101 protein-coding genes (2 of these 101 only partly in view) are annotated in these 115,343 nt (G+C 42.6%); 39 read left to right on the top strand and 62 right to left on the bottom strand.

The window, feature by feature from the left end; genetic code table 11:
* From OQY15_RS15150 to OQY15_RS15130, 5 genes are all read right to left on the bottom strand, one after another.
* On the bottom strand, nucleotides 1-1,024 hold the beginning of the coding sequence (locus tag OQY15_RS15150; RefSeq protein WP_265792649.1) for a DUF6298 domain-containing protein. The gene continues 2,063 nt to the left of window position 1, outside the view; 1,024 of the gene's 3,087 nt are visible here — the first part of the coding sequence; it begins with the start codon at nucleotides 1,022-1,024; its stop codon lies beyond the left edge, outside the window.
* Nucleotides 1,025-1,249: 225 nt separating this feature from the next.
* A complete protein-coding gene (locus tag OQY15_RS15145; RefSeq protein ID WP_265792648.1) occupies nucleotides 1,250-2,899 on the bottom strand; it encodes a polysaccharide lyase in 1,650 nt (549 codons plus the stop codon).
* A gap of 10 nt (nucleotides 2,900-2,909) precedes the next feature.
* Nucleotides 2,910-4,727 (bottom strand): RagB/SusD family nutrient uptake outer membrane protein, encoded by a 1,818-nt coding sequence (locus tag OQY15_RS15140; protein ID WP_265792647.1) that lies wholly within the window; start codon nucleotides 4,725-4,727, stop codon nucleotides 2,910-2,912.
* 10 nt (nucleotides 4,728-4,737) lie between these two features.
* Nucleotides 4,738-7,986 (bottom strand): TonB-dependent receptor, encoded by a 3,249-nt coding sequence (locus OQY15_RS15135; protein ID WP_265792646.1) that lies wholly within the window; start codon nucleotides 7,984-7,986, stop codon nucleotides 4,738-4,740.
* A 252-nt stretch (nucleotides 7,987-8,238) separates the two neighbouring features.
* Nucleotides 8,239-8,850 (bottom strand): DUF3826 domain-containing protein, encoded by a 612-nt coding sequence (locus OQY15_RS15130; RefSeq protein ID WP_265792644.1) that lies wholly within the window; start codon nucleotides 8,848-8,850, stop codon nucleotides 8,239-8,241.
* Between the two features lie 166 nt (nucleotides 8,851-9,016).
* Here OQY15_RS15130 and OQY15_RS15125 point away from each other — a divergent pair, with 166 nt between their 5' ends.
* Nucleotides 9,017-9,886, top strand: coding sequence for an AraC family transcriptional regulator (locus OQY15_RS15125; RefSeq protein ID WP_265792643.1), 870 nt, complete (start codon nucleotides 9,017-9,019; stop codon nucleotides 9,884-9,886).
* On the opposite strand, the gene OQY15_RS15120 is transcribed toward OQY15_RS15125, so the two are convergent.
* The 4 genes from OQY15_RS15120 to OQY15_RS15105 all read right to left on the bottom strand — a co-directional run bounded on the left by OQY15_RS15120 (nucleotide 9,887) and on the right by OQY15_RS15105 (nucleotide 14,248).
* On the bottom strand, nucleotides 9,887-10,807 hold the full coding sequence (locus OQY15_RS15120) for a dihydrodipicolinate synthase family protein (RefSeq protein ID WP_265792642.1): 921 nt from the start codon (nucleotides 10,805-10,807) through the stop codon (nucleotides 9,887-9,889).
* 31 nt (nucleotides 10,808-10,838) lie between these two features.
* The gene (locus OQY15_RS15115) at nucleotides 10,839-12,401 is read right to left on the bottom strand and encodes a sodium:solute symporter (protein WP_265792640.1); all 1,563 of its coding nucleotides are present in this window, start codon (nucleotides 12,399-12,401) and stop codon (nucleotides 10,839-10,841) included.
* Nucleotides 12,402-12,504: 103 nt separating this feature from the next.
* Entirely contained in the window at nucleotides 12,505-13,677 is a 1,173-nt protein-coding gene (gene uxuA, locus OQY15_RS15110; protein WP_265792639.1) for a mannonate dehydratase, read from the bottom strand.
* 37 nt (nucleotides 13,678-13,714) lie between these two features.
* A complete protein-coding gene (locus tag OQY15_RS15105) occupies nucleotides 13,715-14,248 on the bottom strand; it encodes a DUF6702 family protein (RefSeq protein WP_265792637.1) in 534 nt (177 codons plus the stop codon).
* Nucleotides 14,249-14,315: 67 nt separating this feature from the next.
* Between OQY15_RS15105 and OQY15_RS15100 the strand changes: the two genes are divergently transcribed.
* From OQY15_RS15100 to OQY15_RS15045, 12 genes are all read left to right on the top strand, one after another.
* Nucleotides 14,316-16,682 carry a M1 family metallopeptidase gene (locus tag OQY15_RS15100; RefSeq protein WP_265792636.1) on the top strand — a complete coding sequence of 789 codons (2,367 nt, stop codon included), beginning with the start codon at nucleotides 14,316-14,318 and terminating at the stop codon, nucleotides 16,680-16,682.
* Between the two features lie 311 nt (nucleotides 16,683-16,993).
* Nucleotides 16,994-17,770 carry an ROK family protein gene (locus OQY15_RS15095; protein WP_265792635.1) on the top strand — a complete coding sequence of 259 codons (777 nt, stop codon included), beginning with the start codon at nucleotides 16,994-16,996 and terminating at the stop codon, nucleotides 17,768-17,770.
* The gene (gene gndA / locus OQY15_RS15090; RefSeq protein ID WP_265792634.1) at nucleotides 17,760-19,175 is read left to right on the top strand and encodes an NADP-dependent phosphogluconate dehydrogenase; all 1,416 of its coding nucleotides are present in this window, start codon (nucleotides 17,760-17,762) and stop codon (nucleotides 19,173-19,175) included. Before OQY15_RS15095 ends, gndA begins: the two co-directional genes overlap by 11 nt.
* 95 nt (nucleotides 19,176-19,270) lie before the next feature.
* Complete coding sequence (gene zwf / locus OQY15_RS15085; RefSeq protein ID WP_265792633.1) at nucleotides 19,271-20,785, top strand: glucose-6-phosphate dehydrogenase; 1,515 nt, start codon at nucleotides 19,271-19,273, stop codon at nucleotides 20,783-20,785.
* A gap of 1 nt (nucleotide 20,786) precedes the next feature.
* Nucleotides 20,787-21,512, top strand: a complete 726-nt coding sequence (gene pgl / locus OQY15_RS15080) for a 6-phosphogluconolactonase (RefSeq protein ID WP_265792632.1) — start codon at nucleotides 20,787-20,789, stop codon at nucleotides 21,510-21,512.
* Between the two features lie 135 nt (nucleotides 21,513-21,647).
* Complete coding sequence (locus tag OQY15_RS15075; protein ID WP_265792631.1) at nucleotides 21,648-22,784, top strand: NAD(P)/FAD-dependent oxidoreductase; 1,137 nt, start codon at nucleotides 21,648-21,650, stop codon at nucleotides 22,782-22,784.
* Nucleotides 22,785-23,495, top strand: a complete 711-nt coding sequence (locus tag OQY15_RS15070; RefSeq protein WP_265792630.1) for a methyltransferase domain-containing protein — start codon at nucleotides 22,785-22,787, stop codon at nucleotides 23,493-23,495.
* A complete protein-coding gene (locus OQY15_RS15065) occupies nucleotides 23,492-24,544 on the top strand; it encodes a type III polyketide synthase (protein WP_265792629.1) in 1,053 nt (350 codons plus the stop codon). The genes OQY15_RS15070 and OQY15_RS15065 overlap by 4 nt, the downstream gene beginning before the upstream one ends.
* A gap of 51 nt (nucleotides 24,545-24,595) precedes the next feature.
* Entirely contained in the window at nucleotides 24,596-25,039 is a 444-nt protein-coding gene (locus OQY15_RS15060) for a 3-hydroxyacyl-ACP dehydratase FabZ family protein (protein WP_265792628.1), read from the top strand.
* A gap of 11 nt (nucleotides 25,040-25,050) precedes the next feature.
* Entirely contained in the window at nucleotides 25,051-26,349 is a 1,299-nt protein-coding gene (locus tag OQY15_RS15055) for a beta-ketoacyl-[acyl-carrier-protein] synthase family protein (protein ID WP_265792627.1), read from the top strand.
* A complete protein-coding gene (locus OQY15_RS15050; protein ID WP_265792626.1) occupies nucleotides 26,324-26,587 on the top strand; it encodes a phosphopantetheine-binding protein in 264 nt (87 codons plus the stop codon). Before OQY15_RS15055 ends, OQY15_RS15050 begins: the two co-directional genes overlap by 26 nt.
* Nucleotides 26,574-27,128, top strand: coding sequence for a 4'-phosphopantetheinyl transferase superfamily protein (locus tag OQY15_RS15045; protein WP_265792625.1), 555 nt, complete (start codon nucleotides 26,574-26,576; stop codon nucleotides 27,126-27,128). The genes OQY15_RS15050 and OQY15_RS15045 overlap by 14 nt, the downstream gene beginning before the upstream one ends.
* Here the strand turns inward: OQY15_RS15045 and OQY15_RS15040 are convergent.
* The 3 genes from OQY15_RS15040 to OQY15_RS15030 all read right to left on the bottom strand — a co-directional run bounded on the left by OQY15_RS15040 (nucleotide 27,103) and on the right by OQY15_RS15030 (nucleotide 30,950).
* Complete coding sequence (locus tag OQY15_RS15040) at nucleotides 27,103-28,005, bottom strand: exopolyphosphatase (RefSeq protein ID WP_265792624.1); 903 nt, start codon at nucleotides 28,003-28,005, stop codon at nucleotides 27,103-27,105. The genes OQY15_RS15045 and OQY15_RS15040 overlap by 26 nt on opposite strands.
* A 5-nt stretch (nucleotides 28,006-28,010) precedes the next feature.
* Nucleotides 28,011-30,068, bottom strand: coding sequence for a polyphosphate kinase 1 (gene ppk1 / locus OQY15_RS15035; RefSeq protein WP_265792623.1), 2,058 nt, complete (start codon nucleotides 30,066-30,068; stop codon nucleotides 28,011-28,013).
* 105 nt (nucleotides 30,069-30,173) lie between these two features.
* Nucleotides 30,174-30,950: a hypothetical protein gene (locus tag OQY15_RS15030; protein WP_265792622.1), complete on the bottom strand. Its 777-nt coding sequence runs from the start codon at nucleotides 30,948-30,950 to the stop codon at nucleotides 30,174-30,176.
* Between the two features lie 74 nt (nucleotides 30,951-31,024).
* Here OQY15_RS15030 and OQY15_RS15025 point away from each other — a divergent pair, with 74 nt between their 5' ends.
* Complete coding sequence (locus OQY15_RS15025) at nucleotides 31,025-31,516, top strand: YajQ family cyclic di-GMP-binding protein (RefSeq protein ID WP_265792621.1); 492 nt, start codon at nucleotides 31,025-31,027, stop codon at nucleotides 31,514-31,516.
* On the top strand, nucleotides 31,516-31,962 hold the full coding sequence (locus OQY15_RS15020) for a GNAT family N-acetyltransferase (protein ID WP_265792619.1): 447 nt from the start codon (nucleotides 31,516-31,518) through the stop codon (nucleotides 31,960-31,962). Before OQY15_RS15025 ends, OQY15_RS15020 begins: the two co-directional genes overlap by 1 nt.
* Here OQY15_RS15020 and OQY15_RS15015 read toward each other — a convergent pair.
* Together OQY15_RS15015 and OQY15_RS15010 are read right to left on the bottom strand one after the other, a co-directional pair.
* Complete coding sequence (locus OQY15_RS15015; protein WP_265792618.1) at nucleotides 31,959-32,933, bottom strand: glycoside hydrolase family 43 protein; 975 nt, start codon at nucleotides 32,931-32,933, stop codon at nucleotides 31,959-31,961. The genes OQY15_RS15020 and OQY15_RS15015 overlap by 4 nt on opposite strands.
* A 34-nt stretch (nucleotides 32,934-32,967) precedes the next feature.
* Nucleotides 32,968-34,281: a nicotinamide mononucleotide adenylyltransferase gene (locus OQY15_RS15010; protein WP_265792617.1), complete on the bottom strand. Its 1,314-nt coding sequence runs from the start codon at nucleotides 34,279-34,281 to the stop codon at nucleotides 32,968-32,970.
* Nucleotides 34,282-34,342: 61 nt separating this feature from the next.
* Here OQY15_RS15010 and OQY15_RS15005 point away from each other — a divergent pair, with 61 nt between their 5' ends.
* Nucleotides 34,343-36,058: an ABC transporter ATP-binding protein gene (locus tag OQY15_RS15005; protein WP_265792616.1), complete on the top strand. Its 1,716-nt coding sequence runs from the start codon at nucleotides 34,343-34,345 to the stop codon at nucleotides 36,056-36,058.
* Here the strand turns inward: OQY15_RS15005 and OQY15_RS15000 are convergent.
* Entirely contained in the window at nucleotides 36,045-36,941 is an 897-nt protein-coding gene (locus OQY15_RS15000; RefSeq protein ID WP_265792615.1) for a mechanosensitive ion channel domain-containing protein, read from the bottom strand. The genes OQY15_RS15005 and OQY15_RS15000 overlap by 14 nt on opposite strands.
* Before the next feature lie 104 nt (nucleotides 36,942-37,045).
* Here OQY15_RS15000 and rnr point away from each other — a divergent pair, with 104 nt between their 5' ends.
* On the top strand, nucleotides 37,046-39,178 hold the full coding sequence (gene rnr / locus OQY15_RS14995; RefSeq protein ID WP_265792614.1) for a ribonuclease R: 2,133 nt from the start codon (nucleotides 37,046-37,048) through the stop codon (nucleotides 39,176-39,178).
* Between the two features lie 54 nt (nucleotides 39,179-39,232).
* Complete coding sequence (locus OQY15_RS14990) at nucleotides 39,233-40,201, top strand: polyprenyl synthetase family protein (RefSeq protein ID WP_265792612.1); 969 nt, start codon at nucleotides 39,233-39,235, stop codon at nucleotides 40,199-40,201.
* A 2-nt stretch (nucleotides 40,202-40,203) separates the two neighbouring features.
* Here OQY15_RS14990 and OQY15_RS14985 read toward each other — a convergent pair whose 3' ends face one another.
* Nucleotides 40,204-41,022, bottom strand: coding sequence for a response regulator (locus tag OQY15_RS14985; protein ID WP_265792611.1), 819 nt, complete (start codon nucleotides 41,020-41,022; stop codon nucleotides 40,204-40,206).
* A 335-nt stretch (nucleotides 41,023-41,357) separates the two neighbouring features.
* Here OQY15_RS14985 and OQY15_RS14980 point away from each other — a divergent pair, with 335 nt between their 5' ends.
* A complete protein-coding gene (locus tag OQY15_RS14980) occupies nucleotides 41,358-41,726 on the top strand; it encodes a helix-turn-helix transcriptional regulator (RefSeq protein WP_265792610.1) in 369 nt (122 codons plus the stop codon).
* Between the two features lie 65 nt (nucleotides 41,727-41,791).
* On the opposite strand, the gene rpmA is transcribed toward OQY15_RS14980, so the two are convergent.
* The 4 genes from rpmA to OQY15_RS14960 all read right to left on the bottom strand — a co-directional run bounded on the left by rpmA (nucleotide 41,792) and on the right by OQY15_RS14960 (nucleotide 44,577).
* A complete protein-coding gene (gene rpmA / locus OQY15_RS14975) occupies nucleotides 41,792-42,208 on the bottom strand; it encodes a 50S ribosomal protein L27 (protein WP_265792609.1) in 417 nt (138 codons plus the stop codon).
* A 59-nt stretch (nucleotides 42,209-42,267) separates the two neighbouring features.
* A complete protein-coding gene (gene rplU, locus OQY15_RS14970) occupies nucleotides 42,268-42,579 on the bottom strand; it encodes a 50S ribosomal protein L21 (RefSeq protein WP_265792608.1) in 312 nt (103 codons plus the stop codon).
* A gap of 83 nt (nucleotides 42,580-42,662) precedes the next feature.
* The gene (locus tag OQY15_RS14965) at nucleotides 42,663-43,172 is read right to left on the bottom strand and encodes a hypothetical protein (RefSeq protein ID WP_265792607.1); all 510 of its coding nucleotides are present in this window, start codon (nucleotides 43,170-43,172) and stop codon (nucleotides 42,663-42,665) included.
* Between the two features lie 19 nt (nucleotides 43,173-43,191).
* A complete protein-coding gene (locus OQY15_RS14960; RefSeq protein ID WP_265792606.1) occupies nucleotides 43,192-44,577 on the bottom strand; it encodes a dicarboxylate/amino acid:cation symporter in 1,386 nt (461 codons plus the stop codon).
* A gap of 144 nt (nucleotides 44,578-44,721) precedes the next feature.
* On the opposite strand from OQY15_RS14960, the gene OQY15_RS14955 reads away from it, so the two are divergent.
* Nucleotides 44,722-45,219 (top strand): sigma-70 family RNA polymerase sigma factor, encoded by a 498-nt coding sequence (locus tag OQY15_RS14955; RefSeq protein ID WP_265792605.1) that lies wholly within the window; start codon nucleotides 44,722-44,724, stop codon nucleotides 45,217-45,219.
* Nucleotides 45,206-45,805, top strand: coding sequence for a hypothetical protein (locus OQY15_RS14950; protein WP_265792604.1), 600 nt, complete (start codon nucleotides 45,206-45,208; stop codon nucleotides 45,803-45,805). Before OQY15_RS14955 ends, OQY15_RS14950 begins: the two co-directional genes overlap by 14 nt.
* Nucleotides 45,806-45,820: 15 nt before the next feature.
* On the opposite strand, the gene OQY15_RS14945 is transcribed toward OQY15_RS14950, so the two are convergent.
* The 20 genes from OQY15_RS14945 to OQY15_RS14850 form a co-directional block, all read right to left on the bottom strand.
* Nucleotides 45,821-46,441, bottom strand: coding sequence for a hypothetical protein (locus tag OQY15_RS14945; protein ID WP_265792602.1), 621 nt, complete (start codon nucleotides 46,439-46,441; stop codon nucleotides 45,821-45,823).
* 83 nt (nucleotides 46,442-46,524) lie between these two features.
* Complete coding sequence (locus OQY15_RS14940) at nucleotides 46,525-48,411, bottom strand: family 20 glycosylhydrolase (protein ID WP_265792601.1); 1,887 nt, start codon at nucleotides 48,409-48,411, stop codon at nucleotides 46,525-46,527.
* A complete protein-coding gene (locus OQY15_RS14935; protein ID WP_265792600.1) occupies nucleotides 48,408-50,810 on the bottom strand; it encodes a glycoside hydrolase family 3 N-terminal domain-containing protein in 2,403 nt (800 codons plus the stop codon). Before OQY15_RS14935 ends, OQY15_RS14940 begins: the two co-directional genes overlap by 4 nt.
* 19 nt (nucleotides 50,811-50,829) lie before the next feature.
* Nucleotides 50,830-52,248: a glycoside hydrolase family 125 protein gene (locus OQY15_RS14930; protein WP_265792599.1), complete on the bottom strand. Its 1,419-nt coding sequence runs from the start codon at nucleotides 52,246-52,248 to the stop codon at nucleotides 50,830-50,832.
* A 17-nt stretch (nucleotides 52,249-52,265) separates the two neighbouring features.
* Nucleotides 52,266-53,552 carry a sugar MFS transporter gene (locus OQY15_RS14925; RefSeq protein ID WP_265792598.1) on the bottom strand — a complete coding sequence of 429 codons (1,287 nt, stop codon included), beginning with the start codon at nucleotides 53,550-53,552 and terminating at the stop codon, nucleotides 52,266-52,268.
* 25 nt (nucleotides 53,553-53,577) lie between these two features.
* Nucleotides 53,578-55,497: a glucosamine-6-phosphate deaminase gene (nagB, locus tag OQY15_RS14920; RefSeq protein ID WP_265792597.1), complete on the bottom strand. Its 1,920-nt coding sequence runs from the start codon at nucleotides 55,495-55,497 to the stop codon at nucleotides 53,578-53,580.
* Between the two features lie 22 nt (nucleotides 55,498-55,519).
* A complete protein-coding gene (locus tag OQY15_RS14915; protein ID WP_265792596.1) occupies nucleotides 55,520-58,204 on the bottom strand; it encodes a glycoside hydrolase family 2 TIM barrel-domain containing protein in 2,685 nt (894 codons plus the stop codon).
* Nucleotides 58,205-58,227: 23 nt separating this feature from the next.
* The gene (locus tag OQY15_RS14910; protein ID WP_265792595.1) at nucleotides 58,228-60,516 is read right to left on the bottom strand and encodes a GH92 family glycosyl hydrolase; all 2,289 of its coding nucleotides are present in this window, start codon (nucleotides 60,514-60,516) and stop codon (nucleotides 58,228-58,230) included.
* Between the two features lie 17 nt (nucleotides 60,517-60,533).
* Entirely contained in the window at nucleotides 60,534-61,970 is a 1,437-nt protein-coding gene (locus OQY15_RS14905) for an alpha-L-fucosidase (RefSeq protein ID WP_265792594.1), read from the bottom strand.
* Nucleotides 61,971-62,158: 188 nt separating this feature from the next.
* A complete protein-coding gene (locus OQY15_RS14900) occupies nucleotides 62,159-63,757 on the bottom strand; it encodes a SusD/RagB family nutrient-binding outer membrane lipoprotein (protein WP_265792593.1) in 1,599 nt (532 codons plus the stop codon).
* Nucleotides 63,758-63,762: 5 nt separating this feature from the next.
* On the bottom strand, nucleotides 63,763-67,149 hold the full coding sequence (locus OQY15_RS14895; protein WP_265792592.1) for a SusC/RagA family TonB-linked outer membrane protein: 3,387 nt from the start codon (nucleotides 67,147-67,149) through the stop codon (nucleotides 63,763-63,765).
* Nucleotides 67,150-67,325: 176 nt separating this feature from the next.
* Nucleotides 67,326-68,402: a FecR domain-containing protein gene (locus OQY15_RS14890; protein WP_265792591.1), complete on the bottom strand. Its 1,077-nt coding sequence runs from the start codon at nucleotides 68,400-68,402 to the stop codon at nucleotides 67,326-67,328.
* Between the two features lie 519 nt (nucleotides 68,403-68,921).
* Entirely contained in the window at nucleotides 68,922-69,506 is a 585-nt protein-coding gene (locus OQY15_RS14885; RefSeq protein WP_265792590.1) for an RNA polymerase sigma-70 factor, read from the bottom strand.
* Between the two features lie 333 nt (nucleotides 69,507-69,839).
* The gene (trxB, locus tag OQY15_RS14880; protein WP_265792589.1) at nucleotides 69,840-70,808 is read right to left on the bottom strand and encodes a thioredoxin-disulfide reductase; all 969 of its coding nucleotides are present in this window, start codon (nucleotides 70,806-70,808) and stop codon (nucleotides 69,840-69,842) included.
* A gap of 121 nt (nucleotides 70,809-70,929) precedes the next feature.
* Nucleotides 70,930-71,559 (bottom strand): hypothetical protein, encoded by a 630-nt coding sequence (locus OQY15_RS14875; RefSeq protein WP_265792588.1) that lies wholly within the window; start codon nucleotides 71,557-71,559, stop codon nucleotides 70,930-70,932.
* A gap of 20 nt (nucleotides 71,560-71,579) precedes the next feature.
* Nucleotides 71,580-73,208: an acyl-CoA carboxylase subunit beta gene (locus tag OQY15_RS14870; protein WP_265792586.1), complete on the bottom strand. Its 1,629-nt coding sequence runs from the start codon at nucleotides 73,206-73,208 to the stop codon at nucleotides 71,580-71,582.
* A gap of 359 nt (nucleotides 73,209-73,567) precedes the next feature.
* Nucleotides 73,568-74,152, bottom strand: a complete 585-nt coding sequence (locus OQY15_RS14865; protein ID WP_265792585.1) for a TIGR00730 family Rossman fold protein — start codon at nucleotides 74,150-74,152, stop codon at nucleotides 73,568-73,570.
* A gap of 89 nt (nucleotides 74,153-74,241) precedes the next feature.
* The gene (gene guaB, locus OQY15_RS14860) at nucleotides 74,242-75,711 is read right to left on the bottom strand and encodes an IMP dehydrogenase (RefSeq protein WP_265792584.1); all 1,470 of its coding nucleotides are present in this window, start codon (nucleotides 75,709-75,711) and stop codon (nucleotides 74,242-74,244) included.
* Between the two features lie 161 nt (nucleotides 75,712-75,872).
* Complete coding sequence (locus OQY15_RS14855) at nucleotides 75,873-77,147, bottom strand: pitrilysin family protein (RefSeq protein ID WP_265792583.1); 1,275 nt, start codon at nucleotides 77,145-77,147, stop codon at nucleotides 75,873-75,875.
* The gene (locus OQY15_RS14850) at nucleotides 77,140-78,384 is read right to left on the bottom strand and encodes a pitrilysin family protein (protein ID WP_265792582.1); all 1,245 of its coding nucleotides are present in this window, start codon (nucleotides 78,382-78,384) and stop codon (nucleotides 77,140-77,142) included. The genes OQY15_RS14855 and OQY15_RS14850 overlap by 8 nt, the downstream gene beginning before the upstream one ends.
* Before the next feature lie 189 nt (nucleotides 78,385-78,573).
* Between OQY15_RS14850 and mqnC the strand changes: the two genes are divergently transcribed.
* Nucleotides 78,574-79,698, top strand: coding sequence for a cyclic dehypoxanthinyl futalosine synthase (mqnC, locus tag OQY15_RS14845; RefSeq protein ID WP_265792664.1), 1,125 nt, complete (start codon nucleotides 78,574-78,576; stop codon nucleotides 79,696-79,698).
* 65 nt (nucleotides 79,699-79,763) lie between these two features.
* On the opposite strand, the gene OQY15_RS14840 is transcribed toward mqnC, so the two are convergent.
* Nucleotides 79,764-80,594: a ferritin-like domain-containing protein gene (locus tag OQY15_RS14840; RefSeq protein WP_265792581.1), complete on the bottom strand. Its 831-nt coding sequence runs from the start codon at nucleotides 80,592-80,594 to the stop codon at nucleotides 79,764-79,766.
* Between the two features lie 10 nt (nucleotides 80,595-80,604).
* Nucleotides 80,605-81,321: a ferritin-like domain-containing protein gene (locus OQY15_RS14835; RefSeq protein ID WP_265792580.1), complete on the bottom strand. Its 717-nt coding sequence runs from the start codon at nucleotides 81,319-81,321 to the stop codon at nucleotides 80,605-80,607.
* Between the two features lie 176 nt (nucleotides 81,322-81,497).
* Between OQY15_RS14835 and OQY15_RS14830 the strand changes: the two genes are divergently transcribed.
* The 4 genes from OQY15_RS14830 (at nucleotide 81,498) to OQY15_RS14815 (ending at nucleotide 87,025) form a co-directional block, all read left to right on the top strand.
* Nucleotides 81,498-82,277 carry a LytTR family DNA-binding domain-containing protein gene (locus OQY15_RS14830; protein ID WP_265792579.1) on the top strand — a complete coding sequence of 260 codons (780 nt, stop codon included), beginning with the start codon at nucleotides 81,498-81,500 and terminating at the stop codon, nucleotides 82,275-82,277.
* Between the two features lies 1 nt (nucleotide 82,278).
* A complete protein-coding gene (locus OQY15_RS14825) occupies nucleotides 82,279-85,200 on the top strand; it encodes a two-component regulator propeller domain-containing protein (protein ID WP_265792578.1) in 2,922 nt (973 codons plus the stop codon).
* A gap of 435 nt (nucleotides 85,201-85,635) precedes the next feature.
* Nucleotides 85,636-85,833 (top strand): hypothetical protein, encoded by a 198-nt coding sequence (locus OQY15_RS14820; protein ID WP_265792577.1) that lies wholly within the window; start codon nucleotides 85,636-85,638, stop codon nucleotides 85,831-85,833.
* 70 nt (nucleotides 85,834-85,903) lie between these two features.
* Nucleotides 85,904-87,025 carry a GNAT family N-acetyltransferase gene (locus tag OQY15_RS14815; protein ID WP_265792576.1) on the top strand — a complete coding sequence of 374 codons (1,122 nt, stop codon included), beginning with the start codon at nucleotides 85,904-85,906 and terminating at the stop codon, nucleotides 87,023-87,025.
* Between the two features lie 8 nt (nucleotides 87,026-87,033).
* Here the strand turns inward: OQY15_RS14815 and OQY15_RS14810 are convergent, their stop codons facing one another.
* From OQY15_RS14810 to mce, 8 genes are all read right to left on the bottom strand, one after another.
* Nucleotides 87,034-87,363 (bottom strand): helix-turn-helix transcriptional regulator, encoded by a 330-nt coding sequence (locus OQY15_RS14810; protein WP_041884843.1) that lies wholly within the window; start codon nucleotides 87,361-87,363, stop codon nucleotides 87,034-87,036.
* A gap of 29 nt (nucleotides 87,364-87,392) precedes the next feature.
* A complete protein-coding gene (locus OQY15_RS14805) occupies nucleotides 87,393-88,745 on the bottom strand; it encodes a Mur ligase family protein (RefSeq protein WP_265792575.1) in 1,353 nt (450 codons plus the stop codon).
* Nucleotides 88,742-89,584 (bottom strand): 50S ribosomal protein L11 methyltransferase, encoded by an 843-nt coding sequence (gene prmA, locus OQY15_RS14800; protein WP_265792574.1) that lies wholly within the window; start codon nucleotides 89,582-89,584, stop codon nucleotides 88,742-88,744. Before prmA ends, OQY15_RS14805 begins: the two co-directional genes overlap by 4 nt.
* Nucleotides 89,584-90,345 carry a triose-phosphate isomerase gene (gene tpiA / locus OQY15_RS14795; RefSeq protein WP_265792573.1) on the bottom strand — a complete coding sequence of 254 codons (762 nt, stop codon included), beginning with the start codon at nucleotides 90,343-90,345 and terminating at the stop codon, nucleotides 89,584-89,586. Before tpiA ends, prmA begins: the two co-directional genes overlap by 1 nt.
* A 118-nt stretch (nucleotides 90,346-90,463) precedes the next feature.
* A complete protein-coding gene (locus OQY15_RS14790; protein ID WP_265792572.1) occupies nucleotides 90,464-91,639 on the bottom strand; it encodes a putative sugar nucleotidyl transferase in 1,176 nt (391 codons plus the stop codon).
* Nucleotides 91,640-91,731: 92 nt separating this feature from the next.
* Nucleotides 91,732-91,980 carry a type B 50S ribosomal protein L31 gene (locus OQY15_RS14785; RefSeq protein ID WP_265792570.1) on the bottom strand — a complete coding sequence of 83 codons (249 nt, stop codon included), beginning with the start codon at nucleotides 91,978-91,980 and terminating at the stop codon, nucleotides 91,732-91,734.
* A gap of 84 nt (nucleotides 91,981-92,064) precedes the next feature.
* Nucleotides 92,065-92,364: a hypothetical protein gene (locus OQY15_RS14780; RefSeq protein ID WP_265792568.1), complete on the bottom strand. Its 300-nt coding sequence runs from the start codon at nucleotides 92,362-92,364 to the stop codon at nucleotides 92,065-92,067.
* Nucleotides 92,345-92,779: a methylmalonyl-CoA epimerase gene (gene mce / locus OQY15_RS14775; protein ID WP_265792567.1), complete on the bottom strand. Its 435-nt coding sequence runs from the start codon at nucleotides 92,777-92,779 to the stop codon at nucleotides 92,345-92,347. Before mce ends, OQY15_RS14780 begins: the two co-directional genes overlap by 20 nt.
* A gap of 111 nt (nucleotides 92,780-92,890) precedes the next feature.
* Between mce and OQY15_RS14770 the strand changes: the two genes are divergently transcribed.
* From OQY15_RS14770 to OQY15_RS14750, 5 genes are all read left to right on the top strand, one after another.
* A complete protein-coding gene (locus OQY15_RS14770) occupies nucleotides 92,891-94,087 on the top strand; it encodes an IscS subfamily cysteine desulfurase (RefSeq protein WP_265792566.1) in 1,197 nt (398 codons plus the stop codon).
* Between the two features lie 60 nt (nucleotides 94,088-94,147).
* Nucleotides 94,148-94,474, top strand: coding sequence for an iron-sulfur cluster assembly accessory protein (locus OQY15_RS14765; protein ID WP_265792565.1), 327 nt, complete (start codon nucleotides 94,148-94,150; stop codon nucleotides 94,472-94,474).
* Between the two features lie 90 nt (nucleotides 94,475-94,564).
* Nucleotides 94,565-96,478 carry a long-chain fatty acid--CoA ligase gene (locus OQY15_RS14760; RefSeq protein WP_265792564.1) on the top strand — a complete coding sequence of 638 codons (1,914 nt, stop codon included), beginning with the start codon at nucleotides 94,565-94,567 and terminating at the stop codon, nucleotides 96,476-96,478.
* 46 nt (nucleotides 96,479-96,524) lie between these two features.
* Nucleotides 96,525-98,249, top strand: coding sequence for a lysine--tRNA ligase (lysS, locus tag OQY15_RS14755; protein ID WP_265792563.1), 1,725 nt, complete (start codon nucleotides 96,525-96,527; stop codon nucleotides 98,247-98,249).
* A gap of 89 nt (nucleotides 98,250-98,338) precedes the next feature.
* Nucleotides 98,339-98,551, top strand: a complete 213-nt coding sequence (locus OQY15_RS14750; RefSeq protein WP_265792561.1) for a hypothetical protein — start codon at nucleotides 98,339-98,341, stop codon at nucleotides 98,549-98,551.
* 50 nt (nucleotides 98,552-98,601) lie between these two features.
* Here the strand turns inward: OQY15_RS14750 and OQY15_RS14745 are convergent, their stop codons facing one another.
* Nucleotides 98,602-99,144, bottom strand: a complete 543-nt coding sequence (locus OQY15_RS14745; RefSeq protein WP_265792560.1) for a DUF2892 domain-containing protein — start codon at nucleotides 99,142-99,144, stop codon at nucleotides 98,602-98,604.
* A 166-nt stretch (nucleotides 99,145-99,310) separates the two neighbouring features.
* On the opposite strand from OQY15_RS14745, the gene OQY15_RS14740 reads away from it, so the two are divergent.
* On the top strand, nucleotides 99,311-99,724 hold the full coding sequence (locus OQY15_RS14740) for a thioredoxin family protein (RefSeq protein ID WP_265792559.1): 414 nt from the start codon (nucleotides 99,311-99,313) through the stop codon (nucleotides 99,722-99,724).
* Nucleotides 99,725-99,728: 4 nt separating this feature from the next.
* Nucleotides 99,729-100,406: a uracil-DNA glycosylase gene (gene ung, locus OQY15_RS14735; RefSeq protein WP_265792557.1), complete on the top strand. Its 678-nt coding sequence runs from the start codon at nucleotides 99,729-99,731 to the stop codon at nucleotides 100,404-100,406.
* A 57-nt stretch (nucleotides 100,407-100,463) separates the two neighbouring features.
* Here the strand turns inward: ung and OQY15_RS14730 are convergent, their stop codons facing one another.
* Nucleotides 100,464-100,934: an Lrp/AsnC family transcriptional regulator gene (locus OQY15_RS14730; protein WP_090554417.1), complete on the bottom strand. Its 471-nt coding sequence runs from the start codon at nucleotides 100,932-100,934 to the stop codon at nucleotides 100,464-100,466.
* A gap of 138 nt (nucleotides 100,935-101,072) precedes the next feature.
* Between OQY15_RS14730 and OQY15_RS14725 the strand changes: the two genes are divergently transcribed.
* Genes OQY15_RS14725 through smpB form a run of 3 tightly spaced genes read left to right on the top strand, consistent with a single transcriptional unit; the run spans nucleotide 101,073 to nucleotide 104,089 of the window.
* A complete protein-coding gene (locus tag OQY15_RS14725; protein ID WP_265792556.1) occupies nucleotides 101,073-101,729 on the top strand; it encodes a metal-dependent transcriptional regulator in 657 nt (218 codons plus the stop codon).
* Nucleotides 101,730-101,741: 12 nt separating this feature from the next.
* Entirely contained in the window at nucleotides 101,742-103,601 is a 1,860-nt protein-coding gene (locus tag OQY15_RS14720; protein ID WP_265792555.1) for an Nramp family divalent metal transporter, read from the top strand.
* 38 nt (nucleotides 103,602-103,639) lie between these two features.
* Complete coding sequence (smpB, locus tag OQY15_RS14715) at nucleotides 103,640-104,089, top strand: SsrA-binding protein SmpB (protein ID WP_265792554.1); 450 nt, start codon at nucleotides 103,640-103,642, stop codon at nucleotides 104,087-104,089.
* A 2-nt stretch (nucleotides 104,090-104,091) separates the two neighbouring features.
* Here the strand turns inward: smpB and OQY15_RS14710 are convergent, their stop codons facing one another.
* Genes OQY15_RS14710 through OQY15_RS14700 form a run of 3 tightly spaced genes read right to left on the bottom strand, consistent with a single transcriptional unit; the run spans nucleotide 104,092 to nucleotide 107,672 of the window.
* Nucleotides 104,092-104,748, bottom strand: coding sequence for a protein-L-isoaspartate(D-aspartate) O-methyltransferase (locus tag OQY15_RS14710; protein ID WP_265792553.1), 657 nt, complete (start codon nucleotides 104,746-104,748; stop codon nucleotides 104,092-104,094).
* A 56-nt stretch (nucleotides 104,749-104,804) separates the two neighbouring features.
* Nucleotides 104,805-107,285, bottom strand: coding sequence for a primosomal protein N' (gene priA / locus OQY15_RS14705; protein WP_265792552.1), 2,481 nt, complete (start codon nucleotides 107,283-107,285; stop codon nucleotides 104,805-104,807).
* The gene (locus tag OQY15_RS14700) at nucleotides 107,286-107,672 is read right to left on the bottom strand and encodes a DUF423 domain-containing protein (RefSeq protein WP_265792551.1); all 387 of its coding nucleotides are present in this window, start codon (nucleotides 107,670-107,672) and stop codon (nucleotides 107,286-107,288) included.
* A gap of 91 nt (nucleotides 107,673-107,763) precedes the next feature.
* Between OQY15_RS14700 and OQY15_RS14695 the strand changes: the two genes are divergently transcribed.
* Together OQY15_RS14695 and OQY15_RS14690 are read left to right on the top strand one after the other, a co-directional pair.
* On the top strand, nucleotides 107,764-109,338 hold the full coding sequence (locus OQY15_RS14695; protein WP_265792550.1) for a hypothetical protein: 1,575 nt from the start codon (nucleotides 107,764-107,766) through the stop codon (nucleotides 109,336-109,338).
* 30 nt (nucleotides 109,339-109,368) lie between these two features.
* Nucleotides 109,369-110,793: a DUF5723 family protein gene (locus tag OQY15_RS14690; RefSeq protein ID WP_265792549.1), complete on the top strand. Its 1,425-nt coding sequence runs from the start codon at nucleotides 109,369-109,371 to the stop codon at nucleotides 110,791-110,793.
* Here OQY15_RS14690 and tsaB read toward each other — a convergent pair.
* The 7 genes from tsaB to OQY15_RS14655 form a co-directional block, all read right to left on the bottom strand.
* The gene (gene tsaB, locus OQY15_RS14685) at nucleotides 110,790-111,476 is read right to left on the bottom strand and encodes a tRNA (adenosine(37)-N6)-threonylcarbamoyltransferase complex dimerization subunit type 1 TsaB (RefSeq protein WP_265792548.1); all 687 of its coding nucleotides are present in this window, start codon (nucleotides 111,474-111,476) and stop codon (nucleotides 110,790-110,792) included. The two genes, OQY15_RS14690 and tsaB, sit on opposite strands and share 4 nt — an antisense overlap.
* A gap of 13 nt (nucleotides 111,477-111,489) precedes the next feature.
* Nucleotides 111,490-111,720, bottom strand: a complete 231-nt coding sequence (gene yidD / locus OQY15_RS14680; protein WP_265792547.1) for a membrane protein insertion efficiency factor YidD — start codon at nucleotides 111,718-111,720, stop codon at nucleotides 111,490-111,492.
* Entirely contained in the window at nucleotides 111,707-112,102 is a 396-nt protein-coding gene (locus OQY15_RS14675; protein ID WP_265792546.1) for a ribonuclease P protein component, read from the bottom strand. The genes yidD and OQY15_RS14675 overlap by 14 nt, the downstream gene beginning before the upstream one ends.
* Nucleotides 112,103-112,164: 62 nt before the next feature.
* Nucleotides 112,165-112,323, bottom strand: a complete 159-nt coding sequence (gene rpmH, locus OQY15_RS14670) for a 50S ribosomal protein L34 (RefSeq protein ID WP_083251894.1) — start codon at nucleotides 112,321-112,323, stop codon at nucleotides 112,165-112,167.
* Between the two features lie 152 nt (nucleotides 112,324-112,475).
* Nucleotides 112,476-113,210 (bottom strand): LytTR family transcriptional regulator DNA-binding domain-containing protein, encoded by a 735-nt coding sequence (locus OQY15_RS14665; RefSeq protein ID WP_265792545.1) that lies wholly within the window; start codon nucleotides 113,208-113,210, stop codon nucleotides 112,476-112,478.
* Nucleotides 113,188-114,249, bottom strand: a complete 1,062-nt coding sequence (locus OQY15_RS14660; RefSeq protein ID WP_265792544.1) for a histidine kinase — start codon at nucleotides 114,247-114,249, stop codon at nucleotides 113,188-113,190. Before OQY15_RS14660 ends, OQY15_RS14665 begins: the two co-directional genes overlap by 23 nt.
* 10 nt (nucleotides 114,250-114,259) lie before the next feature.
* On the bottom strand, nucleotides 114,260-115,027 hold the full coding sequence (locus OQY15_RS14655; RefSeq protein ID WP_265792543.1) for a hypothetical protein: 768 nt from the start codon (nucleotides 115,025-115,027) through the stop codon (nucleotides 114,260-114,262).
* A 133-nt stretch (nucleotides 115,028-115,160) separates the two neighbouring features.
* Here OQY15_RS14655 and OQY15_RS14650 point away from each other — a divergent pair, with 133 nt between their 5' ends.
* Nucleotides 115,161-115,343 carry the beginning of a ChaN family lipoprotein gene (locus OQY15_RS14650; RefSeq protein WP_265792542.1) on the top strand. It continues 705 nt past the right edge of the window, so only the first 183 of its 888 coding nucleotides appear in the window; its start codon is at nucleotides 115,161-115,163; the stop codon falls past the right edge of the window.

Here is a 115,343-nt window from a genome sequence, read left to right as displayed (position 1 = left end):
CCCTTTCTGAGACAGGATCCAACGATTTACAATCTTCGACGGTAATCCTTGCGGCCGTTGCAAGCACTGCGACAGCGGAGCCTGCAAAATGTTTGAAATTCAGCTGCCTGACCCAGGCATCTCTGGCGTTTTCTATCGTGATGGCCATCCAGCGATGTGCTTCATCTTTTGGATTGGCGGTATCATAAGTTGATGCGAGCTCCAGGTTTTCAATTCCTGTGTTTACAATACGACCCTTCCAGTGGTAAGCAGATACATATCCGGCTCCGTAATTACTGTCCAGGGCGGTGGTCAGGGGAACATCAAGAATGATCTGTGATCCTTTGATCTCTTTGATCGTTCTGTCCCAAAAGATATCGCGTGTACCTGCTTTCCATCCCAGGGCGGTAATTCCTCCGCCGAAATGTTCAGCACCGATTTCTTTGATCCAACCCGCGGTAGAGGGTCGGCGAACGGTGACCTGATCACCCACTTTAAACTTTGAAACATCCGGGATAGTCAAAGCAGCAGCGCCTACCCTCACATATGGGTCATCAATCTTTTGTTCCTGGTCCTGAATTTTGTTATTCCTGCCGGCAATCCTGATCAGTGTTTCACGGCTTGTTCCTGTTCCCAAAATCAAGGTACCCCCAGCTCCTGTACCGGATCCCCGCAGCACTACCCCCGACGCAGATAGGTGTAGTGTTCCGCTGATCTCATAACGTCCTTTCTGCAGTAATACCGCCCCACGCAAACCATCCTTTGTAAGAGGCAGCGAAGCCACATAGTCGAGTGCCGACTGTACTGCGTTGGTTGCATCTCCGGATCTCAGCGGCACCACAACCTTAACAAGGGCATTAGGAATAGGTGCCTCAGCTGCCTTGTATCCGCAGTAAGAAAAATCCGGTATCCTGTTGCCTTTTGCATCAGCTGTATAAGCGAGCCTGCCATCCTTCTCCAGATAAACCGGAGCTTTGGGCAGTACTTTTTTTTGCGCTATGGCCGGAGCACCCGCAATGACAGCGAGCATGGATATCAGGGCCATCCGTTTTACGGGGAGGAAAGTGATGTATTGGGAAAGATATCTCAACAAAACGTTCTGTTCTAAATTTATACTGGTTAACTGATACTAAAATACTTGTTTAGATCAGCAATCTGAATGTTTGTCATTTATGTTACAAGGCTGTCTGTCTACGTGGCTTAAACTGAAATAAAGGGGACACCGTGTCCAAGCGGCGCCCCCCATTCACACTATAACCAAATAATATTTTTACGGTTTAACGTTCTTTACAGGCACAACGCTGTTCAGATAAACCTCTATGTTTGCATAACCTGATTTTGAAATCGCTGCAGCATCAGCCGCATTTTTAGGATTTAAACCATTTTTAATCTCATAAGCATCAGGTATACCATCTTTATCCGTATCGACATAAGGCGTACCTTTATACTCAGGGTATCCCCCTACCTGGCTGATGTCGGTGATAATACCCATCTTGTAGGAATCTACCGGCAGACGACGGTGTTTGAAATTGGTTTCAGGGAGTTTGACCCCATCTTTGGCGTTGATCTTACCGGTTTTTACCTGTTCAATGACCCTGGTATCTACAGCATCTCTCAAGGGAAGTGTAGCTCCGGCATTGCTCAGCACATAATTCCGGGCCTGCATAGTAGGCAGAATGGTGATAGGTGCCATTGGTAGTGGTTGTTTGACGCGCATGGCTGCAAAATACTTTTGCGCCTCGTTTTCTGCAAAGACCTTTCCGTCTTTACCTTCGATCTGAATACCCCCGTCCCAGTTATTTTTGGTGACTCTGTCACTTCCCTCAACGATATTCCCTTCAACGTGGGCACGTCCGAAAACCACATATTTCAGTTTGCTGCGTCCGGATTCAGGCTTCAGTATACGGTATCTGATGGGTTCATCTTTAGGTGTAACAGGTCCCGGCTGGTAGTAGTTGTTGATGATATTATACAAGGCGGTATAATCACCGCCATCTGTAGAGCGGTTGTACCAGTTAAAAACAACGTTATTGGCAAAGTTGAAGATGCCATTCCAGCCGATGGAAGGATTTCTCCCGGCATTGTTTGCCCAGAGGTTACGCATAAATGTACAGTTCTCGCCACCAAGGGTACTGCCAAAGGCATGGTTCCAGGTATCCAGTGCTTCTGAGAAGATAGAGTTTTGGATAGTAATATTTACGGTACCCAGTTTCTGTTCTGTTTTACCGGTGCTGTCATTGTACATATGCCTGTACATAGACATGTTCTCGTCGAGACCCCAGCTGGCGGAAACATGGTCGATCATGATATTGCCCACCGGGTTTCCACCTATAGCATCATCCCTGCGGCCCACATTGGTTTCACCTCTGCGGAAACGCATGTAGCGGACAACCACGTCATGTGTATTGATCCACACACTCTCTCCGGCTACGCAAACCCCATCGCCCGGCGCAGTTTGTCCGGCAATGGTGATATAGGGAGCCCTGATGATTAAAGGGCTGTTGATTTTGATGATACCGGCAACGTTAAATACGACGATGCGTGCCCCGCCCTGTTCGCAGGCTTCTCTTAAAGTTCCGGGGCCACTATCTGCCAGTGAGGTTACCACAATCACCCTTCCGCCCCTGCCGCCAAAGGAATGCGCACCACCACCTTCAGCGCCAGGAAAGGCAAGTAAGGGTGACTGCGGAAGATCGGTAGGGCGTGCTGCCCAGGGGATATAGGGTTTACCTTCTTTTGATTCCTTTTCGATTTCAGGAACAGCTTTCAGCCATGCAATATCAGATAACCTCTCGGTTTCTTTCATAAGTGCATTGCTTTGCTCCTGTATATCTTTAGGGATATCGGGATACTGTGCGAATGTGGATTCTGAGAACGTTAGTAAAGCGGCTGCGAATAAAAATGGCAAGGTTCTTTTCATAATGATAAAATTATTTCAGGGGATCAAAAGGTCCGCCCCAGGTATTGTTTTGTAAAATTTTAGGGTTGTTGGCAATGGTTGAATTCGGTATTCCAAAGAAATAATATGCCGGTTTCCAGTTAGGGGCATAACGTGTATCCATATCTTTAAATTCTACGGTAAAGTAATTGGCATAGGCCTGATCAAGGTTTACTTTGTCTCTGAAGTTTGCGTTATTTGGGTCCGCAAACTGTGCAGCTGTAGGGATGCCGGCGCCAACTTTCAGGTTGATGATCACCCCTTTTCTCCTGATGCCATTCATGGTGCTCTCCATACGTTTCCATCTTCTCAGGTCCCAGAAGCGTTTTCCCTCAAAGGCGAATTCGATCTGTCTTTCATATAAGATGGCGTCAAAAAGATCAGATCTGCTCATGCCTGCGTTAAGTCCGTACAAACCATTTGCACCTGCCTCAACCCCAGCCCTTTTGCGCAAAGCTACCAATCCGGCATAACCTTCATCGCCAGAACCGGTTCTGTTGATACCCACAGCACTTTCCCCAAGATTGAGCAGTACTTCTGCGTAGCGGATTTCCATCCAGTCGGTACCCGAAAATTGTACATCGCTGACCTGTGTTGTGGGGTTGATCGCTTTGCGGGTATAAAAACCTGTATTGGAGGCTTTGACCTCTGTCGTTCTGCCACCAGCAAAGTAAGTCCAGAGACGATAGCTGGTATTGCCATTCATAGGCCAGAGCGCGCCATTGTAACCAATCGTCTGGTCAAAACGCGGATCACGGTTTTTATAAAACGTTTGGTCTGTATAAGTATAAGTTGTTGAGGTGCCCGGTTTTTTCCCATCCTTCATTGGATAGGCTTTGACCATATCCCATGATGGCTGGTTAGATCCGCCACCAGTACCGGTATAAGAAGGACGTGTAGCATTGTCATAGCCATTATTTTTCTTGCTCTGGTCGCCCGTTGCGGTATTGAAACCTGTCACCATTACAGCTTCAGGATTATTCACTTCGGTAAACCACATATCCGCATAGGAGGAATTGAGTGCGAAACCTGCAGTGGTTAAGAGATCACGTGCCTGCAGGTTTGCGGTATACGCAGCCTGCCAGCGGTCCTGTAAGTCGCCTGGGTTAAACTGCGGACTTGCATAGGTTAGCAACACACGCCCTTTGAGCGCAGCAGCAGCCCCCCTGGTAATCCGGCCCCAGTCGGCTGAGTTCGGCCATCTTCCCGGAAGATACTTAATCGCGGTATCCAGGTCGTTAGTGATCTGTTTGATACATTCAGCAGTGGTATTTCTTGGCAACAGGGCGAGGTCTTTCGCTTCCTGGCCTACGCCATCCAGCGGTTTGAGCACCAATGGAACACCTCCATATAAGCGTACCAGATCAAAATATCTCCAGGCCCTGAAAAAATAAACCTGAGCTTTCAATCTGTTTTTGGTTGCCAAAGGTAATGTGCCGGCATCAACATCGGTCATCATCATATTGATGGTTCGTATCTTACCGTAATTATTGGTTGCGTTTAATGCAGTACCAAAATCAGTGACATCACTTTCGGTAAGCGTACCTTCCAGGAATTTACTTTCACCATAAGATTCATCTGTAAGTGTTCCCCCCGAGGCAGGAGCATTGACCACTCCGCCGTTGTTGCCTCCCCAGGTAGGCAGGTTCTGATCATATATATAACCTACATTGAGATTAACGAGCGTAGAGTCATTGTAGACCAGATCGGTTGGGATGCTTCCCAGATCGCCTTTATCAAGGACTTTTTTACAGCTTGCCAGTGCAGCAATACTGCAGAAGGCAATGAGTAAGTTTATGTTTGAGTTCATCTTCTTCATATTATAAACCAATATTCAAACCAAGTGAGAAGGTCCTTAACTGCGGATAAACATCATACGCGCTGGTATTGTCTTTAAAGCTGTAAGGATTATAAAAATTAATAGGATTGGTACCTACCAGAAAGATCTTTGCAGATTTTAACCCTGCTTTGGTTGCCCATTGTTCCGGCAATCCATAGGAAAGGTTGAAGTTGGTCATTCTGAACGTAAAAGCACTCACGAACCAAAAATCTGTTGTCCTGTCATAGTTATTGGCATAAAAAGGATTTGGATATCTAGCGTCAGTATTTTCAGGTGTCCAGTGATCTGACCAGAACTCAGGCCTGTTGGAAGTTGCGGTAGCTCTTTTCACAGCAGAACTTTCGATTGCTGCCTGACCGCCCCAGGAAAGTCCCATTACTACAGAAAGGCTCAGAGATTTGTAGTTGCCACCAAAGTTAAAGCCAAGTGCATAGTGGTTGCTCGCTTTAGGAGTCAGGTATTCATAATCCACATTTTCTGTGATGATGCCATCGGGTGCTGTAAATTGTCCATTTGCATCTCTGGGTCCCCTGATATCCTGGTATTTGATCATACCTGGCTTAGGAATTTCTCCAAAAGCCCTGTAATTAGGATTCTTGGCCATAAAATCATCCACTTCTGCCTGGGTTCTGAATATACCCAGGCTTTTATAACCCAGCACTCCCCTGTCGCTTGAACGGCCTGAATTATCCAGGAATGTTCCGATGTTGCCAATCGGTTGATCGAGACGGATCAGTTTATTGTCGCTCCAGGAAAGGAAGGTATTCACGTTGTATCCCCAGTTTTTGCCGATCTTATCTTTCCAGGCCAGGGACAGCTCATATCCGAAGTTATTTGCTGTACCAAAATTCTCCGTAGGAATAGCTGCACCGATGAGGAGTGACACTGAAGAAGTTAAGGTGGTCAGCTGGTTATACCTGTGGTCCAAAAACCCATCAGCCGTGAATGAAAGTCGGTTCTTCAGGAATTGTGCATCGATACCTACGTTATATTTTGTGTTGTCGTCCCATTTCGCATTGCTGTTGGCAAGCGCAATGTTAGGATTGATTGATAATGGACGGTCAGAGTTGCCGCCAAACACAGCACCTTTACCCGTAGATAAGGTGAAGTTTCTATTGTACTGATAGTTCTTGGTGTTGTCAATTCCGAGCAGACCAACGGATGCCCTGATCTTCAGGTAATCTATCGCTTTGATATTATTCTTGAAGAACGATTCTTCAGACATTACCCAACCCAAAGACAGTGAAGGGAAATAACCCCACCTGTTACCTGGGGCAAAGTAAACACTGGCATCTCCCCTGTAGGAAAACTCGGCCAGGTACTTATCGGCATAGCTGTAGTTTACCCTTCCTGCCCAGGCCATACGGCCAAATTCAGTTTGTGTCTCATCAGACAAGTTGATTCCTGTAGCATATTGCTGATTGGGCAAACCTCCCAGCAAGACTCCCTCCCTGGAAGCATTAACCAGATCGCTTTCGCTTTCTACCTGTTCATAAACACCGAGCACTGAGATTTCATGTTTACCAAACTTACGTGCATAATTTAAAGTTCCGTTCATCTGGTAACTATCTCTGTAGGAAGGACTGATCCTCACCCTATCTCCATTAGGAATGCTGACAGCCTTGAGCACATCCCCACCATAGATATGTTTTTTATCCCCCAGCATGCTGAACTGATAAACATTATAACGTGTACCAAACTGCTTCCCAAAAGTATTGTCCAGGTTTTTACTGAAGTTTAATCCAGCCTTCAGTCCTTTGATAAAAGGGACTTCATAGTTTAGCGTTGCCTGCACGTTTAAACCGTTATTTCTGGTATTGGTGAAATTGTTCAGGCGCTGCACCTCAAAGAAATGCGTTCCGTCAATAGAGCCTGTATTACCGTTAGTGAGCAATACCGGCAGGCCATTGACATAATAAGGATTGAATTGTGGTGTACCAATCAGCGATTTAACATCATTGTCAGCACTCTCTGTTCCCTGTTTAAAGAAATACCTTTCATTCTTGGAGAGATCACCACTCAGTGAAAAACCAAGCGTTAATCCCTTGTTTAATTTCACATCGGCACTTGCCCTGAATGTCCATTTTTTTGTATTGATACCGTCAAAGTTTGAGCTTTGATCGATATAGGAAGCACCTGCAAAATAGGTAGCACGTTCACTTCCTCCGCTCACATTCAGCGTATGACGAACTGTGTATGCAGTCTGCCAGGCTTCTTTCAGCCAGTCGGTGCTGTTATTTCTGAAATGTTCCAGCTCATCCGGTGAGTACCAGGCGGGATCAGCGAGGTAGCCACTGTTGCCATCGGCCACATAGTTTTTGGAGGCACGTGTATAGTCGTTGAGGTACGTCGCCTGCTCGATACCGGTCATCATTCTTGGCAGCATCGTTGCGTCTGCTGCACCTACAGATACACCATAATTGATTCTTGGTGCTCCGGCTTTCCCTCTTTTGGTTCTAACTACCACTACCCCATTGGAGCCCTGTATACCATAGATTGCTGCCGCAGCATCTTTCAGAATGGAGATATTCTCCACTTCAGAAGCATCCAGTAAATTGAAATCTTCCGATGTCCTGAAGATATCATCGATGATATATAAGGGTTCTGTTCTGCCCCCGTCTTTAACGGCAAAGGTGGGATTTCTGACGGTCAGCGTTGCATTATCACCGGGCCTCGCATAACCTCCGGAGATACCCACACCTGGGATCTGCCCCCTGAGCGCAGCACTTAAACTGCCGACAGGAATATCTTCAATGGCCTTGACATCAATTGTCGCGATAGATCCTGTGAGGTGTTTTCTTTCCTGGGTACCATAACCTACTACGACAACTTCCGTTAAATCTGAGGATGCTTCGAGCAGCTGTATCTGGATCTGACTCTGGCCATTGACAGCAATTTCCTGGGTCTTATACCCCAGGTAACTGATAACCAGCGTTTCATTACCCAGCGGGAGATTGAGACGGAAAACGCCTTCAGTATCTGTTGAAGTGGCAGTATTGGTTCCTTTTATTTTTACGACAACCCCTGGCAGAGGTTTGCCTTGCGCGTCTTTTACCGTACCAGTGATATTCTTCCTGGAAGAGATGAATTTTAACGCTTTAGTTGATTCCTTTGGCGCATCCTCTGCAAAAGCAGCAGAGCCCGTTAAAGTCAAAGCGATGATTAAATGAGTGCAGGCGATTTTCGGCCATTTACCCAAATAACTTTGCGTTCGTAAATGTGACTTCATATGTATACTTAATTTATATTTGGCAGTTTTGGAATGCCTGGCTGGTTTAGCTTACCTGGCGATTTAAAAAAGAATTGGTGATCAAAAATCACATTCACCATTCTTTGACCGGTCATACCGGATTGAGGTTTTAAATTAATAGTTGCGGACTACGATATTTTAAAATCAAATATATCGTTAGGATAAAACTCTTTTATATATCATTTTCCCTATCTGTTGTAGGATGTTATCTTAAAGGAATTATGCGCATTTTCAGGACTTGCCGGCACGTGCTTTAATCCTCTCCTGCCATGCTTCTCCTTCTTTTTTCATATCGATACCAGCGGCAGATAAGTAATTATTTATCCTCCCCTTATACTTTTTAAACCAGCCATGTTTTTTGTCGGAAGACTCCGCATCCATGGCTTTTTCGCGCGCTTCGACCAACCAGACCATAATCTGCTTTTTCTGTGTCTCAGTCAGTTGTGGCAACATATCGAGGTAAGCGGCGTAGGTAATCGGAAGAACCCCGTAGGTGAGGCCGTCTTTGATTTGTATCACCTGCTGTGGATTCAGGTATGCAGACAAAGAATTTAAGAATGGTGTATGCAGCTTATTTACAGCAGAATCCGTGAGCGCAGGACTCAATTTCGCACTATCCCGTTGTTTATAAATCTCATTCAAGCCTTCATAATGTCCGGCAACGAGGGCGCTCACTTTGTGTGCAACAACAGAATCAGGAAGATTAAGCTTCTGCACGATTTTCCAGGCCCTGCCCTGTATCATTTGATGATAGCCTGCCTGCTCATTCTTTGTTTGTGCAAGGGAGGAAAATGAGGATATCGCGATTCCCGAAATCAGAAGGAAGGTTTTTATTTGGTTCATATCAAATGATAACATGGTACATATCATTACAAAAGTCTACAATACTCTCACATGATTGTTACCAATTATTATCAACTTTTTATATCATGTTATCTTCACATTTTGTATTATTGCGCAGCTTAACGCGCTATAAACCAAATATAATTCCAAGAAACAAGAACCGGATATGAAACCACTTTTTCATAAAGTCCCGATCAACATTCAAAGCTCCTTCGGGATAAAACACAATATTGAGTCAAATTTCGGCAAAATATGGCATTACCATCCTGAGCTCGAACTGCACTACGTTGTTCGCGGCGAGGGCGTACGATTTATCGGGGACAACATCAGTAATTTTTCTTCCGGAGAGATTATTCTCCTTGGAGAAAACCTGCCCCATACCTTCAGGTGCAGTGACGAGTACTACATCAATTCCAATGAACTTGAAGTGGAAGCAATTGTGATGCAGTTCCTGCCGGACTGCCTCGGAAGGGAACTTTTCAATCTTCCGGAAGCCTATCTGATTCCCAAACTTTTTGAGAAAGCTAAGAAAGGGATGGTGATTACGGGCGAGACCAGGGACAAGCTGGCGGTACTCATGAAACAGGCTACAAAGGCTTCACAAATGGAAAAACTCATTCTTTTCCTGTCCATACTCAATCTGCTGGCAGAAACCGATGAATATGAACCGATCACTTCAGCCTATGCTTTTTACCGTTCCAACGAATCGGATACCATCCGTTTAAATAAGATCTATTCTTATACACTGACGAATTACAAAAAAGAGATCAGCCTGGAAGAAATTTCTTCGATCAGTCACCTGAGCATTACATCCTTCTGCCGTTATTTTAAACTCATGACCAAGAAAACCTATTACGATTTCCTGATTGAGATCCGTATCAGCCATGCCTGCCGCCTACTGGTTGAAGATAAAGTTCCTACAGAGGTGATCTGTTTTGATTGCGGTTTTAATAATGTATCCAATTTCTACAGGCACTTTAAAAAGATCGCAGGCATGACGCCAATGGATTACAAGCGGAAATACCTCCTCAATTAATTATATTCCAATCCGTTGCTGAAGGATGTTGTAATCAGCATAGAGTTGTTCTATCTCTCTTGCATTGGCAGGAGAGAAATGCCCAACATCACGGCGCGTAAATGTAGAAATTGGCAGCCCCTGTTTCTGCAGTGCATATTTAGCTGCATAAGGATAAACATCATGCATGACATCCATATGCAGGATCAGGAAGTCCTGCAGGGCATTAAGTTCTGCATCGAGCTCTGGTTTGTCATAATTTTTGCAGAGCCAGACAATCAGTTCCGGAAAAAAATTGCCCTGTATACAGGAGAGCCCTGCTGAGCCTGCCCGGAGCGAAGCTAATGCATGTACCATATAGGCATCGTACAGACCGAAACCCGGTTGCTGTGTGACAGCCAGTTTTGCCCTGACCTGATTGATGTCGAGACTGGTATCTTTATGATAAGTAACTCTTCCTGTAGCAACAAAAGAGCCCAGTTGCGCTGCACTGAGCACTCTTTTAAAGGGCAAAGGGCATTCATAAAAGCCCACAGGAACAGATGGTGTAAGCTGCAACAGCTGCATCACTTTCTCATTAAACTGTTCATCGGTGTCGCTTTCTTCAGCAATCAGGCTGGTAATCAGTATTACTGCATCAATTCCGGTATCATAAATCCTTTTAACAAACTCTGCCTGCTGAGCTATGGGACCGCCAAAAGTTCCGGTAGCGACCACAGGTACAGTTCTATCTGCTATTTTTACTACTTTTGCCGTCAGGGAGATCCTTTCTTCATTGTTGAGTTCAAACATTTCGCTCGACAAACAATTGGCGAACAAACCTTTGACTCCTGCGTCCAGATAATGTGCGGTAAGCAGCTCCAGTGCTTTATAGTCTATTCTTCCATCGTCACTAAAAGGCGTAAGCATGACAGGGATAAAACCTTTCTCTGATTTTTCCATCGTATTGTTCTCTGTTATTGGTTAAATAAAACTATATGGTGGCTCTTCCTCTTTTGAAACTGGTGAGGACCAAGCCTGATAAAAATATCGTCAGTGTGCCGATCACAACAATCATATTGCTGTGCAGCATGTTTCTCAAAAAATTAAGATCTTCTGGCAGTGCGGCAGAAAGAGTCATCCAGAGAATCACAAGCACACCCATGCAGGTGGCCGTAAGGGCTTCGGCATTACCGGTTTTTCTGCTGATCATTCCAAGCAGGAACAAACCCAGCATGCCACCGGAGAAAATACCCGATAGTTGCCACCAGATATCCAGGATGCTCTTGATTCCGATCATGAGAATGCCAGTAGCCATCCCCATAATTCCGAACACCGCCGTGGTAATATATAACAACTTCATGAGCTGCTTTTCATTCATTTGAGGATCGATATACCTTTTGTAGATATCAATAGAAAATACTGTTGCAGATGAGTTCATTCCTGAGCTGATCGTGCTCATAGCGGCAGACATGATGGCCGAGATGATCAGTCCTACAAGCCCTGTAGGAATCTCGTTAACCATAAAATGAGGCATGATCTTATCGCCATAGTCTGCCGGCAGCAGGCCATCCATTGTAGCCCTGATGGTGGCAGCAGAAGACTGCAGAGGGAGCCGTTCCATAGCTACCTGTTGTTTCACGCTTTCGATGAGCTGAGGGTTTACCTGATAGTAGGCATAAAGAGAAGATCCTATAATAAAGAATAACAGCGATACCGGTACATAACAAAATACGCAGATCCAGAGCGACCTCGAGGCCTGGCGGGAATTGGTGGCAGTGTGGTAACGCTGTACATAATTCTGATCAATACCGAAGTTATTGAGATTAATGAAAAATCCGTAAAAGAGCACTACCCAAAAGGTTGACTCCCTTAGATTTGGAGATAAACTCCCGAGACTGAATTTATGATCAGCCTGACCGATTTCTATAATTTTTGCTGCGCCTCCCGGTATGTTTCTCACAATCAGATAAAGGATCAGAAAAGCACCCAGCGTTTTCACAATGGCCTGCACAACTTCTGTCCAGATTACCGCTTCGATCCCGCCAAGAACGGTATAGATAATGATGCAGGAGCCTACAACAAGCATGATGGATTGCATGCTGTAGCCCGTCAGTGCCTGTAAACTCAGGGCAATACCAAAGAAAATCGAACCCATCCTGGCCAGTTGTGTGAGTAGGAAACAGACTACGGCATAGGTTCTTGCCCAGGGGCCAAACCTTTTCTCTAGGTGGGTATAGGCAGATACCTCTCCTGTTCTTCTGTAAAAAGGCACAAAATACCTGGAGGCGATCCAGGCTGCCAAAGGCATGGCGAGACTAAAGACAAAGTTATTCCAGTTGCTGCCAAAAGCTTTCCCCGGAACGCCAAGAAATGTATTGCTGCTGAGGAAAGTCGCATAAATTGACAAGCCTATTGCCCAGCCAGGTATTGAACCCGCAGCTTTAGTAAACTGATCAGAATTTCTGTTCTTTCTGGAAAAATAAAATCCTACCAGGATCATGCTGATCAGATAAACTGCAATTACTGCCAGATCCAATACAGGTAAACTTTTCATATTTGGTTTTTTAAACAGGGCATTGCAAATCTATCCGGCTGAGCCCTGTTTTCCTTATATCATTTTCTCTTCATTATATATGATTTTACCTAAGGCCCCGGATTTACTTTTTGTACATCCTCAGAATGGCCTGTTCCAGTCCGCGGAGTTCTGCCAGACCTTTCAACCTGCCGATTCCGGAATATCCGGGATTTACCTTTTTCTTTAAATCATCCAGCATTCTGTGGCCGTGATCAGGGCGCATGGGAATATTCAGGTTGCGTTCCTGCTGGATATCTACGAGTTTCTGAACTACGGCAAACATGTCCACATCACCCTCGAGATGGTTATCTTCGAAGAAATCGCCAAATTCATTTCTCTTTGTACTACGCAGATGCACAAAATTCACCCTGTCTTTAAACTGCTCCAGGATACCTACCAGATCGTTATCAGCTCTTACACCCAGTGAACCCGTGCAGTAGCAAAGACCATTAGACAGCGATGGTACTTTGCTGAAGAGTTTTTCCAGTTGCGCAGCAGTACTGATAATCCTTGGCAATCCAAAAATTGCATAAGGCGGATCATCGGGATGGATCACCATTTTTATCCCATTTGCTTCTGCTATGGGCATGATCTCAGCGAGAAATGTAGTGAGGTTATCAAAGAGTTTCTCTTCATCGATACCATCATAGGCAGCAAGGGCCTTGAGGAATTCTGCAAGTCCGAAGCTCTCTTCACTTCCCGGCAGGCCGGCGATGATATTACGTTCTATTTTTAGTTTTTCTTCGGCTGTTAGTCCGTTGAAATAAAGCTCTCCGCGTTCCAGTTCAGCGCTGCTGTATTCATTTGCTGCGCCTTCGCGCTGAAGTATAAAAACATCAAAAGCCACGAGTGCCGCCTTATTAAAAAGCAGCGCCTCGGCACCATTCGGCAACTGATAGTCGAGATGCGTCCTGGTCCAGTCCAGCACTGGCATAAAATTATATGTAATGACAGTAATGCCGCAGCTGGCCAGATTTGCAAGAGAGACCTTGTAATTTTCTATATACTGTTCATAGTTACCTTTTCTTACTTTGATATCTTCGTGAACCGGGAGGCTTTCTACTACGGACCATTCCATACCAGCATCATTAATCAGCTTTTTGTGGCTCTGGATATCCTCCACAGTCCATACCTTTCCGTTTGGTATGTGGTGCAGTGCAGAGACTACGCCGCTGCATCCGGCCTGGAGGATATCAGATAAACTTACGGGATCATTGGGACCATACCAGCGCATGGTTTGTACTAATTTGTTCATACAGCTATTTGATAAATTTGAGATGGAAATTTAAGGATTAAAAAGTAGATAGCAGCTTGTTTTCGGGATAAGTTAATTTGGAGCTTTTGCGCTTTCCGTTATAGGTGATGTGAAAAATGTTGGTCTGGTCGTCAAACAGGTCGTACAAGATCGTACTGGTGGTTTCCATTTTCCGGAGGCCGGTGACTTTGGCTGATTCCAGGTATATTATCACTGCTTCTTTGTCGTTCTCAAATCCCAGATAGTTGAGCTGCAAGACTTTGCCATTGACCGCAATCCTGAGGTGCGAAGCCATATACTTTCCTACCAGCTGCTCCATTTCTTTGTGTCGTGCCGCTGAAGAAAGGTCTGCTTTCACTTTGTAATTTTTCACCAGCAGGTCTTCAAAGTCGTCAGTAAAGATCCGGCAGCTGATTTCCAGGCTGCTGCTTGCGGGATTATAGTTCAGTTCGGTAGAACTGAGGTGCAGGGGATGCCTGGCTGCACTGCTCTCCTTATTCAGGCTCACTGGTTTTACAGAACCGAAAATTAAGTAACAAATTAGTAGAGATTGGTGTAAGAATGGCATCATGAGGATGATTTATTTTTATGGTACAAAAAAACGTTTTAAATTTAGAGTTGCAACAAAAATATAGAAAATGAATAAAGCTCTCCCCATGTTACTGCTGTTTGGCTCCGCCCTGCAGTTTTCATATGCTCAGAATATCCAGAACAACCCCGGAAGTAATCACGGGAACAAGTTTGAGCAGTTAGGAACAATTTTGACTACGCCCAATGAACAGCGGACGGCAAGTGGTGCTCCGGGTTCAAAATACTGGCAGCAGCGTGCTGACTACGATATCAAATGTAGTCTGGACGAACAAAATCAGGTGCTTACAGGTGCTGAGAAGGTAACCTACACGAACAATTCGCCTGATGTGCTCACCTACATTTGGTTACAGCTGGACGAAAACCAGCACAATAACCTTAGAAATGCAAATTATCAGAGCAGCACTACCCTTCCTGAAATTGCCACTTCCAATACAATTGACAGAGCTGTCATCAGTGATACTGATAATGGCAATGGGGTTTCGATATTAAAAATCACCGATGCGCTGGGCAAAGACCTGAAATATACAATCAACAAAACGATGATGCGTGTGGAAATGCCCGTACCATTGAAAGCAGGTCAGGCTTTCGTTTTCAACGTCAACTGGAAGTATAAAATTACCGACAGGATGACTGAAGGTGGCCGCGGGGGTTATGAGTTTTTTCCTGAAGACGGCAATTACCTGTTTACGATGACGCAATGGTACCCGCGTTTATGTGTATACAGTGATTTCCAGGGCTGGCAAAACCACCAGTTTGCCGGAAGGGGTGAATTTGCCCTTACTTTCGGTAACTTCAAAGTGCAGATGACAGTTCCTGCAGATCACGTTGTGGGTTCAACCGGTGAATGTATCAACTACAGCGCGGTACTCTCTCCTGCTGCCCTTGCAAAATATAACCAGGCTAAAACATCGGCTGAACCGGTAGAGATTGTAACGCTGGAACAAGCTAAAAAAGCGGAAACAGAAAAAAGCAAGGCCACAAAAACATGGGTTTTTCAAGCAAATAATGTTCGTGATTTCGCATGGACTTCCTCAAGGAAATTCATCTGGGACGCGATGGGACAAAAAATTGACGGCAAAACGGTAATGTGCATGAGTTTCTACGGAAAAGAAGCGTATAACCTGTACAGACCTTACTCAACGAAAGCTGTTGCCCATACCATTAAAACTTATTCACATTTCACTATTCCTTATCCATATCCTGTAGCCCAAAGTATTGAGGCATCAAACGGAATGGAATACCCGATGATCTGTTTCAATTACGGTCGTACAGAAAAGGACGGAACGTATACTGAAACTTCAAAAAATGGTATGCTGGGTGTGATTATCCATGAGGTGGGTCACAACTTCTTCCCGATGATCGTGAACAGTGATGAGCGTCAGTGGACATGGATGGACGAGGGTTTAAACTCGTTTCTTGAGTATCTGACGGAAGAACTGTGGGACAACAAATTCCCGACAAAACGTGGTGCAGCTTACTCTATCGTGGATTACATGAAGCTTCCTAAAGATGAACTGGAGCCGATTATGACCAACTCTGAAAATATTGAGCGTTTTGGTCCAAATGCCTACGCTAAACCTGCCATCGGATTGAATATTCTCAGGGAAACGATTATGGGCCGTGAGCTGTTTGATTATGCATTGAAAGAATATGCCAGAAGATGGGCATTCAGACACCCTACTCCTGCAGATTTCTTCAGGACAATGGAAGATGCAAGTGGCGAAGATCTGGACTGGTTCTGGAGAGGCTGGTTTTACAGCACAGATCCATGTGATATCTCCCTGGATGCGGTGAAATTTGCGAAAGCGGATGTGGATTCTAAAGTTCCTGCCTCTAAAGTGATCATGACCAAAATGGACAAACCACTGGTGAACAGTTTTGAAGATATTTCGAAAATCAGAAACAGGGAAGATAAAACGATTTCCTTCTACACTGATAAGGATAAAGCTACTCAGGATTTCTACTGGAGATATGACCGTGGTTTAGAGAAGTATGATGATACAGAATACAAAAGGGAAACTAAAGCTCCCTATGAATCGCTGTCATCAGAAGATCAGGCCAAATATGCAGGTAAGTTCTTTTACGAACTGGCTTTCAGCAATAAGGGCGGACTGGTGATGCCGATCATCGTTGAATTTACTTATGCAGACGGAACGAAAGCAATCGACAGGATTCCTGCGCAGATCTGGAGACACAACGAGCAGCGTGTCACTAAATTTTATGTTCAGGATAAAGAAGTTGCTTCAATTCAAATTGATCCGATGCGCGAAACAGCGGATATCGACGAAAGCAATAATACCTGGGGAGGCAAAGCTCAGGCTTCCAAATTCCAGTTGTTCAAACAGAAAAACAATATTGTTCGCGGACAGTCTGCAGGAGGCAATCCAATGCAGAATGCGAAGAAATCCAGATAATTTTCATTTCAGATAATTCTGAAATTTATTAAAGAGAATGTGGTTTAATACCCGCATTCTCTTTTTTTATGGCCAGCTCATTCATTTGCTAAAATGTTATATGATCTAAACCTATACGTTTTCAAAATGTTATAAAGTCATATAGATATCAAATTACCCGCGATAACGGCCCCGGGAACAGCATTATTCCACTTTTCATTTATTGAAATGTACATTTGGACAAATTGAATCGGATTCCGGGCGTTATATGACTGAAAATTTGTTATTTTGAACCGTCATATATTTGAAGTAATGCTCATAAAAAACGAAACATGTCAAGCGTAGCAAAAACAGACGAAAACACTCATATATTATCAATTGATATTGGTGGTACAAGTATCAAAGCCTGTATCTTAACAGAGAAAGGTGATTTATTCTCCGAATACACAAAACTCCCTACGCCTAAAGATTCTACACCAGAAGCCGTGATTAAGGTAATTCACGAACTGGTAACTCCTCTGGCCCCATATAGCAAAGTTGCCATCGGCTTCCCTGGTTATGTAAAATGTGGAATTGTTGAAACTGCCCCTAACCTGGCAAAAAACAAATGGGCAGGCTTTCCGCTCGCGCAAAAGGTGAGTGACTTGTTGCAGAAACCCGTTAGGCTGATCAATGATGCCGACCAGCAGGCACTGGGTATCATCAGCGGCAAAGGCTTCGAAATTGTACTGACGCTGGGTACCGGCTTCGGTACTGCGCTTACGTTCGACGGAGAACTTCTGCCCCACCTGGAATTATCACACCTTCCGGTAACAAAAAATAAAGACTACGATGACTATGTAGGTGATAAAGCCTACGTCAAAGAGGGCAAAAAATCCTGGAACGAACGCGTAGAACGTGTTATCCAGATTTACAAAACCGTATTTAACTACGATACACTTTATCTCGGTGGAGGAAATGCCAAACAAATCGATTTTGACCTGGATCATAATATACACATTGTCTCAAACCGGGATGGAATAAAAGGTGGCGCCAAATTATGGGCTGCCAAAGAAAAATATCATGTTTTCACAACCTACCCAAAATTAAATTCATCAAATGGAAAGTAAGTACACTTTAGGAATGATAGGCCTCGGTACAATGGGGCGCAATTTATTGTTGAATATGGCTGATAATGGCTTCGCTGTTACCGGTTATGACAAAGATCCCAATATGCTCGCCAAAATGGAGCAGGATGGTGCGAAACACAACATCAAGGCTTATTCCTCTTTAGAAGATTTCGTAGCAAGCCTGGAATTACCAAGAAGAATCGTACTTCTGGTACCTGCAGGACCAATCGTAGACAGTGTGATTAAGGAATTGCAGCCTTTGCTGGAAAAAGGCGATATGATTATTGACAGTGGAAACTCACACTTCACAGATACCAGCAGAAGGGCCATTGAACTTTCTGACGTAGGTATCCACTTCTTTGGAATGGGAATTTCCGGTGGAGAAGAAGGTGCACGTTTCGGACCTAGTATCATGCCGGGTGGCGACAAAACTGCCTATGGTAATATGAAAGAAATTCTGGAAGCGGTATCAGCCAAAGTAAATGGAGATCCATGCGTGGCTTATATTGGCCCCGGCGCTTCAGGTCACTTTGTAAAAATGGTACATAACGGTATCGAATACTCTATGATGCAGCTCCTCGCTGAGAGTTATGATATCATGAAAAATGCATTGGATTATTCTAATGAAGAGATCTACAGTGTATTTGAAAAATGGAACAACGGCCGTCTGCAGTCGTTCCTGCTGGAAGTAACCCGCGATATTTTCAAGGTTAAAGATGACCGTACAGACAACTTCCTGATCGATGTGATCAAGGATGAAGCAAAGTCTAAAGGTACCGGAAAATGGACATCACAGGTTTCTATGGACCTGCAGTTACCTATTCCTACAATTAACGAGGCTGTAAGCACAAGGGATTTATCTAAATACAAGTCACTGCGCGTGGCGCTGTCAAAAGTGTATGGCACGCACGATATGCTGGCAGAAGATAAAGAACAGTTTATTGTTGAGCTTGAACAAGCTTTGTATTTCTCTGTCATCACCTCATATGCTCAGGGTCTCCATTTGTTATGGCAGGCATCAATTTCTTATGAATATGACTTGCAATTGCACGAGATTGCTCAAATCTGGCGTGGCGGATGTATCATTAGGGCAGCGTTCCTGGAAGATATTTACCAGGCTTATAAAAAACAACCAGATCTTGAACACTTGTATGCTGATGCCGGCGTTCAGGAGAAAATGAAAGAAATTCTGCCAGGAATGCGTTCAGTAGTTAGTCATGCCCTGAAAAACGGATTGGCTATTCCTGCATTTGCTTCTGCGCTTACTTATTTCGATTCACTGAGAACAGAAAAAATGCCTGCAAACTTAATTCAGGCGCAGAGAGATTTCTTTGGTGCACACAGATTTGAACGTACAGACGCTGAAGGAACTTTCCATGCGATCTGGAATCCTTTAAATGACTAAACATACACAGATATGAAATCATCATCAGCAGGGATCTGGTAAACGGCTCTCCTGCTGATGATAGCTTCATCACAGATAAATAACAATAGAAGCATATGAAAACAAGTAAATGCCTCAATCCGACCATTTTTGTCATTTTTGGCGGTACTGGTGACCTTAATTTGCGCAAACTTGCGCCAGCGATTTACAATTTATATTCTGATGGCTATATGTCTAAGGAATATGCGATTATTGGTACAGCAAGAAAGAAATTGACGGACGAGGATTTTCGCAGTACGATCATGGGCGGCGTTAACTCTTTCTCCCGTTCCGGAAAAGTAAAACAGGAAAAATGGGATGAGTTTGCCAAAAACGTATATTATAACTCTGTTGATGTTTCTGCACCAGATACCTTTGCAGTGCTGAAAACAAATATTGAAAAATTAAGAACAGATTTTGGTCCGAAAACACAGGTGATCTATTACCTGGCTGTTGCGCCGAACCTGTTCCCGCTGATCGCAGAATGCCTTGCCAAGTATGACCTGGTAGGTAATGAAGACAATTGTCGTATCGTTATCGAGAAACCTTTTGGTCATGACCTGGAGACAGCTAAAGAACTGAATAAATTACTTACAGGCATCTTTACCGAGAAACAGATCTACAGGATTGACCACTACCTTGGTAAGGAAACTGTTCAGAATATCATGGCCTTCCGCTTTGCGAACTCCTTCCTGGAGCCGCTCTGGAACCGCACCTATATCGACCATGTACAGATCTCTGTTACGGAGCAGCTGGGTGTGGGCGACCGTGGTGGATACTATGATGGCTCAGGTGCGCTCAGAGATATGATCCAGAATCACATCCTGCAGTTGCTATGCCTGATTGGTATGGAAACGCCGATCAACTTTGATGCTGATGAAATCAGGAATAAAAAGGTTGATGTATTAAAAGCAATGCGTCCTTTCTCTCCTGAAGATATCCGTCTGAGTACTGTCCGCGGTCAGTATTCCAAAGGTTGGGTAGAAGGTAAAGAAGTGCCTGGCTACAGAACTGAGAAAGATGTTGATCCGGCATCCAACACAGAAACCTTTGCTGCTGCCAAGTTCTTTGTAGACAACTGGCGCTGGCAGGGAATTCCTTTCTATGTGCGTACAGGAAAGCGTTTATTCCAGACTTCATCACTGATTACTATCCAGTTTAAAGATGTACCTCACCAGGTTTTCCCTGCAGGTGTTACAGAACACTGGCAGCAAAACAGGCTGATCATCAGTATCCAGCCTGAAATGAGTATCCGTTTACAGGTTCAGGCAAAAAGACCGGGACTGGATATGGTGCTCAATCCGGTAGATATGGTTTTTGATTATAAAGGTACTTACAATGCTCAGGCACCTGAGGCTTACGAAACGCTCCTGCTGGATGTGATGATCGCTGATCAGACACAGTTTATGCGTGCCGACCAGGTGGAAAGTGCATGGGAACTGCTGATGCCTGTGATTAACGCATGGGAAAGCAAAACTTCACTGAGCTTCCCTAATTACCCTGCTGATTCATGGGGACCTGAAGACGCTGAAGCACTGATCGCAAGAGATGGCTTCCACTGGTTTACACTACCCTTAAAAAACAAGGAATAATATGAATTTACTCATCTATAAAACAAAAAATGAGCTGCTGAAAGACCTGGCAGAATACATTATTACAATTGGAGAAAAGGCGATTGCCGAAAAAGACTGTTTTAATTTTGTACTTACGGGTGGAAATTCTCCGAAGGAGCTGTATTCCCTGCTGGCAACAGAATACAGGGATAAGCTGGACTGGACGAAAGTATTCTTCTTTATCGGGGATGAACGGAATGTTCCTCCGGGACATGAAAGTTATAACGGTCTGATGGCCAGAAAATCTATCATTGACCCCCTGAATGTAGCTGCAGATCATGTATTTTTTGTAGATACAACCCTGGCGCCCGAAAAGGCGGCTATTGAGTATGCCAAAGAAATTACTACCCACTTTGATGGTGCAGATCTTTCCTTTGACCTTATCTTATTGGGAATGGGCGATGATGCACATACAGCTTCCCTGTTCCCGGGAACAGAGGTGCTAGGCAATAAGGACGTGACCGTTGATTCTGTCTTTGTAGAAAAACTGGATACTTACAGGATCACTTTCACAGCTCCCCTGATCAACAAGGCAAAAAATGTAGCTTTCCTTGTCTTCGGAGAATCCAAAGCTGAAGCAATCAAACATGTAATTGAAGATCAGACTAAAAATACAGCCTTGTATCCTTCACAGCTGATTGATCCTATTGACGGAGGACTTACTTTCTTCCTGGATAGTGAAGCTGCGAAATTGCTGGACAACTAGTTAAAAGGTTTTAAATAGTAAGCCCTGTTCTGAATTACCCGGAACAGGGCTTTTTTTTGACCTATGATGGCCATTTGGCCAAAAAACAATTTTTGACTGGCTGATGTTGTATGTGCTTTAGTCCCTGGTTGTCAAATGATGCATGATGAAACAGAAATTTTAATTATTGGGGGCGGACTAGCGGGTTTGACGGCAGCACTGCATTTACAAAAAGTGGGGCTGGAAGTAATCGTTGTTGAAAAGACAGCCTATCCACAGCATAAAGTTTGCGGAGAATACATATCGAATGAGGTCCTGCCCTATCTGCAATGGCTGGAGGCTGATCCCCGTTTTCTTGGTGCTGCCGCCATCAGTAAACTTCAGTTCTCTATGCTTTCAGGAAGAAGTATCTGCACAAAGCTGCCCCTGGGCGGATTTGGAATCAGCAGGTATAGTCTGGATCAATATCTCTGCGAATTATTCAAAAGTAAAGGTGGCAGGGTGATTTATGATACGGTGGATACGGTGGAGTTCGGGGATGAACGATTCACGATCACCACACTCACTGCAAAAAGGATCTCTGCCAGGCAAGTAATCGGAGCATACGGTAAACGTTCAGCAATTGATCTGAAGCTGAAAAGAGATTTCATACAGGAGAAGTCGCCCTTTCTTGCAGTGAAAGCACATTATTCCGGAGAATTTCCTGATCACCTGGTAGGGTTACACAACTTCCGCGGTGGATATTGCGGGGTATCAAAAGTGGAGGGCCAGAAAATAAATATCTGTTACCTGACGGACTATAACAGCTTTAAATCACATAAAAATATTGATGCTTTTCAGGAGCAGGTGCTTTATCAGAATAAATACCTCAAAGCTATTTTTGAACACAGTCATCGGCTATTCGAGTCGCCCCTGAGCATCAGTCAGCTTGCCTTTGGGGTAAAAGAGGCCGTCCTGGATCATGTATTGATGATTGGCGATACTGCCGGCCTGATTCATCCGCTTTGCGGCAATGGTATGGGAATGGCTATTCACAGCGCCAAAATCTGCGCAGAATTGCTGGCAGACTTTTTCAGGGGAAAGATACAGAACAGGGTGCTGATGGAAAAAATGTATATTTCAGCATGGAACCATCAATTCGGATCCAGGTTGAGGATGGGAAGTTTGCTTTCTTCCATGTTAAGAAAAGAAAAACTGGCGGATATCATGCTGGGCGGTATGATCTGCTTTCCTGCAGTTCTGCCACTCATTATCAAAAAAACCCATGGTAAAATGTTAACAGTAGATGAATAGATGTTTGTAGACACAACGCACAGAAGCAATGCTCCCGAGATGATGGACAACTTCCAGATGGAAGGAGAAATATTGAAGGACGCACTGGATAAGATCGCTAGTATAAACCAGTTGCTGGGCGGCAATAAGGTTACGCTGGAAGGTGTCATTACACTCAGCAAAAAGCAACCAAGGGAACAGTCTGTTCGTATCACCGACATCGGTTGTGGAAATGGAGATATGCTAAGGGCGCTGGCTGATTATGCCGCAGATCAGGGTTTAAACTTTATCCTCAATGGTATAGATGCCAATCAGTTTACGATCAATCATGCTCAGAATTTATCATCCGGATATCCGAACATCAGCTACGAATGCACAGATATATTTGATCAGGAATATGAGTTTTCAGCGTGTGATATTATGCTTTGTACGCTAACCTTACATCATTTTACTGAGGGGGAGATTATCGCTCTGCTGCAAAGATTTAAAAGCTCAGCCAGGTTAGGATTTGTCATCAATGATTTGCAGCGCAATGCACTGGCCTACTATCTTTTTCAGGCGCTTTGTTTTGTGTTCAGACTCAACTATATGTCACGCGAGGATGGTCTTGTTTCTATTCTGCGTGGCTTCAAAAGAAGGGATCTCTTATCCTATGCAGAAAAACTAAATCTAAAAAATTCTCTTATCAGGTGGAAGTGGGCATTCCGCTATCAATGGATCGTTAAATTATGAGTGTAAAAATAAAGGCTGTAAGCAAAACTTTGCCCAACTATTGCAGGGATACCGCGGAGATTATGCCATTTTTGGAAGTATGGCTACAGGGTCAGGAGGATCGGTTTATCAGAAAAGTGAGGAAGATTTTTGAGAACGCTATGGTTGACCGCAGGTATTCTATCATGTCGCCCGAGGAGGTGTTTAGTGATCTCAGTTTTGAGGAAAGAAATGATATCTACATCCGTGAAGGAGTTAAACTGGGTGCCAATTGCCTGAAAAACGCTATCCATAAAGCAGAGTGGCAGAACGGGGATATTGATTTTCTGATCACTGTCAGCTGTACGGGCATTATGATCCCATCGATGGATGCTTACCTGATCAATATGCTGGGATTGCGACAGGATATTGTGAGGTTGCCCGTAACGGAAATGGGATGTGTGGCCGGAGTATCCGGAATGATCTATGCAAAAAACTTTCTGAAAGCCAACCCCGGAAAACGCGCGGCAGTAGTATCTGTAGAATCACCCACCGCCACCTTCCAGATCAGTGATTACAGTATGGCGAATATTGTGAGTGCAGCGATTTTTGGCGATGGCGCTGCATGTGTGCTGCTTTCTTCGCATCCTGATGATGAAGGACCGGAAATCGTTGATGAACAAATGTACCATTTCTATGATGCCGAAGGTCTCATGGGCTTTAAACCGACGAATACAGGCCTCAAAATGGTGCTTGATATTGCTGTACCTGACGCTATAGAAAGTCACTTCCCTGCTATTCTTCATCCATTTCTAAAAAGGAGCGGTCTGGACATTTCGGACATGGATTACCTGATTTTTCATCCCGGTGGTAAGAAGATAATTCAGCTGGTAGAATCGCTTTTTACTGAGCTGGGCAAGGATATTGAAGAAACCAAAGAGGTCCTGCGGTTGTATGGAAATATGTCGAGCGCTACAGTATTGTATGTCTTAGAACGTATTATGGATCAAAAACCAGCGACAGGCAGTCATGGATTGATGCTGAGCTTTGGCCCGGGATTTACGGCGCAGCGACTTTTATTACGTTGGTAAACATTTTTTGTGTTTACTTTACAAAAACTAAATTTTTAAATCACATTACAAATGACAGCACAGGAAATAGTATCAAAATTACCATACAGCAAACCTTTTCTTTTCGTGGATGAGCTTTTACACATCGATGAAAATGGTTCGACCGGAACTTTCACCTACGATAAAGACCTTGATTTTTACAAAGGGCATTTTAAAGATTCACCGGTTACCCCGGGGGTAATCATGACAGAAACCATGGCTCAGATCGGCCTGGTTTGTTTAGGCATCTATCTGTATGGCGACAGTAATGCAGAAATGAAAGCCCATGTGATGCTGACCTCGGTTGCAGTAGATTTTATGAAACCGGTGTTTCCCGGAGAAAAAGTGACGGTGACGGCAGAGAAAGTGTACTTCCGCTTTAAGAAGTTAAACTGTAATGTAGTGATGACCAATGAGGCCGGAGAGACGGTATGTAAAGGCAACATTTCCGGGATGGTAACGGCTAAATTGCAATAAAAAGCAGCTTGATGAATAACCGCGTTGTCATCACCGGCTTAGGAGTGGTTTCTCCGAACGGGGCAGACCTGGCAGAGTTCAGACATGCCATCAGAAATGGTATATCCGGAATCAGGCATGATCCGCAGTTGGAGAAACTGCTTTTTTCCTGCCAGATTGCAGGCAAACCTGTGATCGATGAGGAACGGATGCTTCAGTATTTTACGCCCCTGGAGCTCCGTGGACTGCAAAGCACCGGCATTGTATATGGAGTCATTGCTGGCATGGATGCCTGGAAAGACGCGCGCCTGGAAGCTATGATGATGAACGAAACACCTGATTGGGAAAGTGGCTCTGTATTTGGCACAGGAACTTCCGGAATAGATAAGTTTCGGGAAGCGATCTACAAGGTTGATAATTTACAGATCAGGAAACTGGGCAGCACAGTGGTTGCCCAAACCATGAGCAGTGGTGTGAGCGCTTATCTATCCGGGAAACTGGGCCTGGGAAATCAGGTCTGTACCAACTCATCAGCCTGTGCTACTGGTGTAGAAAGCATTTTAATGGCTTATGAACGCCTTAAGAACGGAAGTGCAACGAAGATGCTGGCCGGCAGTACCAGTGACAGTGGAGCGTATATATGGGGTGGATTTGACGCGATGAAAATCTGTCCCTATCAATACAACGAGAGTCCTGAACAAGGTTGCAGGCCCATGAGTGCCACTGCTAAGGGTTTTGTACCTGGAAGTGGCGCCGGCGCGATGGTGCTGGAGACGCTGGACTCTGCGCTTGGCAGGGGAGCACATATTTATGCAGAAATCTTGGGAGGTCACGTCAATTCGGGCGGACAAAGGGGCTCTGGTACGATGACAGCACCAAACTCTGAGGGCGTACAGCGTTGTATAACGATGGCGCTGAAAGATGCTGGCCTGAACGCAAAAGATATTGATGTGATTAATGCACATCTTACCGCGACTTCAAAAGATGTTACGGAGATAGAGAACTGGGTGGCCGCGCTGGATCGCCACGGAGGAGAATTTCCTTATATCAATTCAATAAAAGGGATGATCGGCCATTGCATCAGTGCAGCGGGAAGCATTGAAAGTGTAGCCTCGGTGCTGCAGCTATCAGAAGGTTTTATCTTTCCTAATATCAATTGCGAAGACTTGCATCCTGATATAGAAAAGCTGATTGATCCTCTTTGTATTCCTGTGAAATGCCTGGAAAAACAATTTAATGTGCTGGCGAAAGCGAGCTTTGGATTTGGGGATGTGAATGCCTGTATAATTTTTAAACGATATCGAGATGGAAAAAGAAGAATTGATCAATGAACTGACCATTATTGTTAGCCCCTATGCCCAGGATGCAGAGGCGCTTGCTCACATTCAGGAAGACACTGACTTTATCAGAGACTTAAAAATTAACTCGGCAAACCTGGTAGATGTGGTGCTTGATGTAGAAGAAAAGTTTGGTATAGAGATCGACAATGATTCTATGGCAAGGATGCTGACAGTGAAAGCGGCAATCAGGATTATCGAAGAAAAACTTGCTGCCGGTGCTGGGAAATGACGTTGTAGACCTGAAACAGGCCAGCATTGACAGCAACTGGCAGAGAAAAGGTTATCTCCGGAAAATCTACACCGTTCAGGAACAGGAGCTGATTCTGGACGCCGAACAACCTGCAACAATGTTATGGCTGCTTTGGACCATGAAAGAAGCCAGCTACAAAGTAATCAACAGGCTGACCGGAGTACGCAATTACTCGCCTCTTTCCTATGTATGCAGGAACCTGGTCATTCGAGATACAGATGTATCAGGAATGGTTACTGCAGGGAATTACTCACTGTATATCAAAGCTGAAATTACTGAGGAGTGGATACATTCCGTAGCTGTATGGAAAAAAGAACTGCTGGATAATCTGAAAATACATTACCTCAGCAATTCATCATATTATCCTGATGATTTTAATCTCAGCTGCGCTGGCTACAGGTTAACAAAAGATAACACCGGCCTGCCGCAGATCACAAATCTTCATACCTCAATGACAAGCGAAGCATCGGTAAGCCACCACGGACGATATGCTGCTATTCTTTATCCAAAATCTCTTTAGTCAGGTTTTCCTCGATCAGCAGATTGATTATACCATCTGCCATTCCGACTCTTGGTACGTAAACTTGTTTAATACCAGTCCATTTCATCAGGGTAATAAAGATCTCCGCTGCCGGGATAATCACATCCGCACGGTCTGGGTTTAAGCCAAAAACCTGGATTCTTTCCTTCAGGGAATGACTGTTGAGCTGATTATACAGCGACTTCAGCTTTAAGAATGTTAGCGGCATGCCCTCCTTCTCGTTGGCCATCCGGTATAACTTATTGATATTACCTCCGGTACCTATCCCAGCCAGGTTTTTATGGTATTTAGTTTGTTCTTTTACCCAAAGTTTCATTTCTTCCCAGGTCTCCTCTTTATCCTGATTATCCAGGATACGGATGGTACCTATGTCAAATGATTTTGAGGCTACAGGGGTTTTATTGACAAAAACTGAAAGTTCAGTACTCCCCCCACCCACGTCAATGTATAAATAGTTCTTTTTAATATCAAGGTCATCCTCGATGTGGTTCGCATAAATGATATTGGCCTCTCTTTGTCCCTCGATAATCTCAAGGTCAACATTCGCACGCTCCCTGATGAGTTTAATGATCTCCTGACCATTATCTGCTTCCCGCATAGAGGAAGTTGCACAGGCAAGGTATTTTGAAACCTGATAAACATCCATTAGGTTTTTAAATGCTGACATGGTTTTCAGCAGGTCTTCAATTTTACGCTCAGAAATTTTATGATCCAGAAAGGCATCGTCTCCCAGCCGCAGCGGAACCCTGACCAATGTGTTTTTTTTGAAGCTAAAACCATTGTCGCTTTGTGTTATATCTGCAATAAGCAGTCTAACAGCGTTGGAGCCAACGTCAATTGCAGCGTATCTGAGCATAATATTTAATGATGTTTGTTTTTTAAGTAATTATAAGTTTGAACCTGTGCCCTCACTTTCGTGCTGATACGGTTTTTATGATATTTATTATTGTTCATCCGGGTAATATCCCTGGCTTTGACATTATCCTGTAACTGGAACTCAATAATGTCTTTGATTTCTTGTTTTACCTCCGGATCAAGCACCGGGAAGCCTACTTCAACACGGTGTTCGAAGTTTCTGCTCATCAGGTCTGCTGAAGAGAGAAAGATCTCTTCCTTACCATTATTTCCAAAGATGAAAACCCGTGCATGTTCAAGGAATTTATCGATGATACTGATAACCGTAATATTTTCACTGTAACCTTTAACTCCAGGCACAAGGCAACAAATACCACGAACGATCAGTTTTACCCGCACCCCTGCATTACTGGCATCGTACAATTTCTCTACAATCCCTTCATCAGCAAGGCTGTTCACTTTGAAAATGAGATATGCGGGTTTGCCGGATTTGGCAATTTTAATCTCCCTGTCAATCAATTGATAGAATCGGTTCCTGGTATCCAGCGGAGAGACAATCAGGTGTTTAAAACCTGAAGCAACCGTCTTTTTGTTCAGGGCAGCAAAAAGTTTGATGAGATCATGTGTGATCTCTTTTTTTGCGGTAAAAATACTGTGGTCACAATACAGCCTCGCGGTTTTTTCATTGAAATTACCTGTAGCCAGGTTGGCGTAATAAACCGGACGGCCCTTTTCTATTCTGGTCACAAGACAGATCTTGGAATGCACTTTGTAATCTGTCAATCCATAATTCACCTGAACGCCTTCTTCTTCGAGCCTGTTGGTCCAGAAGATATTGGCCTGCTCATCAAAACGAGCCTTGAGCTCGACAAGACAATTGACTTTTTTACCGTTTTTGGCAGCGTTGATCAGTGCATTAATGACCCTGGAATCTTCCGCAAGCCTGTACAAGGTAATATTTATCGCTGTCACCTTGGGATCAATTGCAGCCTCCCTAAGGAACAATATAATATAATCATAGGATTGATAAGGCAGGTTGATCAGATAGTCTCTCTCTGCGAGCTTATCTATGATACTTTGTGTTCGGTGTAAGCCATGAACCTTCAGGGGAATGGTGGGCGCATATTCGAGACTTTTATCACCTACATTTGGGAAACGGATAAAATCACCAAAACGATGATATCTGTTTCCGGGAATGAGGCTTTCGGCTTCAATTTTCATTTTTGCCACAAGCACACCCAACATGTCAAAAGGCATCGCTGTGTCATACAGCAAGCGCATTGGCTTACCCTTCTTACGTTTGTCAAGACTGGTTTTCAGCTCATCAATAAATTTCTCACTGACGTTTTTGTCGATATCCAGCTCAGCATCCCTGGTCAGCTGTATAGAGAAGGCATCCATCTCATCATACTTGAATACGTAGAAGATATCATCAAGACAATATTTGATAATATCCTCTGCAAGGATGATAAATTTAAGTCCGTTGGTTTCTGGCAGTACCAAGAACCTCGGAAGATTGGGTGGAAGTTCAATTAGCGCATATTTCTCGTCTTTCCTGGTAGCTTTCTTTTTCAGCCTGACAAAAAAGTAGAGGTAACGGTCCTTTAACTCTGGAAATGGTTTATCCAGATCCACCATTATAGGAACGAGATTGGAAAGGATCTTATCCCGGAAATGTTCTCTTACAAACTCTCCCCTGGCAACGTTGAGCTGCGTATCATTGAGAATAAAAATTCGGTTTTGGGCCAGCTCATTGATTAGGGTAGCCTGAAAAAGTTGTTCAAACCTACGTTCCTGTCTGACTACGATGTTCTTGATTTCATTCAGGATTTTCTTTGGGTTGAACCCTAAAAGCTCCTTCGTTTTGTCATTTAAATTAGACAAGCGCATCATTGTTGCCACCCGTACACGGTAAAATTCTTCCAGATTGGAAGAAAATATAGAAAGGAACTTGATTCTTTCAATCAGTGGTACAGTTTCATCCGCCGCTTCCTGTAAAACCCGTTCATTAAAATATAACCAGCTGATTTCTCTATTTAAAAATGGTACCTTCTTCTTAGTCATGGGTTAGGATCAAAAATTCCCTGAGGGGAGCGGATGTTCAAAACTGCATATTCTATTGTTAATTCCATGTTAATTATTTAGACGTTAACAATAGAAATTGAAGTTTTATTTACTGTCGTCACTAGATTCCTCTGTCGCCGGAGCAGCGTCAGTAGTTGCTGCAGGAGCTGTAGATTTCACAACAGGAGCTTTTTTAACAGCCGGTGTTCTGGTTGTTTTGGCTGCCAGAGTTTTTTTGACTGCTGCTGTTTTTGGAGTTGATGTTTTTACAACAGGTGACTTCACTTCAGAAACCGTTTCAGAAGCTGTTGTTTTAACGGCTGCACGACGTACTGCAGGTTTTGCAGGGGCTGCAGCAGGTTTGGCTGCAGCAGGTTTTGAGGGAGAAGCAGATTTTGCAGGAGTCACAGTTTTTGTAGCAGTTGCTTTCGCAACAGGAGTTTTAGCAACACGTTTAGCTTTCTGAACCGGAGCAGCGATAGCTTTGTCAGCAGCAATTGTAGTTTCTTGTACAGGCTTAGCGATTGCATCAGCTGCTTTCTCTGCCGTTTCAATAGCCGGCACTTTAATACTGCTCAGCACTGGCTTAGCTTTAGACACCGCCTTTTGTACTTCTTTATTTGCTTTTTTAGCTCCTTTAACCGCTGATTTTTTTACTTTTTCAGCTTTTGAGCTTACTTTCTGCTCCGCAGGCTGGAATTTCTTGGCCAGTTTACCGGCAAGAATCTTCGCCGCCTTTGCCACATCAGCACCAATTTTTTCTGCATCGTGCCCAAGGGTAGTTATGGCCTCCACGAATTTTTGTGCAAGAGTTAATTCTAATTCTTTTTTAACTGCTTTTTTAGCGAGTTTTTTTTGCACTTTTGGTTTTCTGGTTTTCATAATATATTTTTTAGCCTGACCGTTAAAAGATTAATATTTAAATCTAATATTTTTTTTATACTAAAGCTATAATCATGCCCACTTTCGATATTGTAAGTAAAGTAGATGCGCAGACATTGGACAATGCAATGAACAACGCAAAAAAGGAAATTCTTAACCGCTATGATTTTTCCACTTCCAAAAGTACAATTGACCACGACAAAAAAACAAACGTCATCACTGTTGTTACCGAAGATGATATGCGCTTAAAAGCGATTGAAGATGCTATCATCTCAAGAATGGTAAAGCAAAATATGGATCCTAAGAGCCTTGACTTCGGCAAAGAGCAATATGCATCCGGAAATATGATCAGGAAAGAAATTTCGATCAAAGAAGGAATTGACAGAGAGGTAGCGAAAAAGATCGTTGCCAAGATCAAAGCCAGCGGACTGAAAGTTCAGCCTTCTATGATGGATGACCAGGTGAGGGTTCAAAGTAAGAATATAGACGACCTTCAAAAGGTAATTGCATTGTGCAAAAGTGAAGATTTCGGTCAGCCACTGCAGTTTATCAATATGCGCAACTAATGGAAATCAGGGAAAGCGGTTTTATATTTTCAGACGACAAAAACCTGATTGACGCCACTGCTGTGCATCAATATTTGAGTACGCAATCGTACTGGGCAATGGGGATCCCCTTTGAGACCGTTTACAAATCTATCTCCAATTCCCTGTGTTTTGGTATTTATAAAGATAGCCGTCAAATAGGTTTTGCCAGATGGATAACTGATGGGGCCACCTTTGGCTATCTCGCAGATGTTTATGTAGTAGAAGAGTTCAGGGGTCTGGGTTTATCAAAAAAATTAATGTCGATCATGCTTTTTCATGAAGATCTGCAAGGCCTGAGAAGATATATGCTGGCTACGCATGATGCCCATGGGCTTTACAGTCAGTTTGGCTTTGAGCCCCTGGAGGATCCTGAGAGCATCATGGCTATCGTCATCAAAAACGCCTACTTAAAGCACAAAGATTAGTCTAATCTTTGTGCTTTAACTCCCTCTTTGGTGATCACTACCGGTTTGATCAATCCATCCTTATCAAAAGACATCATATCAATACAGGTTTCCCTGTGGTTGCCGTCGGTTTCTGTCAATGGTCTTCTGTGATAAACGATATAATACAGATCTTTTTTCTCGTTGTGGATCACAGAATGGTGTCCTGCACCTCTGGCAATTTTCGGGTCCTGCTTCAGGATCTTCCCAATCCTTTTAAAAGGTCCCATCGGAGAATCTGCAATGGCATAAGCCACTGAATAATCAGGACCTGTCCATCCACCTTCTGACCACATAAAATAATACTTTCCATTCCTCACAAACATGTATGGGCCTTCTACATAGCCTTCCGGAGTAATTTCTTTATATGTAGTACCATCTTTATACGGAATGAGTGTTTTGAAGTCATCACTTAACTTCGCGATGTTACAGTGCTTCCATCCCCCGTAGATGATATAATATTGTCCGTCTTTATCCTTAAATACAAACTGATCAATAGGCTGTGCGCCATTATAAAATTTGTCGATCAGAGGTTTACCGATATGATCTTTAAAGGGGCCTTGGGGACGGTCTGCGACAGCCACCCCTATTCCACCACTTTCTTTATCGCTCTGAATGTCATTGGCTCCAAAAAACAGGTAGTATTTCTTGTCTTTTTCAATGATTGCAGGGGCCCATACGGCTTTGTTTGCCCATTTCACATTCGCGGTATCCAGCACATGCGGATGTTTTTCCCAGCTGATCAGATCTTTTGAGCTAAAGGCATCCAGAAAAACCTGTTCTTTATAGGGTGCAGAGTAAGTAGGATAAACCCAGTATTGTTTGTTAAACACGACGGCTTCAGGATCAGCATACCATCCTTTGAAGATGGGGTTTCCAGATGTTTTTTGCTGCGCAATCGTTGCTGAAGCAGTAGTAAGTGCAAAAAGGAAGAGTAATTTCAGAAATTTCATATTGCCCGGATATATTATGTTCTTAACTACAGGATCAGACAGTTTTCACATCAGTTTCACTGTAGTCTTTAATGTCGGTAATATATCCATTCAAAATTAAAAAATCAAACAAAGGTTTTGCATCGGGCGTAACAGGCATATTGGCCGTGGTAATAACCGCATTTGTTTTTTTATCCAGGAAAGGATAGGCAAACAACTTCACGTTTTTTGAGAACATATCACTCACGTAACTGAGCAGCTGACTGGTATAACTTCCACCAAAGTTGCTGGAGTTAAAGACAAACTTAAGGTTATTGATGTTGGTGGAAATCCCTACACTCTTGGGCTTGCAGCGATCGAGATATTTTGCAAGTTTATTGTGTCTGGCAAAATTGGAAACGATGACCAGATTACCAGTTTTAAACATCTCTTCAGCACGCGCGGCGACAGCATGCAGGTCAATATGTTCAGGCTTTTCGTCATCGGCTGTAAGCACATTGGACATCAGTACCTCAATCAGAACACTTAGGTTTTCCTTATTGACATTCTCTGTCCTTTTAAATTGGTCGACCGCATTATTAAACATGCTGAAATTGGGAAGTGACTTCTGTGCATATTTTGTCCTGAGGATCATGATGTCCTTTTTGTACAGCAGGTCCTTCGCGAGACATGGATTACCCAGCGAATCAAATATCGCGGCATCAGAGAAGTCCTTTACCACAAGGTATAAATTGAGGAGCACGTTGTTGATACCGTTAAATGCCGGGCCATTAACAGAGATCAGGTCAATTTCCACCGAGCCGACAGTAAGGTTTTCTACCAGTGATTCGATCATTCTTTTGGGATCATCATGGTAATAAAAGGCGGCATAAACGAGGTTCACACCTATAATTCCCAGCACATTCTGCTGCAGGGCCGCATCAGTATCCAGTAACCGTAAATGGAAGAACATCTCATTAGCGTCTCCCCCCGGTTCAGTCTGAAACTTTACGCCGATCCAACCATGGGGATCATTTGATTTGTTATAATTGAGGGTGGTTACTGTATCTGCAAAAGCAAAAAAGGTTCTGGCATCATATTTCTCACCACATAATCTTTCCGTAAGCAGACCAAACTCATGATTGAGCATTTTTTTTAAGCGCGACTGGCTTACATATCTTCCTGTTTCTTCTGCACCATAAATGGCGTCACTGAAGGTCATGTCGTATGCCGACATGGTTTTTGCTACTGTTCCTGAAGCAGCACCCGCGGTAAAAAAATTACGGGCTACTTCCTGTCCTGCCCCGATCTCAGCGAAAGTTCCGTAAATATTAGGGTTTAAGTTAATATTCAGGGCCTTGCGCTTGGTATCAAGAATTTCTCTTTCCATTTCGCAAAAATAGCCAAAAAGCCGGAATTTGAGGGATAATTTTAGCTATATTGGTCATCAGATGTTAAATGTAATCGATCTAAATATTCAGTTTTATAATCAGGAAGAACGCAGCTGGATTACCGCCGTAAAGAAGATTAGTTTCAGTGCAGAAAAGGGTAAAGTACTGGGTATAGTGGGTGAATCCGGTTCTGGAAAATCAGTGACCTCATTTTCTATTATGCGTTTGCATGACCCCAGGTATTCAAAGATCGAAGGCGATATTGTCTTTAACGGAACAAGCTTAGGAGCTCTCTCAGAACAGGAGATGAACGGCTACCGGGGTAACAGGATTGCCATGATTTTCCAGGAGCCGATGACTTCGCTTAATCCGGTTTTCAGCTGTGGATATCAGGTGCAGGAAGCGATCATCCTGCATGAATCGCTTACAAAAGATGAAGCCCGGGAAAGAACGATAGCCCTGTTTAAAGAAGTACAGCTGCCGAGGCCTGAACAAATGTTCGACTCCTACCCTCACCAACTTTCAGGCGGGCAAAAACAAAGAGTAATGATCGCGATGGCCCTGAGCTGCAATCCTGAATTGCTGATTGCCGATGAGCCTACCACAGCGCTGGATGTAACGGTACAAAAAACCATCCTGCAGCTTCTGTTGAAAATCAAAACGGAGAGAAACATGGGGATGATTTTCATCTCCCACGACCTGGGTGTGATCAGTGAGATTGCAGATGAGGTAGCTGTGATGTACAGAGGAGAAATTGTAGAACAGGGAACTGTAAACGAGCTTTTTCATCATCCAAAACATCCCTATACCAAGGGGCTGCTGGCCTGCAGGCCTTCTCCGCTTCATAGGCTCAAGAAATTACCAGTGGTAGCGGATTTTATCGGTACAAATGATGATCAGGCAGTGGCACATTTGCTGGCTGCAAACAGTTATACACAGACGGAGATTGACGATAAACGTGCAGCACTTTACAACGCTTCCCCTCTGCTGGAAATTAAAAATCTCTGTACCTGGTTCCCCATAAAAAATGGACTATTTGGCCAGACAACAGCGACGGTAAAAGCTGTGGATGATGTAAGTCTCAAACTTTATCCGGGCGAAACACTGGGGCTCGTGGGTGAGTCCGGCTGTGGTAAAACCACCCTGGGAAGAACGATCCTCCGTCTGGCAGAACCTACATCAGGATCTATTATTTTCGAAGGACAGGATATTACTCACCTGAAGCATACTGAACTGAGAAGACTGCGCAGAGAAATCCAGTTGATTTTTCAGGATCCATATTCCTCACTCAATCCGAGGTTAACTATTGGAAATGCATTGATGGAACCCCTTCAGGTGCATCAGGTATTCAATTCCGGAAGTCAGCGGCTCAGTCATATTCAGCATCTGCTGGAACTGGTAGGTTTGAAACCAGAGCACCTGAACAGGTATCCGCATGAATTCTCCGGCGGACAGCGCCAGCGTATCGTGATTGCGCGGGCTCTTGCTTTACAGCCCAAGCTGATCATTTGTGATGAATCTGTTTCGGCACTTGATGTTTCTGTACAGGCTCAGGTGCTTAACCTGCTGCGCTCGTTACAACAGGAACTGGGTCTCACCTATATTTTCATCTCACATGACCTGGCCGTCGTGAAACACATATCTGACAGGATGATCGTGATGAATAAGGGGAAAATTGAAGAAGAAAATTTCCCGGAGATAATCTATAATCATCCGCAAACAGCATATACTAAAAAACTGATTGACGCGATACCGGGAAAGATCAGTCTCCAATAGTGGAATCTGTAGCGGAATCAGGGGCAGATAACCTGATTACAGCTGTATTTAAAGCTCTCCTGATCTCTCTTTCTTTGAGCTTGTCATAGTTATTCAGTAACACCATCACTTTAAACCGTGCGATTTCTTTGCTGATCGCAAGCGTTTTAATGGTTAATCCTCCGGAAGAGATGTAATCAGTAAATTTTTCTACTGACTTGTTGAGATACTGCTCCAGCGCGTCAGGGGTATATCCATGCTGGTGAGAAAGTTCAAACTCGATATTGAGCTTTTTAATATTCTGTTTGGATTGATTGATAATCACAGAGCTGAAGATGACTGAATTGGGTACAATCACCATGTCGTTGTCCTCATTCTGCAGGATAACATTGATCAGTGTAATATCCAGAATTTTTCCTTCTGTATCCTGGACTTTAATATGATCACCCAAAGAAAGGCGGTCAGAAAACATGATGATCAGACCATTGATCATATTGGTAATATAGTCTTTGAAAGTAACTGCAATAGCTGCCGCAACGATGGTTATGCTTGTCAGAAACTGCAGTGGCGCAATACCCATAAAGATCATGAAAGCGATTACCCCAAATGCCGTGTTCAAGATCGAAACAATCCTGTTGATACCCAGAATAAAGTTATCTTTGATATTAGGCTTGAGACGATGTTTTCTGATATACCAGTAAATGATGATCAGCCGCAGGAAAGAAACAGCAGTGCTGGGCCCAAGAAAAACGATGAGTGCTTTGGTAGCACTCGCCAGCCAATGGTAATGGACAAGTAAGGGTGGCTTATTGACATTGGCATACACAAGCAGCATAAAGACTACTGTCTTGACCAGAATCATAAATATCTCACTTTTTGTCTTTCTTTGTTTTTCCTCGATCATTTTATCATTAATAGTTGTTATTCATAGGTTCTGATGATACAATAGCTTGTTTTAACCCATAAATCATTTCAAAGTGTTACCTTCGGAATATTGACAAATATACTATGGCAAAAAAGAAATCTTCTCAAATAAAACTCGTACTTACTCAGTTAATCAGCGACGTTTTAGAGAATAGCAATAATGAGGCCTTGAATTACAAACAGGTTTCAGCCAAACTGAACATTACCGATAACGAATCCCGGGAGACTATTCTGGAAATTCTCAAAGAGCAGGCCCAGAAAGGTATCTTTACTGAACCCCAAAAAGGCAAGTTTAAACTGAAGGACCTCAAAACTTTTATCACGGGAAAAGTAGATATGACGGCCGACGGTGCTGCGTTTATCATTCCTGACGACGAGTTTGAAAAGGATGTATTCGTATCCGCACGTAAATTACATAATGCACTGCATGGCGATAAGGTTAAAGTTTATATCTACGCCAAAAAAAGTGGAAGGAAAAATGAAGGTGAGGTTGTTGAAATTATACAGCGGCTGAAAACGGACTTTATCGGTGTGATCAAAATCTCCGACCGCTTTGCTTTTGTGAGCATTGATGATAAAAAGATGCTTCAAAATATTTTTGTACCCCTCACTGACCTGGCAGGAGCTAAAAATGGACAGAAGGTACAGGTAGCGATTACAGACTGGCCTGATGGGGCTAAAAATCCTATTGGAAAGATCATCAACATCCTGGGGACGCAGGGCGAAAACGATACTGAAATGAATGCTATCCTGGCGCAGTATGGTTTCCCTTTGTCTTTTCCACCAGAAGTTGAAAAAGAAGCCAACGAGATCCCTGAACAGATTACTGAGGAAGATATGAAAGACCGCAGGGATTTCAGGCAAACGACAACTTTTACAATTGACCCTGCAGACGCGAAGGACTTTGATGATGCGATATCCTTCAAGACTCTTGAAAACGGGAATTTTGAGATTGGGGTTCACATTGCCGATGTCTCTCACTATGTACAGCCTAAAAGCTGGCTGGACAAAGAGGCCTATTCCAGAGCTACCTCCGTATATCTGGTTGACCGTGTGATTCCAATGCTACCGGAAAGATTGAGTAATGGAGTTTGTTCTCTTCGCCCTCATGAAGATAAACTCTGCTTTGCCGCGGTTTTTGAACTTGATGACAAGGCCAATATTCTTACTGAATGGTTTGGAAGGACTGTCATCCACTCCGACAGGCGTTTCAGCTATGAGGAAGCACAGGAAGTGATTGAAAATAAAACCGGTGATTATGCAGCTGAGCTGAAAAAACTGAATGAGCTGGCCCATATACTGCGCGACAGGAAATTTAAAAATGGCGCTATCAGCTTTGAAAGTACAGAAGTGAAGTTTCAGCTGGATGAAACGGGAAAACCTATAGGGGTTTATGTAAAAGAACGTAAAGATGCACATACGCTGATTGAGGATTTTATGCTGCTGGCCAACAAAAAGGTAGCTGAATTTATTGCCAAAAAAGGAAAGGGAAAACAGAAATACACTTTTGTGTACCGTTCACATGACTCTCCAAACCTTGAAAACCTGGGTAACTTTGCGCTTTTTGCCGCACGCTTTGGGTACAAGATCAACATGAAATCTGACAAGGACATTGCGAAGTCCCTCAACTTCCTTATGGAAGATGTGGAAGGTAAAAAGGAGCAGAACGTACTGACACAACTTGCGATCCGCTCAATGGCCAAGGCAGTGTATACCACGAAGAAAACCAGCCATTACGGACTTGCATTTGATCATTATACTCATTTCACCTCTCCTATCCGCCGTTATCCTGATGTGATGGTACACCGTCTGCTTGCGGCCTATCTGAATGGCGAACGCTCGGCAAATGAGGATGAATATGAAACCGCAGCAACACATTCTTCGGCCATGGAAAAACGTGCCGCAGATGCAGAACGCGCTTCAATCAAGTACAAACAGGTGGAATACCTGGAAGAAAATGTAGGTAAACTCTTCATGGGAATTATCTCCGGAGTAACGGAATGGGGTATGTATGTTGAACTGATCGAGAACAAATGCGAAGGAATGATCAGGTTAAAGGATATTGCAGATGATTTCTACGTATTGGACGAAAAGAATTACTGCATCGTGGGACAACGCAAGAAAAAGAAATACCAGCTTGGTGATGAAGTGAAAGTGAAAGTAAAAAAGGTGGATTTGTCTAAAAGACAAATTGATTTTTCACTGGTACAGGATTAATTATAACTGAGCAGGACAAAGAAAATTAAAGAATAAACACTACAAAAAAAATTAATGCATTCCATTTTAGAGTTACAAGACATCGTAGAAAAGGCAATTAAAAAAGTACAATACCCAAGCCATCCTGCACGATTATATGAACCCATCAGTTATATCATGAGCCTTGGTGGGAAAAGAATCAGACCGGTATTATTACTACTCTCCAGTGAACTGTTTAATGACGATGTAACTATAGCTGTTGAAGGTGCCCTCGCCATAGAGACATTTCATAATTTCACTCTAATTCATGACGATATTATGGATAATGCACCAATACGCAGGGGCAAGGATACTGTACATATTAAATGGGGTGTAAACAATGCCATTTTGAGCGGAGATGTGATGATGGTAGAGGCCAACAGACACCTCACAAGATTGGATACCACTGTCCTGAAGGATGTACTGACCTGTTTCAATGATACAGCCAGCGGCGTTTGTGAAGGCCAGCAGCTGGATATGGAATTTGAACAACGCAGAGATGTGAGTATTGAGGAGTATATCAATATGATCCGGCTGAAAACAGCAGTTCTTGTTGGCGGATGTATGAAGATCGGGGCCATCATTGGTGGTGCGGACATCACTGACGCCGATCTGTTGTATGATTTTGGTGTGAACTTTGGCTTGGCATTCCAGCTGCAGGACGACATTCTCGATGTTTATGGCGACCCGCTTAAATTTGGCAAACAGGTTGGCGGAGATATCATTTCAAATAAGCAGACCTTCCTGCTTCTCAAACTCAAAGAACTGGCCAGCACTGCCGATCAGGCTTTACTGGAAAGGCTTGGTTCCTCAACCAATCACCCGCAGAAAGTTGAGGCAATAACAGAACTGTACAATCGCTATCAGATCAGGGAGATTGCTACTGCAGAAATGGAACGCAGAGCTGATATTGCTTTTACGTCTCTGGACCAGGTGAGTATCTCTGAAGAGCGGAAATCAGAACTTTATCAGCTGGCCAGATCACTGATCAACAGGGAAAGTTAGGTTTAATTATCTACAAGATGTTTAATCTTATCATAAGTTAGAGGCTTCGTCAGGAAGTCTTTAACGGATTTAAATGATTGTGCCCTCGTACGTTCAGCCGGATCAATGGAAGAAGAAATGATCACTACATCTATTCTGATATCACGTTCCTCCAGGGTCCTTAAAAATGCCCAGCCATCCATTTCAGGCATATTGAGATCCAACAGGATCAGATCGGGGCTGTTGTTCTCCAGATAATCCAGGGCCAGCAGGGGACGATCAAACTGCACCACCTTTTTGTTCTTATTGTGTTTGGTGATGATCATATGATGCAATTTGTTGGTGAGAGAATCATCATCAACCAGCATGATATGTTTGGAATCACTAAGTGTATTTTCTGCTGCGAATAGTTTTGGTGCCTCTCCTTTATTGATTAAACGGTTTAGCATCTTTATAATATCGTCTAGCTTCTCTGCCTGAAAATTGATATCCTTCAATAATTCACGGATTTTAGTCGTATCAAAGGACTCCATTTCCGGATAATTCAGGATACTCGACAAGCTTAATATATTCGTAATAGGGGCACGCAGGTCATGTGATGCCAGATGGGAATATTCGTCGAGCAATTTCATCTGGTTGGTTTTTCTGTTGCTGTCGATGATTGTACAGGAGACATATTCCTGATCAGGACCTACAATTACCGGCGTAAGAACTACCTGCAGCAACACGTCTTCCTCGTCCTGCACCTTCAACCTCTTTTCAATATTAAAAGATTTACCTTCAAAACACTCTGCTACCAGCTCCGAGAATACCTTTAGATATCTCTGTGAAATGAATTCCACAAAAGATTCCCCAATCACAGGATTCTTGTCTAAAAAATGACCTAGCTTTTCAGTGGAGTGAATTTTGAAATAAGTAATCTGATTTTTTTTATTGATAAGGAAGTATGAGTTATCAGCATAACGATCACAATGAGCATTAAGCTTCATGGCTGATTTCCATTAATATGACACAAATACAAGCATTCCTTTGATTTTTCTTACGCATTTAATCTCTTTTTTAAATCCAAAACCTCCTCACTAACGTAACTATCATCCAATAACGGCGATAGTGGTTCGATAATTGCCTTTTTCCACCTATAGAATAAAGTGACAAACCAACAAAAAAAATATTATTTATGCAAGAAATTCTATCAAAGAAAATATTGGGAGAGCGAATTAAGTCTTTAAGACTAGAAAAAGCTTATGCCCAGGCTTATGTAGCTGAATTTTTAAATTTGTCCAGAAGTAATTATTCTCAAATTGAGCTGGGCAATCAATACCCAACATTTAATACGCTAAATGCGATCTCCAGGCACTATAAGAGAAGCTATGAATGGTTACTGCATGGAGAAGAAGAAAAAGAAATTGTAGAAATCAGGCAGCTAAACCTGTCTTTTGTTTCACTTGCAAAAGAATTGGAGTCGAGTCTTAAACATTTTTCCACGTCCTTAACGCAATTGAGGGAAGAGGTTGACCATCTAAAAAAAGAGATCATGATATCCTGAAAAATGGACATATACAAAAAAGCCGCAACGAAAATCGTTGCGGCTTTTTTGTATATGTAAGAAAATTATTCTGCCGGAGCAGCTTCAGTTTCTGTAGCAGTCTCAGTAGCCGCTTCAGCTTTCACTGCTTTCTTTGCAGGTGCTTTTTTCGCAGGCGCTTCAATTTCTACTTCAGCTTGTGCAGCTTTAACAGCAGGAGCTGTTTTTTCTGCAACAGGTGCTGTAACAGCAGCTGGTAAAACTGAAACATAAGATTTGTTATCTTGTTTCTTTCTGAAAATTACAGTACCGTCTACAAGAGCAAATAAAGTATGATCTTTACCAATACCAACTCCTTTATCAGGGTGGTGTTTAGTTCCGCGCTGACGTACTAAGATGTTTCCTGCAATAGCTTCCTGGCCACCAAAGATTTTGATACCTAAGCGTTTACTATGTGACTCACGTCCGTTCCTGGAACTACCGGCTCCTTTTTTATGTGCCATTTTGTTTTATATTTTATGAATAAACAACCGAAACTGCTTATTTATTGTTTAACAACTAATTATAAACTGATACCAGAAATCTGGATTTTTGTGAAATACTGGCGGTGGCCATTTTTCTTTTTGTAACCTTTTCTACGTTTCTTTTTGAAAACGATTACCTTATCGCCTTTTAAATGAGACACGATTTTAGCTGAAACGATTGCGCCTGCAAGTGAAGGAGCACCAACAGAGATATTACCTCCGTCTTCAACCAACAATACATTGTCAAATTCAATACTAGCGCCTTCATCTCCTTGCAAACGGTGTACAAAAAGGTGCTGGTCTTTTGCAACTTTGAATTGCTGTCCTGCTATATTTACTATTGCGTACATTGTTAAATAATTAGTATTTTAAATTGTTTATTTTTTATCGAGGTGCAAATATAGAATATATATTTATAAAATCATAACGATTTCTATTTCTTACTGTATCTTTCTTCAGCATCACCTATGGTTTTCTCTACAAGAGCCTTCATTTGGCCCGCTACGGTAGCCAGCTTTGGGATATCATTGTAATCGGTCAGGTAAATCACCTTCTTTGTTTTACGCTTGTAATTGAAAGTAAAGACATAGCGTAACACTTTAGACTTGTTCAGGTCTGTATCAGCATTTGCAATAAGGTCAGGAAAATTCCAGTAGCCCAGCTCATTCATCTTATTGTGCAGATAACTGATATCATTAGGGCGAAGTTTTACATTGGTTTTGATCAATGAGTCATTTTTATCCAGGTATTCATATCTGCCTGTGGCGGAATCATAAATGTTTGGCATATCATTGCCGGCACCCCATTGAAACTGGAAAGAGACAAATTCATCTGATCTGAAAGGAGCATTTCTAAGGATTGGGGTATAATAGATGATGCAATAACCCAAAAAAGGAACGACTATGGTTAAAAATAAAAATATTTGTTTGGCTCTGGTACTCATTATATAAAGTTAAAAATAATTAATCATGGGCTTCTGAGAGCTCGCCCTCCCACTTGCTTACGACAGCTGTGGCGATACTGTTTCCAATTACATTTGTAGCTGATCTGCCCATATCCAGGAGCGGATCGATACCAATCAGCAGGGCAAGTCCTGCTTCAGGAATATTGAAGGTGGCTATGGTACCTGCAATCACAACCAGAGAAGCTCTTGGTACGCCTGCAATACCCTTACTCGTGAGCATCAGGATCAGCATCATGGTGATTTGCTGCTGGAAAGACAAATGTATTCCGTAAGACTGTGCGATAAACAATGAAGCGAAAGTCATATATAACATCGATCCATCCAGGTTAAAGGAATAACCAAGCGGCAGTACAAAGCTCACAATTTTATCTTTACAACCAAAGCGCTCCAGCTGAAGCAATGTGCGCGGATAGGCAGCTTCACTGCTGGCAGTACTAAAGGCTACAAGCACAGGTTCTTTCATCCGGTTCATCAGGTTAAATACACGCCCTTTGAGAATCAGGTACCCTATCAGGATCAGCAGGATCCACAGCATGAGCATACTCGAATAGAATTCACCTATAAAGAGTGCATAGGTAGATAATACGCTTAGTCCCTGTTTGGCTACAATAGCAGCCATGGCACCGAAGACCGCAAAAGGGGCAAAGTTCATCACATAGCCGGTGATTTTCAGGATTACATGCGCAACAGCATCGAAAAATTCTATAATGATCTTGCCCTTCTCTCCTATTGCCGCAGTGGCCACACCAAAGAACAGTGAGAATACAACGATCTGCAGGATTTCGTTGGTGGCCATCGCTTCGGTCATACTTTTAGGCACAATGTGAGAGATAAAATCCTTCATCGAGACAACGGCCTTCTGTATACCAGTATCTGCATGACTGCTTGGTAGGGGAAGGTGCATGGCTTCTCCTGGCTTGAAGATGTTTACCATGATTAAACCCAGGGTAAGAGATAACAGGGAGGCGCTGATAAACCAAAGCATTGTTTTACCACCTATACGGCCGACAGCCTTAATATCTCCGACTTTAGCTACGCCCACTACCAATGTCGCAAAAACCAGCGGCGCAACAATCATCTTGATCAGCCTTAGAAAAATATCACTGAGTAAAGTGAGGGGTTCCAGCTTCTTTTCCCTGATTGTTTCATTTTCATGACGGGTTTTGAGTGCTTCTTTCTTTTGTACGTTGAGCTGGATGTAATTTGTTGAAGAGGTATCTTTTATTCCTCCCAATTGCATATCTATACTTTTGATCTGATTATCAGCCCTGAGGATATTGCTATTATAGGCATCAAATGATTTTACATTTAAAACATAGCCAAGGATGACACCCAGTATCAATGCTAAAAATATAAAAAATGTTAACTTGTTGTTTTTTGACATTGCTTACAGTTGTGGGTATTTGAGAGCGTAAAACTACGATAATAAACTTATTTAGTAAAGATTGTGGAAAAACGCGGTAAAAAACTATCCCTTGCTGTAACATTTCAGTACCAAACATGTCTCATTCACATAAACTAACGCAGATTGGATCAGAAAGACCTCTTATTTAAGCAAATCTTCGACAGCAATTCTAAGAAGATCTTCCATTTATGCTATGGATATACGGGAGATGCCGATGCTGCCAATGACCTTTTGCAGGAAACCTTCCTCAAAGTCTGGCAGAATATGGATAAGTTCAGGCAGAAATCGCTCATATCTACCTGGATCTACCGCATAGCTGTAAACACTTGTCTCACTTATCTCCGTTCAGAAAAACGGCAGGCGAAGGATGAGCTGACAGAAACATTGATCGAGAGCAAAACGGAAGAATATTCAGAAAAGAATGAACAAATAGCTCTTTTATACAAATCCATATCAAAACTGGAAGAGAATGACCGTTTAATTATTACTATGGTGCTGGATGAGCTTCCCTACAATGAAATCGCTGAGATATCCGGGATTTCAGAAGGAAATCTAAGGGTTAAAATTCACCGTATTAAACAAAAACTCACCGAATTATACAATCAACATGCAAGACTTTGAAAATATACAGTCCCTTTGGCAATCACATTCTGTAGAGCTGAAAATCTCTGCGGCAGAGATGCTGGAGCAGGCAAAAAAAGAGGTGAATGCCATCCGTAGCAGGTCCCTTATTAATATCGGGGGGATGGTGCTCTCCTTTATCGCGATCAGCGCCGCTTTAATTTATTTTAATTTTGATTCCTGGACAACCAACCTCGGCATAGAGATCGTTGTACTGGCCGTAGCCGTTTATACCATTCTTTTATACAGGGAGCACAGGTTAATCTCCCGTAATGATTTCACCGTGCATCCCGGGACGTTTCTGGGTAAACTGCACGAATATCAAATCAGCCGTTTTAACCTGTATAATAAACTATACTGGTTTTATGTGGCGGCAATTGCAGTAGGATTTATACTCTTTTTCTTTGAGACACTGCATGATCTTGACACCTGGATTCAAGTGTCCATCCTCCTTTTTACAGTACTATGGATGGTATTTTGTGCAACGATCCTCCGCAAAGCGTTCATGAAAAAGGAGAAAGAGCGCATCGATCTGCTGATAGAGAAATTTGAAAGAATCAGTTCTCAGTTTCAGGAAAAAGAATAAGATATCTGCTTAAATCTATTTAGTAATCTCATCAATTGAAAAAGTGTTCCCCCTTAAACGGTAAAGGAGCACTTTTTCAGATCCGTTCTGTTGTGCCGTGTCTGTGGAATTGACGATAGGGTAAGACCTGAACAGTTCTCCGTTTTTGATGGTAAACTTATCATTTCCTCCATAGGTCTTTTTAGCACGGCTGCTTAGGGCGGGAAAGCTGATTTTATTGAAGCTGCCGTTAGTATATTCATATACATTGAGGTCCTTCACATTTTTTTTGCTCAACAATTCGATATAGATCTCAGGATTGCCATCATTATCAAGGTCCATATTCCAGGCATCGGTAATGATTCCTTCGCGCTCAGCGGATAAAGATCTGTAGTTATTTTTTGTGGAATCAGACATCAGTAAAAGATAACCACCGATGCTGTCTACACCTTTTCCCCAGCTTACTACTTCAAAGTTAAGACCCGGTTTGATGGCAATATCCTTATAAAATGGAAAATGATCTGCATTCTTGCTGAGGGCAGGCTTACTCTCAGCGGCATTCTTTGCAGGTACTGTTTCTTTACTGTTGCAGGCAAACAAAAACAGCAGCCCCACTAAAAGTGCAGACTGCTGTGATATATATTTTAATGGCTTCATCCTCTTTTTTTGTCAGCAATTTATGCTAAAAAAGGGTTTTAACCAAATTATAATGTTAAAAGAACCCCGCAAAACAGGCTTCCTTATTTTGCTCCATTGTTCAATACAGTAGTAGATACAACACTGCGTTTGCCGGTAGAAGTTATCACTATAGTTTTCAACTCCAGCTTCTTACCTTTTGGAACAGAAATCTTTAAGGGAGTAGTTACTGCATTGGAAACATCTGAGGGACGGGTACCATCCAGGGTGTAATATACTTTTGATCCAAGCACCGGAGCTTTCAGGTCGGCAGTAATTTCATCACCATCAATTTGTTTATCAGATTGTCCCAGAGGTGTAGGTACCCAATAGTTTCTTCCCGCTTTGTCCAGTCTTGCGAGGTGTAAAGGAATACGCTCTTCGGAGAAGTTTTTGTAATCTTTTCTTGCTAAGGGACTCCATGCGATCTCGCTTAGCGCCAGCATTCTTGGCAGAATCTGGTACTCCAGTTTCCCTTCATTTTCAACATATTCCGTCCAGATGTTAGCTTGTACACCTTCGATAAATTTCTTCTGGTCATCTGAAAGTTCAGCAGGAACCGGATCGTAAGCGTATGCTTTGGAATATGGAGAATTACCACCGATGTTAACAGGCTCGTCAGGTGATGACGACTGTGCATGATCTACATATAATCCATTGCTTCCAGGCGTCATGATCACATTGTGATTGAGTTTTGCTGCTGCGATACCCCCTTCAACACCTCTCCACGACATAACAGTAGCGTTTGGTGCTAATCCACCCTCCAGAATTTCGTCCCATCCGATGATATTACGGCCTTTGGAGTTCAGATATTTCTCGATACGGCTGATGAAATAGCTTTGCAACTCATGCTCGTCTTTCAGACCTTTTTCTTTAATCAGCTGCTGGCAGAAAGGTGATTGTTTCCAGTATTCTTTGGGACTCTCATCTCCACCAATATGGATATATTTTGATGGGAACAATACCAGCACTTCGTCCAGAACATCCTGCAGGAAGTTAAAAGTATATTCTGTAGGTGCAAATACATCGTCAAACACACCCCATGTTTGCTGTAACTGTTTACCTTTTCTGGATCCTGACCATGGGGCTTTAGGATCGATATAGGTATCTCTGTCAGGGAAGCAACTTAACTGCGGATATGCAGCAATAGCAGCTGAAGCATGACCCGGCATTTCAATTTCCGGAATTACATTAATGAACTTTTTCGCTGCATAAGCAACTACTTCTTTCACTTCATCCTGAGTATAGTAACCTTTATACGGAATATTATCCGCAGCAACGCCAGGATGGTGACCAATGATGGTACCAGCCCTTACAGAGCCTACAGAAGTTAGTTTAGGATATTTTTTGATTTCAATTCTCCAGCCCTGATCTTCGGTTAAATGCCAGTGGAAATTGTTCAGTTTGTAAGAAGACATCAGGTCCAGGTATTTCTTAACGAAAGCCACAGAGAAGAAGTGTCTGCCCACATCCAGGTGCATACCACGATATTTAAACCTGGGGTAATCCTGAATTTTACTTGCAGGCACAGCTATTTCCTGACCGGTTTTCTCAGGCATCATCTGGATGAGAGACTGCACGCCATAGAATAAGCCCGCTCCTTTACCTGTAACCCTGATAGTTTTTGCGTTAACATCAATCAGATACCCTTCTTCCGGTAGTTGGTCAGCTCCCTCAGAACTTAACAGAATTGAACGTTCATTATTGGATGCACTTTTGGCTGTCCTCAGTGCAAATCCACCATTGCCTGCGATAAATGCGTTAAGCATATCCGCAGTTGCGGCATTTGCTGCCTCGTTGGAAATCAGTACTACTGTTTTATCCAGTTTAAAAACTCCCGACTGCCGTACGACAGACACTGGTGCAGGGATGATCCCCAAATTTGCATCTGTCTGGGCGCTCGCAGCCAGTGTTACAAATGCCAGGACTAATCCTGAGATAACCTTCTTCATAGTTTATAGTTTTTGTTTATATTGATTTTCGTTTCCAGTTTGATATCCTGTGATGCAGCCCCTACCTTAATGGTAAAGTTGCCTGCTTCAACTACCTTTTGCATCTGCTGGTTCAGCAGGCTGAGGTCAGCTTTGTGCAGCACAAAGGATATCGTTTTTGTCTCGCCAGCTTTAATATTTACACGCTTAAAAGCTTTCAGCTGCTCTACAGGTGTAACTACAGAAGAAACATCATCACGCAGGTACAACTGTACTACTTCATCACCATCCCTATTACTGTCGTTTGTCACCTTTACACTTACATTGAGGTTAAGATCCTCCGCTTCGGTTAACTGTGCCTGCAGATCGCTATACTTAAAGCTACTAAAACTCAGGCCATATCCAAAACTATAAAGCGGACTTGCCGGTCCTTCTACATAATCATGTCTGGATGAGTTTTGATAATTGTAATAAACAGGTAACTGGCCTACAGATCTTGGAATAGAAACCGGCAGTCTTCCTGCTGGATTGTAATCGCCAAAAAGTACATCGGCAATAGCATGACCACCTTCCTGTCCCGGATACCAGGCAGAAACAATCGCTGGAACGTGTTCTGATGGCCAGTTCAGGTTTAGAGGACGCCCACCAATAAATACCAGCACCACAGGTTTACCTGTTTTCACAATGGCCTGTAATAATTCAAGCTGTTTGCCCATCAGGTCGAGCGACTGACGGTCGAAACCTTCACCACTTTCCATATCGCTCACACCGGTAGTCGCCTGACTCACTGTTGCGGCTCCTGTACTGATATATTCAGTTTTAAAATCGCGTGCACTTGAACCTCCGAGTACCACTACAGCAACATCTGATTGCTGAGCCGCAGCAACAGCAGCAGCGATATCTACGTCGGCAGTATCCCTGATTGCACAGCCTTTCACATAATTTACTTTTGCTGAAGGTAGTTTAGCCTTGATGCCTTTCAACACCGTGATGATTGCTTTTGGATCCTGCGGAGCAGTGTAATCACCCAGCTGATTGTAAATATTGTCAGCATTGGGGCCAATTACAGCGATTGAACCTATATTTTTCTTTAATGGGAGAGCATTGGATTCGTTTTTCAAAAGTATTACAGATTCCTGTGCTACTTTACGTGCCAGAGCCACATTTGTTGCATTGCGCGCAAATTTCTGCGCTGCCTTTGGATCTACGTATGGATTTTCAAACAATCCCATTTCAAACTTCTGCGTCAGTAAACGAGCTACAGCTTCGTCGATTCTCTGCTGTGATACTCGGCCATCTTTCACTGCAGCCAGTAGAGGTGCTGAGAAAATCTGTCCGCCAAGATCGTTGTCGAGTCCGGCATTCATTGCCTGCGCTGCTGCATCTGTATTGTCTGCTGCTACATGTTGCGTTGCCACAAGGCCGTCGATACTTCCAAGATCGGAAACCGAAAAACCTTTGAAGCCCCATTGTTTATGCAGCAGTGTATCCAGCAGATATGGGTTGGCACTGCATGGAATACCGTCTACAGAGTTGTAGGCAGCCATGATCGATAAAGCACCGGCCTTAACCGTAGCCTCGAAAGGTGGAAGATAGCTGGTGATGAGCTCTCTTCTTCCTGTATTGATCAGACCTGCATTATGTCCACCTTCGGGTGCACCATATGCAGTAAAGTGTTTCAATGTAGAAATAATGTTTACGCCGGTGTTGAGCATGTTATTTACACCCTGAAACCCTTTGACCATGGCTACGCCCATGGTACTGTTGAGGACCTGGTCCTCGCCATACGTTTCCTCTACCCTTGACCATCTTGGTTCACGGGCAAGGTCTAAAACAGGTCCGTAACCAATGTGTGCTCCCTGAAGCCTTGCTTCTTTGGCAATGGCAGTAGCCATCGACTGGATCAGCATCGGGTCCCAGGTGCTGCTCTGTCCAATAGAAGTTGGAAAAACAGTAGTTCCTATTGCCATATGCCCATGCGGACATTCTTCGGCAATAAATACAGGAATCTGTAAACGTGTATGCTCAATGATATATTTCTGCAGCGCATTGGTTGCCAGTGCAGATTTATAGGGATCAAGACCTGTCTCCAGAGTTTTCTGCGTCCATGGGTCAGCTCTCAGCGTTGCCCATAACATTCCGATCTGCTGCGCCTCTGCAGCTTTCTTGAACTTATCGGACACCACTACAGTGGTTCCTTTTTTATCATACATCTCCCATCCCAGTAATGTAGAGAGCTGGCCAACTTTTTCTTCGATGGTCATTCTGCCAAGCAGGTCTTTTACTCTGTCAGCTACGGGAGTCTTGGGATTTTTATAAAGCGGAGTTTCTTTTTTTTGTGCAGAAACCAGTGTTGGACTGCATACAAAAAAGAGAACTGGCAAAAGCCAGTTCTTAAATTTATTGTGATTCGTAAACATTCAGGTAACGGTTTTAGGTTTAAATCAGAAGGTGTGGACGTGACTGGTAAACCTCCCAAAGGAATTCGCCGAAGATGGTATTTGTCCATGCAAACCATGCCCGGGTAAAGGTTTCCGGGTGATCTTTTTTATAGGATTCATGCATAAATCCGGTTCCTGCATGACTCTTTTTCAACCATGCAATACATTGTTTAATTTCTGCATCATCACTGCTGGTTAATCCCCTGGCGATAATACTCAAAGGCCAGATCATATCCTGCTGCTCAACATGCGGGCCGCCGATACCTTCACTGTCTTTGCCTTTATAGAAATAAGGATTATGTTCAGAAAGCACGAATTTACGCGTATTCTGATATACAGGGTCAGTTGCTTTAACGGCGTTCAGGTAAGGTAAAGCGAGCAGACTTGGCACATTGGCATCGTCCATCAGGTTAACGTTTCCAAAACCATCTACCTCAAAAGCGTAGATCTTACCATAAACAGGATGTTCTACAATCGCATATTTCTGAATAGCAGTCTCCACTTCCAATGCCAGGGCCGTCAGTTCAGCCGCCAATGCAGCATCTTTATGCACTGCCGTTACCAATTCAGCAATCTGTCTCAAACTAACCACTGCAAAGAGGTTTGAAGGAATGAGGAAGGAGAAAATTGTGGCATCATCACTTGGTCTGAAACTAGAGCAGATCAGTCCCACAGGTTTTACCGGGAATCCGTAACCAGCCATAGGTAAACTATCTGTTGGTTTAGCAGTTTCACGCTGGAATGTATACGGCCCCAGACCAGTTTTACGTTGTTGCTCTTTGAAAGTTTTTACAATCAGCTGTATTGCGCTTTTCCATTGTGCATCAAAAGGAGTTGCATCAGCAGTCAGCTTCCAATAGTTGTAAGCAAGTCTCATCGTGTAACACAGGGAGTCAATTTCCCATTTGCGTTCGTGTATCCCAGGTTGCATTTTTGTATGGTCACTCTCCCATTCGCTTTTCTGTTCACCAGTATGGTAGAACGCATTGGCATAAGGATCTTTCAATACATAAACAGTCTGACGGTTGATGACACCGGCAATCAGATCTTTCAGCTTTGTGTCTTCCTTCATAAAAGAAAGATATGGCCAAACCTGTGCAGAACTATCTCTAAGCCACATCGCATCAATATCTCCCGTGATCACATAGGTATCAGGTTTTCCATTGCTGGTGGTGTAAGTAACAGTGGTATCTAGCGTATTTGGAAGGCAATTATTAAACAACCAGCCCAATTCCGGATCAGTAACATTTTTCTGGAATTTTTTGATTGCTTTTTCTACGGCAGGGCTGCTAAATTTTCTTTTATTCATGGGCACCCTTACGTTAGGAAATGCCGGTTCAAAAGCACTCAGTTCCTTACTGAAAAGGAGCCCTGCAGTAAGCAGGCCGGTGTTGGTAATAAAGTCTTTTCTATTCATTTGTATTTGGTTTTTTGTTAGATAACGGGCTGGTTTTTTAGTACCGCAGTACTTTTGCCAACCTTACATCCGGAAGTAGCATAGTAAAAAATGTAAACATAACATGGCACCATGATCCAGTAAGCCTGCTGAGGGTTTACGATATCAGCCAATGCACCATAAAGCAAAGGAATAACTGCTCCTCCGGCAATACCCATAATCAGTAATGAGGAAGCAATTTTGGTGAACCTGCCTACGCCATTTAAAGCGAGCGGCCAGATCGCCGGATAAACCATTGAATTGGCGAATCCTAAAAGGGCGATAAACAGAACCGATACATAGCTGGTAGTGAAAATAGCCACCAGCGTCAGGATAACACCTAAAGCAGCAAACCACTTCATTGCATTTTCCTGGCTCAGGTATTTTGGAATACAAACAATTCCAACCAGATATCCCAGGATCATGCCGAGCAGTGTGAAGGAAGTAAAGAACTTGGCAGTAGCCAGCGGCACTCCCTGGTAAGCTCCATAACTGATCACTGTATCACCGGCCATTACTTCTACGCCCACGTACAGGAACATGGTAAGCACTCCCAGTAAAAGGTGAGGAAACTGGAATACACTGGTTTTACCGGCTGTAGCCATAGAAACAGCTTCATCTTCTTTATCCGCATCAATTTCCGGAAGCGTAGAAAAATAGATTAACACTGCCAGGATCAGCAATACAACGATAATTACCGCATAAGGTAAAATCACACGTGAGGCGAGCAGGTTCAGTTCAGCAACTTTTGCTGCCGGGCTCATTTCTGCCAGACGCGCATGGAACCCATCAGCATCCTTCAGTGCAATGGCACCTAAGATAATCGGTGCAATCGCACCGGCTACCTTGTTACAGATACCCATAATACTGATCCTTTTTGCTGCGCTGTCTGCGGGGCCTAAAATAGTAATATAAGGGTTGGAAGCGGTTTGCAGTAATGCCAGACCCGTTCCCTGCACAAATAGCCCCAGAAGGAACAGCGCATAGGTACGTGTGAGTGCTGCAGGTATAAAGATCAGTGCCCCTATTCCCATTACCACCAATCCCAAAGCCATTCCGTTTTTAAAGCCGGTTTTGTTCAGCACGCTTGCCGAGGGTATGGCCATTACCAGATAACTGATATAAAACGCAAAGGCAACCAGGTAAGACTCAAAGTTATTGAGTTCACATGCAAGTTTCAGGTAAGGGATCAACACTGAATTTAACCAGGTTACAAATCCGAATATAAAGAACAGAGCGCCGATAATAAATATCGGCTGTATTCCCTTTTTTACTGTAGTCGTCATTTAATTATGATGAGATAAGGTTAAATTAGAATTTCCATTTCACAAAAGCTTCCATCGCTTCGTACTCTGCCAGACCCAGCTGATCATAAGATTTTGCTGTTTCCTGCGTACGATCTTCTGCCCTCACCCAGAACTCTCTAGAGTCTTCACCCGGGAACACAGGAAGGTCCTTTTGCGACTGGTGTTTGAAGATGGCAAGTCTTTTTCGCTCTACTTCCTGCGGAGAAAGCGGCACCGCCATTTCAATTTCATGGGTTTCAAATTCATGCCATGCACCTCTGTACATCCACAACCAGCAGTCCTTAGTCCAGCTTTCAGTGGCACGCAGTCTGATCATCGCTTCAACGATAATATTGAAACATACTTTGTGTGTACCATGCGGATCTGCAAAGTCGCCCGCAGCAAAGATCTGATGCGGTTTTACTTCCTGTAAAAGTTCCATCGTTTGCACGATATCATCTTCGTAGCTCACGTTTTTCTGGAATTTACCCCTGTCATAGAAAGGCAGGTCCTGGAAATGGATACGCTCATCAGTTAGTCCGGCAAACCTTGCACCGGCAATTGCTTCACCTTTACGGATCAGTTTTTTTACGGTACGGATCTCTTCAGGATCAGTTTGGTTTGGCAGTTTTTTGCTGATAAACTCACGCATTTCGTTGTACGTTGCGCGCAGGTCTGAAGCCGTTTGAGACCTTGATTCTGCAAAATCAATGTTGAACTCCATAAATCTCAGTACATCATCATCCCAAACAGCGGTATTACCCGAAGTTTGGTAGGCCACATGAACCTCATGACCCTGATCTGCAAGGCGGATAAACGTTCCACCCATAGAGATTACATCATCATCAGGGTGCGGAGAGAAGATCACCACACGTTTTTGTGCCGGCTCGGCACGTTCAGGACGCTGGCTGTCGTCAGCATTAGGCTTACCACCCGGCCATCCAGTGATGGTATGTTGTAATTTATTAAAGATCTGGATATTGATATTATATACAGGACCGCGTTCTGTTGCCAGCTGCGCCATTCCGTTATTGTTATAGTTATCCTCCGTTAATTTAAGGATCGGTTTGTTCAGTTCTTTAGCCAGCCAGATCACCGCTTTGGTCACTGTAGTATCGTTCCACTGGCAATCTTTTACCAGCCATGGTGTATCAAAACGGGTTAAGGAAACAGCTGCATCTTTATCCAGAATAAACTCCACATTCGGTGAAAGCTGTAAGAAAGTAGCCGGTACATCAGAAGACAATTCACCTTCAACCGCTTTTTTCACGATAGAAGCTTTCTTCTCATTCCATGCCATCAGGATGATTTCTTTGGCTTTAAAGATCGTACCGATACCCATAGTGATAGCCTTGGTAGGTACATTGGCTACCCCTCCGAAATCACGTGAAGCATCTCTTCTTGTCAGGTCGTCCAGTGTAACCAGACGAGTTCCTGAGTTTGGCGCAGAGCCAGGTTCGTTAAATCCGATATGCCCTGTTCTACCGATACCCAGTAACTGAAGATCAATGCCACCAAATCCACTGATTTTTTGTTCATATTTTAAACAGAAGTCTTCGATATCTTCCCTTTCCAGCTCACCATCAGGAATATTGATGTTCTCAGGATTGATATCAATGTGGTTGAAAAGATTTTCGTTCATGAAGCGGACATAACTCTGGTCTGCATCAGGTTTCATCGGATAATATTCATCCAGGTTGAAAGTAACCACATTTGCAAAACTTAATCCTTCTTCTTTGTGGAGACGGATCAGTTCTTTATAAACTTTTACAGGTGTAGCACCCGTTGCCAGACCTAATACAGCCTGTTCACCTTTTTCCTGTTTTGAAATAATGAGTGAAGCGATCCTTTTTGCCACGTCAACGCTTGCAGCTTGTTCATCACTGTATACGGTAACTGGCAACTTCTCGTATCGGGTCTCTTCCAATAAATTTAATCTGGACATGTTTGTTTGAGTATTAGGTTATCTATGGATTTATTTGGATTGTTTGTTCATTACCAGCATAGTTAGTTAAAGTCAGTACTGGCATATCGGCTCCTTTTTCGGGGTTATAGTCAATAATAATCTTTTTTTCTGCACCCGGAAGAACAGAGAAATAGTTATCATCATAATATACCGGCAGGATTCTTTTTTTCGTTTTTGAATCTACAAGCGAGATACGATTGAAGAAATTTACCGGGCCATTAGCAGCATTGGTTAAAGTTACTTCGATCTTTCCGCTTTTCAGCTGTTTTGCTGAAGTTTTGAGTGCAGTAGATTTCAAGTCATTAAGACCTGAGTACATACCTTTTTCATCCGCCAGCCAGTATAAGTTATCACTTAACACCTTTTTGTTTTCATCCAGCAGCTGCATGGAAAGGAAGGAACCTTTTTTAGCCGACAACTGATCGATCATTTTTTTAAATGATCCTACTTTCTTGTAGCTTGACGGGTCCATGAAGCAGAATACCTGAGTGATCAGCGTTTCTTTACCATCCATATCGTAAGATTTGATGGCCAGCATCAGGCTGCGTTTAGCTTCAAAACCATTGTTTACCACATACACCATTCCATCCTCCTGGTTATACATAGAATGTAAGGATTCACTTCCTGAGCGCAAGCCAAATAAACATGCATTGGGGTCAAGGTAGTAATCATACATCTGTCCACGCATTGAGGTCCATGGGTTTTGAGTTTTCCAGATGATCACGCCTGTGTACCAGTCCCACATGTGTGAGCTGAAACCTTCCATCAAACCTCTGTACTGATCATAATTCACGAGCTGTGCTTTCAATGCGAAATCACCAATGCTGGTTGGTTTGCCATAAGGAAGGATGTGATCTTCATAACCTACACCCAGGTAGTTATGGTAATCCCAGACAGAATCAGCTTTTTCTGAAGGTCCTTTTGGTTCACGTTTGTCTACCGGAATAAATTGTGGTGCCACCAGGCTTGATTTAGGGAGGATACGCTCCAGTGACTCAAGATCACCCACGCCTACTGAGCCTACTTCTGAGTTGAAAGGCCAGGTCCTGGTGTTCCAGAAGGTAGATATTTTCTGGATGCCATAAGGGCCATCACCATTACCACCAAGCGTATTTCTGGACATGTCGTCAGAATTGGAGTAATCTACAAACCAGCGTGTACCGTCCAGCTCAGGAAGAATTTTATCTCTCAGAGGAATCAGGATATCTTCTGGCGGAGTAATTTCATTTCCTCCACACCAGATAGCCAGTGAAGGATAATTTCTGATCATCTTAATGGCATCAGCTGCAGATTCCAGGAACAAGTTGTGGTCATCCGGATATTTTCTGCGTGTCCATTGATCTTCAGATTTCAATGGATCTACCCAGCGGCCATTGGCATCGCCAGACATCCAGAAATCCTGGAATACCAGCATACCATATTTATCACATGCTTCATAAAATTCAGGACGTTCTACCAGTGAGCCACCCCAGATCCTGATCAGGTTGAGGTTCATATCGCGATGATACCTGATTTCTGCATCATATCTTTCTTTAGTTAAGCGCAGCATGGCATCAGACATGATCCAGTTACCACCTTTAATAAAGATCTTCTGTCCGTTTACACTGATTTGTTTACTGCTGGTGATCGTATTCCATTCCGTCTGGATTTCCCTGATCCCCACACTTACAGTTTCATTGTCAGTAACTGTAGTTCCTTTTTCCAGGAAACTGATCTTCAAATCATAAAGATCTTGTTTTCCATATCCTGCAGGCCACCAAAGTTTGGGGTTTTTGAATACCAGATCCGGGAATTTAATAGTTGAAGTGCTGTTTGGTTTAAGCAATACACTTTGTGTTACTTTTTTTCCGTCGATCGTATAGGCCAATGTACCGGATACCTCCTTGGCGGTAGCGTTTTTCAGCTCAGTTGTCACCTTGATGATGGCAGGCTCCTGCACCCCTTCGGCATTTCTTTTGCCTGGTACCAGTGTAACCACATGCGGGTTATCCAGGCTTACAGCACCCGTTCTTTCAATCACCACTTTATCCCAGATACCTGTATTTCTGTCTCTGATCGGGCGGATCCAGTCCCATCCGGCAGTATACTGAGAACCTACGCCACGGGCGATAGTTCCGTCACCACCCTGTCCACCGTTCGGGTTCCCAACTACATCCGGTGGGTGAACGATAACAGCAAGTCTGTTTGTTCCTGTTTTAGACAGCAACTTGGTGATGTTATAAGATTTTCTCAGGAACATTCCTTTGAAAGGTGCAGCATTTACCTTTTTACCATTCAGGAAAATATCGCAGCTGTAGTTGATACCCCTGAAATTCAGCCATACCTGACCGTCTGCAGCTGGAATAGCTTCCTTAAATTCCTTTACAAACCAGTAGGTATAATAATCCCTTCCTACAGTGTATACATCAGGAATCAGGTTATTGTTCATTCCAAAATATGGATCAGGAACTTCTTTATTCTCCAGCATTGTGGTTAATACAGTTCCTGGAACAACGGCTTTTTTCCAGCCCGAAGTAGAAAATGAGCCACCAGAGATTTCAGTTCCCTGAGCTTTCACCTGTGTTGCAGGCGCACATACCCAGCCGGAATTGAGTTCATACTGATCCTGGGCAGAAAGATGTCCCGCTGAGGCCAGCATGAGCAGCGATGTACACAGGTATTTGAGGGATTTAATTTGATTAAACATTATGGATTTCAATATAGTATTAATTATTGTGTAACTGAATATGGTCTGTCTGCTTGTTTTACACCCCATGTTGCAGAAGGTTTAGCGCCCATGTTGATGGTCATTTTACCTCCCTTGATCAGCTCACTGTGCATGATATATGATTTCGTATAAGGTTTGCCGTTCAGTGTGATCGACTGTATATATTTATTTGCTTTGCTATTGTTTTTTACGGAGAGGCTGAATGTCTTGCCATAACCAACTTTCATTGTTGCTTCATCTACCACCGGACTACCGAATACGTACATTCCGTTTGAAGGATTCTCAGGATAAAAACCCAGAGAAGAGAAGATATACCAGGCAGACATCTGACCCACATCTTCGTTTCCGCTCAAACCATCGTTTTCATCATGGTAAAGGTTGTCCATAATGTATCTTACTTTTTCGGCAGTTTTATAAGGCTGTCCAACATAAGCATACATATAGGTAATATGGTGACTAGGCTCATTGCCATGTGCATACTGCCCGATCAGTCCGCTGATATCCGGAGATGACTCGGCACCCATATCACCTTTCGCTTCAAACAGCGAATCCAGTTTTGCAGTGAAAGGTTTCTGACCACCAAGCAGACCAATCAGACCTTCAACATCCTGAGGTACCAGCCAAAGGTACTGCCATGCATTACCTTCAGTATAATCATCCTGACGGTGAATCGCCTGGAAAGGATTGAAAGGAGTTCTCCAGGTTTTGTTTTCAAAGCGGCCTCTCATGAACCGGGTTTCTTTATCAAAATAATTCTGGTAGCTTTTACCGCGTTTGATCCAGTAATCGTAGTCGGCTTTATTACCGCGGTTTTTAGCTACCTGCGCTACACCCCAGTCGGCCACAGCATATTCCAGTCCCATAGCCACTGATTCTACAGTGCTGTCGGCCGGAATAAAACCATGTTTTTGCAACAAGTTCAGTCCACGCTCTTTTCTCATACCTGTTGCTTTCAATGCCTCGTAAGCAAGGTCTTTATCAAAACCTTTGATGCCTTTCAGGTATGCATCTGCAACAGCTATCATTCCCGGATTACCTACCATACAGTCGGTTTCGTTACCCATCAGGTGCCATACCGGCAACCTACCCTGCTGCTGATAAATTGCCAGCCAGGTATTTACCAGATCTCCCGCTTTTTCACTGTTGATCAATGTCATTAAGGGCATTGCAGCTCTATAGGTATCCCAGAGAGAGAAGGTTGTATAGTTAGTGAATGGAGCATTCTTGTACACCTTTTTGTCTGTACCCAGATAATCACCGTTCACATCATTAAATACTGATGGTGCGATCATCGTGTGGTATAATGCTGTATAAAAGATTTTCATCTGTTTTGGATCAGCACTTTTGATCACTACCCTGCTCAGTTCCTTGTTCCATTCAGCATCAGCTTTTGCTACCTGTGCTTCGAAATTCCAGCCAGGTATTTCAGCTTTCATATTCAGTTTTGCATTTTCTACACTCACCGGTGAAATCGCAACTTTTAAGCTGACAGGACTACCGTCTTTGCTGTCAAATGTGGCTACCCCAAGCACTCCTCTACCTTTCAATTCTTTACCATCTTTTAAGCTGGTGCTGTCTGATACAGAAAAGCTTTTTACAGGTTTAGAGAACACCGCTGTAAAATAGATGCGCTGATCTGCTGCCCATCCTTTGGAATAGCGGTAACCAGAGATCGTTGTATCATTTTCCTGACGGATGAACGTCTCCATCGGTGCATCCCAGCCAATACCCTGTTTCAGGTTTAGAATGATCTTTGGCTGCTGCCCTGCCGGGAAGGTATATTTATGAAAACCAACTCTCTTGCTGGCAGTCAGTTCAGCTTTAATGCTGTAACGTTTAAGCATTACACTGTAATACCCCGGTTTGGCTACTTCATCCTGATGAGAGTACAGAGAAGTGTAACCACTTTTTTCGTCGCCCGCTTTACCTTCGGTAAGTTTTACGTCACCTGTAACTGGCATCACAGAGATATCTCCCAGGTCACCGATACCAGTACCGCTCAGGTGGGTATGTGAAATTCCCGTAACCGTCGTATCACTGTAGTGGTAGCCAGAGCACCAGTCCCAACCAGTAGATATATTCCTGATCCCTAACTGAACTGCACCGAAAGGTACATCTGCACCTACAAACACGTGTCCGTGTCCGCCCGTACCGATAAAGGGATCTACATATTTTGTGAGCTGGGCCGCAGGTTTTGTTTGCGCCAGTACCTGTCCGCTAAGGGCGGCAAGGATCAGTGTACCGCCAAGCATCAAACTTTTAACAGGAAGATGAAGGCGCTGAAGAGTCATTTGAAACATAATTGTAATTATTGTGCCGGGTATGTAAATGCCAGCGCACCGTAAACTGAAGTATTATTTTTTATAGATTCCGGGAGATGAACTTTAACTGTTGTTCCGTTCAGTTCCCATTTCACTGCTTTGTTTGTATTGAGCATCACCATTTTGCTGCCTTTTTTTGGAGCATTGCCAGTCCATTCAATGGTATTGGAAGAAAGATTATCCTTAAAGCAGTAGATCGCATTTTTAGTGTGTCTGTCTTTGCTTTGTGTAAACCAGGTATTTCCCTGATGATAATCAGGAGTGATCCTTGTTCCATAGATAGCTTTACCATTCGCTTTCATCCATTTTCCTATTTCTTCCAGACGCTGTGTAGCGATTTCCGGGAAGGTACCATCAGGACGCGGACCAACGCCAAGGAGTAAACTTCCACCTTTGGCAACCACCTCTACCATAGAGCTGATCACGGCATTGGGAGTTTTATACTGGTCGTTTTTCACAAATCCCCAGGCATTTCCTAGTGTTAAACAGCTCTCCCATGGGTGGTCCTGCTGAGTTTTAGGAATTGTTTGTTCAGGAGTCTGGTAGTTTTCATAAGGGCCATGTACTGTTCTGTCCACCATCAAGAGACCAGGCTGTGCTTTTCTTGCCATAGTGGCGATTTTAGGCATGTCTATTTCCTGGTTCCATTCCGGGATGGCAGCACCCCAGCTTCGAACCTCATCGTTGACAGTTTCCAGCGGGCGTACCCATCCACCATCCAGCCATAGGATGTCTATAGCGCCATAGTTGTTCATCAGCTCGCCGATCTGGTTATATGCAAATGACTTGAACTGGTTCCAGCGCCATGGATTTTTTCTGATATCGTAATTTGTATTGCGGTCTGGTGTAGCATATTTTGACCACCAGAAATATTGAGAATGCCAGTCCGGTTTAGAGAAATAAGCGCCGATCATAAAACCCTGTTTCCTGAAAGAATCGAAAACATATTTAGCTACGTCAGCTTTAGGGTTATTGGCGAAAGGGCCGGAGGCAATGTTGAAGTCGGATTGTTTGGTGTCAAACATCGAGAAACCATCGTGATGTTTGGTGGTAAAGATCATGTATTTCATTCCTGCATCTTTACCTGTTTTTGCCCATTGATCTGGGTTAAATTTTACGGGATTAAATTCTTTACTTAAGCCCCAATACCATTTTTTGTAATCTTCGTAAGCTACAGTACTATCTGGACGCTCGATCCAGCTTTCATTGCAAAGTTCCCAGGATTCTATAATTCCGGGGACAGCGTATAGTCCCCAATGGATAAGCATTCCGAATTTCTGGTCCTGCCACTGATCTAATTTTGTTTTAACAGCCTGATCCTTTGGCCACTCATAAATTGTAGATTGCTGATGTACGCCATTCTGGGCCTGTACTTTTACAGATAGGAGTATTAAGAATACAACTACCCAATTCAATTTCTTCATTAGAACTTATATTTTAGCTTGATAAGACAGGTGTCTCTGCTGATTCGTCAACTTATTATCCCATTAAATAGTGGTCCGGCATAAATAAGCATGTAATATCTTAAAAAAAATAGAAAGAACTCCCACCGGATTAGTATTATTTCACATTTGCTGTAAAACAATCTTCCGGCAGGAGTTTTCTCTAGGTATTAGTTAGCAACGTCCCACCATACCCTTGATGTAAGGAAGTCGCCACCTTGTAATGTTGCCACAGCAGCCAGATAGTTAGTACCGTTAGCAGTTCTTTCTGTTTGAGGATAAATCATCCTTCTTGGGATCGTACCATTGGTAACGTTACCCGGATAATTTACCGGAGTAAGTACAGGGAAACCTGATCTTCTCCAGTTGATCCAGCTTTCGATAAAGCTGAATGTAGCGTTTTCATTTGCCCAGTACTGTTCGTTGATCATTTTTAATTCCTGACCAGCAAGTAGTGGATGTGCAGCAGCAAAAGCAGAAGCAGTAGCTGCGTCAATTGTCGCAACAGTATTGATTTGTGCCAAACCTGTTAACGAAGCAGTTACTGCATTTGAGTAGTGTACAGCAGCAGAAGCACCTACAGCCCATCCGCGGAAAGCAGCTTCAGCTAAAAGGAATTCTGTTTCAGCATATGAAAGCGTCACAACTGGTGCATTCTGTGCAATGTAAATCGCTGATCTTGGTCTTGAATAGTTTCCAAGAACTGCCGCATCAGCTCCAGTACCTGAAGCGCCTGGATATCCCGGAGCTCTGGCAATATTTGTAGCACCCTCACCCAGATCATAACCATTTGGCATACCAACCTGGATCGCAGCTGCATTATTACCTGTTAAATCAAGATTTCTGTTGTTAGCTAAACCAGCAGGTGCAATCTCTGCGATAGCACTAATACGTGGGTCATTAGTAGCTTTCAGGAAATTAATGAAAGTCTGGCTCCATCTCACCTGCTGAAAATCGTCAGTAACGCGCAGTGCACCAGCACTTGCATTCCTGGTATCATCATATCCAGCATCGGTAAGGAAAATCATGTTGTCGCTGTTGCTTGCCATTAATCCACCAGCGTACGCTTTTTCTACCCATGTTTTAGCAGTGGCAGCATCCACTTTAGTTAAACGCATAGCTAATCTCAACATCAGTGAATAACCAGCTTTTTTCCATTTTGCTACGTCACCTTTGAAATAAAGATCACCGGCTGTCGCCGCTGCATTTGGATCCAGCGCATTGATTGCTGTTTCCAGATTAGTTAACAAAGCTACGTATACTGACTGCTGTGAGTCATACTTAGGAGTAACATTTCCGGCCTGAGCCATCAAAGCTTCAGAAAAAGGAATTGCTCCATATGTATCTGAAATACGCTGATATAAAAAGATCTGGTTGATCTTAGCAATCTGGATCACATTTTTGAACTTATTAGCATCCTGCGCAGTAGCTACTTTGATTGCCTGATCAAGTTTACTTAAGGCTGTATAACCTTCATTCCATTGTCTTGCCTGATAACCGATAGTACCACTGGTGTTCACATATTTGTCACCATTTCCATAGTACCCCAATGTACTGGCCAATCCCTGGACAGCCATCGATTGATACAACAATTGAGTATATCCTGTATTGGCATAACCCAGCTCACCGGATGTTAACAGGAAGTTTGGGTCTGTATCTGTGATTGTACCAGCTTTAGGGTCAGTGTTCGTGTCACCCAGGCGTTCTTTTGAACAAGAGGTGGTAAGCACTACCGCTGAGAAAGCAAGGTATATAAATATCTTTTTCATGTTGTCTATTTAAATTTGAAGTTAACATTGAAACCATAGGTTCTGGTGAAAGGTAGTGCACCACCTTCAACACCTGCAAGAGCAACCTGTGATGAGAAAGTATTCTCAGGATCGATGTTATCAGTACGTTTCATAATGGTGAAGAGGTTACGTGCAACCAGGTTAACACTGATTGATGAGAATGGTAATTTACCCAGCATGTTCTGCTTGAAAGTGTAACCTAAAGTAGCCTGACGGAATTTGATAAAGCTACCATCTAAAACTGCTAAACTATTTACATTTTGCATTAAACCAGTGTAATAGGTTTGAGCAGGAACATTAACGGTATTAACTGAACCATCTGCCTGCACACCCTGTGCAACAACACCACCTTCACGACCCGGCAAAGTAGCTTTGTTTAAACCGTAAGTATACGAGTAGAACTCAGTAGCAGAAAGGATTTTGTTACCAAATCTGTAGTCGATCAAGAAACCTAAGTTCCAGTTTTTGTAAGAGAAATCGTTGTTAAAACCACCGTAAGTTTTTGGAAGACCAGAACCCTGAGGTTTAAGATCGCCACGCAAAGGAATACCATTTGCACCAATTACGATATTTCCACTTGCATCATACTGATAATCATAAGCCATAATCTGAGCAACACCGTAGCCTTTAACAACCCCGATATATGCGTCACCTGGTCTATATGTTCCTGTATTCAATGGCGCATTTGTTCCACCATCGATGTTTAGAACTTCAGTTTTTACATTGGTAAAGTTGAAACTTGAATTCCAGCTAAAATTATCAGTTTTGATTGGCGTACCGCTCAGCATGATCTCAATACCAGTGTTTTTCGTAGATCCTAAATTTACAAATCTCGACTCAAAGCCTGATGCAACAGATGTTGTCGCTTTTACAACTTCACCTTCAGTTTTTCTGGTGAAGAATGCAGCGTCAATACCAATGCGGTTTTTCAGGAACTTCATCTCAGTACCAACTTCAAATTCAGATAGTGAATATGGTCTTAAGTTCGCATTTGGTAAAATGTTGCTAAAACTTGCTGCAGTATTGTTATTGATTGGATTACCAATTGTATAATATTGCTGTGTTAAATATGCATCTGCTGGCTCACCACTTGTTTTTGCATATGAAGCTCTTAATTTACCAAAGCTTAATGGCTCCCATTTCGTTAATTGTGAGAATACAAAACTTGTCGATACTGAAGGAGTAAAGATGCTATTGTTATCAACAGGTAAAGTAGAGAATTGGTCATACCTTCCTGTAGTACTCACGGTAATTAAACCTTTGTAGCTGAAATCCGCTGTATAGTAAGCAGATGGCGTTTCTCTTCCGTTATAATCGTAATTGATATTTCTGGTTTTAACGTTTGTTGCTGTATACAGGTAAGGAATAATGAAACCCTGACCACTTGAGCCTGTTGACTCGTAAGTAGCTTTACGGTAGTTTCCTCCGGCACTTGCACTGATATTGAAATCTTTAACAACTTCCTTATTGAAGCTTAACAATACGTCAGCATTCATCTCAGTTCTTTGTGCTTGCGTCAAACCATTTAATTGTCCCAAACCACTGTTAGAGTAGGCTGTTCCATATGGAGTTACCGAAAGAGCGCGGTCATTTGTAAGGTCGTATCCTAAACGAGCTTGTAATGACAAATAGCTGGTGAAATCATATTTAGTTGAAATCGCACTGATGAAACGTTTACGTGAGTTGTTGTTCACCAACTGGCTCGTCACAAAATACGGATTAGTTACATAAGCATTGTCATTCCATGGCATTTCCATACCTGTAACAGTATCGTATCCCGGAGCTAAAGAGGTAACATTTAAACTTGTTGGAAGAAACTGCAATCCGTAGTTAGCATTTAATGGTGAATCACTCAGGTAAGCTTTATTCTTATCCTGCTGATCGATATAATTTGCTACCAGGTTGAAAGATAATTTATCACTCAGTTGTTGATTGGTACTGAAGTTGAAAGTTTTTCTTACCAGGCCACTGTTTGGCAATACTGATTTTGCATCCAGATTAGCAGCAGAGAAACGGTACGTTCCTTTATCGCCACCACCAGCAACTGAGATACTGTTGGTCAAACTTGGTGCTGTACGATAGAATGTACTTACATTGTTGGTTACAGCTGAATAAGGGTGAAGCTGACCGTCAGCAGCAATAGTTGGCGCTCCGTCCAGTCTTGCTCCCCACGAGTACAAACCTGAGCTAATTGCAGAGTTTTGATTTGTAGGTCTTGCACCCAGTTGTCCCTGACCGTACTCATATTGGTAGTCAGAATTATCAACGGCTTTATCAAACTGTAAGTTGGCATTGTACTCAATTTGTGCTTTACCTTTTTTACCAGTTTTTGTAGTAATGTTAATTACACCGTTTGCAGCTCTTGCACCGTATAATGCAGAAGCCGTAGAACCTTTCAGTACTGTCATGCTTTCTACGTCATCAGGGTTGATGTTGCTGAAACCATCACCACCGTCAGATCCACCATACTGACCAGCACCAGTTCCCCTTTGTGAGTTATCGATCGGCACACCGTCGATAACGATCAAAGGAGTAGTACTACCTGTAAATGATGTAGCACCACGGATGTTTAATCTTGCTGATGCACCAGGACCTCCACTTGTACCACCTACACTCAAACCAGCCACACGGCCGCTTAATGAGTTGGCAACGTTAGATTCCCTTGCTTTAGTCATCACTTCGCTATCAACTTTAGTTACAGAATAACCTAAGGTCTTCTGGTCTTTAGTGATACCCAAAGCAGTAACTACAACCTCATTCAGGTCATTTGCATTTGGTTTGATGCTAACATTAATCGTAGTTCTGCCGTTTACAGGAATTTCCTGTGGAGCATAACCGATATAAGATACGATCAGCACAGCATTATCTGGCACGCTCAGTGAGAACATACCTTCAGCGTTTGTAGTCGCGCCACCTTTACCACCTTTAATTTGTACAGAAGCACCGATAACTGGTAAACCAGTTTCATCAGTTACTTTACCTGTAACAACAACATCAGCTTTCTGGCCAGCAGGTACGATAACTACCAGGTTGTTTGCCAGAACATTGAAAGTAAAGCCAGTATTTTTAAGGGCTTCAGTAAGGATATATGGTACATCCTTATCAGTTACATCCAAACTGATCGTTTTTCCTGCAGGAATTTTACGGTTGCTGAACATGAACCTGTATTCAGACTTAGCTTCGATTTGTGCAAGCACATCTGTAAATTCTGCAGAGTTTACCTTTACAGATATTCTCTTCTGTGAGTATACACCGGCAACTGCACTCAGATTGAGTGTAAGCAGCAGTCCGCATGTAACTTTAATTACGGCCAGTGATTTGGCTGGCGCATTTTTAGGCACTGCGCGTTTTAAGCGCGATAAAAATTTCATACTAGTTATTTTAGCGTGATAATCCAATCTTCCCTGAGGAAGATTAAATATTAGACAATTGGTTTTTTTGCTCGATTTGGGATTGGCTTACTCCCGCATGTCGTTGCTACGTGGAAATCTCTCTCATATAATCTGGGTTAGTTGTTACTGTTTTGTTTATTTATTAGTTGTTATGCTTAAAAGATTCTGATTGCAGAATCGTTGATGGTGTAATTAAACTTCTCTGTTAACTGGAGTGCCCTTAGTGCCTCGCCAATATTTTCTTTTTCAATGATGCCGGTAAATCTTAGTTGTTTTGGATTCTCGCTGTCGAAACTGATGTCAACATTGTACCATCTTTCCATACTTCTGGCAAGAGTGGAGAAATCTTCATTTTTGAAAGTCAGTTTATTGTTTGTCCAGGAGGTTTCTATTATGGTAGCATGATCAGGCTCAAAATAAGTGAGCTGTCTCATCGATGTATCAATGTCATTATTGGTTAGGGCAACCCTCCTATTATCACTACGAAGATTTCTGAACACAAGTTTTTGCGAGGGTTTCAAATAGATCTGCTTCTTGGACAGGTTATTCAGTGTCACTGTAATCGCACCGTTTAATAAGGTCGTTTCTGTAAGTCTTTCGTTAGAATAGGCTTTAACGTTAAAAGTAGTACCGAGTACCTTTATATCCATATCCTTTGTATGGATAATAAAGGGATGTGCTGCATCCTTGCTTACATCAAAAAAAGCTTCCCCAATCAGAAACACCTCCCTGGTAGAATCAGAAAAGTGAGCAGGATATTCCAGCCTGCTATCGGCATTCAGGCGGATCTCTGTTCCATCAGTGAGGGTAAAGACAGAACGAACTCCTTTTGGGGTTTCTTTGATCAGCAGCTCTTTTCTGTAGGTAAGAAAACTATGGTATACAAAAAAAATGCAGCAGGCCATCAGTAAGACCGCAGCTGATTTAGACATCCAGTTTAATATAGGGGCAGATGATACTTCCTCTTCCACATGATCAGCAAATTCATATGCTGGCAGCAAAGACTCTTCTCCTGTCTCACCGCTGTCTATCTTCTGCTGGATACGTTTAAAAAGCGAACTGCTGTCATATTCGGCTTTGTGGCTGTTTGACCAGTATGCCCTCAGCAGATCTTCTTCTTTCCTGTCATAAAATGGCTCTCCCCGTAAATAGATTAATTCGCGCTTTTCATCCACCGAGATTTCTCCGGTCAGATCTTTGGTAAGCAACTCAATAAATCTATCTTTTCCCATTCAGCTTTCTTTTAAGAGCGTTCACCTATATAGACACGGATCTTTTATCAAATGCTTACAAGAATTAAAAATAATTTTAAATAGATAGTGTATTTTTGACACTTAGCTATATTTTTAACGATTAAAATTATAAGAATCACCTATTTTATCAAAAACCTCATACACTTTGAGCTTTATTTAATCAAAAAAATATAAAACAGAATAAAATATGCTATTTATACGCGCATTTACAGCAATAAATACAACGGAATCAATTCGAAATGACACATTTCAACATTAAATACTCAAAACCAACCTCATTTATTAGCAATTACTTTAAAAAGGGAGGAATATATTAATGTGAAGCTAATATAAGGCGATTGTGAAGGCCACAACGCTACAGAATACGCTCAGAAAAAGATTAGCCTGCTGTAGATGCCTTCTGCTGCGCTTCAGCAGCAGGCAGCATCGTTAGCAGGCTAATCTTTTTCAGGCGAAGCCAGATGATCTTAGAAAAGAAATTGTATACTATATATAGTATTATACAAATTTTGACAGGAGGTTCTTCACGCTTAGATAAGGGCTCATCTCTACGCTGAGCTTTTTCATTGCCCTCAATATTTGCGTCTGCACTGTTTTATGGGAAATATTAAGTATTTCAGCTACCTCTTTGTACTTCATTCCATCTTCTTTGACAAGCTGGAAGATAATTTTACACTGTTGCGGCAGCGTATCGATAGCCTGATCAAGCTTAAAGAATAGTTCTTTCCTTTCGATCTCAGCCTCAGGGTTACTATACGCTACAATTTCGCTATGGGTATCTTCGATCTCAACAAGCTGCACAGCTGCATTTTTTCTCAGATGATTCAGAGAACGGTTTTTTACCGAAATAAAGATATAAGTTTCCAGATTCTCTACTTCCAGCATTTTTATCCGCTGATTCCAGAAGCTAACAAAAACATCAGCAACTATTTCCTCAGCTATTTCTTTTTTATTAACATACAATTCACAGAACTTAATCAGCCGGGTATTGTAGATCAAAAAGAAATGTTCAAATGACTTATGGTCATTATCACATGCTATTTTAGTCCATAGTATCTTTAAATCACTTCCTTTTTCTATCAAAATAGGTATGTTAAAACGTTTTATCAACTTTGCAAACTGAATTTATGATTTATATATCAGAAAATCAACCTTATCCGAAGTTTACAGCAAATGTGTCGTTGAATTGACCATAATATTGCAATATAGAACAGCAAAATATTAAGTCAGGGATTCAGGAGACATAACTTATCTAAAATTACTAACAGAATTAAGCAATTAAAATGAGCTGACATATTGCGCAGACATATATAACTGTCATAAGACTATAAATAATCAATTGGGCCTGCAAGTTCAAACCAGCAGGCCCAATTAATTTAACAGCTAAATAGCTTAATTATCGCAGTGTCAGATTACTTACGAAAGCACTTTTACTTCATCTTCCCTGGCAGCCAGGTAGCGTTCAGCATCTAGTGCAGCCATACATCCTGAACCGGCAGCAGTAATGGCCTGACGATAATAGTGATCCTGTACGTCTCCGCAGGCAAAAACACCTTCAATATTTGTTTTGGTACTACCTGGAATGGTTTTTAAATAACCTGTATCATCCATTTCCAGCCATCCCTTAAACATATCAGTATTCGGTTTATGACCGATAGCCACAAAGAAACCTTCAACTGCAAGATCAGACTCCTCACCTGTCTGGTTGTTATGGATTCTCAGACCTGTTACGTTCTTACCGTTACCTAATACTTCTTTAGCCTCTGAGTTATAGATCACTTCGATATTTGGTGTATTCAATACACGGTTTACCATAGCTTTGGAAGCCCTGAACTCATCACGGCGAACAAGCATATATACTTTTTTACATAATTTAGCCAGATATGTTGCTTCTTCGGCAGCAGTATCACCCGCTCCCACGATGGCTACATCCTGATTCCTGAAAAAGAAACCATCACAAACTGCACAGGCCGAAACACCGAAACCATTGTAATGAGACTCACTTGGTAAACCCAGCCACTTAGCAGTAGCACCTGTAGAGATAATTACGGTATCAGCTGTAATTGTTTTGATCTCGTCTACCACTACTTTATGTGGCATTGAAGAGAAATCTACTGAACTTACATAACCGAAACGGATGTCAGTTCCAAATCTCTCTGCCTGCTTGCGGAAATCTTCCATCATTTCAGGCCCCATCACACCGCTGGGATATCCCGGAAAATTATCAACATCAGTAGTCTGTGTCAGTTGTCCCCCAGCTTCCATTCCGGTATATAATACTGGTTTAAGATCTGCCCTTGCAGCATAAATTGCAGCAGTATATCCCGCAGGTCCCGAACCAATGATAAGGCATTGAACGTGTTCTATTTCTTGAGTAGTGTCCATAATATTTTTTCTATGATAAGCCCTGAGGTACCAGCATTAATATATGCGTTGAAAATTACCCGGGATTAATTAATATACAAAATTACGCTTTAATATGAGAATGCGCAAAAGGTTCATCTGCTTAATTGACATTTTTGCCCTGTGCCTGCTTATCGCGCAGTTTCCTGCCACTCAGTGAAGAGATGAGTTTATCGTCTACATATTCATCTTCCTGTTTACCGCCCCGCATTGCCCATGTACCATTCTTCTTTCCGCTGGCATATAAACCAGAAATCTGTACTGTTCCATTATTATCGTAAGACTGGTACAGACCGTTTAAATCTCCCTGTACATAAGTTGCCATCTGTTTCACTTTTCCGTCGGCATAAAAGCTAAGCCATTTACCGGTACGCAGACCATTGATATACTTTCCGCTCAACACAACATAACGGGCTTTCCCATTGATTTCATAGCCCAGGTTCGTGTAGTTATTATCAGGAGTAATCCAGTCATAATAGACAAACTGACCGTGAGGTACCTGCAGACTGTCGTCCTTAAAAGTGCCAGAGGTAAGCAGAACACCATCGAAATCAAATTTTTTAAAGGTATAAACAGTATCTCCCTCCACCTTTCCAAAAACTGCATAGTTGATGGCCAGGGTAGAGTCTGCTACGATACGATCACGCGCATCAAGTAAAATCGTTTTAACCTGGCTAAATGCAGTATTAATGCTGCCTGCAAAAAGCAGGAAACAAAAAATTATTCTCTTCATATTAATATCAAATTTAGCAACTAGGTCTGGATAATTCCGACATTGAATTGTCTTTTTATTGGCGACTGATTAGCGGCTTCAATACCCATAGAAATCACTTTACGTGTTTCCAGCGGATCAATAATTCCATCCACCCATAACCTTGCCGCAGCGTAGTAGGGAGTGGTTTGGCTATCGTATTTTTCTGTAATTTCCTTCAGCATTTCTGCCTCTTTCTCCGGGGTAATCACCTCAGCTCTGGCTTTCAGTGAAGCTGCTTGTATTTGTAGTAATGTCTTTGCAGCCTGTGAGCCACCCATTACTGCAATTTTTGCTGTTGGCCAGGCATAGATCAACCGTGGATCGTATGCCTTTCCACACATCGCATAGTTTCCTGCACCGTAGGAATTGCCGATTACAATCGTAAATTTAGGAACCACGGAATTTGCTACTGCGTTTACCATTTTTGCTCCATCCTTGATAATCCCACCCTGTTCAGATCTGCTGCCTACCATAAAACCGGTAACGTCCTGCAGAAAGACCAGCGGGATTTTCTTCTGGTTGCAGTTCATGATAAAACGTGCGGCTTTGTCTGCACTGTCAGAATAGATAACTCCGCCAAATTGCATCTCTCCTTTTTTTGATTTCACGACTTTTCTCTGGTTGGCGACAATGCCTACTGCCCAGCCGTCAATTCTACCCAGGCCACAAATGATACTTTGTCCATATTCCTTTTTATATTCTTCAAATTCAGAATCATCTGTTAGCCTGTATATGATTTCATGCATATCATATTGCTTTTCCCTGTTTTCAGGAAGCAGGCCATATAGCTCCTGAGGATCAAGTCTGGGAGCGGCAGGCTTTATCCTGCTGAAACCGGCATTTTCTGGCTGCCCCAGCATACTCATAATATTTTTGATACTATCCAGACAGGCCTGATCATTGGGATGTTTATAATCCGTAACGCCCGATATCTCGCAATGCGTGGTAGCACCACCAAGGGTTTCATTATCCACATCCTCTCCGATAGCGGATTTTACCAGATAGGAACCCGCGAGAAATACAGAACCAGTACCATCAACAATCATCGCCTCATCACTCATGATTGGCAGATATGCTCCGCCAGCAACACAGGAACCCATGATTGCCGAGATCTGGACAATCCCATCGGCAGACATCATCGCATTGTTTCTGAACATACGTCCAAAATGTTCCTTATCAGGAAAGATTTCATCCTGCATGGGCAGATACACGCCGGCACTGTCAACGAGATAGATCACCGGCAAACGGTTCTCCATCGCAATTTCCTGTGCGCGAAGATTTTTCTTTGCGGTCATCGGAAACCAGGCACCAGCTTTAACAGTAGCATCATTGGCAACGATCATACACTGCCTGCCAGATACATAACCAATACCAGTCACTACACCTGCTGAAGGACAACCACCCTGCTCTGCGTACATGCCCTCTGCTGCGAAAGCTCCTATTTCCAGGAACTCTGTACCTTCGTCGACCAGGTAACTGACACGTTCTCTAGCCAGCATTTTACCTTTTTCCTTTTGTTTGGCCGCACTCTTTTCCCCACCACCTTTATATATAGTCTTAAGCCCGGTTTTCACTTCGTAAACCAGCTGTTTATTGACGTCTTCGTTTTTATTGAATTCGATATCCATTGAGGCAAGATAAAGGTTATCTCTGAAATTACGGAAAATCAGAGATAATTAACGTTTTGCTAAACAGGGTTATTGTCATTGATACACCCATGTTCAGGTATTACTTTAAGCATAGGAGAATCATCACAAAACCGTCTGCAGTCCATAGCTTCTATACCCTACCAATACCACAATAATACCACAACAATACCAAAATGGTATAGATGCGGTATTATTGTCCTAAAGTTATCGTATAGTTGGGGTATAGAAGGTATAGTGCAGTTATGTGGTTGAGACGAATTCCGACCGCTGTTGAAGATACCATAATATGAAGTAATCTGCTTCCGGATAAGGAAATCGTCAGTCGCTGAAATGAAGACTTAGATCAGATCTCTATCTTTGGGCCACAAAGGATCCGGAACTGTAGTAAATGCTTTCATCTTCCGCAGCAGGACGCCTGGCTGATCCGAGTCGATCACCAGTTTCCTGTGATCTGCTTTCAGCATGCGTTGCTCAACCATTACATCCAACTGCGCAAAAAGATGGTCATAGAAACCATTCACATTTAAAACACCGATAGCTTTGCGATGCAGCCCCAACTGCAGCCAGGTGAGTACCTCAAAAAACTCTTCGAGTGTTCCGAAACCTCCGGGAAGAATGATAAAGCCATCAGCGAGGTCAGCCATTTTTTGTTTACGCTGATGCATATTCTCTGTGATGATCAGCTCGGTTACCTCCATGTTTCCTACTTCAAGATCGAGAAGGAACTGGGGGATTACTCCTGTAACCAGGCCCTTTTTCTTCAACACTCCATCAGCAATCATACCCATCACACCAAGACTGCCACCACCATAAATTAAACGGATCTGCTGATCAGCAAAAGCGGCTGCAAGATCTTCAACAGCCTTTGACAACAATGGATCGCCATTGAAATTGGCGCCGCAATACACACATATTGATTTCATAAACAGAGAGATAATTTAGGTTATAAATAAAAAAATCATCTCAGCGGCCTGAGGCTTGAGATGATTTCAATAGTATATTAAAAGTTCTATTAACGTGAATAGTTTGGAGCTTCCTTAGTGATAGAGATATCATGTGGGTGACTCTCCCTCATTCCGGCAGCAGTAATGCGGACAAATTTTGCTGCCTGAAGTTGTTCAATTGTAGCAGCACCGCAATAGTGCATTCCTGCTCTCAGTCCACCAACATATTGATAGATCACCTCTGACAGTGTACCTTTATATGGAACACGGCCAACGATACCTTCAGGAACAAGTTTAGTAACTACATCTTCTTCATCCTGGAAATAACGGTCTTTAGATCCTACCTGCATCGCTTCAACAGAACCCATACCCCGGTAAGATTTAAACTTACGACCTTCGTAAATGATAGTCTCACCCGGTGATTCTTCTACTCCTGCAAATAAGGATCCAGCCATGATTGAGCTTGCTCCCGCAGCGAGTGCTTTAACGATATCCCCTGTTTGTTTGATACCACCATCGGCAATTACAGGAATACCTGTTCCTTTCAAAGCCTGGGCACATTCATAAACTGCATATAGCTGAGGTACTCCCACACCTGCTATGATTCTTGTGGTACAGATAGAGCCCGGACCGATACCAACTTTTACAGCATCAGCACCAGCTTCTGCGAGTGCTCTTGCTGCATCAGCAGTAGCGATATTACCTGCGATCACCTGTAGTTCAGGGAAACGTGCTTTAATCGCTTTTACCATCTCGATTACACCTTTGGAGTGTCCGTGTGCAGTATCTACCGTCACTACGTCTACACCGGCCTGAACCAAAGCAGCTACACGGTCAATATTGTCGGCAGCAACCCCAACGGCAGCACCAACTCTCAACCTGCCACGCTCGTCTTTACAAGCTTTAGGATAGTTTTTATATTTCTGGATATCTTTGAAAGTGATCAGTCCTGCAAGATGACCGTCTTTGCTGATCACCGGGAGCTTTTCAATTTTGTAGTCCTGTAAGATTTCTTCAGCCTGAATAAGCGTTGTACCTTCAGGAGCAGTGATCAGATTTTCACTGGTCATGACTTCAGATACCGGACGTTGCATATCTTTTTGGAAACGCAGATCGCGGTTAGTAATGATACCCACAAGTTTGTTGTCGTTATCAATGACAGGGATACCGCCAATTTTGTATTTGGTCATGATCTGGAAAGCATCTGCGATCACTGCGTCTGCACGAAGTGTTACAGGATCCTGGATCATACCACTTTCAGAGCGTTTCACTTTGCTGACTTCTTCAGCCTGGCGTGCAATGCTCATATTTTTGTGCAGAATACCAATACCGCCGGCTTGCGCAATAGCAATAGCTAAGCCCGACTCAGTAACGGTATCCATCGCAGCAGATACTATAGGTACATTTATACGGATTTTTTTCGTCAGGTAACTTCCGGTGTCTACATCACGTGGAAGAACTTCAGAATAGGAAGGAACCAATAATACGTCATCGTATGTCAGGCCTTCAGCAATAAATTTTTGGGGATCGAGTTGCATAGCAAATAATTAGGAGTTATTACTTGCCGGGCAAAGGTAAACAAATTATTGCGAATCCGAAATTGTTTTAAGCAATGAAGCGAATATGAGGAGAAACTGACAATAATCAGAGCGCTAAAAAAAGAGGAAGATACTGGCTAAAGTTAATTAGCCAGTACAACTTATTTTTTACCTACAATAACTCTGGTAAATTCTTCCGTAGTCAGATACCTGTTAGCCAGGTTTTTGATCTCTTCAGGCGTAATGGTCTTAACCGTTTTGATATAATTATCATAGTAGTCATAACTCAATCCGGAGAAGTAGATATTTTTGAATTTATCAGCATGTGAAAAAGCATTTTCCAAACTGCCCAGCATTGAGCCCAGCATATAGTTTCTTACCAGGTCTAGTTCCTCATCTGCAACAGTTTCAGATTTAAGCAATTCAATTTCCTTCTCAATCTCAACCAGCGCGTTTGTACAAACGTCGGCACCAACTTCGGTAGCGATAAAGAAATACCCGGCGTCTTTCATAGATACGATGGCAGAACCAATACCGTAAGTATAACCTTTGTCTTCACGGATATTGGCCATCAGCCTGGACCCGAAATAACCACCCAGCAGACAGTTCATTACCTGAAAAGCAGGAAAATCAGCATGAGTCCTGTTTAAACTTCTCAGCCCCATCCGGATAGCAGATTGTATCGCCTCAGGGCGTTCAATAAATATTTCCCCTTTTAAAGATGAATCAAAAGAGAAATGATTGATCACCGATGCATCCTTGTTGTGCCATTCCTGTCCAAAAATGGAATTCAGGATATTGAATTCCTGATCCTCAAATTTACCTGCTACAAAGATGGTACAGTTCTCAGGTTTGTATGCCGCACTGAAGTAAGACGTCAGTTCTTCACGCTGTATCGCCTGGTAATCTGCAACCTCGATATTGGAGCCATAGGCAGAATTGCCAAATATGGCATTTGCAAAGTTCTTTCTCGCAATGAAGTCGTTCTTCTGCAAACTTACCTTTAAGGATTGCTGCTGATTTTGTTTAAAAATATCCAGCTCCTGCTGTGGAAAGATACTTTCATTCAGCACAGACCATAAAATTGGCAGCACAGCTTCAAGGTGTTTATTAAGCGTATATACTTTGATACTGGATTGGTCGGCACCATAATCAGTTTGAAGGAAAGCACCATAGTAATCCACCTTATCGGCAATTTCCCTGGCACTTAATGTTTTCGTTCCGTTATTGATCAGATGGCTAACAGCAATAGCCTGTAATGGATTTGACTCTTTCCAGTTAACATTTTCAAAAACAAGTTCTATCCTAACCAGCTTCTGTTTACCGGCATTGACGGTAAAAACCCTGATTCCATTGTCCAGTTCCTGTTTTTGAGGGGAAATAAAATTGATATCGTTTACCTGTTTAGACTCAGGTATTAGTGTACGGTCAAGCATTGTCGGATGTTAAGTAATATAAAGTTGAACATTGCTCTCTCACGAAAGTCTTTTTTGCGGCATCATGAATCTTAGCCGCATCAACAGCCAGATACTTATCTATCTCCGTATTCAAACCGGCTGCATCACCCAGCAATTCATAGTAAGCAAGGTTCATGGCCTTATCAAGCAAACTCATCTCGGCAAATACCATGATAGATTCCGATTTGTTTTTGACTTTCGTCAGTTCGGTCTCGGTTACCTCTTCAGTCGCAATTTTGTTGAGTTCTGCCCAAACGGCAGCCTCGGCAACCTCCATGGCTACCCCTTCACTCAGTTTACCCTCCACGATGAATAAACCTTCATCCATACTGCTGGTGATATATGCATGGATATCACTAAACAACTGCTGTTCTTTGAGCAGGCTGTTGTAAAGTCGCGAAGACTGTCCCTGCGATAAGATATCAGCCATGAGATCATAGGTCTGGTAAGTCTGGTCTCTGCGTGCCGGCATTTTGAAGGCCATGTAAAAAGCATTTAGCGGCACTTTAGCTATAACAGTTTCTTTGCGCTCAGCAGTCTGTAATGGCTCTTTTGGTAAATTCCTGGTATACTTGTTTCCTGCAGGGATTGGAGCAAACCATTTCTCAGCCAGCACCTTAACATCTTCAGTCTTCACGTTTCCTCCCACTACCAAAATGGCATTCTGAGGATTATAATGTTTATGAAAAAAGGCTTTCACATCTTCCATAGAAGCATTTTCAATCTGAGCCAGGTCTTGTCCTATTGTTGCCCATTTGTACGGGTGTTTTTGATAGGCAAGCGGTCTTAGCTTCAGCCATACATCGCCATAAGGCTGATTCAGGTATCGCTGTTTAAACTCTTCACAAACAACATTTCGCTGTGTTTCGAGACTTTTTTCTGAGAAGGCCAGGCTCAGCATCCTGTCGCTCTCCAGCCAGAAAGCGGTTTCGATATTTGTAGCAGGCAGTGTGATATAATAATTGGTAATATCATTGCTGGTGAAGGCATTGTTCTCACCTCCTACTCTTTGCAGGGGCTCATCATAACTCGGTATGTTTACCGAGCCACCAAACATCAGGTGCTCAAAAAGATGTGCAAATCCGGTTTTATCCTCTTCTTCATCTCTGGCACCAACGTCATATAAAATATTTAGTACAGCCATCGGCGTGGTATCATCCTCATGTACGAGAACGCGAAGGCCATTAGCTAATGTAAAACGATTGAAATCTACCATAAAAAATTTATAATTCTGCCAAATATAAGCATTATGATTTTGGCTAAATGTGCTAAATATTCCAGAGGCGACAAACACATTATGACACAAAAAAAATCAGCTCTGCCCTGCTTTAAGGCTTAATGTGATAATCTTGTGAAATAAAAAGAGCAGAACTTAGCTTATATTTGCATTATGAATACTGCTGATATGAATACTGCTGATTTATTACAACGTGCGCTGCAATTTGACTTTCTCACAAAAGAGGAAGGTGTATTCTTATATGAGAATGCCTCAACTGCCGAATTGTCTTTTGTGGCCAATGAATTGAGAAAAAAGCAAGTACCAAGTGGTAAAGTCACCTGGCAGATCGATCGCAATGTCAATACCACCAATGTATGTATTGCCAATTGCAAGTTTTGCAATTTTTTCAGAAGACCCGGTCATGAAGATAGCTATATTACAGATATTGAAACCTATAAGGTGAAGATTGAAGAAACTTTCCGCCTTGGGGGCGATCAGCTGCTGCTGCAGGGTGGTCATCATCCTGACCTGGGCCTAAACTTCTATGCCGATCTTTTCAGAAAATTAAAAGAACTTTATCCTGATCTCAAGTTACATGCACTGGGCCCGCCTGAGATTGCCCACGTTGCGAAACTGGAGAAACTGTCGCATACAGAGGTTTTAAGCGCATTGAAAGTCGCAGGAATGGACTCCTTACCAGGCGCTGGAGCAGAAATCCTGAATGACAGGGTAAGACGACTGATCTCCAAAGGAAAATGCGGCGGACAGGAATGGCTTGATGTCATGCGTGCAGCACACCAGCTGGATATTACAACTTCGGCAACGATGATGTTTGGTCATGTTGAAACTATAGACGAACGTTTTGAACACCTCGTATGGATCAGGGAAGTACAGAGTGAAAAACCAGAGCATGCCAAAGGATTTTTAGCTTTTATTCCATGGCCTTTCCAGGATGATGGTACTTTATTGAAACGTCTGAGAGGTATCACGAATGATGTTTCGGGTGATGAATATATCAGAATGCTGGCACTGAGCAGGATTATGCTTCCCAATATCAAAAATATACAGGCCTCATGGCTTACTGTGGGTAAAAATGTAGCGCAGCTTTGTCTTCATGCGGGTGCAAATGATTTTGGCTCGATCATGATCGAGGAAAACGTGGTTTCTGCTGCTGGTGCTCCGCATCGTTTTACGGCCAAAGGTATACAGGATGCCATCAGAGAAGCCGGTTTTGAACCGCAGCTGAGAGGACAGCAGTATAACTACCGTGACCTTCCTGAACAACTTGAAGAACAAGTCATCACTTACTAATATAAAAGGTATAAAAAAAGAGGGCAATTGCCCTCTTCTTCATTTTAAACCTAAACAAACTAATATTATCTGATAAATAACGAAGCAATAGCAAGTACATCTGCTTTTACCAGGAATTCGTCAAATGATTCTGTAGCTGCTGCTGTAGATACTCCTAAGCTTGGAATATTTACACCTGCCTGAACTACGTTGTCTTCACCTTTATATACAGCATCAACCTGTGGAACACCACTGTCGTTCGCACCGGTGATCCATGGTTTCAGGGCTGTAACACCTCCACCAGCTGGCGCTTTACGCATCTGACGGATATGTGAAGCGTGACGTGCTTCTACAGAATGGATCTGCAGAGCCGTTTGTAATACACTTGGGCTTCCCATCAATGCTGGTGCCTGACCTTTGTAAGCTCTTACTCCTGTATCTTCAAAAGCCTGTGCAACTGCAAGGAAAATTGGATAGTTAGTGAATACAGTTGGAAAAGTACCTTTGGCAGTATAATCAAAATTAGCTGCTGTAAAAGTTACCGGAGTACCGCCCGAAGAAGTAATCGCTGTTCTCAGTAAGTTAACGTGAGCGAGCTCATGATCACGGATGGTATTGATTGCTGCAACCGCTGGTGTACCTGCAGGAATTAATCCAGGTGCCGCACTACCCTGCTGGTAGAAGAAATATTCAAGATATTCCAGTGTAAGTGCAAAATTCAGTACTTCAATTACAGATGATGAAGTCTGTCCGTACGCTTTTTTAAACATAGAACCCAGGGCAAGTGGCACTGCAGCAACAGCCATTTTAGAACCTAAGTTGTAAAATTGTTTCATTGCAGCCCTGCGTGGATTGATGCGCTCATAGATCTCGCCATCCACTTTTTCAATTTCGTCTAATATATTGATGATATTCATGATTTCTTATTTAAGATGGTAAGTTACCTGCGTTAATTTTAGTTTTGATAAATGGTGCTGCGATAGTCAGCACTTCTGAAGGTGTTCTTGCTTTATCCAGTCCGTTTGCATCAACAACTTCAGAGTTGGCAAAGGTTCCATTTTCAATCAAATCACGGATCAGTGCAGCATGTCTTGCCTCTACTGAAACGATTTTGCCCGCAAGCACTAAATAATCAGCGCTTTTGATCAATTTACCAGCACCATTGTAGGCAGATACACCCAGATCTTCAAATGCTTTGGCTGTGGCCAGTACACTTGCTCTTTGCGTAAAATTAATTGCACTGAAGTTTACTTCAAGACCCACAATTGCATTACCTGCCAGGGCTTTTTTAAAGAATTCTCTGTGCGCTAACTCGTGATCTCTGATATCGGTTAACAATGCAAGCTCTGTAGCAGAAATACCAGAGTAGGGAGTTTTTACTACTGCATCATAAAACGCAGCTTCCAATTGCTCAAGCGCATAAGCATAATTAAGGATACCTACATCACCTGATCCAAGGTCTACAGCACCTGAAAGTCTGAGTCCTTCACTTCCATCGTCTTTTTTACATCCGGCAGCCATCAAGGCTATTCCGGCAGCTCCTGCTCCAGCGAACTGAAGGAAAGAACGGCGTTGCAGCGGAGCAGTGAGTATACCACTTTCTTTATGCAGCAAATCCTGATCTTCTTGTTGAAAATTTTTCATAAGTAGTTGATTTTTTAGTTGAGGTTTTAATTTATTTAAAGTTTCATTTTCGTGTAGAACAATTCATGTCTTTAATGTGACATACGCGGGAAAAATTCATCCGGTTTTTGCAGATTGAATAAAAAATTCTTAAGTCGCCTATTTTTGTTAAATTCACGTTCATAAAATACCTGCCTGTGCTGAATGTGATTATTGTTGATGACGAAGAATTTGCGCGTTCTTCTCTTTATTTCCTTTTACAGAATAACTGCGAAAATGTACACATCTGCGGGATTGCAAAATCTGTAGATGAAGCCACAGAACTGCTTTCTAATTTTGATATTGACCTGATCTTTCTGGATATCGCCATGCCAGGTAAAAATGGCTTTGAGCTCATTGCAGAGGCAAAAAAAAATAATTCACAGGTGGTTTTTACAACTGCATTCGACCAGTATGCACTGAAGGCAATTAAAGCAAATGCGCTGGATTATTTACTGAAACCGATTGACATCGATGAGCTTAAAGAAACAGTGGATAAAGCATCTGCCATTATTGGAGAAAATGATCTGGAAACAGATAAAAAAGAGCGATTGAAAAATTTATCTTCCACATTGAATGACGGTGCAGAAATTCGTAAGTTGAGCCTCCCAAACGGGCAGGGCTATACACTCATCGAACTGAATGAGATCATCAGAATTGAAGCTGACAGTAACTATTCAGTTTTTCATCTGGACAACAGGGAGAAGATCACAGTATCCCGGGTACTCAAGGAATATGAAGAAATTCTTCCCGAAGATCAATTTGTAAGGATCCATAAATCAAGCATCGTCAATCTGAATTATCTGAAAGAATACAATTCCAGAAACGGACTGGAAGTGGTGTTGAAAAACGGAGAGAAAATTGCTGTATCCCGCCGGAGAGCAAGTATTTTCGTAGAGAAAGTCAAATCTTATACCCGTTTTACCAACGATAAATAACATGCGCCATTTACGCCTGTATATCCTGATCTATATCGTCTTTTGTTGCAGCAGGAGCTACGGACAAACCACTTTTGTCAAACATTTTAACACCAAGGATGGTCTTCCCAGTAATAGCTGTTATTACACTTTACAGGATAAAAAGGGTTATATATGGGTGGCCACAGACGCCGGTGTATGCCGCTTCGACGGTAAAGTTTTTGAGACTTTCTCTATAGACGACGGATTACCAGACAATCAGGTGATCAAGCTTCACGAAGACCATAAGGGTAGAATCTGGATGTCTGCCTTAAATGGACAGCTCAGCTACTTTTACAATGGTAAGATCTTCAATGAAAGAAACGACACCGCATTAAAACTTTTGAACTTCAAAAGTATTGTGATCTCTTTTTTCGAAGACAGCAAAGGCAACATGTGGTTTGGAACCAACAAAAACCTGCTGGTGAAATGGAACGGTAAGTCTATCATCAAATATGTATCAGGCAATAATTCAAGCCAGTTTATCAGTACGGTCATGTATGAAGATAAAGCTGAGCGACTTTGGGCACTGAGCGCTAATGCGCATCATCTGTACAAGGGCAATACCTTTGTCAATTTCAAACAGCCTACCGGTTTGCTGTCCTTTAAAACGACATTACACCGGCAGGATAAAACGCTACTCCTGCTAACTGAGAACGGACTTTCCCTCAGGGAGGGAGACCGGCAAAAACTAACTCTGCCCGTAGACACTGCTTTGCTAAGTAATAATCCGGGGTATTTTTTTGCTGACAATCATGAGGGCTTGTGGCTGGCTAATAATGCAGGCGTCAGTTTTATCGACAGACATGGACACCGCATACAGTACCTCTCCAATGTGCAGACTACCCAGGTGATCAGGGACATTAAAGGAAATATGTGGTTCACTACCAATAACGGGATCTACATGCTACCAGAGAAGTCTAAACGGATCTACATGGTGGATCAGACCCATGGCTTAAGCAATAACGGTATCAAGAGCCTGATGAAAGACAGGTATAACAGGCTGTGGATGGGTATGGATCATGGTACCATCAATATCCTCAGCAGACCGGGGTATACAGTAAGCTGCGTAAACCTACCCGGTAACAGATTTAGTGCCATCAAGCAAATGGCTGTGGATTCCAGTGGAAAAAAAGTGTTCTTCTCCTCGGATTACGAGCTGGGTATCCTGGATATTTCGGGAAAATCCACTGGAAATCCCCGCTATCTCCGCGAACTGAATAACAGCAATTTTGTCTTGAAAAACTTCAGTATCAGTAAAAACAATCAGTTGGCGCTGGCTTTATCGTCAGGAATCGTTGTGCTTGAGCAGCCTATGAGCAATTTTAGCTTTTCAGCGGCAGCCTACAAGGAGGGAGAAAACTTTTTCAGCGGGCGGTCGTACAGGGTTTACTATGATCAGTCTGGTCATCTCTGGTTCTCCAATACCGCCGGATTTTCAGAATTTTCCAATAGAAAAACACATCATTTCCTTCAGGAAAGCGGGATACTGAATACACGGATCAACGACATGAAAGCCCTGCAGGATGGAACTATGGTTCTCGCTACTGATGGCTATGGTGTACTGTTCTTCAGGAATGGTAAAATTGTGAAGCAGATCACCACTGAAAACGGACTGGCAAGTAATATCTGCAAAAAGCTGTTTACGCAGGAAGGCTATGTGTGGGTAGTCACCAATATTGCAGTGAACAGGATATTGTTGAAAGATCAATACCCGGTTGAATCATTCGATTTCACAAACAGCATGTTGGATAATGATGTAAATGAAGTTTACGCCGACAATGATACAGCCTTCTTTGCCACCAATCATGGCCTTGTGTATTTTGCGAATAACCCATTTGACAGATCGCAGGAAGTGCCGAAAGTACTGATCTCTGCCGTGTTCAATAACAAGAAGATGATCGATCTGAATACTTCTATGGTGTTTGCGCCTGCGGATAATAATATTACCTTCTTTTATAGTGCGATCGACTTCCAGAACAACAATATCTCCTACCGTTACAGGTTAAACCCAAACAGCGGATGGACAGAAACAAAGAGCAGGCGACTTGAATTCTCATCACTGGAGCCAGATAGTTATACATTTGAACTATGTGCAAGAACAAGCAACAGCCAGTGGAGCAAACCAGTCAGCGTCAGTTTCGTACTGAAAGAACACTTCTGGCAATCCCTGTGGTTTATGGCTTTGATCCTGCTCCTTGCCAGTTTCAGCTTTTACAAAATCGCAGTCATTGTCACCAAACAGCAAAAGGACAAAGACCAGCAGCGGCTTTTACTAAAAAACAGAATTCTGATGCTAGAGCAGCAGGCTTTACAAGCAATGATGAATCCTCATTTTGTGTTCAATGTCATGAACTCCATCCAGCATTACATCAATACCAAAAACACCTCTTCAGCAAATAAGATTCTAACCGGTTTTGCAAGGCTGATCAGAAAAAATCTGGATATCTGTACAAAGAGTTTTATATCACTTGAAGAGGAAATTGAGTACCTCACGCTGTATCTCAGTTTGGAGAAAATGAGATTTGGAGAAAAGTTTAACTATACCCTCAGCATAGCAAATGACATTGATCAGGATGAAACCATGATCCCATCCATGATTCTCCAGCCTTATATTGAAAATGCGATCTGGCACGGATTGATGCCTAAGGAAGAAGGAGGAAATCTGGCTATTGTGATCAACCACCAGTCTGCAGATTCACTGCTCATCCAGATCACGGATGACGGTATTGGAATAGACAATTCTTTACGGATAAAAAATGAAAAACATAACAGTAAAGGCATGAGTCTCACCCAGGAAAGAGTAAACCTGATCAATCAGATTGAGTCAGATCCTATACAAATCAGGATCCATCAGAACGGCAATTCGGGCACTACAATCTCCATCATCATCCCAAACAGGTAGTATTTTACCGTTTACTCAATGATCCCTACCACTTACTAACTATAATTCTTTTCAGATTAAATTTGCATTAAACTTGTTATAGATATTAAAGCAAACAAAGTTTGCAAAAGCGTTCTTATAGAATTGGCAAAAGATATTTTTTCACCTAACCTAAAACTTATCTCAATTCAGGTTTCATTTGTGTGTTAAAAGTGGTAAAGCTCAAACTTTACCACTTTTTTTTTGACCAAAAATTATTTGACATGACTTGCATCTGACCTGCAATCAGTTAAAAATTCAGCGTACAATTTTAAAAATAGTTCTTTTTTTAAAATGCTTTTTGTGTTATTTTTGGTTGAGCAAAAAAAAACCTATAGAGACAGCCACGGTGCTATTTGAAAAGTTTTTTTTGTATTTTTAACTTATCAATAATTCTGGCAATTTTATTTTAGACAAATGACAACTCCAAAAAAATCTGTAAAGAAAGGTTCATTAGATGATCAGGCACAGGACAAGGAAATGGCTGATGAAAATTCTTTTGATTCCGTAGCAAAGAACAAAAACTATGATGATGATGAGGACGATGACTTTGATCTGCCACTTGATGATCTGGATACGTTCGACGACTTTGATGATGATGACGATAACTACTAAATAATTCTTACCGATACATATAGAGCATCTTAAAATAAGATGCTTTTTTATTTAAAATAGCCCCCCTTCAATGCAAATTATCCCCGTTTCTGGTTCAAAAACAAAAAGAGAGTTCTTAAAGGTTCCGCATCTGGTTTATAAAAATGATAAAAACTGGATCTGTCCTCTGGACCAGGATGTAGAAAAAACATTTGATCCTGCCAAAAACCCTTTTTATAATCATGGTGAATGCACCAGATGGATACTCCAGAACAACTCAGGGGAAACAATTGGCAGGGTAGCAGCTTTTATCAATCAAAAGAAGGCCTACAACTATGAGCAGCCAACCGGCGGGATGGGTTTCTTTGAGTGCATTAACGACCAGGACGCCGCATTTTTATTATTTGATACTGCAGCATCATGGCTGAAGGAAAGAGGCATGAAGGCGATGGACGGGCCTATCAATTTTGGCGAGAATGATACTTTCTGGGGATTGCTAGTAGAAGGATTCACTCCCCCATCCTACGGGATGAATTATAACCCGGCATATTATCAAGCCTTCTTTGAAAACTACGGTTTCAGCACTTCTTATCAGCAAATCACGAATCACCTGGCTGTAAGAAAACCATTTCCTGAACGCTTTACAAAAATTGCCAATTGGGTAGCCAATAAGCCAGGCTATACTTTTGAACACTTCTCCAAGAAAAATCCGGACAAATATGTACAGGACCTCATGGAGATCTACAATGATGGATGGAAAGATTTTGAAAACTTTGTGCCTATCAAAAAAGAGACGCTTCAGGAGAGTTTTAAACAGATGGAGACCATAATGGATGAAAAGTTAATTTGGTTCGCTTATTTGAACGGAGAACCGGCTTCATTCGTAGTTATTATCCCGGATGCTAATCAAATGATAAAAGATTTCAGGGGAAAACTGGGTCTGATAGAAAAACTGAGATTTGTTTACCGCAGATGGAAGGGTGTAAACAGGATGAGAGCGATTGTAATGGGAACAAAAACTGCTTACCAGAAGCATGGCCTTGAATCGGCATTGTTCATCAAACTCAAGGAATATGTTTTGCCTATGGAGCAGTATGATGAACTTGAATTGTCATGGGTGGGAGACTTTAATGATAAGATGCTCTCCATTCATGAAGCAACAGGTGCCACTTTTGGGAAGCGGCACCTTACGCTGCGTAAATTGTTCTCTTAAGAGCAATCTTATTTTTCTCTGATCTCTTCGTAAAGATCGATCACTTTCTTCTGAAGTTTGATAATCTCTTCTTCTCTTAGAGAAAGTTTCGCTTTCAGATTGTTGATCTCTTCGAAATTTACTGACTGAGGGTTTTCCCCTTCTTTAGAGATGATGTCCATTGTAGAAACTTCAAAAAGATTAGCGATCTGCGCAAGGCGTGAAATGTTGATGTCTGTAATTCCTGTTTCAATTTTAGAAAACGCAGGAATAGAGATGTTGAGTCTTTTGGCTACTTCGCCCTGGCTCCAGCCATTTTTTTGGCGAAGCTGTCTGATGTTCTTACCGATAATGTTCATTTTTATAAATTTAGGTGTGTTTTGTTCTTTTAAATATTCAACTCACGTGCCAATCTGATTAAATCCATGCCACCAAAGTTCCCCGAACTCATCATGAGAAGGTTGGTATCTTTAAAATTTAATCCTCTTAAATATTGCTCAAGAGTATTGGCATTATCAAAAAAAGTAAGCCGATCGTTTCTGAATGCTGTTCGAACATCTATTTCACTGAACGGTGTAATTTTTTTTTGTTGAAATGTTTTTTCATCAATATATACGATAGGATTATCTGTTTGGATCATCGTATCTGCATATTGTAGTAAAAAATTTTTATTTAAACTACTAAATGTGTGTAATTCTACACACGCTACTAACTTTCTTTCCTCAAATTGTGACTTTACCGCCTCAACTGTGGCCTTAACCTTGGAGGGCGAGTGTGCAAAATCTTTGAAAACTGTGGTGTTATTTTCAGAAAATAACACCTCAAGTCTTTTTGCAGCGCCTTTAAATGAAATTATTGCCTCATTAAAGCCTTCTTCATTTATGCCCAGTTCTCTACAAACCAATTTCGCAGCACTTAAATTCATCAGATTATGATCGCCAAAAACTTTCAGCGGCAAATCTTGCGGAAGTAGGTGCGTTACTCCAAATTTAACGTCATGAGGAGGAATATCGTACCCTATTTTAGTAATTTCACTGTTACTCACTTCAACAATATTACGTAATTCTTTATCAGTCTCACAATAGATTAATTTTCCACCGGGCTGAATCGTATTAATAAATGCTTCGAATTGAAGCATATATTCCCCAAAAGTAGGAAAAACATTAACATGATCCCAGGCCACACCACTAATTACTGCAATATTTGCTTTGTAAAGATGAAATTTTGGTCGTCTGTCAATTGGTGAAGCCAGGTACTCGTCACCCTCAATAATGATCATAGGGGCAGAATCCGTAACCTTCACCATGGTATCAAAGCCTTCCAGCTGCGCTCCCACAAGATAGTCGAAATCCTTCCCATGGAAATTAAGCACATGAAGGATCATGGAGGTGATCGTAGTTTTACCATGACTTCCCCCAATTACCACCCTCAGCTTATCCTTAGTCTGCTCATAAATATATTCCGGATAAGAATATATCTTAAGTCCAAGCTCCTGTGCACGAAGTAGCTCAGGATTATCAATAAAGGCATGCATACCCAGGATGACAGCATCCAGCTCCCCGCTGATCCTTTCAGGATGCCAGCCCATTTCCTGCGGCAGCAGCCCGAAGCGTGCGAGCCTGCCTGCTGATGGTTCGAAGATCGCGTCATCAGATCCGGTCACTTCAAACCCTTTTTTATGTAAAGCGATCGCGAGATTGTGCATTGCACTTCCACCTATAGCGATAAAATGTATTCTCATTTTAGTTTTTTAAAATGTGCAGCTACCCAATCTCCGATCTTTTTATGATCGCAATAGGATATATTTAAGGCTTTGCAGGCTTCAGTAATCATCTCCAGATCAGGAGACTCATAAAATCCGCTGAAATAAATATCACCACCATCTTTAAGTACACTGGCGTAAACCGGTATCTGATCCAACAGGATATTCCGGTTAATATTTGCAAGGATGATATCAAATTCGCGTTCTGGTATCACTTCTTTCCCACCCCAGAGCGCAGTAATATTACTGATATTATTCAGCGCAGAATTTTCCTTTGCACTTAAATAACATACCTCATCATTATCAATAGCTGTCAGTTCTTCAGCACCCATTTTAGAGGCGAGAATGGCCAGGATCGCTGTTCCGGCACCCATATCCAGAATTACTTTGCCGGCAACATCTGCATCGAGGATATACTGCATCATCATCGTTGTTGTCTGATGATGTCCTGTACCAAAAGCCATCTTCGGATCGATAACAATCTCGTAGGTATACTGCGGCTGTGCTTCATGAAATGTTGCCCGCACATAACAGCGGTCGTCAATTACAAGTGGTTCAAAGTTCTTTTCCCACTCTTCATTCCAGTTCTCAGCTGCAATTTCCGTGACGGTATAGGCATATTCAAACTCGTCCTCAAATTGTATCAGAGCATCAGTAAGACTTTGCTGCCGGTAACTGTCATTATCTATAAATGCCGAGAACCCGTCAGACGTATCTTCAAAGGTATTGAAGCCAATTTCCGCCAGCTCATTGATCAGAAGGTCCTTCTGATATTCCTGAATGCTGACGAAACTAAATGTGACCTGTATGTATTGCATTAAGCATTGAATGTTTTAACGATATCGGCAAAGTCGCGTGATTTCAGTGAAGCACCACCGATCAGTCCGCCGTCAATATCTTTCTGAGCAAATAATTCCGCTGCGTTTTTAGGGTTACAGCTGCCCCCATATAAAATCGAAGTTTCTTCAGCAACAGCAGCATTGTACTGCGTAGCAACTTCGGCACGTATAAATGCATGTACTTCCTGTGCCTGTTCAGCCGTAGCCGTTAAACCTGTACCAATAGCCCATACCGGCTCGTACGCAATTACAGTTTTCGAGAAATCCTCAGCGCTTAATACAAAAAGTCCGTTTACCAGCTGGTTTTTCAGAATCTCAAAGAAGTTACCATTATTTCTTTCATCAAGTGTTTCACCGATACAGAAAATAGGCGTCAGTTGGTTAGCCAAAGCAATTTTAGTTTTTTCAGCAAGCAGCGCATCATTTTCAGCAAAATACTGACGACGCTCCGAGTGACCAATAATTACGTATTCACAACCAACAGATTTGATCATTTTCGCTGAGATCTCCCCTGTGTAAGCACCACTTTCATTCTGATGACAGTTTTGAGCACCAATTTTTACAGTTTCACCACCTAACTTAGCAACGCTGTTCAGGTGAATGTACGGAGCACATATGATAGCAATTTGGTCGCCTTTTTTTTCATCTCTTACGATGTTAACGATTTCCGAAAACAGAGCAATACCCTCTGCATAATCTGTATTCATTTTCCAATTTCCTGCTACTATTTTCTTTCTCATAATTAATCTGTTGTTATATCTGTTGTATATATTATTCTAAACGTTATTTATTCGTTATATTATATTTCCAATGAGCACATTGTGTACACTTATAGATGCTAAAGTAAAAAACTCTCTATTAAGATCGTCTAAAAATTTCAGTGAATTCAAAAATCTTGGCCAAGATATCTTTTTCGAGTTGATTAAACTCAATATTTCTGCGTTCAAATACCTTTTGAGTGGTTTCAAACATTTTATTGAGTTTATACACTTCAACTCCCTGGGTACTTCCCCAGGAAAAGTCAGGAATAAAATTAGGTGGATAGCCTCCGCCAAAAACATTGGCTCCCACTCCTGCTACAGTCCCCGTATTGAACATGGTATTGATCCCACATTTGACGTGATCGGCCATGATCAGGCCACAAAACTGGAGTCCTGTTTTACGGTAACCCTTTTGTTCATAATCCCAGAGTTTTACCTCTGAATAGTTATTTTTCAGATTGGAGTTATTGCTGTCTGCGCCGATATTACACCAGGCACCCATGACAGAATTACCAAGGTATCCTTCATGCCCTTTGGCAGAATAACCCCATATCACTGCATTTTTTATTTCCCCTCCAACCGTACTATGAGGACCTATAGTCGTTTGTCCGTAGATCTTGCTGCCCATTTTCACATTCGAATCATGACAGAGCGCAAATGAACCTCTGATGTGTGAACCCTCCCATACCTGGGAGTTTTTAGCGAGGTATACAGGTCCGGTCAGCGTATTAAAGGTGGCACATTCTGCTTCGGCCCCTTCTTCTGCAAAAATCTGATCGCCCAATACTGTATTGGTAGCACTCAGCACCACAGAAGTCCTGCCTCTGGTCAGCAAGGAAAAATCTGCTCTCAGCTCGGTGTCATTATTCATGAAGATATCTTCGGGATGCACGATATGGGTAAACGAACCGGCATAGTTCAGTGGACGGAGGTCGGTCGACTGCCTTAAACTATCCGCTTCACCCGCATTTACTTTATAGGCCAGCACGAGTGTGTCTTTCAGCAAGACCTCACCACTTTTAAGCTGCTCAATCGCGGCAAAAAGCGCTTCATCGGGACAAATGGCACCGTTAACAAAAGTATCGGCATCGGAATGCGCGGGATATTTCGCAGACAGGTAACCTGTAGTCAGGAAGCCCGGCTCATGACCAGCATACTTTGCCCATTTTTCGGCAATCGTTAAGATTCCCAGACGCAAATCAGCTACCGGTCTTGTGAAGGTCAATGGCCGCAGCGATAACCATGAATTGTCGTCAAATAAATTAATCCTCATGCGTATCTCTTTGTTAATTGAACCTGACAAAAATAAAAAAAGTCCCGAAGCATAAGCACCGGGACTTTAAATAATTTCCTATATGGTTACAATTATTTCTTAGCGTAACGTGTTTTGAATTTATCAATACGACCAGCAGTATCTACCAGTTTCATTTTACCAGTGTAAAACGGGTGAGAAGTGTGGGAGATCTCTAATTTATACAGAGGGTACTCATTACCATCTTCCCAGGTAGTAGTTTCTTTAGTCTCTACACAAGATTTAGTTAAGAAAGCATATTCGTTAGACATATCTTTAAATACTACGAATCTATAGTTTGACGGGTGAAGATCTTTTTTCATATGAATTTTATACTTATTTGTCGCTTATTTTGAAGGATGCAAATATCCTAATTATATTTTTTATATACAAGAATTAATGAAAAATTATGTACTATACTTCTTCCAGGTTTCCACTTTCTGTTTCTGCCTTCTAATGTATTCATCTGCAATCACTTCTGCAGAAGGAAGCTGAGAACGTCCCATGAGCAGAGATTTCAGTTTTTCCTCATCTACATCGGCCCGGTACAAAATATTCATCATCCTGGAGATATCATTATCCAGCAGCCAGCTAAAGGCATGGATCATTTTATTCCTGATCAGCTCCTCCGAAAGTTGTTCCTCCAACTCAAAATCCTTCCCTATAATCCTGCTGAGCGCATTGATATCATCCATTTCCTGTGTCATTAATTTTTTCTGTATCATTCCTCTCCTGACATAATTCTATCAGTACACCATTGGTTCCTTTAGGGTGCAGAAAACAGATCAGCTTGTGATCTGCACCAGGCTTTGGCTCGTCGTTCAATAATATAAAACCGGCCTTTCTGAGTCTCTCCATTTCGGCATAAATATCTTCCACATCAAATGCAATATGATGTATCCCCTCTCCTTTTTTTGCGATAAATGTTGCTATCGGACTATTTTCGGCAGTGGCAGCCAGCAGTTCTATTTTATTTTCTCCTGTTTTAAAAAAAGCTGTAGCAACCTTTTCCGAAGCGACCAGCTCACGCTTATAAGCAGGACTGCCCAGCAACTTTTCGTAAAGATCGCAGGACAGATCCAGATCTTTTACGGCAATGCCGATATGCTCAATTTTATTCATCTTCAGATAAGGTTAGAAAAATGTAAAAATGCATGTTTTGAAGCTGTGTTCATAATACCACGGTTGATTTTTTGGTACATTTGTATCATTCGAACGAATAATTCTGGCGCAATGGAACTTCCGATATATCTTGATAATAATGCGACTACAGCCCTTGATCCAAGGGTGCTGGAATCCATGTTGCCCTATTTCACCACTAAATTCGGCAATGCAGCCAGCCGCAGCCATGCTTTTGGATGGGTTGCAGAAGAAGCCGTAGATTATGCCCGGGAACAGGCAGCTCAATTAATTGGCTGTAATGATAAAGAGATTATATTTACCTCAGGTGCTACAGAGGCCGACAATCTCGCCATCAAAGGGGTATATGAGATGTATCACGAAAAAGGTAATCATATCGTTACCGTGGCCACCGAGCATAAAGCTGTCCTGGATACCTGCAAACATCTGGAGAAATCCGGTGCTGAAATTACCTATCTCAGCGTAAAGGAGGATGGCCTGATTGATCTTACAGAACTGGAAGCTGCAATGACCGAAAGGACGATCCTGGTTGCTGTGATGTATGGCAATAATGAAACAGGGGTTGTTCAACCCATCAAAGAAATTTCGGCTATCACACATAAATTTGGTGCTTTACTGATGACGGATGCCACTCAGGCGGTTGGCAAGATCCCGGTTGATGTTCAGGCCGACGGGATAGACCTGCTGGCCTTCAGTGCGCACAAGATGTATGGCCCCAAAGGCGTTGGCGCCCTATATGTACGCCGTAAAAACCCAAGAGTGAAGATTACTGCCCAGCTCGATGGCGGGGGCCATGAACGTGGTATGCGCTCCGGCACTTTAAACGTACCCGGCATTGTTGGGTTGGGAAAAGCATGTGAACTATGCCGCCTGGAAATGGATGCGGAGGCAAAGCGCCTTTCTTCCCTGCGTGACAAAATGGAAAACGCACTTACACAAATTGAGGAGAGCTATGTAAACGGAAACATTCAACACCGCCTGCCTCATGTCAGTAACCTGTCTTTTAGACATGTCGAAGGCCAGGGCCTCATGATGGCCATGAAAGATCTTGCAGTATCCTCTGGCTCTGCCTGTACTTCGGCTTCACTGGAACCTTCATATGTTTTAAAAAGTATGGGTATCTCTGATGACCTTGCACATTCCTCCATCCGGTTTGGACTTGGCCGTTTCAGCACTGAGGAGGAGATAGATTTCGCCATTGAGGAGATCAGGAAAGCAGTTGACCATCTCAGGGAGCTGTCTCCCCTTTGGGAAAGTTTTACTAAAGGAACAGTACAAAATATTACCTAAGTTAGCAATTTAAATACATGGCATCATTTTAGCTGCCTTAAACTATTAATATACAAGCATATGATCACTATCACAGAAAAAGCCAAAAGCAAAATTGATCACTTGATGCAGGAATCTCAGATGGATACCGACTACTTTTTACGCGTTTCGGTAAAAGGCGGCGGCTGTTCCGGATTAAGTTATAATCTGGATTTCGATAACGAAGAAAAGAAAGACGATCAATTTTTTGAAGATAAAGGAGTACGTATTGCACTAGATATGAAATCATTTTTATATCTGGCAGGTACTGAACTTGATTTTACGGATGGCCTAAACGGAAAAGGTTTTGCCTTTAACAATCCCAATGCTACGCGTTCATGCGGATGTGGGGAAAGTTTCGCTGTCTAAGCATCACCAAACGATCTGAAGGGCGCTTATGCGCCCTTTTTGCGTTAGTATGATAAAATCTCTATTATTGCATTCGCAAAAACACTCGATATGCCATCATCAGATAAAATCTCTACTGTTCCCAGTTTATTACGGAATGTAGTGGAAAGTATTCATTCTCCTGAATCTACTTTTCTTGTTCATAAAAAAGCAGATCAATGGGAAAACATCTCATTTAAAACTACCCTGGAAAATGCTGATGCAGTCTCTGCTTTCTTTCTCGATAAGGGGATTACAAAAGGAGACCGGATGGGACTGATGATAGAAAACGGTGCCGACTATATTTTTTACGATCAGGGGATACAACAGATCAATACGGTGAATGTATCCATTTACCCAACCCTCTCGGAACATGAGGTTGAATATATCATCAACGATTCCGGGATGAAGGCCATTCTTGTTGGTAATACTTTTCTTTTTAAAAAGATATTAAAAATAGCTAATAACTGCAGGCAACTGCAATATATCATTCCCGCTTTCCCTGAATATGGAAAAGTACCACTGCCTGCCGGACTGAAAGCTGAGATCATCAGCTTTGAAGAAGTCCTCCAGACCGGTAAGCGGAAATTCGCTCATTTCAGTCAGGAAATCACAAATATCCGGAATGCCATAAAAACCTCAGACATCTCCTCGCTCATTTACACTTCAGGCACAACAGGTACCCCTAAAGGAGTTATGTTATCACACAATAACTTTGTTGAAAACGTCAAAGTATGTCTTGATCAGATGAAGGTTATTGAAAAGAATGATGTGTTCCTTTCGTTCCTGCCTTTGTCGCACGTATTTGAACGCACCGGCACCTACCATGTTTGTTGTATGGCGGGCTGCACCATGGCCTTTGCACAAAGTCTTGAACTGTTAGCTAAAAATATGGCTGAAGTAAGGCCGACAGTGATGAACTGCGTACCGCGCCTGCTCGAACGTATCCATGACAAGGCTTTTAAAAGCGGAACCGCTGATGGCGGTATGAAAGCTAAGATCTTTCTCTGGGCTATGGAAACGGGAAAGAATTACCGTCAAAAACTGGAAGCCGGAAAAACCCCGGGCTTGTTGCTTTCCACCGAGAAAATGATCGCAGAAAAGCTGGTCTTCAGTAAGATCAAGGAAAAAACCGGCGGAAGATTAAAGTTTCTGATTTCCGGCGGAGCAGCCTTACCAAAAAATGTCGGAGAGTTCTTTGGGAATCTTGGTATTAAGGTCTGCGAGGGTTTTGGTTTAACTGAGACTTCGCCGGTAATGACCTTCAGTGAGGCTGACAGACAAGTTTACGGAACTGTAGGAAGAGTAATTCCGGGTATCGAAGTAGGTATTCAGAACATTGAAACCAAAGAGATTATCAACATACAGACCCATGATACCTTTGATGAGAACTTTGAATGTCCGGAAGGGGAAATTATTGTGCGCGGACATTGTGTGATGCAGGGCTATTTCAATAAGCCGGCAGAGACCGCAGAGGCGATCGATAAAGATGACTGGTTCCATACCGGTGACATCGGCAGGTTCTATAAAGGTTATCTGCAAATTACTGACCGACTCAAAAACATGATCGTCAATGCATATGGTAAAAATGTATACCCTACTCCCGTAGAGAACATTTACCTGAAAAGTCTCAAAATAGAACAGATTTTTCTGATTGGCGATAAACGGGAATACCTCACTGCGATTATCATTCCCAACAGGGAGGGCATGCAGGAAAAATTTGGAATGCCCAATGAGTTTTTCGATGCCCCGGAAGTTTTCATCACTGATCCTGAGATTATTGAATGGATCAGCCAGGATATTAAACTCTTCTCCAAAGAGCTGGCCAAGTTTGAGCGCATCAAAAATTTCATGGTAAAAAGAAACCCGTTCAGCATGGAGGAAGGTGAGATTACCCCTACCATGAAAATCAAACGGAAGGTAGTGGAAAAGAAATATGCCGAAAGCATTACGGAGATGTACACAGCATCTGTAGAGGCTGATTAGAATTTTCTGAAAAACAACCTTCTATTTTACTATTTTTGCTGAACATATGAGTACAGGACTATCAGAACAAGAAATATTGCGCAGAAATGCGCTGGTACAGTTGCGTGAACTGGGAATTGACCCATATCCTGCAGAGGGTTATGAGATCAATACAAATGCTGCAGATATCTTAGCAAATTATACTGAGGACAATAAGGAAGCTTATCAAAATGTAAGTTTTGCTGGCAGAATCATGACCAGGCGTATTATGGGCAGTGCCGCCTTTGCTGAACTGCAGGATTCATCAGGCCGTATCCAGGTCTACCTCAAGAGGGATGATCTTTGCCCGGATGAAGATAAAACACTTTACAATACTGTTTTCAAGAAACTTCTTGACCTCGGCGATTTCATTGGCATTAAAGGATATGTTTTCACTACACAAACCGGTGAGATCTCAGTCCATGTCAGACAATTCACTTTATTATCAAAATCACTTAAACCACTTCCTGTTGTAAAACGGGATGAGGAAGGCAATATATATGATGGGTTCACAGATCCCGAACTGAGATACAGACAACGTTATGTAGATCTGACTGTAAATCCTGACTTTAAACAGATTTTCATCAACCGTTCAAAGGTGATCAGCACCATGCGGAATTACTTTGACCAGCAGGGCTGGATGGAGGTAGAAACACCTATCCTCCAGGCTATCCATGGTGGCGCCGCGGCACGACCGTTTGAAACGCACCACAATACGCTGGATATGCCCTTGTATCTCAGAATTGCAAACGAACTTTACCTGAAAAGGCTGATCGTTGCAGGCTTTGATGGGGTTTATGAGTTCGGCAAAATGTTCAGAAATGAAGGTATGGACCGCACGCATAACCCAGAATATACCGGCATGGAAATCTATGTGGCTTATAAGGATTATATCTGGATGATGGCTATGGTTGAAGAATGCCTGGAGAAGGTTGCAGTTGCAATCCATGGCTCTCCGCTAGTAAAAGTTGGCGCACAGGAAATCAATTTTGCAGGGCCGTATGAGAAATTAACCATGTACGAATCGATAGAAAAGTATACAGGTATTGATGTATCAGCGATGACCGAAGAGGAATTGGTTGCCACCTGTAAAAGCCTGAATATAGAAGTAGACTCTACAATGGGCCGCGGGAAGTTGATTGATGAACTGTTCAGCGAAAAAGTTGAAGCGAACCTGATCCAGCCTACATTTATTACCGACTACCCTATTGAGATGACTCCGCTGGCTAAAAAACACAGGACTAAAGAAGGTCTGGTGGAGCGCTTCGAGATATTTGTGATGGGTAAGGAGATTGGGAATGCCTATTCAGAGCTCAATGATCCTATTGACCAAAAAGAGCGTTTTGAAGACCAGATGAAACTTGCCGACAGAGGTGATGATGAGGCAATGGCAATGGATGACGACTTTGTACGTGCCCTGGAATACGGTATGCCGCCAACTTCAGGATTAGGATTCGGTATCGACCGTCTGGTGATGCTGATGACCAACCAGTCGACTATTCAGGAAGTGCTCTTCTTCCCACAGATGAGACCGGAGAAAAAAGCTAAAGTAACCACTGATGAAGATTTCGTAAACGCCGGAATACCTGCCGAATGGGTTCAGGTGATCAGAAAAATGGGTTTTAATACCATCGAGGATCTTGCAGGAGCAAACGCCAATAAAGTATTCAACGACCTTGGCGGAATGCGTAAGAAACTAAAACTGGATTTAACTATGCCTTCGAAAGAAGATGTAACTGCCTGGTTTTCTTAACACAAAGATAACAAAGACTTAAAGGCCTGCCATAACGTATTATGGCAGGCCTTTTCTATTTTTACCAGACACAAATAATTTGTAAAGCTATGAATAACTCTAGTCTGGAAATTACCGAAAACGAATACTGCATCAAATTAAGCAAAGATGCTTTTGACCTCTCGCTGATCCGTCAGCTGATCAAAAGAATTCAGTCTGAGCAATTATTCTTTAGCAAAAGTAAGGAGTATATGGATGATGATATCATCAGCAGGGGCGGACTGAACGAGAACGAAAATTTTGACAGTTTAAACGAGAAATAAAAATAGCCACGTCTGTGGCTATTTTTATTTCATCAAATGAATCTCTTTAATTATCTGCTGTATCTTACCTGCTGCTGTTTGTCCAGCATTCCCAACTGATCTTTCATCTGTTTAATCTGATCGGCAAGTAGTTTATTCTTATCTGCTTTCTTTGCTTCAGTCAGGTACATCTGAGCTTCCCTTTTGTTTCTTTTTCCCATTGCAATACCCGCCAGACTCAATTTGGCCAGGGCAACATTATGGTCCATCTGCATTCCAAGGGACAGTGCTTTCTTAAAATACTTCTCCGATTGCATTGGCGCTTTTCTGGATTCAATCAGTCCCATCAATAACTGATAGTAACCATGTTGGATCCTGATCAATTGCGATTCATAATCGGTGATCCTTCTCAAATAAAGCTCAGCTTTTACCATATCGTCTTTACGTAAAAACCATTGTGCTAGGAGCATATTCTCATTATAGAAAAAGGTAACGATGATCAGCAGACTAATCAGCAGGGCCAGAACACCCCAACCCCAAAAACCGAATATCATCAGTGCTATGGCAGCACCCAATATCACAAAACCCGCTATAAGTCTTACTATGTTTGGCATATCAAATTTTAATTATATTTTTACTGCAAATATCGTGTTTATATACCAAATACCAGAGGTAAAATAATAATTAATCGTTGCCATCAGGGTGATGTGAAACATTCCTGCCTATATTTGTTATCCTAAAAGCAAAAGGGAAAAATGTCTCATAAAATACTCAGGACAAATGGTTCAAAATAGTGCAACCCGGGAGGAAATTCTCTCTGTGGCAGAAATGAAGGAAAAATACGATTCAGCATATTTTTCCTATGTTCCGGATCAGGAAACATTGAAACAATTGAAGCCCCTGCTCCGGGATAAACATATACTGATTGTCCTTGGTACCTGGTGCAGCGATTCCAGGTTACATGTATCTCATTTTTATAAAATTGCTGATGATGCAGGTATTCCTGAAAACAGTATATCCCAGATTTGCGTTGATGAGATGAAAAAGGCAGAGGCGGGCTTAATTGATCAGCTCAACATCATCAGTGTTCCTACTTTCATCTTTATGGAAAATGATCAGGAAATTGGTCGTATTATTGAAGCACCAACGCATACACTTGAAAGTGATATGGTACAAATATTAACAAAAATATAGAAAAATGTCAGCAGCATTAGAACCGGGTTGGTTAAAAGTCCTGGAACCTGAATTTGAAAAACAATACATGAAAGACCTCAAGGCCTTTTTGGTACAGGAAAAAGAAGCAGGGCAAACAATCTTTCCAAAAAATGCGGATATCTTTAATGCCTTTAATTATACCCCATTTGACAAGGTAGAAGTAGTAATCCTGGGCCAGGATCCTTATCATGGTGAAGGTCAGGCACACGGGCTCTCCTTCTCCGTTAAAAAGGGTGTGGTTGCCCCACCTTCTTTAAAAAATATTTATAAGGAACTGGAAACGGATATCGAGGGATTTACCGCACCAAACCACGGGCAACTTACACAGTGGGCAGAAGAAGGCGTGCTATTACTGAATGCCAGTCTTACTGTCCGTGCGCACCAGGCAGGCTCCCATCAGGGCAAAGGCTGGGAAGCATTTACAGATCAGGCGATCAGTCAGCTGTCCAAACAAAAAACAGGACTGGTGTTTTTATTGTGGGGCAAATTCGCCCAGAACAAGTCGATCTTAATTGACGAACAAAAACATACGGTAATCAAATCTGCCCACCCATCACCCTTTTCGGCATATAACGGATTTTTTGGCAGCAAACCATTTTCAAAAACGAATGCAGCATTAATTGCAAATGGCAAAAAGCCAATAAACTGGCAAATCAGCTGATAGTTGATTGCATAAAAAAACCTCTTAAATAAATTTAAGAGGTTTTTTTATTAATGACTAGTATTCCAACGGTACAATAGGTTCCTTCTTGGTGGTAGACATGATCATCATCGTCTGAAATGTTTTCACCACACTAATCTTGCTGATCTTATCCATGATCAGCCGTTCGTAGGCTTTGATATCACTTACATAAACTTTCAGCAGGAAATCTGCCTGACCGGTTACATGATGGCATTCCGTAATCTCCTTGATCTGGTTTACTTCATCCAGAAATATCTGGATCGTATTGTTTTTGTGAAAATCCAGCTGAACCTGAATAAAGGTTTTGATACCCAAACCCAGCTTTTCTTCATCCACCAATGCATGATAGCTTTTGATAAAGCCTGACATCTCCAGCTTTCTTACCCTCTCCAGTGTAGGAGCCGGCGATAAGCCAATTTCCTGTGATAAAAGTAGATTGGTTATTCTTCCGTTTTCCTGTAAAAGTCTAAGTATTTTAAAATCTATTTTATCTAATTCTGTTGCCATTTTCCTGGATCTTGAACTCAAAGGTAGAATAACGACAGCTTATTTACCAAATTTAATTCTAAAAAATATCATTAAAATTATGCATTATTTTATAAGAAAATTTTTAGATTTATCTAAATATTCAATTAGACTACCAGAATGCATTCTTTCACCGAAGAAAACTACCTTAAAACGATCTACCATTTATCACAGCTTAATGACAGTCCCGTTCAGACCAATGCAATTGCTGAAGGAATGAAAACCCGTGCAGCATCGGTCACAGATATGCTGAAAAAACTTTCTGATAAACAATTGATAGATTATATCAAATATCAGGGCGTAACACTGACCGACAAAGGCAAGACAACGGCTGTAAGTGTCATCAGAAAACACCGCTTGTGGGAAGTTTTTCTGGTGGAAAAACTAAAGTTCAAATGGGACGAAGTGCACGAGATTGCAGAAGAACTGGAACATATCAACTCCGGCTTACTGGTAGAACGGCTGGACGAATTTCTGGGCTTCCCTAAACGGGACCCTCATGGCGATCCCATTCCTGATCATAACGGCATTTTTGAACCAGATCAGAATATCCATCTGCATGAGATGTCCAGAGGGGATAAAGGAGTCATCATCGGTGTCAATGAATATACTTCAGCTTTCTTAAAACATCTGGAAAGACTGGGACTTACCATAGGGATCCTGATAGAAATTGAGGAAATAGCGGATTATGATGGTTCAGTAGAATTATTGGTAGACGGAAAGAAAATTAATGTAAGCAAAGAGGTAACACAGCGCATCCTCGTAAATTATAAATAGCTCAGGAGTAAGATGAAGAATGCAGAATCGTTAAGCGAAGTCCATCAAAGTGTAAATACCAGTAAACGTACCGGCTGGCGAAGGATACTGTCCTTTATCGGCCCCGCCTACTTAGTTAGTGTAGGCTATATGGACCCGGGGAACTGGGCAACAGATCTTGCCGGGGGTAGTAAATTTGGCTATCAGCTGATATGGGTACTGCTGATGTCCAATCTCATTGCCCTGCTGTTACAGTCGCTCAGCGCCCGGCTGGGTATTGTGCGGGGGCTCGACCTCGCACAGGCCTCCAGGAACGCCTATCCAAAATGGGCTAATATCCCTTTATTTGCGCTTGCCCAAACAGCCATCGTAGCATGTGACCTTGCAGAAATCATCGGGATGGCAATAGGTCTGAACCTCTTGTTTAATCTGCCATTGATCTGGGGGATCAGCATTACAATCTTCGACACCGTGCTGTTGTTGTTCCTCATGAACAAGGGAATGCGCAAAATGGAAGTCTTTATTGTTTCCATGGTGTTCATAGTAGGCTTATCATTTTTAGTGGAAATGTTTATCGTAGAGCCTTCGGTAAAGGAGATCATCGGGGGACTAAAGCCCTCTGTGCTATCAGGCGAGGCACTCTACATCGCCATAGGAATCATCGGCGCTACTGTAATGCCGCACAACCTGTACCTGCATTCTTCACTGGTGCAAACCAGAAAGTTTGAGCGCGATGAGAAAGGCATTAAAGAAGCTATAAAATTCAACTTCATTGATACAGCCGTGGCACTCAACCTGGCATTTTTTGTGAATGCTGCTATCCTGATCCTCGCTGCCGCAGCCTTTTACAAAAACGGACTGCATGAAGTTGCTGAAATACAGGATGCCTACAAATTGCTGGGCAACATTTTCGGTGGAGTTGCCCCTACCCTGTTCGCACTGGCACTGATTGCGGCGGGACAAAGCTCAACAGTTACTGGTACCCTCGCAGGACAGATCATTATGGAAGGGCATATCAACCTGAGGATACAACCCTGGTTACGCAGACTCATCACCCGCTTACTGGCGATCATCCCCGCATTTTTCACCATTCTCTATTTCGGGGATGATGCATTGAGCGGATTACTGATCCTGAGTCAGGTGGTACTGAGCTTACAGCTCGGATTTGCAGTGATTCCATTGATTCATTTTACCTCCGATAAAAAGGAAATGAAGGGCTTTGCCATTAAGTTATGGGTAAAGATCCTGGCTTGGTTAAGTGCAGGGGCGATCGTTCTGCTGAACATCAAACTGGTGATTGAAGAAATTACCGGCTGGGCAACCGCATCCGGCGGATGGTATATCAATACACTTGTAGTTCCCGGAGCCATCCTCATTGGACTGCTGCTTGTCTATGTATTTGTATATCCACTGGTTGCCCGGAGCAAGATTAAAAATAACGTGCCCCACGGCGGTGCGCTTGACATAGCGCATATAGAAAAAATCAGTTACCACACGATTGGCATTACGGTAGATTTTTCAAAGAATGACCGCAATACCATCAGACATGCCCTGATTCAGGGAGGAAAAGGCGCAAAATATCATTTGATACATGTCGTGGAGACTGCTGCTGCAAGGTATCACGGTAAGGCCACGATGGATCATGAGACCCTGAGTGATGCAGAAAATCTCGATAAGTACTGTCAGAACCTGGCAGAGCTTGGATTTCATGCCTTTCCTCATATCGGTTTTGGCAGTACCGCATCTGCAATTGCTGAAATCAGTAAAAACAACGGGCTGCAACTGCTGGTTATGGGAGCACACGGACATAAAGGTTTAAAAGACCTTATATTTGGCACTACTGTTGAGTCTGTCAGGCACAAAGTAACCATTCCGGTTTTGGTGGTAAGATAACCCACAGCTATGGAAAATAGTTTATATTTGTAAATTCTATGAAGAACGATATTCAAATAAAAAATAAAAGAGCCTACTTCGATTACAGTATTGTTGAAAAATATGATGCCGGACTGGCCCTGCTGGGAACAGAAATAAAGGCCATCAGACAAGGCAAAGCCAATATGACTGATGCATTCTGTATGTTTATCGGTAATGTATTATATGTAAGAAACCTGCACATCTCTGAATATAGCCACAGTTCTTTTCACCACCATGACATCAAGCGCGACAGGATACTGCTGCTGCAGAAAAAAGAGTTGAAAAAGCTGAAATTCAGAAGTGAAGAAAAAGGATATACCATCGTCCCGCTACGGATTTATACCAATGACAGGGGTTACGCCAAAATTGAGATCGCACTGGCGCAGGGTAAGAAAGAATTTGACAAAAGAGATAGTATCAAAGACCGCGAATCCAAAAGGGAAATGGATCGTGCCATGAAGGTTTAGTTTTACCAGGCCTGATCCCCCACCAGCGGCACAAACCTGAAGGTATCGAGCTCAAACTTTTCATATTCCGTTTCGCTGATGCGGATTACGGTCACCATCGTCTGGGAACGCTCATCCCCAACCGGAATCACCAATATACCGCCGATCTTTAGCTGTTTCAGCAGAATTTCTGGCACGAAGGGAGCACCGGCAGTAACAATGATCTTATGATAGGGAGCGTGTGATGCGATCCCCATGGAGCCGTCGCCAAAAAAGAAATTGGCCTTGTATCCCATGCCCGGAAGCACTTTCAAAGTATGTCTGTAAATGCTTTCCTGTCTTTCAATGGTGTACACCTCGGCTCCCAGCTCCATCAGTATACAGGTCTGGTATCCTGATCCGGTACCAATTTCCAGCACCTTATCTCCCTTGCTGATATGTAGCAGTTCACTCTGATAAGCTACCGTATAAGGCTGTGATATCGTCTGTCCGTCGCCAATTGGGAATGCAATATCCTTATAAGCCTGGTTCCAGAAGGTCTCATCAAAAAAGAAATGCCGGGGAACTTTACCTATAGCATTTAATACCCGCTTATCGGTGATCCCTCTTGATGCCAGATGTTCCACCAGCTTTTTACGCGCTCCTCTTTCCCGGTAATTGTCTACAAATTTATAAGCCATTGAATCTCAAAAATACTTTTTTAAGCGGGAAAACTCAGGTTTTTATGAGCATATTATTAATACGGATCTACATCGATCTGAATGATAACGCCTTTATATGCTTTCTCACTGTTAAAATCAGTGATCGTTTGTTTGATCACGGCTTTCACTTTTTGGATCGCATCAGATTTATCTGATTTGATGATCAGTTGTTTGATATAGTAGTTCCTGATCCTGGATACCAGAGGTTGCTCCGGCCCTAAAACCCTGTTTCCCAGCTGCGAGCGCAGCATAGTCGCAAAATGCGCTGAGGAAGCGTTCAGCAGATTAGAGTCCTTGTGTTTGATATTGATAAATATCAGCCTTGTAAATGGCGGATAATGATAGAGTTTCCTTTCTTCAATTTCATCATTGTACATGGCCAGATAATCATTTTCCACCACCTGCTTGATAATCCGGTGATCATCGTCATAGGCCTGTATACATACCTTACCCTGTTTATCCCTTCGCCCCGCTCTGCCGGCAACCTGTGCCAGGAGCTGATAACTACGTTCAAAAGCCCTGAAATCAGGATAGTTGAGCAGCGTATCCGCGTTGATTACCCCAATGAGCGTCACATTATCAAAATCCAGTCCCTTGGCCACCATCTGCGTACCGATCAGGATTTCCGTCTTTTTCTCCTGGAAATCGCCAATAATCTTCTGCAAGCTATTTTTCGTTCTGGTACTGTCTACATCCAGCCTGGCGATTTTCACGTTGGGGAAAATCAGGCTCAGCTCTTCTTCGATACGCTCTGTACCAAAACCCTTCTGCTCGATATGTACCGATCCGCAGGCGGGGCAGATATTCATGCTGCTCTCATGGTAACCACAGTAATGACAATGAAGTTTGCCACTGCTTTTATGGAAGGTTAGACTGACATCACAATTGACACATTTTGGCGCAAAGCCACAGGTTTTGCAAATCATGATGGTCGCATATCCCCTCCTGTTCTGAAACAATATCACCTGTTCTTTTTTCTCTAGTGTAGCAGTAATATCATCAACCAGGACACTGGAAAAATAGGAAACCATTTTTTTCCGCTTTGTTTCTTCGGAGATACTCACCACTTCCTGTATGGGAAGCTCTACCCCGCCAAACCTTTCAGTCAGCGTGACCAGACCATATTTCTTACTGAGGGCATTGTAATAACTTTCTATGGAGGGCGTCGCCGAACCCAGTACAATTTTTGCTTTATGGAGATGCGCAAGATATACTGCGGCATCCCTTGCCTGGTATCTTGGCGCGGGTTCGTTCTGTTTATAGGATGACTCATGTTCTTCATCCACTACAATCAGTTTCAGATCATTGAAGGGCAGAAACACAGATGAACGGGCACCGAGCACAATCCTGTACTTTCCGCTCATGACATGGTTCCAAATCTCTACACGTTCGTTGTCGTTAAATTTTGAATGATATACCCCAATGGCATCGCCGAAATAGCGCTTGATACGCTCCACAATCTGGGTGGTAAGTGCAATTTCAGGGAGCAGGAAAAGGACCTGCCCGCCATTGGCTATCGCCTCTTCAATGAGTTTGATATAAACCTGAGTTTTACCCGAAGCCGTAATCCCATGGAGCAGCACGACGTCTTTCGACTCAAATGTTGTTTTAATACCTGTGAGCGCGGCAGTTTGTGCCTCACTCAGTTTAAAATTAAGGATGAGATCATCATTCTCATCCTGCAAACGGCTCACCGCCTTTTTGTGCAGGCTGAAGATCTCTTTGTCCAGCAATGCTTTCAGTGCTGCCTGCCCGCAATTGCTTTCTTCCAGCAGTTGCAGACGGGAAATATCCTGGCCGGATTTAGACAATTTGATATAGGCCAGCAGGGCATCCAATTGTTTGGGGGCACGCTCCAGCACCTCGAATAATTGCCTGAAGTTACCTTCCTCCTTATAAAAATCGTTTAAGGTCAGGTACGACTTCAACAAGGGGCGATATTTTTCAACCACCTCTTCTGCGATGTACACAATCTCCTTATCGAGTAAGGAGCGGATAATGGGAAATACCGTCTTCTGACCTAAAAGTGCAGAGATCTGGTCTACTGTCAGCCGCTTTTGTTTTTCCAGGGCAGTGATCAGTACAGACTCCTTGTCCGTCACAAAAAGCTCCTGGTGGTTGATTTCCTCACGGAGGATAATGATCGTCTCACTCGCCAGTTTTAATCCGGCAGGCAATGCTGCAGACATCACATCCCCCTCATTGCAGAGATAATATTCCGTCATCCATTCCCAGAACTGCAGTTGCAGCGTGTTCACTACCGGATGTTCATCGATCACATCGATAATATATTTTGCAGCATACAGCTCAGGCGCCGTCTGACTGATACTTTTGATCAGTGCAGTATAGATCTTGTTCTTGCCAAACTGAACGATCACGCGTTTGCCTACAGCCGTATGTTCATTCAGATGAAAGGGTACGCGGTAGATATAGTTTTTTGACAGGGACAGCGGCAATATCACTTCGATAAAGAGGGTGTCTCTTTCGGTAAAATCTATATCATTAGTTTCCTGCATCTATCTGTTTTTTAAAGCGGCAAAAAAGAGCATAGCCCAGCCGGCAATCAGCAGGAGGCCACCTAAAGGCGTTACAGGACCAATAATATTTACAAATCCAAGATGGGTGATTTCCCTGGTTGCCAGCAGATAAAGTGAACCTGAAAACAGCACAATACCTAGTGTAAAACAGAAATAAGAAATATCTACCAGCTTTGTTCTGAACCTTGCAAAGGTGGACAAGAAAAGTAAGGCAAACGTATGGTAAAACTGGTATTCAATTCCTTTTGTCCATATGGCAAGCTGGTCAGGAGATAGCACATTTTTTAAACTATGGGCACCAAAAGCACCGAACATTACTGCGACTGCACCAAAAAAAGAAGCAGTTAAAATTATCCGTCTATTCATTCAATTCGCTTTTTTCGCTGCCACAAAATTAAGAAACCTGTTTGCATTTTCTTAGTAATCCAACTATTAAATTAAATTTGCTTAAATACAAATGAAAAGGATATACCTCACTTTAATTATATTACTGCTTGCGATGTCTGGCATGGCCTACCTGTATTTTTCCAGGCTGAACAGCGAGAGTTCCTATAATGATATCAGCCTGCAGGCTGCCACGGCAAACTCCGGACTGGTATTTTGTATCCATAATGACAAAAGCATTTTCGAGATCTTAAAGGGACAAGACCTCTTTGAAAAGCTGCTGGGAGAAGAAAAGTTCAGATCCCTGAGTTTGCTCAAAGATCTGGTGATATCCAAACCGGCTATCAATGGGCTGATTGCCAACAAAGATGTATTTATCAGTTTTTCAGGTGGTAAAAACAAAGACATCAACTACCTTGTCAGCACGCAGCTGATCCGGGAGCAGAAAAAGCCTGTTGTCCTGGAGGCACTGCAGGCTGCCGGCATTAAGGTCACTGATACGGCCGGAATCCTCAGGCTTACACTCAATGACAGCACCGGATTTTATCTGGGCATCGAAAAAAACCTGGTGCTGCTATCAGGCACAGAGGAACTCGTGAGAGCAGGGTTGTCGGCTAAAGCTCCTGAAGATGCTACGGCCTTTATGAAGTTTATTAAACTCAACAATAAACTTGGAAAAAATAGCGTAGGCAATCTCTTTATCGATTATAACAAGATCCCCCGGCTGATCAAGTCTGTGATCCCTGGCAGCTTATATGGCAATACGTCCCTGTTAAACCACCAGGATTCATTTGCTGCACTGAATTATAATTTCAGCAGGGAGCGGCTGTTTTTCAGCGGAACTACAAAACTCAATCAGACAAGTAATTACCTCAATCTGTTTGCGAACACGACCCCGCAAAAAAGCACGATTGATAACCTGCTGCCGCTGAGTACAGCAAACTTCAGATTATACTCCATTCCCGATTACAAGTCCTGGCGCAATTCGCTGAAAGACTGGTTTAAACTGCACAAGGAAGATCAGAAGATTAAAAAGACGATTGAGCGTATTGAACAAACTTACCGTCTTGATCCTGAAGGAATATTTCCAAAATATTTTAAAGATCAGCTGATCACCTTCCAGCTTCAGTCTGCTGAAAACCTCGGTGCTGTTAACCTCAGTAACGGGGATAAAGTGAAACAACTGCTGATTGATCTCAGTACAAATTACAATGAAGACATCCAGCAGTTGAAAGTTCCTGAGCTGCTGTACTGCTATTTCGGGGAGCCTTTCAAAAAATTCAGCAAGCCCTATTACACGATTATTGATAACAATATGGTTTTTGCCAACAGTCCTTCTACTCTTCAGGATTTTCTCCGTCTGTACAGGACAAATGAGCTGCTGGTAAGTACAGCAGACTATACCGATCTTTTTGCCCAGATTTCGAATACGGCAAGTATTACTTTTTATGTGAACCACAAAAATTCCACTGACATCATCAGAAAAAACGTATATACTCCCTATTACAGACACTTTCTGGCAGACAAAGGCCTCGGGAATTTCAGTGCGCTGATTTATCAGCTCAATGGCGATAAGGCCGCATTCCAAACCAATTTATTAATTAATACTTCCGTTTCTGTTAAAGATGATGCGGATATCATCAATTAAAATGCCCATATTTAAAAACGCTTTCAGACTATGGTGAAAAGATACTTACTTATCTGTGCTTTATTAATATCCTTTACACAGCTTAAGGCACAACAATACGGACTGTTTAATACAAAAACACTCTTTGATGCTTTTGAAAATCCTGCCCAGAAAGCATTTGTGCTGGATTCATCACGTCAGTTCGCCTCCAATTTCTTTTTACCTTATTTCGGCTTAAATGCCGCAAATAAAGGGGATTCCAAATATGTACTGAGCGACCTGATCAGGAACAGCACCTATAACACGGATAACATTCTGATCGGCAACAATAACAGGAATAAACTTTTTCAGAGCTCCAATGTATATCTGCTTACCTTCAGGATGTTCCAGTCCTACAAATACAACAAGGAACTGGGCTTTTCATGGCAGGTACGTTCGGATGCATTTGCAGACTATACCAACGAGACACTGGTAGTTTTTGGCGATTACAACAGGTTTACCAATTCGCAAACCGGCTTACTCAACGGCAACGGATTTGGGCAGTCTTACCACCAGTTTAGCGTCACCTATCGCGAAAATCTCAACAAACGACTGGCCTTTGGAGCCAAACTGAGCTTACTGAGCGGTATTACCTATAACCAGATAGATGTCAGCAATTCCAGCCTGACGATTAATCCTGCAACCGATGATCTCACTGTCGGTTTAACAGGAACTTACAGGTCCAATTTCCTCCGGGCAAAGGAACTCAACAGAAATTCCTTTCTGCCAAGCTTTAAAAACCCTGGTTTGTCGCTCAGTCTGGGAACTACCTACCAGGCAAAAAGCGGGATATTTATTATGGCTAATATCAAGGACCTGGGATTTATCAAATGGAACAAGCGTTCACATGATTTCATGGTGAACAGCGCGGTGACTGTTGGCAGGGAAACGATAGATCCGGATAATCCTGAATTTATCAATACCAACACATTGGAAGATGAACTGAATGAACTTTTCGTGAGATCAGACAGACAGAAAGGTTTTTATACACCAACCAATGCAAAGGCTGATTTCATGATATCCCGGAAGTTCGACTTCTATACACCTGCTTTGATCGTCTCCAAAAACCTGTTTTATCAGGGTGGCGATGCAGCTTTTGTCAATACCTTCAGACGAAATGAATTTTCGGTAAGCCTTTCCCCTACCTATAACATGAATGGATTCATGATGCTGGGCACACAAGCCATGTACCAGACACCAAATTTTGAATTTTTCCTGGGATCGGATAATCTCCTGAAATCAACTTCGCTGAGAAAGTCTGCGGTAGTCAATACCGGCTATTATGGAGATTCTGTATACATGGGTCTGGCCATCAAGTTTGGATTTGTCGTAGAGCACCCACAGAACAGCAGTTATATGCCGGGCGTAGGCGATGATACACAAACCAGCTTCTTCAGAAGAATCTTTAAAGTTTTTCAGCACAAAGGCCGTGATTAAACCTTCTTTTTTGCCTGTGTAACTACAAAATCTTTCAGGTAATAGGGTTCAAAGTAGGCTACATCTTCAAAATTCTGTCTTTTAAAGGCTTCAAATGCCAGCTGACTCATATGTGCAGCAGAATTGAAAGATACTGCTGAGAACTCAGCATTTGGTGATACAATGACCTCACTGCATTTCATCGCTCCATCGCCGATAAAGGTAATGTGACGGTCTTTCAGCTGCTCCTGGTAAGATTGCTCATCAATAATACTTGCAGTTACCGGTAATATTTCTGCCAGCTCTGCATCATATAGGGCTGTAAACACTTCCATCCTACGCGCATCGATCATGGGACAAACCAGGCCCTGGTAATCCGCTGTGGTGTTCAAAAAACCTTTCGCCATCATTTGCAGTGTGCTGATGGCAATAAGTGGCCTGTCCACGGCGAAACAAATCCCTTTTGCTGTAGATACCCCAATGCGCAAGCCGGTGTAAGATCCCGGACCTTTACTCACTGCTATGGCATCCAGATCTGCATAGGCTAATCCTGCCTGCTGCATCACTTCGTCAATAAACAGGGTAAGACTGCCTGCATGGATATTTTGGGCGGCAAGTTCTTTTAAAGCGATCGTTTCGCCATTCAGAGAGAGCGCAGCTGAACATGTTGCTGTTGCTGTTTCAATTTGGAGTATGGTAGCCATAGGTATCTAATAATCAGGGAACAGGGTCATGACCATGTGCTCCCCAGGGGTGGCAGCGGCCAATCCGTTTAAGTGTAAGCCATCCGCCTTTGAAAGGTCCATGTTTTTTTATCGCTTCGATGCCATACTGGGAGCAGGTAGGTGTAAACCGGCAGCTTGATCCCAGCAGCGGGGATATAAACCACTGATAGAATCTGATCAGTGCCAAAAAGAACCAGCCAATTACACGTTTAATCGGTTCCATCAGCCTGCAGGGTTGTAATCAGCTTCTTCATTGCGCCGGCTAATTTCTTCTCAAAAAAAGCATATTCATAATGCTCTTTGCCAATAAACTGTATGGAAAGCAGTAAAGTCTGATCTTCCTTATCAATCAGAGGATAAAGATCAGTGGATTTATGTAAACGATAGGCTTCACGTGTCCTGCGCTTGATCAGGTTCCTGTCATGCGCACGTTTAAACCTTTTTTTCGATACATTGATTACTACCTGTGCAGGAAATGCACTTTTGCCCGGGATAAATAAATAAGACAGGCGGAAGGGGTACAATAAAAAAGAAGAACCGTTCTTAAATAGCAGGTCTAATGATTTCCTACTGCATAACCGTTCTTCTTTGATAAATGTTTTCATGTTTTTGATCGCTTAATTGCAGACATAATGATCTGCCGGCACTTAACGTGCAGCAATCAAAATTATGCTTTGTGACGACGTTCGTCAGACACTGATAATTTTCTTCTTCCTTTTGCACGACGAGAAGCTAATACTCTTCTACCGTTTGCTGTAGCCATTCTTTCGCGGAAGCCGTGTTTGTTTCTTCTCTTTCTTTGCGAAGGTTGGAATGTTCTTTTCATAACTGTATGATATCTTAACTATTATTTTTTTAAATAAGAGGTGCAAATATAGCGCGATTTTTTATTAATTGCAAATAGATTCAGCAAACTTTTGCTTTTTATCCATCTTTATTTGTGCCCGCAGGATTATATCTGCACAGGCAATACTCCAGCTATATTCCGAGTGCTGCTTTGAGTTTCACATATCCTGTTTTACTTACAGGAAGCCAAATATCTGACTTTAAAAGAACTATATAGCTATCTTTTTCTTTCAATTCTATTTTACTCACCTGCCCCAGGTTAATCAGGTATGAGCGGTGAATCCGGATAAACTGTTCACTATCCAGGGTTTTTTCAAAGAAACTCATAGTTTTATTTTTGAAAAAAGCACCTTCAGTGGTACTCAGTTTCACATGGTCATCGTCTGCTTCAAAATAGTGAATATCCTCTACAGGAATAATTTTGATCACCCCATTCGTTTTAACCACTACCCTATGCTGCTGTGCCGGACTCATCCCGGCGCTTTCCAACAGTTCTTCTGTAGGTTCTGCCTGCTTTAAGCGTGCCGGAAGCTTATGCATCGCCTGATCAAAGCGCTCCTGTTCTATAGGCTTCAGCAGGTAATCTGCAGCATTGACTTCAAAAGCTTTAATGGCAAATTCATCAAATGCCGTGGTAAAGATGACTGCCGGCGGGTCGTCTACCAGTTCCAGCATCTCAAAACCATTGATTTTGGGCATCTGTATATCCAGAAAAATAAAATCAGGCCGGTGCTGGGTAATGGCTTTTAAACCCTCAAAACCATCACTGCATTCAGCCAGAATCTCTACATCAGGAAAATTCTTCAGATAATGTTTAACCACATCTCTTGCTAAAGGTTCATCATCAATAAGTATTGTTCTGATCATATTTCTGTGGTATTTTAAGCGTCGTTAAATAGATATTTTCATCCAGGGTTGCCGTCTGCAGCAAACTGCTGTCCGCAAAGAGCAAATATAATCTTCTTCTGATAGCAGTCAAACCAAATCCGGTACCTCCGGTAGCTTTCATTTCCGGATCAAAAGGATTTTTCACACTTATCTGCAGCAAGTTATGCTCTACCTTCACATGTACCGAGATCAAAATAGATGCAGAGGTATTGTAAAGGCCAAATTTGATCGCATTTTCTACAATAGGCTGAAGTAATGTACCGGGCAGACTGAGGCCCAGTGTATCTTCATCAATGCTGATATCCAGGTTTAGCCGGTGGCTGAAACGAACCTTCTCAATATCCAGGTACAGCTGGATGTACTCCATCTCTTCTTCTACAGTCACCCATACTTCGTCGTCTCTTTTCAGTGTTCCCCGTAAAAAAGAAGCCAGCTTGGTAATCATGGTACCCGCTTCCTTTGGGTTCACAATCGTCAGTGCATATACAGAATTGAGGCTGTTAAATAAAAAGTGGGGCTGCAGCTGATGCCTTAGTTTGTTCAGTTCGGCCTCCTTGGCCAGGTTCTGTGCAGTGTGCAGGCGTTCCTGGGTTTCGGACTGTTCTTCCAGTTTATACCATAAAACGTTCGCAAAGGCGCACCAGGCCAGAAATACAAACAATACGATTGTCCTGAAGGGCATAGAAACATCCAGGAAGCTCACATAGGTCTGGTACCGGCCGAAGATCATACTGAGCACATAGGTGCTGATGAATGAAGTGGCGACCGACAGCGCAATGGCGAGTACGATTACAAAGAGTACAATCTCCTGTTTTGGCTGGTAAAACCTGAGTGTAGTACCCACCACCAGACAGGATAAGGCAAGGAGAATATTGGTGATCAGACTGTCCGCTACCGAAGCGTACCAGTTAAAATTCAGTGTATAATAGAAAAGCAGGACAAACGCTACAATCCATGCAATGAAGAGCATCAATCCTGCTTTCTGTACACTTTTGCTTAATAAGGGGTTATTGGCCACAGTCTTCGATTTAATAGTTTCTGATATCCACTCCGCCCATTATCGCTACACCAGTGATTCTGATGATTTTTTGTGACTCTCCCGCAGCCGGAATAAGGGATCTTTTGTCATCTACACTACCAAATATAGGAGTCAGTTCCGTTTTCACGACCCATGTCGGAGGTATCACAATCTTTACTCCCCCGAATATTGCCACCACATCGATCGTTACGGTACCCTCAAAATCTGCCTGCGTAAAGATCAGGTCACAGCCGCCGAATACGCTGACTACGTCACCTCCCTTAAAGTTCTTGGAAATGATCTGATGTTTGCTTCCCCCAAATATATTGACAGAGTCTATAAAATCATTCTCCGGGCTGCCCGTACCTGCTCCTGCTTCCTGCCCGCTAACTATGGGATAAGTCGGGACTTTTTTTTTCCAGTTGAGTCTGTTGAGTCCCTCCGGCTTCAGGATCATGTATAATCCGAGAAGGATGAAGGCACCCGCGAAGTAATACTCAGACATGTCCAGTCCTGATATATCCTCTAAAGTGAAGATAGCGCCAATGACTACCATTACCATCCAGCCGCCACCCGTAAAATTACGGCGATAGCCGATGAGCAGACCGATGGCCATCAGGATCGTATGCCAGCTGAATACCCAGTGAGGAACTCCTATACCGAAGTTTCTTAAGAAAAATATCAGACCAATTACCAGCAAAAGTATTCCACCGCCAAGTCTGTTTGAGTGATTGTTTGAATTGATGTCCGTTTTCATAACCTTAATCTTAATTTTCATCTAAACTAGGGTATAATGCGAGCTTTCTAAATACTGCGCAGCCATACCACAGCAAAAAGCCGGTGAACAGCATTTTTCTGCCGGTAAAATATTTCATTAACTTCGCCATGTATACTCTTAATCCAAAACCGACATGAAAAAGCTCCTTCAGTTTGCCGTTTTAATGCTGCCAGTTCTGCTCTCCTATTTTACATCGCCTGCACAGCAAGTCAATCAGGATAGCAGTTCTTATCAAATCATGGAGACCAAAAGCGGCAGAACGATCAGCACAGAGGAGCTGCTGGGCAACCTGAAGAAAGTTGATGTCCTGGTATTT

The organism is Pedobacter sp. MC2016-15 (assembly GCF_026239695.1).
In the GTDB taxonomy this organism is placed as follows: domain Bacteria; phylum Bacteroidota; class Bacteroidia; order Sphingobacteriales; family Sphingobacteriaceae; genus Pedobacter.
This window is presented reverse-complemented; position numbering and strand designations above follow the sequence as displayed.

Excerpts from the sequence above, each read along its gene's own strand:
- gndA (WP_265792634.1), top strand. The coding sequence starts at position 17,760 with ATGGAAAGTAAGTACACTTTAGGAATGATAGGCCTCGGTACAATGGGG.
- OQY15_RS15075 (WP_265792631.1), top strand. The coding sequence starts at position 21,648 with ATGATGCATGATGAAACAGAAATTTTAATTATTGGGGGCGGACTAGCG.
- OQY15_RS15020 (WP_265792619.1), top strand. The coding sequence starts at position 31,516 with ATGGAAATCAGGGAAAGCGGTTTTATATTTTCAGACGACAAAAACCTG.
- OQY15_RS15060 (WP_265792628.1), top strand. The coding sequence starts at position 24,596 with ATGACAGCACAGGAAATAGTATCAAAATTACCATACAGCAAACCTTTT.
- OQY15_RS14840 (WP_265792581.1), bottom strand. The coding sequence starts at position 80,594 with ATGAATATCATCAATATATTAGACGAAATTGAAAAAGTGGATGGCGAG.
- pgl (WP_265792632.1), top strand. The coding sequence starts at position 20,787 with ATGAATTTACTCATCTATAAAACAAAAAATGAGCTGCTGAAAGACCTG.
- OQY15_RS14760 (WP_265792564.1), top strand. The coding sequence starts at position 94,565 with ATGCCATCATCAGATAAAATCTCTACTGTTCCCAGTTTATTACGGAAT.
- mqnC (WP_265792664.1), top strand. The coding sequence starts at position 78,574 with ATGAATACTGCTGATTTATTACAACGTGCGCTGCAATTTGACTTTCTC.
- nagB (WP_265792597.1), bottom strand. The coding sequence starts at position 55,497 with ATGTCCAGATTAAATTTATTGGAAGAGACCCGATACGAGAAGTTGCCA.
- OQY15_RS14730 (WP_090554417.1), bottom strand. The coding sequence starts at position 100,934 with ATGGCAACAGAATTAGATAAAATAGATTTTAAAATACTTAGACTTTTA.
- rnr (WP_265792614.1), top strand. The coding sequence starts at position 37,046 with ATGGCAAAAAAGAAATCTTCTCAAATAAAACTCGTACTTACTCAGTTA.
- zwf (WP_265792633.1), top strand. The coding sequence starts at position 19,271 with ATGAAAACAAGTAAATGCCTCAATCCGACCATTTTTGTCATTTTTGGC.
- OQY15_RS15135 (WP_265792646.1), bottom strand. The coding sequence starts at position 7,986 with ATGAAGTCACATTTACGAACGCAAAGTTATTTGGGTAAATGGCCGAAA.
- OQY15_RS15025 (WP_265792621.1), top strand. The coding sequence starts at position 31,025 with ATGCCCACTTTCGATATTGTAAGTAAAGTAGATGCGCAGACATTGGAC.
- OQY15_RS14950 (WP_265792604.1), top strand. The coding sequence starts at position 45,206 with ATGCAAGACTTTGAAAATATACAGTCCCTTTGGCAATCACATTCTGTA.
- lysS (WP_265792563.1), top strand. The coding sequence starts at position 96,525 with ATGAGTACAGGACTATCAGAACAAGAAATATTGCGCAGAAATGCGCTG.
- OQY15_RS14785 (WP_265792570.1), bottom strand. The coding sequence starts at position 91,980 with ATGAAAAAAGATCTTCACCCGTCAAACTATAGATTCGTAGTATTTAAA.
- OQY15_RS14820 (WP_265792577.1), top strand. The coding sequence starts at position 85,636 with ATGACAACTCCAAAAAAATCTGTAAAGAAAGGTTCATTAGATGATCAG.
- OQY15_RS14905 (WP_265792594.1), bottom strand. The coding sequence starts at position 61,970 with ATGAAGAAATTGAATTGGGTAGTTGTATTCTTAATACTCCTATCTGTA.
- OQY15_RS15005 (WP_265792616.1), top strand. The coding sequence starts at position 34,343 with ATGTTAAATGTAATCGATCTAAATATTCAGTTTTATAATCAGGAAGAA.
- OQY15_RS14990 (WP_265792612.1), top strand. The coding sequence starts at position 39,233 with ATGCATTCCATTTTAGAGTTACAAGACATCGTAGAAAAGGCAATTAAA.
- OQY15_RS15095 (WP_265792635.1), top strand. The coding sequence starts at position 16,994 with ATGTCAAGCGTAGCAAAAACAGACGAAAACACTCATATATTATCAATT.
- OQY15_RS15145 (WP_265792648.1), bottom strand. The coding sequence starts at position 2,899 with ATGAAAAGAACCTTGCCATTTTTATTCGCAGCCGCTTTACTAACGTTC.
- OQY15_RS14750 (WP_265792561.1), top strand. The coding sequence starts at position 98,339 with ATGAATAACTCTAGTCTGGAAATTACCGAAAACGAATACTGCATCAAA.
- OQY15_RS15120 (WP_265792642.1), bottom strand. The coding sequence starts at position 10,807 with ATGGAAAAATCAGAGAAAGGTTTTATCCCTGTCATGCTTACGCCTTTT.
- yidD (WP_265792547.1), bottom strand. The coding sequence starts at position 111,720 with ATGGAACCGATTAAACGTGTAATTGGCTGGTTCTTTTTGGCACTGATC.
- OQY15_RS14895 (WP_265792592.1), bottom strand. The coding sequence starts at position 67,149 with ATGAAATTTTTATCGCGCTTAAAACGCGCAGTGCCTAAAAATGCGCCA.
- OQY15_RS14915 (WP_265792596.1), bottom strand. The coding sequence starts at position 58,204 with ATGTTTAATCAAATTAAATCCCTCAAATACCTGTGTACATCGCTGCTC.
- OQY15_RS14980 (WP_265792610.1), top strand. The coding sequence starts at position 41,358 with ATGCAAGAAATTCTATCAAAGAAAATATTGGGAGAGCGAATTAAGTCT.
- OQY15_RS15130 (WP_265792644.1), bottom strand. The coding sequence starts at position 8,850 with ATGAACCAAATAAAAACCTTCCTTCTGATTTCGGGAATCGCGATATCC.
- OQY15_RS14780 (WP_265792568.1), bottom strand. The coding sequence starts at position 92,364 with ATGACACAGGAAATGGATGATATCAATGCGCTCAGCAGGATTATAGGG.
- OQY15_RS14925 (WP_265792598.1), bottom strand. The coding sequence starts at position 53,552 with ATGACGACTACAGTAAAAAAGGGAATACAGCCGATATTTATTATCGGC.
- OQY15_RS14945 (WP_265792602.1), bottom strand. The coding sequence starts at position 46,441 with ATGAAGCCATTAAAATATATATCACAGCAGTCTGCACTTTTAGTGGGG.
- OQY15_RS14765 (WP_265792565.1), top strand. The coding sequence starts at position 94,148 with ATGATCACTATCACAGAAAAAGCCAAAAGCAAAATTGATCACTTGATG.
- rpmH (WP_083251894.1), bottom strand. The coding sequence starts at position 112,323 with ATGAAAAGAACATTCCAACCTTCGCAAAGAAAGAGAAGAAACAAACAC.
- OQY15_RS14790 (WP_265792572.1), bottom strand. The coding sequence starts at position 91,639 with ATGAGGATTAATTTATTTGACGACAATTCATGGTTATCGCTGCGGCCA.
- mce (WP_265792567.1), bottom strand. The coding sequence starts at position 92,779 with ATGAATAAAATTGAGCATATCGGCATTGCCGTAAAAGATCTGGATCTG.
- tsaB (WP_265792548.1), bottom strand. The coding sequence starts at position 111,476 with ATGGCTACCATACTCCAAATTGAAACAGCAACAGCAACATGTTCAGCT.
- OQY15_RS15070 (WP_265792630.1), top strand. The coding sequence starts at position 22,785 with ATGTTTGTAGACACAACGCACAGAAGCAATGCTCCCGAGATGATGGAC.
- OQY15_RS15030 (WP_265792622.1), bottom strand. The coding sequence starts at position 30,950 with ATGAAAACCAGAAAACCAAAAGTGCAAAAAAAACTCGCTAAAAAAGCA.
- OQY15_RS14700 (WP_265792551.1), bottom strand. The coding sequence starts at position 107,672 with ATGAATAGACGGATAATTTTAACTGCTTCTTTTTTTGGTGCAGTCGCA.
- OQY15_RS14725 (WP_265792556.1), top strand. The coding sequence starts at position 101,073 with ATGCATTCTTTCACCGAAGAAAACTACCTTAAAACGATCTACCATTTA.
- OQY15_RS15010 (WP_265792617.1), bottom strand. The coding sequence starts at position 34,281 with ATGGAAAGAGAAATTCTTGATACCAAGCGCAAGGCCCTGAATATTAAC.
- OQY15_RS15100 (WP_265792636.1), top strand. The coding sequence starts at position 14,316 with ATGAATAAAGCTCTCCCCATGTTACTGCTGTTTGGCTCCGCCCTGCAG.
- OQY15_RS15000 (WP_265792615.1), bottom strand. The coding sequence starts at position 36,941 with ATGATCGAGGAAAAACAAAGAAAGACAAAAAGTGAGATATTTATGATT.
- OQY15_RS14935 (WP_265792600.1), bottom strand. The coding sequence starts at position 50,810 with ATGTTTACGAATCACAATAAATTTAAGAACTGGCTTTTGCCAGTTCTC.
- OQY15_RS15050 (WP_265792626.1), top strand. The coding sequence starts at position 26,324 with ATGGAAAAAGAAGAATTGATCAATGAACTGACCATTATTGTTAGCCCC.
- prmA (WP_265792574.1), bottom strand. The coding sequence starts at position 89,584 with ATGCAATACATACAGGTCACATTTAGTTTCGTCAGCATTCAGGAATAT.
- OQY15_RS15055 (WP_265792627.1), top strand. The coding sequence starts at position 25,051 with ATGAATAACCGCGTTGTCATCACCGGCTTAGGAGTGGTTTCTCCGAAC.
- OQY15_RS14930 (WP_265792599.1), bottom strand. The coding sequence starts at position 52,248 with ATGAATAGAAAAGACTTTATTACCAACACCGGCCTGCTTACTGCAGGG.
- smpB (WP_265792554.1), top strand. The coding sequence starts at position 103,640 with ATGAAGAACGATATTCAAATAAAAAATAAAAGAGCCTACTTCGATTAC.
- OQY15_RS14655 (WP_265792543.1), bottom strand. The coding sequence starts at position 115,027 with ATGAAAATTAAGATTAAGGTTATGAAAACGGACATCAATTCAAACAAT.
- OQY15_RS14675 (WP_265792546.1), bottom strand. The coding sequence starts at position 112,102 with ATGAAAACATTTATCAAAGAAGAACGGTTATGCAGTAGGAAATCATTA.
- rplU (WP_265792608.1), bottom strand. The coding sequence starts at position 42,579 with ATGTACGCAATAGTAAATATAGCAGGACAGCAATTCAAAGTTGCAAAA.
- OQY15_RS14965 (WP_265792607.1), bottom strand. The coding sequence starts at position 43,172 with ATGAGTACCAGAGCCAAACAAATATTTTTATTTTTAACCATAGTCGTT.
- trxB (WP_265792589.1), bottom strand. The coding sequence starts at position 70,808 with ATGGACACTACTCAAGAAATAGAACACGTTCAATGCCTTATCATTGGT.
- OQY15_RS14665 (WP_265792545.1), bottom strand. The coding sequence starts at position 113,210 with ATGATCAGAACAATACTTATTGATGATGAACCTTTAGCAAGAGATGTG.
- ung (WP_265792557.1), top strand. The coding sequence starts at position 99,729 with ATGTCAGCAGCATTAGAACCGGGTTGGTTAAAAGTCCTGGAACCTGAA.
- OQY15_RS14835 (WP_265792580.1), bottom strand. The coding sequence starts at position 81,321 with ATGAAAAATTTTCAACAAGAAGATCAGGATTTGCTGCATAAAGAAAGT.
- OQY15_RS14805 (WP_265792575.1), bottom strand. The coding sequence starts at position 88,745 with ATGAGAATACATTTTATCGCTATAGGTGGAAGTGCAATGCACAATCTC.
- rpmA (WP_265792609.1), bottom strand. The coding sequence starts at position 42,208 with ATGGCACATAAAAAAGGAGCCGGTAGTTCCAGGAACGGACGTGAGTCA.
- uxuA (WP_265792639.1), bottom strand. The coding sequence starts at position 13,677 with ATGAACAAATTAGTACAAACCATGCGCTGGTATGGTCCCAATGATCCC.
- OQY15_RS15015 (WP_265792618.1), bottom strand. The coding sequence starts at position 32,933 with ATGAAATTTCTGAAATTACTCTTCCTTTTTGCACTTACTACTGCTTCA.
- OQY15_RS14910 (WP_265792595.1), bottom strand. The coding sequence starts at position 60,516 with ATGACTCTTCAGCGCCTTCATCTTCCTGTTAAAAGTTTGATGCTTGGC.
- ppk1 (WP_265792623.1), bottom strand. The coding sequence starts at position 30,068 with ATGACTAAGAAGAAGGTACCATTTTTAAATAGAGAAATCAGCTGGTTA.
- OQY15_RS14720 (WP_265792555.1), top strand. The coding sequence starts at position 101,742 with ATGAAGAATGCAGAATCGTTAAGCGAAGTCCATCAAAGTGTAAATACC.
- OQY15_RS14900 (WP_265792593.1), bottom strand. The coding sequence starts at position 63,757 with ATGAAAAAGATATTTATATACCTTGCTTTCTCAGCGGTAGTGCTTACC.
- OQY15_RS14695 (WP_265792550.1), top strand. The coding sequence starts at position 107,764 with ATGAAAAGGATATACCTCACTTTAATTATATTACTGCTTGCGATGTCT.
- OQY15_RS14855 (WP_265792583.1), bottom strand. The coding sequence starts at position 77,147 with ATGCTTGACCGTACACTAATACCTGAGTCTAAACAGGTAAACGATATC.
- OQY15_RS14770 (WP_265792566.1), top strand. The coding sequence starts at position 92,891 with ATGGAACTTCCGATATATCTTGATAATAATGCGACTACAGCCCTTGAT.
- OQY15_RS15105 (WP_265792637.1), bottom strand. The coding sequence starts at position 14,248 with ATGATGCCATTCTTACACCAATCTCTACTAATTTGTTACTTAATTTTC.
- OQY15_RS14870 (WP_265792586.1), bottom strand. The coding sequence starts at position 73,208 with ATGGATATCGAATTCAATAAAAACGAAGACGTCAATAAACAGCTGGTT.
- OQY15_RS15140 (WP_265792647.1), bottom strand. The coding sequence starts at position 4,727 with ATGAACTCAAACATAAACTTACTCATTGCCTTCTGCAGTATTGCTGCA.
- OQY15_RS14690 (WP_265792549.1), top strand. The coding sequence starts at position 109,369 with ATGGTGAAAAGATACTTACTTATCTGTGCTTTATTAATATCCTTTACA.
- tpiA (WP_265792573.1), bottom strand. The coding sequence starts at position 90,345 with ATGAGAAAGAAAATAGTAGCAGGAAATTGGAAAATGAATACAGATTAT.
- OQY15_RS14825 (WP_265792578.1), top strand. The coding sequence starts at position 82,279 with ATGCGCCATTTACGCCTGTATATCCTGATCTATATCGTCTTTTGTTGC.
- OQY15_RS14740 (WP_265792559.1), top strand. The coding sequence starts at position 99,311 with ATGGTTCAAAATAGTGCAACCCGGGAGGAAATTCTCTCTGTGGCAGAA.
- OQY15_RS15125 (WP_265792643.1), top strand. The coding sequence starts at position 9,017 with ATGAAACCACTTTTTCATAAAGTCCCGATCAACATTCAAAGCTCCTTC.
- OQY15_RS14940 (WP_265792601.1), bottom strand. The coding sequence starts at position 48,411 with ATGAAGAAGGTTATCTCAGGATTAGTCCTGGCATTTGTAACACTGGCT.
- OQY15_RS14865 (WP_265792585.1), bottom strand. The coding sequence starts at position 74,152 with ATGAAATCAATATGTGTGTATTGCGGCGCCAATTTCAATGGCGATCCA.
- OQY15_RS14710 (WP_265792553.1), bottom strand. The coding sequence starts at position 104,748 with ATGGCTTATAAATTTGTAGACAATTACCGGGAAAGAGGAGCGCGTAAA.
- OQY15_RS14960 (WP_265792606.1), bottom strand. The coding sequence starts at position 44,577 with ATGTCAAAAAACAACAAGTTAACATTTTTTATATTTTTAGCATTGATA.
- OQY15_RS14875 (WP_265792588.1), bottom strand. The coding sequence starts at position 71,559 with ATGAAGAGAATAATTTTTTGTTTCCTGCTTTTTGCAGGCAGCATTAAT.
- OQY15_RS15065 (WP_265792629.1), top strand. The coding sequence starts at position 23,492 with ATGAGTGTAAAAATAAAGGCTGTAAGCAAAACTTTGCCCAACTATTGC.
- OQY15_RS14850 (WP_265792582.1), bottom strand. The coding sequence starts at position 78,384 with ATGGTAGATTTCAATCGTTTTACATTAGCTAATGGCCTTCGCGTTCTC.
- guaB (WP_265792584.1), bottom strand. The coding sequence starts at position 75,711 with ATGCAACTCGATCCCCAAAAATTTATTGCTGAAGGCCTGACATACGAT.
- priA (WP_265792552.1), bottom strand. The coding sequence starts at position 107,285 with ATGCAGGAAACTAATGATATAGATTTTACCGAAAGAGACACCCTCTTT.
- OQY15_RS14890 (WP_265792591.1), bottom strand. The coding sequence starts at position 68,402 with ATGGGAAAAGATAGATTTATTGAGTTGCTTACCAAAGATCTGACCGGA.
- OQY15_RS14815 (WP_265792576.1), top strand. The coding sequence starts at position 85,904 with ATGCAAATTATCCCCGTTTCTGGTTCAAAAACAAAAAGAGAGTTCTTA.
- OQY15_RS15115 (WP_265792640.1), bottom strand. The coding sequence starts at position 12,401 with ATGAAAAGTTTACCTGTATTGGATCTGGCAGTAATTGCAGTTTATCTG.
- OQY15_RS14745 (WP_265792560.1), bottom strand. The coding sequence starts at position 99,144 with ATGCCAAACATAGTAAGACTTATAGCGGGTTTTGTGATATTGGGTGCT.
- OQY15_RS14810 (WP_041884843.1), bottom strand. The coding sequence starts at position 87,363 with ATGAACATTATCGGTAAGAACATCAGACAGCTTCGCCAAAAAAATGGC.
- OQY15_RS15040 (WP_265792624.1), bottom strand. The coding sequence starts at position 28,005 with ATGCTCAGATACGCTGCAATTGACGTTGGCTCCAACGCTGTTAGACTG.